This window comes from Acidithiobacillus ferridurans, from assembly GCF_003966655.1.
GTDB lineage: Bacteria > Pseudomonadota > Gammaproteobacteria > Acidithiobacillales > Acidithiobacillaceae > Acidithiobacillus > Acidithiobacillus ferridurans.
Map to the genome: position 1 here is coordinate 173015 of NZ_AP018795.1, position 113990 is coordinate 287004.

117 protein-coding genes, 2 tRNA genes, 1 other RNA gene and 2 pseudogenes (2 of these 122 running past the window's edge) are annotated in these 113990 nt (G+C 59.5%); 37 read left to right on the forward strand and 85 right to left on the reverse strand.

Going from position 1 to position 113990, the window contains the following annotated elements; all coding sequences use genetic code 11:
• The 9 genes from AFERRID_RS00815 to AFERRID_RS00855 all read right to left on the reverse strand — a co-directional run.
• Positions 1 to 30 carry the beginning of a sensor histidine kinase gene (locus AFERRID_RS00815; RefSeq protein WP_113525512.1) on the reverse strand. The gene continues 1278 nt to the left of window position 1, outside the view, so 30 of the gene's 1308 nt are visible here — the first part of the coding sequence; its start codon is at positions 28 to 30; the stop codon falls past the left edge of the window.
• Positions 27 to 689 carry a response regulator gene (locus AFERRID_RS00820; protein WP_126604179.1) on the reverse strand — a complete coding sequence of 221 codons (663 nt, stop codon included), beginning with the start codon at positions 687 to 689 and terminating at the stop codon, positions 27 to 29. The genes AFERRID_RS00815 and AFERRID_RS00820 overlap by 4 nt, the downstream gene beginning before the upstream one ends.
• A gap of 77 nt (positions 690 to 766) precedes the next feature.
• Entirely contained in the window at positions 767 to 1078 is a 312-nt protein-coding gene (locus tag AFERRID_RS00825) for a PepSY domain-containing protein (RefSeq protein ID WP_113525510.1), read from the reverse strand.
• A 156-nt stretch (positions 1079 to 1234) separates the two neighbouring features.
• A complete protein-coding gene (locus AFERRID_RS00830) occupies positions 1235 to 2311 on the reverse strand; it encodes a YncE family protein (RefSeq protein ID WP_126604180.1) in 1077 nt (358 codons plus the stop codon).
• Positions 2312 to 2353: 42 nt separating this feature from the next.
• Complete coding sequence (locus tag AFERRID_RS00835; RefSeq protein ID WP_126604181.1) at positions 2354 to 5380, reverse strand: efflux RND transporter permease subunit; 3027 nt, start codon at positions 5378 to 5380, stop codon at positions 2354 to 2356.
• The gene (locus AFERRID_RS00840; RefSeq protein ID WP_126604182.1) at positions 5380 to 6420 is read right to left on the reverse strand and encodes an efflux RND transporter periplasmic adaptor subunit; all 1041 of its coding nucleotides are present in this window, start codon (positions 6418 to 6420) and stop codon (positions 5380 to 5382) included. Before AFERRID_RS00840 ends, AFERRID_RS00835 begins: the two co-directional genes overlap by 1 nt.
• Positions 6417 to 7766 carry a TolC family protein gene (locus AFERRID_RS00845; protein ID WP_126604183.1) on the reverse strand — a complete coding sequence of 450 codons (1350 nt, stop codon included), beginning with the start codon at positions 7764 to 7766 and terminating at the stop codon, positions 6417 to 6419. Before AFERRID_RS00845 ends, AFERRID_RS00840 begins: the two co-directional genes overlap by 4 nt.
• Positions 7767 to 8512: 746 nt before the next feature.
• Positions 8513 to 10876: a TonB-dependent receptor gene (locus AFERRID_RS00850; RefSeq protein WP_126604184.1), complete on the reverse strand. Its 2364-nt coding sequence runs from the start codon at positions 10874 to 10876 to the stop codon at positions 8513 to 8515.
• A 230-nt stretch (positions 10877 to 11106) separates the two neighbouring features.
• The gene (locus AFERRID_RS00855; protein ID WP_126605651.1) at positions 11107 to 12057 is read right to left on the reverse strand and encodes a hypothetical protein; all 951 of its coding nucleotides are present in this window, start codon (positions 12055 to 12057) and stop codon (positions 11107 to 11109) included.
• A gap of 76 nt (positions 12058 to 12133) precedes the next feature.
• On the opposite strand from AFERRID_RS00855, the gene AFERRID_RS00860 reads away from it, so the two are divergent.
• From AFERRID_RS00860 to AFERRID_RS00905, 11 genes are all read left to right on the forward strand, one after another.
• Positions 12134 to 12808 (forward strand): heavy metal response regulator transcription factor, encoded by a 675-nt coding sequence (locus AFERRID_RS00860; protein WP_113525503.1) that lies wholly within the window; start codon positions 12134 to 12136, stop codon positions 12806 to 12808.
• A complete protein-coding gene (locus tag AFERRID_RS00865) occupies positions 12786 to 14006 on the forward strand; it encodes a histidine kinase dimerization/phospho-acceptor domain-containing protein (RefSeq protein WP_232027666.1) in 1221 nt (406 codons plus the stop codon). Before AFERRID_RS00860 ends, AFERRID_RS00865 begins: the two co-directional genes overlap by 23 nt.
• Positions 13979 to 14227 (forward strand): sensor histidine kinase, encoded by a 249-nt coding sequence (locus AFERRID_RS15355; RefSeq protein WP_232028032.1) that lies wholly within the window; start codon positions 13979 to 13981, stop codon positions 14225 to 14227. Before AFERRID_RS00865 ends, AFERRID_RS15355 begins: the two co-directional genes overlap by 28 nt.
• 179 nt (positions 14228 to 14406) lie before the next feature.
• The gene (locus AFERRID_RS00870) at positions 14407 to 15711 is read left to right on the forward strand and encodes a TolC family protein (RefSeq protein WP_126604185.1); all 1305 of its coding nucleotides are present in this window, start codon (positions 14407 to 14409) and stop codon (positions 15709 to 15711) included.
• Positions 15708 to 16724 carry an efflux RND transporter periplasmic adaptor subunit gene (locus AFERRID_RS00875; protein WP_126604186.1) on the forward strand — a complete coding sequence of 339 codons (1017 nt, stop codon included), beginning with the start codon at positions 15708 to 15710 and terminating at the stop codon, positions 16722 to 16724. The genes AFERRID_RS00870 and AFERRID_RS00875 overlap by 4 nt, the downstream gene beginning before the upstream one ends.
• Positions 16721 to 19822 (forward strand): efflux RND transporter permease subunit, encoded by a 3102-nt coding sequence (locus AFERRID_RS00880; RefSeq protein WP_225981775.1) that lies wholly within the window; start codon positions 16721 to 16723, stop codon positions 19820 to 19822. Before AFERRID_RS00875 ends, AFERRID_RS00880 begins: the two co-directional genes overlap by 4 nt.
• A gap of 37 nt (positions 19823 to 19859) precedes the next feature.
• Positions 19860 to 20276: a hypothetical protein gene (locus AFERRID_RS00885; RefSeq protein ID WP_126604187.1), complete on the forward strand. Its 417-nt coding sequence runs from the start codon at positions 19860 to 19862 to the stop codon at positions 20274 to 20276.
• Between the two features lie 171 nt (positions 20277 to 20447).
• Positions 20448 to 21497 (forward strand): EamA family transporter, encoded by a 1050-nt coding sequence (locus AFERRID_RS00890; RefSeq protein WP_113525499.1) that lies wholly within the window; start codon positions 20448 to 20450, stop codon positions 21495 to 21497.
• 96 nt (positions 21498 to 21593) lie between these two features.
• Positions 21594 to 21887, forward strand: a complete 294-nt coding sequence (locus AFERRID_RS00895; RefSeq protein ID WP_113525869.1) for a type II toxin-antitoxin system Phd/YefM family antitoxin — start codon at positions 21594 to 21596, stop codon at positions 21885 to 21887.
• A gap of 6 nt (positions 21888 to 21893) precedes the next feature.
• The gene (locus AFERRID_RS00900) at positions 21894 to 22325 is read left to right on the forward strand and encodes a putative toxin-antitoxin system toxin component, PIN family (protein WP_126604188.1); all 432 of its coding nucleotides are present in this window, start codon (positions 21894 to 21896) and stop codon (positions 22323 to 22325) included.
• Complete coding sequence (locus AFERRID_RS00905) at positions 22312 to 22680, forward strand: protoglobin domain-containing protein (protein WP_126604189.1); 369 nt, start codon at positions 22312 to 22314, stop codon at positions 22678 to 22680. Before AFERRID_RS00900 ends, AFERRID_RS00905 begins: the two co-directional genes overlap by 14 nt.
• Positions 22681 to 22713: 33 nt before the next feature.
• On the opposite strand, the gene AFERRID_RS00910 is transcribed toward AFERRID_RS00905, so the two are convergent.
• From AFERRID_RS00910 to AFERRID_RS00950, 9 genes are all read right to left on the reverse strand, one after another.
• The gene (locus AFERRID_RS00910) at positions 22714 to 26280 is read right to left on the reverse strand and encodes a pilus assembly protein (RefSeq protein ID WP_126604190.1); all 3567 of its coding nucleotides are present in this window, start codon (positions 26278 to 26280) and stop codon (positions 22714 to 22716) included.
• A gap of 14 nt (positions 26281 to 26294) precedes the next feature.
• Entirely contained in the window at positions 26295 to 26888 is a 594-nt protein-coding gene (locus tag AFERRID_RS00915; RefSeq protein ID WP_126604191.1) for a hypothetical protein, read from the reverse strand.
• A gap of 11 nt (positions 26889 to 26899) precedes the next feature.
• Positions 26900 to 28054, reverse strand: coding sequence for a prepilin-type N-terminal cleavage/methylation domain-containing protein (locus AFERRID_RS00920; RefSeq protein WP_126604192.1), 1155 nt, complete (start codon positions 28052 to 28054; stop codon positions 26900 to 26902).
• Positions 28023 to 28478, reverse strand: a complete 456-nt coding sequence (locus AFERRID_RS00925; RefSeq protein WP_172959308.1) for a prepilin-type N-terminal cleavage/methylation domain-containing protein — start codon at positions 28476 to 28478, stop codon at positions 28023 to 28025. The genes AFERRID_RS00920 and AFERRID_RS00925 overlap by 32 nt, the downstream gene beginning before the upstream one ends.
• A gap of 10 nt (positions 28479 to 28488) precedes the next feature.
• Positions 28489 to 29748, reverse strand: coding sequence for a type II secretion system F family protein (locus AFERRID_RS00930; RefSeq protein WP_113525492.1), 1260 nt, complete (start codon positions 29746 to 29748; stop codon positions 28489 to 28491).
• A 225-nt stretch (positions 29749 to 29973) separates the two neighbouring features.
• A complete protein-coding gene (locus AFERRID_RS00935; RefSeq protein ID WP_126604194.1) occupies positions 29974 to 30162 on the reverse strand; it encodes a hypothetical protein in 189 nt (62 codons plus the stop codon).
• Positions 30163 to 30212: 50 nt separating this feature from the next.
• Positions 30213 to 30785: a hypothetical protein gene (locus tag AFERRID_RS00940; RefSeq protein ID WP_225981776.1), complete on the reverse strand. Its 573-nt coding sequence runs from the start codon at positions 30783 to 30785 to the stop codon at positions 30213 to 30215.
• A gap of 18 nt (positions 30786 to 30803) precedes the next feature.
• Positions 30804 to 31325 (reverse strand): prepilin-type N-terminal cleavage/methylation domain-containing protein, encoded by a 522-nt coding sequence (locus AFERRID_RS00945; RefSeq protein ID WP_126604195.1) that lies wholly within the window; start codon positions 31323 to 31325, stop codon positions 30804 to 30806.
• A gap of 97 nt (positions 31326 to 31422) precedes the next feature.
• On the reverse strand, positions 31423 to 31917 hold the full coding sequence (locus AFERRID_RS00950; protein ID WP_126604196.1) for a prepilin-type N-terminal cleavage/methylation domain-containing protein: 495 nt from the start codon (positions 31915 to 31917) through the stop codon (positions 31423 to 31425).
• Between the two features lie 415 nt (positions 31918 to 32332).
• On the opposite strand from AFERRID_RS00950, the gene AFERRID_RS00955 reads away from it, so the two are divergent.
• From AFERRID_RS00955 to AFERRID_RS00960, 3 genes are all read left to right on the forward strand, one after another.
• Positions 32333 to 32938, forward strand: a complete 606-nt coding sequence (locus AFERRID_RS00955) for a tetratricopeptide repeat protein (protein ID WP_126604197.1) — start codon at positions 32333 to 32335, stop codon at positions 32936 to 32938.
• A 237-nt stretch (positions 32939 to 33175) separates the two neighbouring features.
• A complete protein-coding gene (locus AFERRID_RS15080) occupies positions 33176 to 33352 on the forward strand; it encodes a hypothetical protein (protein WP_172959309.1) in 177 nt (58 codons plus the stop codon).
• Positions 33318 to 33689 carry a HipA domain-containing protein gene (locus tag AFERRID_RS00960; protein ID WP_126605653.1) on the forward strand — a complete coding sequence of 124 codons (372 nt, stop codon included), beginning with the start codon at positions 33318 to 33320 and terminating at the stop codon, positions 33687 to 33689. The genes AFERRID_RS15080 and AFERRID_RS00960 overlap by 35 nt, the downstream gene beginning before the upstream one ends.
• Here AFERRID_RS00960 and AFERRID_RS00965 read toward each other — a convergent pair.
• From AFERRID_RS00965 to AFERRID_RS15245, 4 genes are read right to left on the reverse strand one after another with little or no spacing between them, the layout of a single operon-like run.
• Positions 33612 to 33887: a hypothetical protein gene (locus tag AFERRID_RS00965; RefSeq protein ID WP_126604198.1), complete on the reverse strand. Its 276-nt coding sequence runs from the start codon at positions 33885 to 33887 to the stop codon at positions 33612 to 33614. The two genes, AFERRID_RS00960 and AFERRID_RS00965, sit on opposite strands and share 78 nt — an antisense overlap.
• Entirely contained in the window at positions 33871 to 34428 is a 558-nt protein-coding gene (locus tag AFERRID_RS00970) for a type II toxin-antitoxin system HicB family antitoxin (protein WP_226858217.1), read from the reverse strand. The genes AFERRID_RS00965 and AFERRID_RS00970 overlap by 17 nt, the downstream gene beginning before the upstream one ends.
• Entirely contained in the window at positions 34338 to 34598 is a 261-nt protein-coding gene (locus AFERRID_RS16145) for a type II toxin-antitoxin system HicA family toxin (protein WP_126604200.1), read from the reverse strand. Before AFERRID_RS16145 ends, AFERRID_RS00970 begins: the two co-directional genes overlap by 91 nt.
• A gap of 55 nt (positions 34599 to 34653) precedes the next feature.
• Positions 34654 to 35022, reverse strand: coding sequence for a hypothetical protein (locus AFERRID_RS15245; RefSeq protein ID WP_197722467.1), 369 nt, complete (start codon positions 35020 to 35022; stop codon positions 34654 to 34656).
• 161 nt (positions 35023 to 35183) lie between these two features.
• Here AFERRID_RS15245 and AFERRID_RS00985 point away from each other — a divergent pair, with 161 nt between their 5' ends.
• Entirely contained in the window at positions 35184 to 35447 is a 264-nt protein-coding gene (locus tag AFERRID_RS00985) for a hypothetical protein (protein WP_126604201.1), read from the forward strand.
• Between the two features lie 129 nt (positions 35448 to 35576).
• Here AFERRID_RS00985 and istB read toward each other — a convergent pair whose 3' ends face one another.
• The 25 genes from istB to leuB all read right to left on the reverse strand — a co-directional run bounded on the left by istB (position 35577) and on the right by leuB (position 59752).
• Complete coding sequence (gene istB / locus AFERRID_RS00990; protein WP_172959310.1) at positions 35577 to 36362, reverse strand: IS21-like element helper ATPase IstB; 786 nt, start codon at positions 36360 to 36362, stop codon at positions 35577 to 35579.
• An 11-nt stretch (positions 36363 to 36373) separates the two neighbouring features.
• Positions 36374 to 37897 (reverse strand): IS21 family transposase, encoded by a 1524-nt coding sequence (gene istA, locus AFERRID_RS00995; protein WP_232027668.1) that lies wholly within the window; start codon positions 37895 to 37897, stop codon positions 36374 to 36376.
• Between the two features lie 219 nt (positions 37898 to 38116).
• Entirely contained in the window at positions 38117 to 38431 is a 315-nt protein-coding gene (locus tag AFERRID_RS01000; RefSeq protein ID WP_113525485.1) for a HigA family addiction module antitoxin, read from the reverse strand.
• A 15-nt stretch (positions 38432 to 38446) separates the two neighbouring features.
• A complete protein-coding gene (locus tag AFERRID_RS01005; RefSeq protein ID WP_126604202.1) occupies positions 38447 to 38725 on the reverse strand; it encodes a type II toxin-antitoxin system RelE/ParE family toxin in 279 nt (92 codons plus the stop codon).
• A 316-nt stretch (positions 38726 to 39041) separates the two neighbouring features.
• Positions 39042 to 39132 (reverse strand) — tRNA-Ser (locus tag AFERRID_RS01010).
• A gap of 78 nt (positions 39133 to 39210) precedes the next feature.
• Entirely contained in the window at positions 39211 to 40161 is a 951-nt protein-coding gene (gene secF / locus AFERRID_RS01015) for a protein translocase subunit SecF (protein WP_126604203.1), read from the reverse strand.
• A 7-nt stretch (positions 40162 to 40168) separates the two neighbouring features.
• A complete protein-coding gene (gene secD, locus AFERRID_RS01020; RefSeq protein WP_126604204.1) occupies positions 40169 to 41953 on the reverse strand; it encodes a protein translocase subunit SecD in 1785 nt (594 codons plus the stop codon).
• Between the two features lie 11 nt (positions 41954 to 41964).
• Positions 41965 to 42300, reverse strand: a complete 336-nt coding sequence (gene yajC / locus AFERRID_RS01025; protein ID WP_126604205.1) for a preprotein translocase subunit YajC — start codon at positions 42298 to 42300, stop codon at positions 41965 to 41967.
• A 40-nt stretch (positions 42301 to 42340) separates the two neighbouring features.
• A complete protein-coding gene (gene tgt / locus AFERRID_RS01030) occupies positions 42341 to 43456 on the reverse strand; it encodes a tRNA guanosine(34) transglycosylase Tgt (RefSeq protein WP_126604206.1) in 1116 nt (371 codons plus the stop codon).
• Positions 43453 to 44490, reverse strand: coding sequence for a tRNA preQ1(34) S-adenosylmethionine ribosyltransferase-isomerase QueA (queA, locus tag AFERRID_RS01035; RefSeq protein ID WP_126604207.1), 1038 nt, complete (start codon positions 44488 to 44490; stop codon positions 43453 to 43455). Before queA ends, tgt begins: the two co-directional genes overlap by 4 nt.
• A gap of 8 nt (positions 44491 to 44498) precedes the next feature.
• Positions 44499 to 45824, reverse strand: coding sequence for a hemolysin family protein (locus AFERRID_RS01040; RefSeq protein WP_225981778.1), 1326 nt, complete (start codon positions 45822 to 45824; stop codon positions 44499 to 44501).
• A gap of 38 nt (positions 45825 to 45862) precedes the next feature.
• Positions 45863 to 46456 (reverse strand): CBS domain-containing protein, encoded by a 594-nt coding sequence (locus tag AFERRID_RS01045; protein WP_126604209.1) that lies wholly within the window; start codon positions 46454 to 46456, stop codon positions 45863 to 45865.
• 62 nt (positions 46457 to 46518) lie between these two features.
• A complete protein-coding gene (locus AFERRID_RS01050) occupies positions 46519 to 47733 on the reverse strand; it encodes an O-succinylhomoserine sulfhydrylase (protein ID WP_126604210.1) in 1215 nt (404 codons plus the stop codon).
• Between the two features lie 13 nt (positions 47734 to 47746).
• Entirely contained in the window at positions 47747 to 49174 is a 1428-nt protein-coding gene (gene purF, locus AFERRID_RS01055) for an amidophosphoribosyltransferase (RefSeq protein ID WP_232027670.1), read from the reverse strand.
• Complete coding sequence (locus AFERRID_RS01060; protein ID WP_113525470.1) at positions 49164 to 49661, reverse strand: CvpA family protein; 498 nt, start codon at positions 49659 to 49661, stop codon at positions 49164 to 49166. The genes purF and AFERRID_RS01060 overlap by 11 nt, the downstream gene beginning before the upstream one ends.
• On the reverse strand, positions 49658 to 50947 hold the full coding sequence (locus AFERRID_RS01065) for a bifunctional folylpolyglutamate synthase/dihydrofolate synthase (protein WP_126604211.1): 1290 nt from the start codon (positions 50945 to 50947) through the stop codon (positions 49658 to 49660). The genes AFERRID_RS01060 and AFERRID_RS01065 overlap by 4 nt, the downstream gene beginning before the upstream one ends.
• 28 nt (positions 50948 to 50975) lie before the next feature.
• Positions 50976 to 51860 (reverse strand): acetyl-CoA carboxylase, carboxyltransferase subunit beta, encoded by an 885-nt coding sequence (accD, locus tag AFERRID_RS01070; protein WP_113525468.1) that lies wholly within the window; start codon positions 51858 to 51860, stop codon positions 50976 to 50978.
• Positions 51857 to 52675, reverse strand: coding sequence for a tryptophan synthase subunit alpha (trpA, locus tag AFERRID_RS01075; protein WP_126604212.1), 819 nt, complete (start codon positions 52673 to 52675; stop codon positions 51857 to 51859). The genes accD and trpA overlap by 4 nt, the downstream gene beginning before the upstream one ends.
• The gene (gene trpB, locus AFERRID_RS01080) at positions 52672 to 53871 is read right to left on the reverse strand and encodes a tryptophan synthase subunit beta (RefSeq protein ID WP_126604213.1); all 1200 of its coding nucleotides are present in this window, start codon (positions 53869 to 53871) and stop codon (positions 52672 to 52674) included. The genes trpA and trpB overlap by 4 nt, the downstream gene beginning before the upstream one ends.
• Positions 53872 to 53881: 10 nt before the next feature.
• Positions 53882 to 54040: a phosphoribosylanthranilate isomerase gene (trpF, locus tag AFERRID_RS15875; protein WP_269149210.1), complete on the reverse strand. Its 159-nt coding sequence runs from the start codon at positions 54038 to 54040 to the stop codon at positions 53882 to 53884.
• A complete protein-coding gene (locus AFERRID_RS01085) occupies positions 54037 to 54492 on the reverse strand; it encodes a phosphoribosylanthranilate isomerase (protein WP_269149211.1) in 456 nt (151 codons plus the stop codon). Before AFERRID_RS01085 ends, trpF begins: the two co-directional genes overlap by 4 nt.
• Positions 54493 to 54552: 60 nt before the next feature.
• Complete coding sequence (gene truA, locus AFERRID_RS01090) at positions 54553 to 55368, reverse strand: tRNA pseudouridine(38-40) synthase TruA (protein ID WP_126604214.1); 816 nt, start codon at positions 55366 to 55368, stop codon at positions 54553 to 54555.
• Between the two features lie 12 nt (positions 55369 to 55380).
• Positions 55381 to 57579, reverse strand: a complete 2199-nt coding sequence (locus AFERRID_RS01095; RefSeq protein ID WP_126604215.1) for a FimV/HubP family polar landmark protein — start codon at positions 57577 to 57579, stop codon at positions 55381 to 55383.
• 63 nt (positions 57580 to 57642) lie between these two features.
• A complete protein-coding gene (locus tag AFERRID_RS01100; RefSeq protein WP_113525462.1) occupies positions 57643 to 58668 on the reverse strand; it encodes an aspartate-semialdehyde dehydrogenase in 1026 nt (341 codons plus the stop codon).
• 7 nt (positions 58669 to 58675) lie between these two features.
• Positions 58676 to 59752, reverse strand: a complete 1077-nt coding sequence (leuB, locus tag AFERRID_RS01105; RefSeq protein WP_113525461.1) for a 3-isopropylmalate dehydrogenase — start codon at positions 59750 to 59752, stop codon at positions 58676 to 58678.
• Positions 59753 to 59853: 101 nt separating this feature from the next.
• Between leuB and mobA the strand changes: the two genes are divergently transcribed.
• Genes mobA through moeA form a run of 3 tightly spaced genes read left to right on the forward strand, consistent with a single transcriptional unit; the run spans position 59854 to position 62203 of the window.
• Positions 59854 to 60468: a molybdenum cofactor guanylyltransferase MobA gene (gene mobA, locus AFERRID_RS01110; RefSeq protein WP_113525460.1), complete on the forward strand. Its 615-nt coding sequence runs from the start codon at positions 59854 to 59856 to the stop codon at positions 60466 to 60468.
• Positions 60465 to 60959 carry a molybdopterin-guanine dinucleotide biosynthesis protein B gene (gene mobB, locus AFERRID_RS01115; protein WP_113525459.1) on the forward strand — a complete coding sequence of 165 codons (495 nt, stop codon included), beginning with the start codon at positions 60465 to 60467 and terminating at the stop codon, positions 60957 to 60959. The genes mobA and mobB overlap by 4 nt, the downstream gene beginning before the upstream one ends.
• 2 nt (positions 60960 to 60961) lie before the next feature.
• Positions 60962 to 62203 carry a molybdopterin molybdotransferase MoeA gene (gene moeA / locus AFERRID_RS01120; RefSeq protein WP_113525458.1) on the forward strand — a complete coding sequence of 414 codons (1242 nt, stop codon included), beginning with the start codon at positions 60962 to 60964 and terminating at the stop codon, positions 62201 to 62203.
• 8 nt (positions 62204 to 62211) lie between these two features.
• On the opposite strand, the gene AFERRID_RS01125 is transcribed toward moeA, so the two are convergent.
• From AFERRID_RS01125 to AFERRID_RS01145, 4 genes are all read right to left on the reverse strand, one after another.
• Positions 62212 to 62853, reverse strand: coding sequence for a phospholipase D family nuclease (locus tag AFERRID_RS01125; protein ID WP_113525457.1), 642 nt, complete (start codon positions 62851 to 62853; stop codon positions 62212 to 62214).
• Positions 62854 to 63240: 387 nt separating this feature from the next.
• Positions 63241 to 65070, reverse strand: coding sequence for a signal peptide peptidase SppA (gene sppA, locus AFERRID_RS01130; protein ID WP_126604216.1), 1830 nt, complete (start codon positions 65068 to 65070; stop codon positions 63241 to 63243).
• Between the two features lie 613 nt (positions 65071 to 65683).
• Positions 65684 to 66325, reverse strand: coding sequence for a dienelactone hydrolase family protein (locus AFERRID_RS01140; protein WP_113525455.1), 642 nt, complete (start codon positions 66323 to 66325; stop codon positions 65684 to 65686).
• 161 nt (positions 66326 to 66486) lie between these two features.
• Entirely contained in the window at positions 66487 to 66924 is a 438-nt protein-coding gene (locus AFERRID_RS01145) for an Hsp20/alpha crystallin family protein (protein ID WP_113525454.1), read from the reverse strand.
• Between the two features lie 309 nt (positions 66925 to 67233).
• Here AFERRID_RS01145 and AFERRID_RS01150 point away from each other — a divergent pair, with 309 nt between their 5' ends.
• From AFERRID_RS01150 to AFERRID_RS01165, 4 genes and pseudogenes are all read left to right on the forward strand, one after another.
• Positions 67234 to 68241 (forward strand): zinc-dependent alcohol dehydrogenase family protein, encoded by a 1008-nt coding sequence (locus AFERRID_RS01150; protein WP_126604217.1) that lies wholly within the window; start codon positions 67234 to 67236, stop codon positions 68239 to 68241.
• Positions 68238 to 69020 (forward strand): L,D-transpeptidase, encoded by a 783-nt coding sequence (locus AFERRID_RS01155; RefSeq protein WP_172959311.1) that lies wholly within the window; start codon positions 68238 to 68240, stop codon positions 69018 to 69020. Before AFERRID_RS01150 ends, AFERRID_RS01155 begins: the two co-directional genes overlap by 4 nt.
• A 716-nt stretch (positions 69021 to 69736) precedes the next feature.
• A pseudogene (locus tag AFERRID_RS01160) lies at positions 69737 to 70438 on the forward strand (zinc metalloprotease HtpX).
• A gap of 103 nt (positions 70439 to 70541) precedes the next feature.
• Entirely contained in the window at positions 70542 to 72071 is a 1530-nt protein-coding gene (locus tag AFERRID_RS01165; protein ID WP_113525449.1) for a DHA2 family efflux MFS transporter permease subunit, read from the forward strand.
• A gap of 273 nt (positions 72072 to 72344) precedes the next feature.
• Here AFERRID_RS01165 and AFERRID_RS01170 read toward each other — a convergent pair whose 3' ends face one another.
• The 6 genes and pseudogenes from AFERRID_RS01170 to AFERRID_RS01190 all read right to left on the reverse strand — a co-directional run bounded on the left by AFERRID_RS01170 (position 72345) and on the right by AFERRID_RS01190 (position 74707).
• Positions 72345 to 72998: an MlaC/ttg2D family ABC transporter substrate-binding protein gene (locus AFERRID_RS01170; RefSeq protein ID WP_113525448.1), complete on the reverse strand. Its 654-nt coding sequence runs from the start codon at positions 72996 to 72998 to the stop codon at positions 72345 to 72347.
• 50 nt (positions 72999 to 73048) lie between these two features.
• Positions 73049 to 73570, reverse strand: coding sequence for an acyloxyacyl hydrolase (locus tag AFERRID_RS01175; protein WP_113525447.1), 522 nt, complete (start codon positions 73568 to 73570; stop codon positions 73049 to 73051).
• A 27-nt stretch (positions 73571 to 73597) separates the two neighbouring features.
• The gene (locus AFERRID_RS15360; RefSeq protein ID WP_225981779.1) at positions 73598 to 73735 is read right to left on the reverse strand and encodes a hypothetical protein; all 138 of its coding nucleotides are present in this window, start codon (positions 73733 to 73735) and stop codon (positions 73598 to 73600) included.
• Positions 73687 to 73962, reverse strand: a pseudogene (locus tag AFERRID_RS15365) (hypothetical protein); the annotation flags it as partial. The gene AFERRID_RS15360 and the pseudogene AFERRID_RS15365, both read right to left, overlap by 49 nt.
• Positions 73963 to 74053: 91 nt before the next feature.
• On the reverse strand, positions 74054 to 74413 hold the full coding sequence (locus tag AFERRID_RS15085; RefSeq protein WP_172959312.1) for a hypothetical protein: 360 nt from the start codon (positions 74411 to 74413) through the stop codon (positions 74054 to 74056).
• A 63-nt stretch (positions 74414 to 74476) separates the two neighbouring features.
• Positions 74477 to 74707, reverse strand: a complete 231-nt coding sequence (locus tag AFERRID_RS01190) for a hypothetical protein (RefSeq protein ID WP_126604218.1) — start codon at positions 74705 to 74707, stop codon at positions 74477 to 74479.
• 95 nt (positions 74708 to 74802) lie between these two features.
• On the opposite strand from AFERRID_RS01190, the gene AFERRID_RS01195 reads away from it, so the two are divergent.
• Positions 74803 to 75768, forward strand: a complete 966-nt coding sequence (locus AFERRID_RS01195) for a hypothetical protein (protein ID WP_126604219.1) — start codon at positions 74803 to 74805, stop codon at positions 75766 to 75768.
• Between the two features lie 36 nt (positions 75769 to 75804).
• A complete protein-coding gene (locus AFERRID_RS01200) occupies positions 75805 to 76179 on the forward strand; it encodes a carboxymuconolactone decarboxylase family protein (RefSeq protein WP_113525445.1) in 375 nt (124 codons plus the stop codon).
• A gap of 518 nt (positions 76180 to 76697) precedes the next feature.
• Here the strand turns inward: AFERRID_RS01200 and AFERRID_RS01210 are convergent.
• Both AFERRID_RS01210 and AFERRID_RS16150 read right to left on the reverse strand, forming a co-directional pair.
• Complete coding sequence (locus AFERRID_RS01210) at positions 76698 to 77558, reverse strand: arsenite methyltransferase (RefSeq protein ID WP_113525444.1); 861 nt, start codon at positions 77556 to 77558, stop codon at positions 76698 to 76700.
• A complete protein-coding gene (locus AFERRID_RS16150) occupies positions 77555 to 77905 on the reverse strand; it encodes an ArsR/SmtB family transcription factor (protein WP_113525443.1) in 351 nt (116 codons plus the stop codon). Before AFERRID_RS16150 ends, AFERRID_RS01210 begins: the two co-directional genes overlap by 4 nt.
• Positions 77906 to 78580: 675 nt before the next feature.
• Between AFERRID_RS16150 and AFERRID_RS01220 the strand changes: the two genes are divergently transcribed.
• Positions 78581 to 79132, forward strand: coding sequence for an SCP2 sterol-binding domain-containing protein (locus AFERRID_RS01220; RefSeq protein ID WP_113525442.1), 552 nt, complete (start codon positions 78581 to 78583; stop codon positions 79130 to 79132).
• A gap of 76 nt (positions 79133 to 79208) precedes the next feature.
• On the opposite strand, the gene gatB is transcribed toward AFERRID_RS01220, so the two are convergent.
• From gatB to secB, 18 genes are all read right to left on the reverse strand, one after another.
• A complete protein-coding gene (gene gatB, locus AFERRID_RS01225) occupies positions 79209 to 80645 on the reverse strand; it encodes an Asp-tRNA(Asn)/Glu-tRNA(Gln) amidotransferase subunit GatB (RefSeq protein ID WP_225981780.1) in 1437 nt (478 codons plus the stop codon).
• On the reverse strand, positions 80642 to 82114 hold the full coding sequence (gene gatA / locus AFERRID_RS01230) for an Asp-tRNA(Asn)/Glu-tRNA(Gln) amidotransferase subunit GatA (protein ID WP_113525440.1): 1473 nt from the start codon (positions 82112 to 82114) through the stop codon (positions 80642 to 80644). The genes gatB and gatA overlap by 4 nt, the downstream gene beginning before the upstream one ends.
• A 9-nt stretch (positions 82115 to 82123) precedes the next feature.
• Complete coding sequence (gene gatC / locus AFERRID_RS01235; protein ID WP_113525439.1) at positions 82124 to 82411, reverse strand: Asp-tRNA(Asn)/Glu-tRNA(Gln) amidotransferase subunit GatC; 288 nt, start codon at positions 82409 to 82411, stop codon at positions 82124 to 82126.
• Positions 82412 to 82413: 2 nt separating this feature from the next.
• Complete coding sequence (locus tag AFERRID_RS01240; protein ID WP_113525438.1) at positions 82414 to 83232, reverse strand: MlaA family lipoprotein; 819 nt, start codon at positions 83230 to 83232, stop codon at positions 82414 to 82416.
• Entirely contained in the window at positions 83232 to 83891 is a 660-nt protein-coding gene (locus AFERRID_RS01245; protein WP_113525868.1) for an HpnM family protein, read from the reverse strand. Before AFERRID_RS01245 ends, AFERRID_RS01240 begins: the two co-directional genes overlap by 1 nt.
• 45 nt (positions 83892 to 83936) lie before the next feature.
• Positions 83937 to 85040, reverse strand: coding sequence for an adenosyl-hopene transferase HpnH (hpnH, locus tag AFERRID_RS01250; protein ID WP_113525437.1), 1104 nt, complete (start codon positions 85038 to 85040; stop codon positions 83937 to 83939).
• A 105-nt stretch (positions 85041 to 85145) separates the two neighbouring features.
• The gene (locus AFERRID_RS01255) at positions 85146 to 85988 is read right to left on the reverse strand and encodes a ferritin-like domain-containing protein (protein ID WP_113525436.1); all 843 of its coding nucleotides are present in this window, start codon (positions 85986 to 85988) and stop codon (positions 85146 to 85148) included.
• Positions 85985 to 87016: an HpnL family protein gene (locus tag AFERRID_RS01260; protein WP_113525435.1), complete on the reverse strand. Its 1032-nt coding sequence runs from the start codon at positions 87014 to 87016 to the stop codon at positions 85985 to 85987. Before AFERRID_RS01260 ends, AFERRID_RS01255 begins: the two co-directional genes overlap by 4 nt.
• Positions 87003 to 89705 (reverse strand): MMPL family transporter, encoded by a 2703-nt coding sequence (locus AFERRID_RS01265; protein WP_126604220.1) that lies wholly within the window; start codon positions 89703 to 89705, stop codon positions 87003 to 87005. The genes AFERRID_RS01260 and AFERRID_RS01265 overlap by 14 nt, the downstream gene beginning before the upstream one ends.
• Positions 89686 to 90561: a hopanoid biosynthesis-associated protein HpnK gene (gene hpnK, locus AFERRID_RS01270; RefSeq protein ID WP_126604221.1), complete on the reverse strand. Its 876-nt coding sequence runs from the start codon at positions 90559 to 90561 to the stop codon at positions 89686 to 89688. Before hpnK ends, AFERRID_RS01265 begins: the two co-directional genes overlap by 20 nt.
• A 1-nt stretch (position 90562) precedes the next feature.
• A complete protein-coding gene (gene hpnJ / locus AFERRID_RS01275) occupies positions 90563 to 91993 on the reverse strand; it encodes a hopanoid biosynthesis associated radical SAM protein HpnJ (protein ID WP_113525432.1) in 1431 nt (476 codons plus the stop codon).
• Positions 91990 to 93150, reverse strand: coding sequence for a bacteriohopanetetrol glucosamine biosynthesis glycosyltransferase HpnI (gene hpnI / locus AFERRID_RS01280; protein WP_126604222.1), 1161 nt, complete (start codon positions 93148 to 93150; stop codon positions 91990 to 91992). The genes hpnJ and hpnI overlap by 4 nt, the downstream gene beginning before the upstream one ends.
• 42 nt (positions 93151 to 93192) lie before the next feature.
• Positions 93193 to 94182 carry a hopanoid-associated sugar epimerase gene (hpnA, locus tag AFERRID_RS01285; RefSeq protein ID WP_126604223.1) on the reverse strand — a complete coding sequence of 330 codons (990 nt, stop codon included), beginning with the start codon at positions 94180 to 94182 and terminating at the stop codon, positions 93193 to 93195.
• A complete protein-coding gene (locus AFERRID_RS01290) occupies positions 94179 to 94892 on the reverse strand; it encodes a phosphorylase family protein (protein ID WP_113525429.1) in 714 nt (237 codons plus the stop codon). Before AFERRID_RS01290 ends, hpnA begins: the two co-directional genes overlap by 4 nt.
• Entirely contained in the window at positions 94874 to 96805 is a 1932-nt protein-coding gene (shc, locus tag AFERRID_RS01295) for a squalene--hopene cyclase (RefSeq protein ID WP_113525428.1), read from the reverse strand. The genes AFERRID_RS01290 and shc overlap by 19 nt, the downstream gene beginning before the upstream one ends.
• Entirely contained in the window at positions 96802 to 97845 is a 1044-nt protein-coding gene (locus AFERRID_RS01300) for a phytoene/squalene synthase family protein (protein ID WP_113525427.1), read from the reverse strand. Before AFERRID_RS01300 ends, shc begins: the two co-directional genes overlap by 4 nt.
• 158 nt (positions 97846 to 98003) lie before the next feature.
• Entirely contained in the window at positions 98004 to 99038 is a 1035-nt protein-coding gene (locus tag AFERRID_RS01305) for an NAD(P)H-dependent glycerol-3-phosphate dehydrogenase (RefSeq protein ID WP_113525426.1), read from the reverse strand.
• A gap of 3 nt (positions 99039 to 99041) precedes the next feature.
• Positions 99042 to 99491 carry a protein-export chaperone SecB gene (gene secB, locus AFERRID_RS01310; protein ID WP_012536993.1) on the reverse strand — a complete coding sequence of 150 codons (450 nt, stop codon included), beginning with the start codon at positions 99489 to 99491 and terminating at the stop codon, positions 99042 to 99044.
• Positions 99492 to 99679: 188 nt separating this feature from the next.
• On the opposite strand from secB, the gene AFERRID_RS01315 reads away from it, so the two are divergent.
• Positions 99680 to 99755 (forward strand) — tRNA-Glu (locus AFERRID_RS01315).
• A gap of 158 nt (positions 99756 to 99913) precedes the next feature.
• Here the strand turns inward: AFERRID_RS01315 and AFERRID_RS16300 are convergent.
• Positions 99914 to 100156 (reverse strand): aldehyde dehydrogenase family protein, encoded by a 243-nt coding sequence (locus tag AFERRID_RS16300; protein ID WP_269149212.1) that lies wholly within the window; start codon positions 100154 to 100156, stop codon positions 99914 to 99916.
• Between the two features lie 192 nt (positions 100157 to 100348).
• Between AFERRID_RS16300 and AFERRID_RS01325 the strand changes: the two genes are divergently transcribed.
• On the forward strand, positions 100349 to 102061 hold the full coding sequence (locus AFERRID_RS01325; RefSeq protein WP_126604224.1) for a proline--tRNA ligase: 1713 nt from the start codon (positions 100349 to 100351) through the stop codon (positions 102059 to 102061).
• Entirely contained in the window at positions 102048 to 102530 is a 483-nt protein-coding gene (locus AFERRID_RS01330) for a universal stress protein (RefSeq protein ID WP_126604225.1), read from the forward strand. The genes AFERRID_RS01325 and AFERRID_RS01330 overlap by 14 nt, the downstream gene beginning before the upstream one ends.
• Positions 102531 to 102542: 12 nt before the next feature.
• Here the strand turns inward: AFERRID_RS01330 and AFERRID_RS01335 are convergent, their stop codons facing one another.
• Both AFERRID_RS01335 and AFERRID_RS01340 read right to left on the reverse strand, forming a co-directional pair.
• Positions 102543 to 103166 carry an ABC-type transport auxiliary lipoprotein family protein gene (locus AFERRID_RS01335; RefSeq protein WP_225981781.1) on the reverse strand — a complete coding sequence of 208 codons (624 nt, stop codon included), beginning with the start codon at positions 103164 to 103166 and terminating at the stop codon, positions 102543 to 102545.
• Positions 103167 to 103212: 46 nt separating this feature from the next.
• Positions 103213 to 104151 carry an MlaD family protein gene (locus tag AFERRID_RS01340; protein ID WP_113525422.1) on the reverse strand — a complete coding sequence of 313 codons (939 nt, stop codon included), beginning with the start codon at positions 104149 to 104151 and terminating at the stop codon, positions 103213 to 103215.
• Positions 104152 to 104302: 151 nt separating this feature from the next.
• Between AFERRID_RS01340 and AFERRID_RS01345 the strand changes: the two genes are divergently transcribed.
• Genes AFERRID_RS01345 through AFERRID_RS15385 form a run of 4 tightly spaced genes read left to right on the forward strand, consistent with a single transcriptional unit; the run spans position 104303 to position 107305 of the window.
• Complete coding sequence (locus AFERRID_RS01345) at positions 104303 to 104956, forward strand: protein-L-isoaspartate O-methyltransferase family protein (protein WP_113525421.1); 654 nt, start codon at positions 104303 to 104305, stop codon at positions 104954 to 104956.
• A 6-nt stretch (positions 104957 to 104962) separates the two neighbouring features.
• Entirely contained in the window at positions 104963 to 105508 is a 546-nt protein-coding gene (locus tag AFERRID_RS01350) for an isochorismatase family protein (protein ID WP_113525420.1), read from the forward strand.
• 10 nt (positions 105509 to 105518) lie between these two features.
• Complete coding sequence (locus tag AFERRID_RS15380) at positions 105519 to 106205, forward strand: M61 family metallopeptidase (protein WP_232027674.1); 687 nt, start codon at positions 105519 to 105521, stop codon at positions 106203 to 106205.
• The gene (locus tag AFERRID_RS15385; protein ID WP_232027683.1) at positions 106202 to 107305 is read left to right on the forward strand and encodes a M61 family metallopeptidase; all 1104 of its coding nucleotides are present in this window, start codon (positions 106202 to 106204) and stop codon (positions 107303 to 107305) included. Before AFERRID_RS15380 ends, AFERRID_RS15385 begins: the two co-directional genes overlap by 4 nt.
• 39 nt (positions 107306 to 107344) lie before the next feature.
• On the opposite strand, the gene AFERRID_RS01360 is transcribed toward AFERRID_RS15385, so the two are convergent.
• The 5 genes from AFERRID_RS01360 to AFERRID_RS01380 all read right to left on the reverse strand — a co-directional run bounded on the left by AFERRID_RS01360 (position 107345) and on the right by AFERRID_RS01380 (position 109529).
• Positions 107345 to 108148, reverse strand: a complete 804-nt coding sequence (locus AFERRID_RS01360; RefSeq protein WP_113525418.1) for a TIGR00282 family metallophosphoesterase — start codon at positions 108146 to 108148, stop codon at positions 107345 to 107347.
• Positions 108145 to 108720: a 5-formyltetrahydrofolate cyclo-ligase gene (locus tag AFERRID_RS01365; protein ID WP_126604227.1), complete on the reverse strand. Its 576-nt coding sequence runs from the start codon at positions 108718 to 108720 to the stop codon at positions 108145 to 108147. Before AFERRID_RS01365 ends, AFERRID_RS01360 begins: the two co-directional genes overlap by 4 nt.
• Positions 108721 to 108760: 40 nt before the next feature.
• A non-coding RNA gene (gene ssrS / locus AFERRID_RS01370) (6S RNA) lies at positions 108761 to 108941 on the reverse strand.
• A 9-nt stretch (positions 108942 to 108950) separates the two neighbouring features.
• Positions 108951 to 109265, reverse strand: coding sequence for a cell division protein ZapA (locus tag AFERRID_RS01375; RefSeq protein WP_126604228.1), 315 nt, complete (start codon positions 109263 to 109265; stop codon positions 108951 to 108953).
• Between the two features lie 27 nt (positions 109266 to 109292).
• Complete coding sequence (locus AFERRID_RS01380) at positions 109293 to 109529, reverse strand: hypothetical protein (protein ID WP_126604229.1); 237 nt, start codon at positions 109527 to 109529, stop codon at positions 109293 to 109295.
• A gap of 87 nt (positions 109530 to 109616) precedes the next feature.
• On the opposite strand from AFERRID_RS01380, the gene mrdA reads away from it, so the two are divergent.
• The 5 genes in view from mrdA to AFERRID_RS01405 are tightly spaced (at most 56 nt apart) and all read left to right on the forward strand, a layout consistent with a single transcriptional unit that may run on beyond the window.
• Positions 109617 to 111527 carry a penicillin-binding protein 2 gene (gene mrdA / locus AFERRID_RS01385; RefSeq protein ID WP_126604230.1) on the forward strand — a complete coding sequence of 637 codons (1911 nt, stop codon included), beginning with the start codon at positions 109617 to 109619 and terminating at the stop codon, positions 111525 to 111527.
• A 12-nt stretch (positions 111528 to 111539) separates the two neighbouring features.
• The gene (locus AFERRID_RS01390; RefSeq protein WP_113525414.1) at positions 111540 to 112148 is read left to right on the forward strand and encodes a 50S ribosomal protein L25/general stress protein Ctc; all 609 of its coding nucleotides are present in this window, start codon (positions 111540 to 111542) and stop codon (positions 112146 to 112148) included.
• Positions 112149 to 112154: 6 nt separating this feature from the next.
• Positions 112155 to 112724, forward strand: coding sequence for an aminoacyl-tRNA hydrolase (gene pth / locus AFERRID_RS01395; RefSeq protein WP_113525413.1), 570 nt, complete (start codon positions 112155 to 112157; stop codon positions 112722 to 112724).
• 9 nt (positions 112725 to 112733) lie between these two features.
• Positions 112734 to 113825, forward strand: a complete 1092-nt coding sequence (ychF, locus tag AFERRID_RS01400) for a redox-regulated ATPase YchF (protein WP_113525412.1) — start codon at positions 112734 to 112736, stop codon at positions 113823 to 113825.
• 56 nt (positions 113826 to 113881) lie between these two features.
• Positions 113882 to 113990 carry the start of a helix-turn-helix domain-containing protein gene (locus AFERRID_RS01405; RefSeq protein ID WP_113525866.1) on the forward strand. The gene runs 434 nt beyond the window's last position, so 109 of the gene's 543 nt are visible here — the first part of the coding sequence; the start codon lies at positions 113882 to 113884; the stop codon falls past the right edge of the window.

Consider the following 113990-nt stretch of genomic DNA (forward strand, 5'->3'; position numbering starts at 1 on the left):
GGACAAGCGTCCCTGCAAAGAACGTTTCATGGCTGACGCGGGATCATCCAACCCGCGCCACGCACATTCTTGATGACTTTGGCACCGAGCTTCTTACGCAGACCGTGAATCAGAAAATCGATGCTATTACTCTCTACACCTTCGTCCCAGCCATACAGGCGCTCTTCGAGTTGCGCACGACTGAGTATGGAACCTGGACGTAGCAACAGTGCCTGCAATAAAGCAAACTCCTTATTGGTCAACAGGACACTGAGTTCTCCGATCTGCGCCGTGTGTGTGCTTAGATCGAGCTGCAGAGATCCGTTACCTAACACCGGCGAGCCCTGCCCGCCCTGACGACGGATGATGGCGCGCAAACGAGCCAGCAACTCGCTCATGGCAAAAGGTTTGACGAGATAATCATCAGCCCCCAAGTCCAGCCCCTCCACCCGATCCGTCAATGCGTCGCGGGCGGAAATAATAATGATTGGCAGGGAGTTACCTCCTGCACGCACACGTTGCAACAACGTGCAACCATCCAGTTTGGGCAAACCCAAATCCAGAAAAATGGCCTGATGTTCCTGATTGGCAATCGCCCGCAAAGCGGTTTCACCATCACGCACCCAGTCCACTGCATAAGCCGCGTCCCGTAGCGCAACTGAAATGGCTTCACCGATCATTCGGTCGTCTTCAACCAGAAGAATACGCATTTTTTAGTGCTTAACTCCCAAACAACTTGTAAAACCCGCCCCAAGGAGCGGGTTCACCCACTAAACACTATAGACCATCAATCCGCATGTTTGCCCTCAATCGAGTTCTCCAGAACGGCTCCGGTCCTGGCGTCAACGCCTACTTCGTGGCTGACACCACCCTTCTTGATGTCGAAAGAATATCGCAAGCCACTGCCACCTTTCTCCTTTTCCAGTTCCTGATCGGTGATCTTTCCAGGATACGCCCGCAAAGCAGTAATGCGTGCCTGTGCGATACTGATCTTCGCCTCGCCAGCCAATTCCTGACCGGTAAAAGCGTAAGCACCAAAAGCATACAGGAACAAAACCCCGCCCAAAATACCACTTGCCAACTTTGTAGACACCTTCATGATATCGCTCCTTTTTAATGAATTGAGATGCAGATGAATCCATTTGTCTCCATCTGTTCTCACTATACCCCCCAGCGTTAGCGCAAAATTAGCGCGGATGGAGGCAGAAGAAGAGGCAAACGGGTTGCCGCACATCGAAGGTGACAGCCGCACCATCTACAGCGTAGGCGCCATGATGCGCAAGGCTCCGTGACCAGCCACATTCTGCAACGGGAAATAAACGCGATGGGTTTGCGGATCAACGGCCACGGAGTGCGCTTCATAGGCGAGATAATTACGTCCAAGCAATCGTAACTGCTTTCCTTTAAGTTGGAAGACCGCTACTACACCACTTTCGCTCGCGACATAAAGGCGTTGCAGCCCAGGGTCGAAAGCGAGCACGTCGGGATGCCGACCGGTTTTATGCACGGACAGCACATGCATGTCGCGCATGTTGAGGAGCAGCAGCCTGGCGTTGCCGTCGCAAGCAACGAAAGCGAGACGGGCTGGCGCGTCGATCAGCAGACTGTGGTCATGAACGCAGGTATCCGGCAGCCGATAACGCTGGACGATCGCATTGCTGCGCGGATCGATCGCCACAATCTCGTTACGGGTCTGCACATCAGCGAATACCAACTGGCTAACGGGGTCGTATTGCGAGTTGCCAACTTCGCCACCCATGGCAATGGTGGCGACCCGCCGGTGGTTGCGGGTGTCAACCACCGTTTCGGTCTGTCCCGTCTCGTCAGAGATGAACAGCTCGTGTACCTTCGGCGCGTAGGCCATGCCATCGGGGTGAACACCGGTGGGCACATGGGCGATGATGTGCAATGTCTTCTCGGAAATGACTTCGAGTTGGTTGATCGCGGTCGCATTCGCAAATACTTCATCCAGTTCTGGTACCGCCAGCACCCCATGCACAGCAGGAACGCCCTTGATATTCGCAATGACGCGGTTGTTGCGCAAATCGACTACATCGACACTGTCTGCCCCAAGATGGGAAATAAACAACAACTGCCTTTGCGGATCAATCGACTCATAGTCAAAGCGATTGGTATCTTTTTTCAACGGGGCTTTTCCGGTTGACTGCTGATCGATCGGCACATAGGCCTGATCAGGCTTGCCGGGAAGGGGAAGATCCGCATGAACTACCCTGAGCGGCAAGACGGACGTATTCTCTGCGGCCGCGGTAACGGTTCCGAGCAGCCCCGTACTCAACAAGGCTGCGACCATGATGTAACGAACTGTACGCATATATCATCCCTATGAGGTTGAAAATCAGGTGGTGAAAACCCATTAACCTTTTTTGAAAACCCTTTCCAGCCACGCATAAATCCCAGGCATCACCACCAGTACCAAGGGGATTTCGGCCAGCAATCCCGAAATAATCGCGATGGCCAAAGGTGCCTGCATTTGTGCCCCGGCACCCAACCCCAAGGCCAGCGGCATGAGGGCCAGGATGGCGATGATGGCGGTCATCAGCACGGGCCGCAGCCGTGCTTTTCCGGCCCGCACCAGTTCGTGTCGCTCCGCAGACTGCGCTTCCGCAAAAAAGAAAATCGCCGTTTCCGTCACAATGCCGACGATCATGGTTATCCCGATCATGGCCGTGATATTGCGCTCCGTGCCGGTCAGCCATAGACCGATAAACACGCTACCCAAGGCCAGGAGAGCAGTGGCGAGAATACTCAGGACCACGGTAAAACGCTCATAGAGAAACAGGAGCAACACCGTCACCAGCAGAATCGCAGCCAGCAGCACCAGCGCCAGTTCGCGCATGGATTGCTGCTGTTCGCGGTATAATCCGCCATATTGCAGGTAGACCCCTTGGGGCAACTGCACATGGGCCAGACGGGCCTTCACTTCGCCCATCACCGTGCTCATCGCCCGCCCTTCGATACGGGCCGTCACCGCGACCATGGGCTTGAGGTTTTCCGAGTTCAGTTCCGCCTGTCCGGATTGCATACGAATTTCCGCCACCTGCCCCAAGGTCAGATAATGCCCATCGGGAGCAATAATAGGGAGTTGCCGCAGGCGATTGATTTCATTCCAGAGTGCATGAGGAGCGCGGACTCGGACCCCGATCATTTCCTGGCCTTGGGGTATCCGGCTGACCACGCGACCTTCCATCAGGGTTTGCAACTGATTGGTGACCTGACCGGGGGTCATTCCGGCAAGAGCGGCCTTCACCGGGTCCACATGAATATCAACGGCGTCGCCAGCAATGATAATCCCGTCAAACACCTCGACAACGCCCGGCACCTTACGGATTTGTCCGGCCACTTGCCGGGCCAGCTTTTGCAGGGTTTGGGAATCCGCACCGAAGAGCTTGATTTCGATAGGCTGGGGCACGGCGGTTAAATCTCCGATGAGGTCCTCCATCAGTTGTCCCGTTTGCACCCGCAACCCCGGAACCTGATTATGAATCTGCTCGCGGACCGTCTTCATTACCTGCCATATGGAATGCTGTCGCTGCGCCTTGAGGCGGATGAAAAAATCTCCGGTGTTGGCTTCCGTGATGCCGCCTCCCAACTGCAGGCCCGTTCGCCGTGAATAACTGGCCACATCCCGGTTTTTGGCAAGAATCTGCTGAACCTGATCCAGCAGCCGATCCGTTTCCGCCAAAGAAGTACCGGGGGCAGCGTTATAATCCAGTACAAATCCACCCTCGTCCATCGCGGGCATGAAACCGCTGCCCACCTGTGTGTAAGACCATCCACCCAAGAGCAGAAAGGTCAGTACGATCAAGGATAAAAATAATGGCCGTTGCAGCAACCTTTCCAGATATTGTCCATAAATGCCGCTGAACCAAGCCAAAAAGCGTCCCTGATGCTCCGCCTGCTCGGCATCCCGAGGCCTCAGGAGCAGATCGGCGAGGAGTGGCACCGCCAGGTAAGCGACCAGAAAGGACACCAGCAGAGCCGCAGCGATGGAAATGGCCAATGCTTGGAAAAAAGCACCGGTCACCCCGGACAAAAATGCCAGAGGTGCAAAAATGATGATGGTTGCTGCCGATGAGCCCGCCAGCGGTTTACTCATTTCCAGTGCCGAGTGCAATACCGACACAGGCTCACCCTCAGCCGGATGTTCGGTGATGCGGCTCATGATGTGTTCGAGCATCACTACGGCATCATCTACCACCAAGCCCACGGCCGCTGCCATCCCGCCCAGCGTCATGATGTTGAAACTCTGGTGCATCACAAAAAGGATGAGCACACTGGCGAGGAGCACACTGGGCAACACTATGGCGACAATGAAGGTCAGGCGCAAATTCCGCAAAAACACCAGCAGCACCATGGCCGCCAAACCCGCTCCAATAAAAATGGCATCACGCACGCTGGATGCGGCGGCGGTAATCAGCTGACTCTGATCGTACCAGGTACTCAGGCTTATCCCCGCCGGAATGCTCTTGGCATCCTTGCGCAACAAGGTACGGATAGCATGATCGATGGCCACCGTATTGGCACCGATCTGTTGCTTGATATTGACCAGCACGGCATTTTTGCCATTGGCCGTCACCGTGGTCCACTGGGGTACCGTTCCCACCCGGACCTGAGCAACATCCGCAAGATCCACGACCCCGGCAACACCGGTCTTGAGCACGATATGACGGATATCCTGCACATTCTTCAGAGGGCTTTCACTCAGAATCTGATATAGGCGATAGTGGCGCTGCAAACGACCCACGGCGGTAATGACATTGCCGTTGCTCAGCGCCCGTTCCACATCCGCAGGCCTCAGGCCGTAACTCTGCAGGCGCATGGGATCCACCACTACCTGATATTCCTCGCGCGCCCCGCCCTGCACCTCCACCTGCGCCACGCCGTGGATGGTGAGCAGCAGCGGCCGCAGGTCATATTCGGCATAGCGACGCAGGGCGACGGGATCCAGATGATCCGATGTCAGGGACAGCCCGAGAACAGGAAACACCGTCGGGTCCATCCGCCGAGCAGTAAAACGGGTATCCGGCGGCAGGACCGGCATCTCCTTGTTTACTGCGGATTCTGCCTGCAACAGGGCTTCCGTCATGTTGCTTCCCCAGGCGAACTGCACCGATACATCCGCAGCGCCACGCGCTGTGGTAGAACGAATGCGCTCTACACCGGGGACCGCCCGCAATGCCTGCTCCAACGGCCGGGTGACAGCGATTTCGGTCTGTTGAATGGGCATGTTCCCGGAATTTACAGTTACTTCGATACGTGGGAAAACCACATTGGGAAACAGGGCTACCGGCATTTTCATGGCGGACAGCAAACCTGCAAGCACGAGTACCAGCAGCAGAAACAGCAGCGAGCGACGATGCCGTAGTAACCAGGCACCCATCAGGATTTCCCTTCTACCCGCAAGGCCATTCCTGCTTTGAGCTCGTAATTGCCGAGACTCACCACCGCATCACCTACGCTGAGCCCTTGCTTCACCGCAATCCAGCCTGCCTGCTGCCAACCCGTGTCAATCCAGCGTTTTTGGGCTTTACCGGCCACATCCACGAAACAATAGGACCTGCCGTCCTGCTGCAGAACGGCGCTTTCCGGGACCGCGATGACCCGTCGGTGGTGCAGGATGATTTCCGCTTGCAGCATGGCTCCCGGCAACAAATCAGGACTGGCGGGCAATGGCACCACCACCTGGGCAAGTCGGGTTTGCGGATCAATCTGGCTATAGATCTGGCTGACTTTCCCCTGCACCGGCGCCTGCCCCCCATATACGGGAAGCAGGCTCACCGAATCCCCCACATGAATACGCGGCAAGATCCCCGGTTCCACCCCCAACAAAACGCGCAGGGCATTTCCCGTACTCAGGCTGAGCAAAGGCTGACCGGCGGGGACGAGGTCACCCTGATGCACATGCACGATGGTCACTACCCCATTGATGGGCGCGGACACCTGTCCGTTTTTCAGTTGTTGCAGCCGCAACTGGATGTCCTGCAAAGCCGCCCGCGCACGAGCGAGGGATTGATCCGCAGTTTGCAGTTGGGTATTGGTCGCCAGTTGGCGCTGACGCAGGTTCGCTACCCGTTGCTGGTCGGCAATAGCGAATTTCAGGCCAATTTCCGCCTGCTTCAGCTGCAGTTGATCACTAACCGAGGGTTGTACCTGCAGCATGGGTTGCCCCTGCTTTACCCGCTGCCCCGCGGCCACCAGTACCTGGCTGACCAGGGTTTCGGCTGGCAGCACGATGGTTCTGCCATCCTCCGGCGCAAACTCTACGGTACCATAGACACGAAGCTGATCCGCCATGGACATCATTCGCGCCGGCGTGACTTTTACCAGGGCGGAAACCTCTGCCTCGGCAGATCCCGCAAGCAGCAAGCACAGGCAGCATCCCCATGCCAGGATTTTTCCGCCCGAAAACCGCGTTCTCATTTCCGACTCCCCCAATCTGAATAAGGTAAACCGACCGCCATTTCCAGCGCTGCCTGCTGGGCAGCGTAGGATTCCTGTAGCGCCAGCAATTGCAGGCGCTTCGCCAGGGATTGGCTGCGTACGGTCTCATAATCCAGCAAAGTCACGTTGTGTTCCGCAGCGGCCCTACGTAATCGGTTTTCGGCCTTCGCCAGTTCCGGAACCTGTTGCTGCAGGGGCTTGATTTCCTGTGCCAGGCGGCGGAGATCCGTCACCAGTCGAAAAATGTCGGCGCGCGTCTGAAACAGACGGGCGGTATAGGCTGCCCGGAGCTGCGCGCGGGTAGCCTCGCTTTCCGCAATAACCCCACGGTTCCGGTTCCAGAGGGGAATATCCAGCGTCAAACTTGGGCCGTAGCTTTGCACATTGGAGGTATCGGCGGCCCTATTGAAGCCAATGGTGAAGCCTGGGTATTGGCCGAGAATGGCACGTCGTACCCGGGCTTCCTGCGCCTGATAGCCAGCCCGCAGCGCCAGCAGATCAAGCCGATGCTTGTCGGCCAAGGTTACCAGAAACGCGGCATCGGGCAGGCTGGGCCAAAGCCGCGGGGGCGTTATGCTGATCGCCATTTTCGGTGGCAGGCCAATGGATTGGTCGAGATTCTGGCGCAGGGTGGTGACCTGTCGACGCAAGGCGAGCGCCCGATCCTGACTATCCAGCCAAGCAATCTGCCGTAATGTTGCGGTGGTGATGGTGGTGTCGCCAAGACGTAAATTTTCAGCGGAGGCTCGATACAATTTCCCGGTGGTCTTGGCTGCCGCTTCCGCTACCTCTTCCTGCGCCCGCAGATAATAAAGCTGACGGGCGAGAACGCGCGTATTACCCGCTTGCATCCACTCCTGCCAGGCGACCTGATATTGCACGGACTTTTGCTGTGCGTGGGCAATATCCAGATTGGCAGAGCGGGTAAACAGACTGGCGAGGCTCCAACTCAAACCCATGCTATAGGCATTGTAATAACCGGCTGCGACATTAGTGGGCAAGTCCGCACTGAGTGACAGTTGGGGATCGGGAAGCAAACCGGCCGCAAAAACCTGGGCCTGGGCGACTCCCAGATTGGCCCGCATGGCACGCAACTGTGGGTTGAGCAACACGGCGATCGCCCCAAGATCCTCGCCAGAAAATGGCCCATGCAAATTTATCGGCTGGGCATGGGGGTGCATCCGCGCCAGCGCCGCTGCCATTTCCCGATGCACATCCTGCACAGAGGATAGATGTCCAGGCAAGGGTGCTGCCTGATAACTCGCACATCCGGCCGGCAGTAACATCAGGCTGACCAGGATTGCAGGCCATAATCGAAATGCCATAAACCCTATGCTCCCTGAAGGGTGAAAACCCGTGATGGAATGGGCATATTACTTACCCCTCCATCAGTGTCTCATGATTGAATTAGGCGAAACTTAGGATATCGCCCCAACCCGCGCACGACATCCCGTCCCGCTGGATCTTTCCTACCCGGCCTATGGATAAAGATCGTCCACTATTTGGCGGAGAATTACCGTCAAATCTACGGGTTCGAAGCTCGATGAGGAGGTACCCTGCAGAGTCGCCAAACCCGTGCATCATCCATGAGCGGGTTGATAAACATATGCGGCATGCGCCTCGCCAACATAAACAAAAATCTTGTGATTACTGGGACCTATTTGATATGCTGGGACATCACTTCGGCCGATGTTCGAAAACCAAAAAATTTCATGGTCTCATGGGAAATCCGCTGGTTGGAAGCCTCTGCCTCCGAGTGCTCCATGCACAAACTCCCCGCCATCTGTTCCGGTGACCACGCTTGCTCCAGGATCATGGTCCGCACGGTCTCTGTCAAGAGACTCCCCGGCAACCAGATAGACTCGCTGCCTCCTAAATGGGATTCTCACGCAATAATCAAGAGCATGAAGTAAAACACGTAGTCTTTGTCGAGAGTGGATGAACCGGCAACAGCCCAAAAGGCATTAGAGAAGAATAACCATACGGTGGATCTTCTGAAAAATATCGGCAGAAAAGCCCCAGACACAACACGCTGGAACCTTCCTGCCGGAAATCACCAATAACGGCGGGCCTAGAAGTCTGCCGCAATACTTCCATATACCGTCAGCGGCGCGCCGGGCAATGCCAGCATCTGCCCGGCCGAGTTCCCACCCAGAAGCCCACCGGCGGTGATGTACTGGAACTCGTTATAACGATTATTGGCAAGATTGAGGACATCGACGCTCAGCTTGACGTCTTTCAAACCCGGAATACTCCCACGCGTGGGGATGGTGCTGTCAAAACCCAGATTCACCGTCCCATAACCCGGCATTTTCTGCCGGCTCGGGGCAGTCGTATTGTTATTGAAGATATTTTGTGCGCCGGTGTACTGATACCAGATCCGCGGCTCCAGCAACACGCCCGAGAGATAGTAGCTGTACGCCGTGCCGATATTAAAGGTGCTGCTCGGCACGTTGGATACCGGCAGCCCGTTATAACTGACGCCGCCGGTTACGTAATGGGCGAAAGTCGCCTTCTCGAAATTGAGGTTGGCAAAGACGTGCAGGTTGTAAATCGGGTCATCTTCCAATGCCATATTGACCCCCTGATAGATGGAGTCACCATTCGCGTCCCCTAGATAATTGCCGTTGGCATCGTAGAACGGAATATATTGGTTGGTATAGTGCAGATGGTAAAAACTCGCCAGCAGGAAGAAATTATGCAGGTAAGCGGCATCCCTGAAATGAATCTTTATGCCAGCATTGTAATCGGCGCTTTTTTCCAGGCTATAAATCGGTGGGGTAGCTTGATACAGACCACCACCACCGCCCACCTGCGGTTCCTTGAACGCCTGCGCATAGCTGGCAAATACCGCCAGCCATTTCATCGGCTGCCAGTTGAAATCCACCGAGGGCTCTACCTTGGTGAAGCTGTTGCTGGCGGTCGGGAGCGCGCCCTGGTTATTTTGCGGATACAGGGCATAGGCCGCGGCAAAATCCGACTGCGCGGCAGGCGTGTAACGCGTCTGATAATTGATGAAACGCACGCCCGGCGTGATATGCAGGTTCTTCATCGGACTGATCCGGTCCTGGATGAACGCGGCAAGGTCGGTCTGGTCGAAATAGTCGCTGCGATAGTGCGCGTTGGGCACAGACACCGAGCCGTAATACGGCGGGTTGGTATTGTAAAAGGCATTCCGCGAGTTATACCGGCTATTCAGGAAGAATCCACCTACGTTCACATCGTTGTAGGGCAACGCCACCGAAAACCAGAGTTTGTCGCCATACACATTGGTATGGGGGTTATTGTATTCGTACAGATTACCCGGATTGGACAGCCCGTAGTTGTTGTAGTGGAAATGCAGACGGTGGCCATTGCGGTACCAGAGCGTGTTATGCAGACCCACCATGCTGTCCAGGGCGAGGTTCAGTTTGCTATAGACCAGCCAGGTGCTGTTGCTGTCCTGTTTGAACCAGACGTTTTCCGGCAGTGAGGAATAATATCCTGACGTCGCCTGGCTATACAGCGGCGAGTTTGGCGTACCATCCATGGTCACACCGGCAATGGGGTTGAGGGGGATGGATACCGGCCGGTAGCCGGAACCTTTTGCCAGGTAGGCACCCAGTGAGAAGTCACCGTTGCTGAAGGTCTTGCGGGTTTTCAGGAACCAGGCGTAGTTATAACTGGGGTTGGTAAAACCATCCGGAGATTGCCGATAGCTGTTGCCGGAACCGGAACCACCCGCGAGGATGGTGGACCAGCCGTCTATGCTCCCGGTGCGCACGTTGAAGACGATATTCTTGGTATCGTAGCTGCCGTAGCTCATCTTGATCGAAGCACCGGCTTTACTGGTGGGCTGCAGGGGGACAAAATCGATCTGGCCGCCGATGTTGTTATACCAGCGATCCACCGGGTTTCCGGGACCATAGGTGATGCCGATACCCTGCAGAATGCCGTTCTGCGGCACCTGTGGGCTCTCCCAGAGGCCACTGGACGGATTCACCATGGGAACGCCGTCAAAGGTGACGGAAAGGCTGCCGTTGTCAATCTGGCCACCGGAGAAACCGCCCCAACCCTGCTTGATCCCGTTCACGCTGATAGAGGTCTTGGTGGAGCCGGTATATCCGTAGCCGGAAACACCGACGCCCGGCGCATAGGACAACGCCTGTGCGCTGCCGCCCATCGGACCTGCCGCCGCCAACTCATGCTTATCCAGCACTTTTATAGACTGTCCTGAATCAAAACGGGTTTTTTGACTAAGAGATTGCGCCTCACGGCTCCCCAGGGTAGAAGTCCCCTGCGCTGCGGCATTGACCTGACCCACATCGACCGAGCTGTTTTCGGCGCTTTGGGTACTGGCGGTGATGCCGTCGGCCATGACTGGCACGCTCGAAAGCAGCACTCCAGATGCCATGAGCGCAACGACGACCGGACGTAACTTCATGTTGCTACGCATATCGAAATACTCCCTTTTACTGGACGGTAGTTATGTCTTACGAGCCGGTGAACGGCACCGCGGCCCGATATGGGCGGGCTCTGTTTTTCTCGAAGAGGGGATATGCTAACGAAGCAACATGACACTAATACGACAGTTTTATGACTTTTTCATGACATTTTTGGGAGTAGTGCGCAGCCCGGGAGGGCCGCGCGACACGGATGGGGCTGGAGAGTAGAGATGATGCGGAGTTATCGCTTAGCTTTGTTACTTCTGGGTTCCGGAGTGAAATATACCCAGACCGCCAGGAAAAGAAACGCGATGACGTAGATATTGGTGGTACCCAGGACATCGCCCTTATTGGCGGTGGCGCCCGGCAGAAACGGTGCGCCCCAGCCTTCTGCCGTGGTCCAGACGCCAATGCTGTAGGCAATACCCACCGGGATCACCCAGCGCAGGCCACGGCCGATGATCAGGTAAAAAGCGATGATACTTTCGATGATCGCGGCAAAATAGCCAAAAAGCACCGGGCCCGCCCAGGTGATGACCGAGATGAAGAAGCTGATATAGGCGGCGATCCATGCCGGTTCGCCCGGCAGGGCCTGTTGCAGGTAGGTGACCGCATGGGTGAGAAAATAGGGTTGCCATTTCCAGTATGCATCGAAGGCCCAGAGTATGCCGAAGAGAATACGAGCCGTATGTATGGCGGGAGCGTAAATGGGGCGATGCGGTGCCTTGCTGAAGCTCAGGCCTTCCCAGCTTCGCGTCCAGACCACGAGTAGGAAGCAGAGCGCATAAATGATGGCGGTGCCGGGGTCGGTCGCACCCTGGGTGTAGGGACCGCCAAAACCCCCAACGGTGCTCCATAGCCAGAGGTTGTAGATCACCCCCACCCAGGCCAGTAATGGCACGCCGACTCCCGTGATCAGGGAAGCCGCAAGGATGGCGTCGAGGGCTATCGTCGCATACGCCATAGTTTGCGCGCCCAGTTGCTGGACCAGTTGCGCCATCCAGTGACCGTAGCCGGCAATCCAGGCGGGTTGCCCGGATACCCAATCGGCACTGAAGGTACCGAGAAAGTGCATACTGTAGGCGGGATCGAGTTGCAACCAGGTATTGATCAGCCAGATCAGACCGAAAAGAATACGGACAGCACCGAACGCCTGTTTACGACGCAGTTCCAATGACTGTGGTGTTTTCATCATGCCTCTGATTGTGTCATTAATAGCCCGGATATTCTTCAGGAAATCGGCAGGAAGGTCAAAAAGAATATACATCATGAAGATACTGATCATTGAAGATGAGCCCAAAACCGCCGCTTTTCTGAAAAAAGGTTTTTCAGAGGAGGGGGATATCGCAGATATCGCTGTCAATGGTGTGGACGGACAACATCTGGCGGTGACGGGGAACTACGACGTCATCGTACTCGACGTCATGCTGCCGCAGCGCGATGGCTGGTGGGTGTTACAGGAAATCCGCAGCCGACGGGCCGATCAGCCGGTCCTTCTGCTGACGGCGCTGGACGCCGTCTCCCAGCGGGTGAGGGGTCTGAAGCTCGGCGCGGATGACTATCTGATCAAGCCCTTCGCCTTTTCCGAACTGCTGGCGCGGGTGCATAACCTCCTGCGCCGCAGTAACGTACGCTCCGAAGACGTGCTCCGTTATGCCGATCTAGAGATCGATTCGTTGCGGCATAAGGTCTGGCGGGCGGGAGATACCATCAGCCTTGCCCCTCAGGAATACCGGCTATTGGCCTATCTGATGCGCTTTCCCGGCGAAGTACTGACCCGTACCCGGATCGCCGAGCAAGTCTGGGACATGAATTTTGACGGCGACAGCAATGTGGTGGATGTCGCCATCCGCAGGCTGCGCAGAAAGGTCGACGACCCCTATTCCAGCAAGCTGATTCATACCTTGCGAGGAGTCGGTTATGTCCTTGAAACACGCGACTGAAACCCTCCGCCGCGTTACCGGTTCGATAGCTGTACGCCTGACGTTTTGGTATGCATTGCTCAGCGTTGTATTGATTGCCGCCGCTGGCAGCGCCTTGTATTGGGTACTCGCGGCGCAATTACGGCACGTCGACAACCAGATTTTAGCCAGCAAGATCCATGCAGTGCATAGCGCACTAAGGCGACATACCGGGAATACAGAGGCACTACGACATGAAACGCAATTAGAGGCGAGTACGATTCGCGGCGTCTACATCTGGGTCAGCCGCCCCGCAGAAGGCGTCATCACCCGCAGCCCTTCATCCAATCCCATTCTGGAGGGGCCACGGCCTTTTGCCGGCTCTCCGGCGCCGTTACCGGAAAAAGAATGGAAATGGGCTGCGGCGAACGGCCGGCGTTATCGCATCATGGCGCGCAGCTATGCCGGCAACCCGCCTGCCACCATCTATGTGGCCATGAGCATGGCGCAGGAGGACAACTTTCTGGCAGCCTACCGGCGGGCGCTGCTGCTGGCGATCGTTCTTGCCCTGCTGGTGGCCTTGGGCGCGGGTTATCTGATCGCGCGACGGGGTATGCGCCCCGTCGCGCGGCTCGCCGAGATCGTCGACGAACTGGGTGCCGGACAGTTGCATCGGCGCGTTGCGGACGAACATTGGCCGAACGAGTTGCGTACCCTGGCAGCAAACTTCGACCGCCTGCTGGGCCGGCTGGAGACATCCTTCAACCGCATATCGCGGTTTTCCGCAGATGTCGCCCATGAACTGCGCACACCTCTGCACATCCTGCGCGGCGAGGCGGAAATCACCCTTTCCAGGCAACGTAGTCCGGCAGAATACCAGGCATGCATCGAGTCAGCCATGGAGGAGTACGGGCGCCTGTCAGGGATGGTGGATGCCCTCCTCTTTCTCGCCCGCGCGGAGCAGTCTGATGCCCGTCTCGACAAGCCCGTGCTGGATGTTCGGGAGGAGGCGGCAGCGGTCTGCGCCTTTTATCAGGCGATGGCCGACGAGTTGGGGGTTGCGCTGATCAACAGGGCCATTGGGTCGGTAGCGGCGAATCCCGGACTGTTGCGGCGCGCCCTCGGCAACCTGCTCGGCAACGCGCTGCGCCATACCCCCGCGGGGGGCAGGTCAGTATCTGGACCACCATTCAGCCTTCGCTACTGCAGATCATCGTCAGTGATAGCGGTTCCGGGATAGCGCCCGAAGATCTGCCCCATGTGTTGGACCGCTTTTATTGTGCGGATACGGCGCGACTGCGTCAGGGTCAGGGCACCGGGCTGGGGCTCGCCATCGTGCGCTCCATCATGCATTTGCACGGCGGCGAAATTGCACTGCAGAGTGAATTGGGGAGGGGCACCACTGTCACTTTATCTTTCCCGATTATCACAACGGAAACTCTGGCATCGCACCAAAGATGACGACTTCGTCAGGTTGCAGTAATCTTCCGGTTTCCTGCTTTTGCGATAATGCGCTAATGGCCGCAGCAGCTATGGCGGTATTTAATCCTGTGCGGAGATAAAATTGTAGTGGCCGATTATCGGAAATCCCCGGAAAAGCATCGAAATAATCCCGCGTTTTTCACCATAAAGGTCCGTGCATGACGCACAAAGCCGCAACGCGGCGGATAGCGACTGCGCTCGGAATCGGCGCCTGTCTGTTCTCGGGTACCGCCTCGGCTGACGATCTGACGTTACAGAGTGCCATTCAGCGCGCACTGGTCAATCAGGCGGTGTTGCAGCAGGCGCAGCACATGATCGCGGAGAGCGAGGATCAGGTTCGTGCGGCCCATGCCGATCTGTTGCCCGCCCTCTCGCTGAGTACTGGAGGCATCTGGACCCAAACCCAGAACGGCCAGCCGCGCTTTGTCAGTGCCAATGGCGCACGGGAGTTGATTGGACAGGTCCGCCTGCAGATCCCACTGTATGCGCCACAAGCCTATGCCTTGTCGGCGTTGGCACGCGACCGCTCGGCCATCGCCCGTTACCGCCTGCAGCAGGCACGGCTTGCGGTCGCAGCGCAGGTGACCATGGCATATTACCAACTGGCGCTGGACGATAACGAACTAGCCGTGTGGCGCAGGGCGCTGACGGACGCGCGCCAGATGTTCGTGGCGACACAAGAGGGCTACCGTGCGGGGACCCGCTCCCGCCTGGATTTGAGTCAATCCAGATTGACCCTGGTGCGTATCCGGATGGGGCTTGATCAGGCGCGACCGCGGGCGCAGGCGGCGCGTCAGGTGCTCGCACTGCAGACGGGCTACGGGATGGCGGCGCTGCCCGCACTGGCGCCCGTGGCCGAGCCACTCACTGCTTTGCCAGGGTCAAAAATGCTCCGCCAGCAAGCCGACCAATCGCAGCCACTGTTGCGCGTCGCCGAAGGAGAAATTCAATCGGCACGGTCGCTGTTGCACTATCGGCGGGCGGCGCGACTGCCGGTCATCGCCGCCACCGGTGCCTATGGGGTGGACACCTCGACACTGCCGCAAAGCCAGCAGTTGGGCTGGCAGGCGATCCTTAGCCTGCAGGTGCCCATTTTTGGCTTTGGCCGCAACCGGGATCTGGTCGCCGCGGCGCAGGAGCAGGTGGCCGCCATGCAGGCCGCCAAGGCGGCGCTGCAACTGCAGATTCGCAGTCGTCTGGCGGCCGATTACGGGGCGGCACAGGCGGCAGCAAACGCCTTGCAGGATGCGCGGACGCTGGAACAGACCGCACGGACGGTCTATACCATGACCCGTAAGGGCTACCTCGCCGGTGCGGAAAGCGCACTGGCGTTACAACAAGCGGAGAACGGCTGGGTTCAGGCCCAGTTGCAAACCGCCGGCGCCGCCATCCGCGCCCGCCTGACACGTGCGCAACTGGCATTGGATAGCGGCTTGTTGCCCGACCAAAGGAAGCCGTCATGACTCCCCACAAACGCTCCATGATCCACATTTCTCCGCGCTGGTCCGCAATCGTCGGCCTCGGGATGCTACTCTGGCTGGCCGGCGTGGACGCGGCTTGGGCACTGCCGGTACGCCTGGCCGTTGTCGCCGCCGCGCCTGCCCAGCAGGAGAACACCGTACTCGCCACCGTCGAGAGCAACGGTCAAGTGACCCTGACCGCCACAGTGACCGGCCGGGTGCTCGGCCCGCTGCTGCCGGCTGGACAAATCCCTGCCGGGGCTCTGGTGGCGCATATCGCGCCGCCCGGCCTGCAGGCGACTATCAGCGCCGCCCGGGCGCGGGTCGCTTTCAGCCGCAGCCAGTGGTTCCGTAACCGGAAACTCTATGCCGATGGGGTCCTCTCCCGGCAGGATGTGGAGCAGGCGAAACTGGCGCTGGACGAATCCCGGTCCGCCCTCCGCGTCTTGCAGGCGCAATCGAACCAGCAGCAACTGACCGCCCCCTTCGCCGGGAGCCTGCACTATCTGGTGCCCGCCGGCGCGGTGGTCAACGCTGGCCAGCCCATCGCCACTCTCGCCGGCCGCGGAGCGCCCTGGGCGCGCGCCTACGTTACGCCTGCCGTGGCGCAGGGGCTGCGGATAGGAACGGTAGTAGGGCTTGATGGCAGCAACTGGCGGGGGCACGGCAAGATTCGCTCCGTCGGACAAAGCGCACGGCATCTGGGCCTGGTGCCCGTCTACATCGACCTGCCCACCGGCAGCTCGTTATTGCCCGGCGAGTGGCTGCAGGTGCGGCTGCCGTCGCCGGGGACGACGGCCTTCGTTCTGCCGACGGCCAGCATCGTCATGCGTGGCGCCCGCACCGAGGTATTCGCCGTTCGCCACGGGCGGGCGGTCGTGGTGCCCGTTCACATCGTCGCCAGCCGCGGCGATCGCACCTGGGTCAGCGGTGATCTCCGGGTCGGGGAACCCGTCGTACGCTCCGGCAACGCCCGCCTCGTCGGCGGCACCCCCGTGCAGGTCCAGAAACCATGAAGCGTTATCTGGAGTTCCTCTGGGAAAATCGCTCCAGCGTCATCCTCGCTGCCCTGTTTCTGCTGGCAGCCGGCTGGTTCGCCTTAAAAAGCCTGCCGGAAAGCGTATTTCCCAATGTCGATTTCCCGCGCGTGGCGGTGCTGGTCAACGACGGCAGTCTGCCGGTCAAATTCATGGAAGTCGAGATCACCCGACCGCTGGAGGCGCTGGCCAAGGGTCAGCCGGGCGTCCGGCTGGTGCGCTCGCAGACCGGTAATGGACTCACCAAGCTCAATGTCTACTTCAACCCCGGCGTCAATCCGCAGACCGCTTATCTCATGCTGCAGGCCCGCCTCTCTCAGGTTCGCCTACCCGTCGGCGCGCAGATGCGGGTGACGCGCATGGCGCCTTACACCTACCCCTTCGCCGAGTATGCACTGGTGTCCAATCGGCAGGACAGCTCGGCGATGATGCCGACTTTCGCCTTCCAGGTTCGCCCTGCCCTGCTGGCGATTCCCGGCGTCTATCAGGTGCAGGGCACCGGCCGCGGTTGGCCGCAGGTGCATATCGATCTGAACCCGGTGCGCCTGGCGCAATATCACCTGACGGCACAGCAGGTGATCGACACCCTCCGCCTCGCCCAGGGGCCTTTTTTCTCCGGCATTCTGCACGCCTATCACCAGCAATTTATCGTCGCCACCACACCACGGCCGGTGGACACGGGGCATCTAGCCGCCCTCACCCTGCCCCTCGGCCCGGCCAATGCCGAAGGCATCCGCGCCCCGCTGGCATTGGGCGCGCTGGGACAGGTGCGGGTCGGTCCACCGCCCTTGCTCACCGACGCCGCCGTTCCCGGCTATCGCCATGCCCTGATCATCGATGTGCTGTCCCAATCGCGGGCCAACGACGTGAATGTCGCCCGTGCCGTTCAAAGCCGACTGGCAACCTTGCGAGCGCACCTGCCACCGGGTGTACAACTGGTACCGATCTACGACTTGAGCCATCTGATCAGCAGCAGCCTGCGCGATGTCTGGATCGCCCTCGGGCTCGGCAGTCTGATCGCCTGGCTGGTGGTCCTGGCGTTTCTGGGTCGTTTCGATGGGGCACTGGCAACCCTGGTGGTCGTCCCGCTGGCCCTGGCGGCCACTTTTCTGGTGCTGCATGCGCTGGGGTACGGACTCAACATCATGACCCTCGGCGGTTTGACGGCAGCGATTGGCGCACTGGTGGATCATGCCATCGTGGTGGTCGAACGCGGACTCCACGGTCTGCACGGCGAACGCTCGGCGCGACGACGATTAGCCTTACGTCGCGCCGCCGAAATTCTGCCACTGATGACCCTGGCCACCCTCACCTCCTGCCTGATCTTTCTGCCGCTGATTTTTTTGTCCGGCACGCTGGGACTCCTGTTTCGGCATATGGCGCTGGCCATCGTCATTGCGCTGCTGACGTCGCAAATCGTCGCCCTGCTGGTGACGCCAGTATTGGCCGCATGGCTCGCCGGGCGTCCGCAGCAGAACCGGCGAAACCGTGCAGAACGTTGGTTACGCCGACATTTCAGCCGCTGGCTGATCTTCGGCATGCGCCGCCCGTGGTGGGCCATTCCGGTGGTCCTGCTCCTCGCGGGCGCGGGATGGTTGGCGCTGACCACCTTGCCCACCGCTTTCCTGCCTCATTGGGACGAGGGCGTGATCTCGGTGCCCTTTCGTACCCCCGTCGGCAGCAGCGTGGCGGAAACCACCCGCGTGGGACGGGATTTCATGCGGGTGGCGCTGGAGAACCCCAATGTGGAGCGGGCATCGTTGATGGTCGGGCGCGGCTTCCAGTTCCTCCATGCGCCAGCCAACAAAGGGGCTATCGCCATTGTCCTCAAGCCCAATCACGCGCAGAGCACCGAGGCGGTGATGCGTACGTTGCATGTACAGTTCCGTCAGATGGCTCCCAATCTGCTCTCCTTGACGCTCCACCAAACGATGATTGTACGCCTGGGTAATCTCTCCGGTGCCCACGCGCCGCTGGTGGTGTACCTCTTCGGCTCGGATTCCACCACCTTGCGTGCCCAGGGCGCGCGTCTGGCGGCCGCATTGCGCCAGAGCCACGCCTTTGAGTCCGTGAACTTCAAGTCGCCTTCCGCTGGTCCGGAGTTGGAGATCACCCCGTCGCCACTCGCCGCGATCTATGGCATTACCCCACCGGAGCTAGCCGGCCAGGTCAAGGCGCGTTTCTGGGGGCGGCAGGCGGGTTTCCTCCTGCACGGCGAGCAGATTCTGCCGATTCGCGTCAGCCTCGCCGGTCACGATTTCACCCCGCGCGCGATGGACAGCCTCCCCATTCGCCTGCCGGACGGAAGCTTTACTCCGCTTGCGAGCATCGCCGGCGTACATGTGCAGGGCGCGATACCTTTCGTGACCCATCAAAATCTGGTGCCTGACGCCTATGTCTGGCTGCAGCCGAAGCCCGGTGAGGGGTTGGCGCAGGCCGCCGACAAGGCGCGCGCGGTGGTGGCGGGCCTGCATCTGCCGACAAATGTGACGACCCTGCTCGGCGGCTACTATCGCCAGCAGTCCCAGAGCTTTCAGCAGATGGCGCTGATTCTCGGAGGGGCGCTAGCCTTGCTCCTGATCTTGCTCGGCTTTCAGTTCAGCAGTCAGCGCGCCGCCATCTCCGCACTGTTGGCCATCGCGCTGGCGGCACCGGGGGCGCTGCTGGCGCTGCTGCTGCTCGGCATCGATCTCGACAGCACCGCCTTCCTCGGGGTGCTGCTGGTCTTTGCCATTGCCGTCAATAATGTGATTCTGATTTTCGCCCGCGCCCGGCAACTCGGTGGCCCGCAACCGCGCCCCGCCATGGTCGCCCTCGCCGCCCGCCAGCGCCTGCGCCCCATCCTGATGACCATGCTCGCCGATGTCTTCGGCTTTCTGCCGCTGGCCATCGGCATCGGCCACGGCACCGACCTGCTCAAGCCCCTCGCGGTAGCGGTCATGGGTGGCTTGCTGCTGTCCGTGTTCATGTCTTTGTGGCTGGCGCCGGTACTCTATGCCGCATGGCCCGTCAGGCCCCCGCTGTCGGACCCGGATCAGCGGACCGGTTTCCTTGCAGAAAAGGGCAATAGAAACTAATATTCTGATGGCGTTGATAATGCACTGGAGGTGCAAAATGTTAAAAAAATCATTTTTCATTCCGATCTTGGGAGCTGTCCTGTGTCTGCCGGCCGGGGTTGCCCTCGCAGCAGATGCAGCCCCTGCTGCCGGGCAGGTTCAAAACCAGATGATGTATGGTAGTCAGTTGATGACCCCCAAGGAGCGTGTGGAGTATCGCGCTAAATTGCGTGCGGCCAAGACGATCCAGGAACGCGAACGGATACGTCAGGAACACCACGAAGAGATGATGGAACTGGCCAAGAAAAGAGGGGTAACCTTACCCGCCGTACCGCCCGTAGGCGGCGCCGGCATGGGTCCCGGCCGTATGAATGGCGGCGCCGGTATGGGTGGCGGCGCGGCGGGCATGGGCCCTGGTACCGGAATGATGGGAGCCGGGGCGGGCGCTGGAATGGGTGGCGGTCCGCGGCGTTAGGGCGCAGCACGCCTCTGCGCGGAAAGCGAAGTCCCGGGCAACAGGTTCGTTCCTCGGCTCCACAGGCCGGGAGCAGCCAGCGCAAACGCGCCTTCCCGTCGGTAGCGCGTGGGTTACGTATTAACGATGAATCCAGGGCGTAAACTGCCCAGCCCCAACGACAGGACTCCCATGCCACGCCTCCATACCCTGCAGCGGCCTGGCATTCAGGCCGCTCTTCTGTCGGCACTGCTTTTCGGCGCAAGCACACCGCTAGCGAAGGTCCTGCTGGCGTCGGTGAGTCCGTGGATGCTGGCTGGACTCCTCTATCTGGGCTCAGGTCTGGGCCTGACGCTCTACCGCTGGTTGCGACGTGCCGAATCCGTGCGGCTAACGCGCCGAGATGCCTTCTGGTTTGCCGCTTCGGTGCTGTCCGGGGGGATCGTGGCGCCGGTGCTGTTCATGATCGGTTTGCGAGGTGCTGCGGCATCGACGGCATCCCTGTTGTTGAATGCGGAAACCGTGTTTACGACGCTGCTCGCGTGGTGGGTGTTCAGGGAAAGTTTTGACCGACGCATTGCCTGGGGTATGGCGGCAATCGTGCTGGGGATGGTCCTCCTCAGTTGGCCTGGGCAGGTGCATCTTGATCATCTCTGGTCCGCTGCCGCCATCATCGGCGCCTGCTTCGCCTGGGGTGTGGATAACAATCTGACTCGCAAGGTATCCCTGACGGATACGACCTGGATCGCCGCCAATAAGGGCTGGGTGGCGGGCGGCGTCAATCTCGGCCTGGCTCTGCTGCTCGGTGACCATCTGCCCGCCCTGCCCGACGTGGCGGCGGCAATGTTGCTCGGATTTTTCGCCTATGGCGTCAGCCTCGCCCTTTTCGTGGTCGGCCTGCGCCATCTCGGCAGTGCGCGGACCGGAGCGTATTTTTCCAGCGCGCCCTTTGTCGGTGCCGTACTCAGCGTGATGCTCGGGGCTCCGGTCAGCCCGCTCCTGGTGATTGCCGGGGCGCTGATGGGCTGGGGTATCTGGATGCATCTCACCGAGCGTCACGAACATACCCATACCCATACCTTTATGGAACATGATCATACCCATGTGCATGGAGCACATCACCAGCACACCCATGCGTTTCCGGTGGCGCCGGGAGTTCGTCATCGCCACCCGCACCAGCACGAGGCGCTGACCCACAACCACGCCCACACACCAGACATGCACCATCTGCATGACCATTAACTGAATCAGGTAATGCGGTGGCACAGATACGATGCCGGATTGATCTTGGCATGGCACGAGACCATAATGATCATTATGGTTAATGAAGGTGATGCCATGATTACGGAAACCAACGCGGTCAATTTTCGCCAGAACCTGGGAGAAATGCTCAACCAGGTGCAGTATCGCCACGACAGCGTGATGATCAACAAAGATGGGAAACCCGTTGCCGTGCTCATCGATGCACGTCTTTTCGAGCGCATTCGCCGGATGCAGGGTCGCTTTGATGCGCTGTGCCAAAGGATCGAAGCGGGATTTTCGCAAGTACCCGAATCTACAGGGATAGCGGAGATCGACGCGGCCGTCGCTCAAGAACGGCGGGAATCGTCCATTTCCGCTGAGGGTCACTAACCGTTCATGGCGGCATTGCGGGTGGTGCTGGACACCAACGTGCTGCTTTCCGGCATAGCATACCCGGCCAGCGTGCCGGGCAAGATCCTGACCGCGTGGCGACATGCTTCCATTGAGGTACTGCTATCAGACTATATCCTTGATGAACTGCGCCGGGTACTGCCCCGTCTGGTGCACCGCCATGGGCTGACGGTGGCTGAGATGGGCGATCTGGTAGACATTCTGGCCATCCAAGCAGAACTGATCGCACCATGGCCTGGGTTGGACCCGCACTTGCGCGACGACAAGGATCAACCGGTGCTGCACACTCTGCAGGCTGCTCTCAAGACGTCTGGTGCTGACTACCTCATCACGGGAGACAAAGACCTTCTGGTGTTGGCTGATCGATATCCTATAATCAGCCCAATGGAATTCTGGCGGACGCATGGGGGAGTGTAACTCCGTAACCGGCGATGTTCAGAGCCTCATCAACATCAGCGGTTTTCCCCCGGAGGACGAGAAGCATCTTTGCCAGCTCTCCCAACACCTAGCGCCGCGCATACCGGCACTCACAGACCGTTTCTATGAACGGCTATTGGCCGACGAACGCACCCGCATCCATGAAGAAATCGAAGCCGCCGCCCAGACGGAGGGTTATACCATCGGGACCTGTACCAGGGTGCTGATGCACCTGCTGGATATTTGTCAATATTTGATCGATTCGGCCTACGAAGCCGAACGCATGCGACGGCTGACAGCCGCTACCGGAATGCGCCCGGCCCTGTTGGAGAATCTCATCAACCTGCGGAACTAAGTCTCCACGGAGACCGAAACGAGCATCGGAACCTCACTGAATAATACTCCGCCATCCCACGGGTGAGAGAGGGGGCGGTGCCAAGGTGAATGGCGTGATGGTACCATTACCCAAGGGTATCAGCAGGTGATTGCCGGATTGCGTGGGTGCCCCCGCATATTGGTTGCCCAGCGAGACGCCGGAAACATTAGCGCCACCTGACGTGAGTGGGTTGCTGAGGTTGTTGTTGACGAAAAATTGGGGCTGTCCAAAGGTGGTGCCTTCCGCATAGTTGAGAATCATCAGGTAGCTCTGACCGGTGCCTCCGCAGGTGGCCGTGTTTGGCGCATACAGCGTAAAGATCAGCCGGTTGAGATTCAAATCCATGTTGGTAATGGAGCGCAGACCCACCGGAATGTTTCCGCTCCCCGCATCGGTGAGGGGGAGATACCAACCGTCCTGTGAAGCCCAGTTGATCAGATTGCTGGTATTGGCCGCAGCCACGATAACCTTCTGGCCGTTAGTGGCCGTGGCGCCAGTGATACCCCGTGCCTGTAGCTGGCTTTGGGTGATGGTGGTACCTGATCCGTTGTCGAGAACGGCGTAAATGGATTGCACATTGGTATTGGTCAGATCACTGGTGGTCAGTAGCTGGCCCGTGCCAAAGGTCACAAAGTTGCCGGGAGGTGCCCCCCGAGGACTGGCTGTGACTGTCGGTTGTGTGGTAATGGGCTGCGGCACCGTGGTGGTTGTGGTCACCCCGGTGCTGCTGGTGGTGGTTTGTGTGGTCGTCGCATGAAAAAGTACAGATACTGCAGGCGGTTGGGTACCCGAGCTAGTGCTAGTGGTCGGGTTTAACAATTGTTGCACGTTGATGCGCCAGAGGTTGCCCTGCAGATCACCTGCGTAGACTGTGCCAGCGACGAAGCCATTACCGGAACTGGCAACCGCAGGGGTCGATAAGCCATCCGGATAACTGGCACTGCAATAGCTGGCTTCACTAGCGGGCAGGTAACTACAGAGGTCGACGGATTGAATGAGCGTGCCGGTCTGCGCGTTGACGATGAACAGGTAAGGCCACCCCGCCGGGCTGTTGTAGCCCGAGCCAAAAATCGCCGCCCAGGTGGGCGTGCCGTTGTCATCCACCTCAGCGATCTGCGGCTGACTGTAGGTGAGCCCCAAATCCGGGTTGGTAAACTCCCACATCACATCCGAAGCGGAGAAACTGGTGGGATCGGTGACATTGAGGGCGTAGATACTGTCGCCACCACTGTCCAGGCCGCCGACCAGCACGCTGTTCCAGGGAGTTGTGCCGCCGGAAAACTGGATATCCGCTTCCGTTGGGCTGCCATCCACGTAGTATTGGTGGGTGTAATTCAGTTGAGGGAGCTGCGCCAGATTGGGATAAACCCCATTGGGCACGAAGCTGAAGACCGGCGCGCCGGTAAGGGCATTGAAACCGTACAACATGCCGCCGTTGGAACCCACATAGACCATCGGCGTGCGAGTGGCGTGTGCGGTGACGAAGTTCTGATAGGAAGGCTCCAGGCTGCCATCATTCGGTGGCCCTACATAGAGCGGCGTACTGTCCACAATGTCGGCAAGCAGGGCTGACGGTGTGCGGAAGACGCCGCCGCTGGTGTTGCCGTTCAGCAGCCATTGCATGATGGCTTGACCATATGCGGCAGCACTTCCAAAGCTGGCTTGTTGGCTGCCGGAGAGCGTGCTGTAGTAGCCCTGGTCCAGGTCTGTTTGCTGGGTAGAAGATAAAGAATTCCAGGTAAAGGGAATGCCGCATGCGGTTGTTTTGGTGCAGGCCGGGTTCCAGCTAAAGACATTAGGTGCCGACCCGTTTTGCAGACTGCCGCTGGTTATGGTACCGCCGGGGTTGGCGCCCACGGCTTGCCACGAAATGGTCGGGGAGTTGGGGGTGCTCAACACACTGCTCAGGGTTTCCGCCTTGAGGTTGCCGATCCAGACCTTGGTGGTATAGCTGGCCTGATAAACCAAGTTGGCTCCCGCTTGACTGGACGAGTTCAGCGCCACGCCGGTGGTACTCTGGTTGGCCTCAATGGCTTGCAGGATGGCGGTCAGGGACTGCGCCACGGCGGCAGGGCTGGTGGCGGCTATCGCCTTCTGCGTGCCGCCGGCAATGGCCATGGCGTTGAGCGTCGCATAGGCCGTTGGGTTCAAGCTGGGGTCCACACCGGCACCCATGCCCACCACGTAGGTATCTATCCCCGCCTGCTGTAGTGTCGTAATGGCGGCGATGGTGTCGGTAAGGGCCTGGTCATTCGTGGTGTTCACGGTGCCGTTTTGGTTGAAAGTGGCCGTCACCCCATATCCGGCCGCCGCAGCGCTGCCTAGTGGCGGCCAAAGCCCGCCCTGGTTGTCAACAGTCGGTAAACCGTCAGTGACCAGAATGACATATTTCTTGGATGTACACGTACTGGATGGTAACGCAGGCCCCGAAGTGCCCATGAGGTAGTCATAGGCGCTGGCTAAGGTTCCAGCCATTGTTGCATTAATAGCATCTGCTTTTATTTCGGAGCTATTTGTATTGGTTTCTGGGGCAAGTTGCGCGGCGAAAAGCTGGCCTTGCGTCGCAGTAGACTTTTGGATGGATATGGGTAATGACCCTGAATTGGTTATATTGTTGTCATACCCGAATCCTCTTTCGGAATACCAGACCTGCGGGGAATAAGGCACGTATCCGGCATTGGTAGGAGAGGTACCAAAGGCACCGGGAACTGTGCTCTTGTTGTAATTCTCAAGGATGGTCCCGTTGTTGTAATTCGACAGGGTATAGCCCGTGTAGGGAGAGGTCGGGTGCGGTCCCGCATAGGTGATAAAGTTGGACGGCAACCTTCTCGAAGCATAAAGCACATCGTTGATATCCGGCTCGTCACTGGTGTCCTGTATGTATAACCATGGATCGCTAAAACTTCCGCTAACGCCTATCCTGGTGAAATAGGCATGAATATCTTGGCAGGATGTGGTCGCCTGCGTGTTCGGATAATAGCAAGGGTTGGGCACCGACTGCAGCGGCACGGTCAGTCCGTCCTTCGTTTGGGTGGGGGCTGTGGAAGAGGTCCCAAATGCAAAGCCATCCGGACCGCTCATGTAATAAACCCATGTAGTGTATTTGCTGGGAGTCCCCTTCACGCCATAATCCATGAGTCCGAAATCCATCACCCCGTTCCACTGATTATAAGCCTGCTGGATAGCCTCTTTGGCTACGTTCAGACGGCTGGCCGAGTTATCTGTGCCATTGACGGTATAAGGCGCGCTGCCGCTCGTGGTGCCACTTACCGGCGCGGTGAACCCGGCAGGCACCGTATAATTCGCCGGACTGGAGGAGTTCAGATCAACTGGATTGCCGTTGTCCGTCGCCGTTCCCGACCCCGTCATGATAGCGCCTGCCAGATTCCCGTCCATGGACTGTGAATTGTCCAGTACGAACAACACCTGTGGTGCGCCATATTGCACACTGATCAGCGGAATGGAGGATATCGGCAACGTCGGAGGGAGCGTGGCTGCACCGGCCAGTGCGAATGGAGAGAAGGCGAGGGCCGCACCCAGCCAAAGTGGATAGTGCCGTGTTCTGGGACCGTGGCGCATGGTTCTTCTCCCTATTATCGGGGCTGCGGTATCCGATAAAGAATTTGTGTGACGGCGGAGATCCCGTTCGCGGGATTATTTGGGTTGTTGGTGGTGAGCGCGGAGATGCGATAGTAATAGCAGGTGCACATATTGGTCGGGGCTTGCGTGCTGGAGCATCCGGATATGGTGCATAAGCCCTGCCCATAGTATTCCATGACCCACTTCACGGTGGCGCCGGGGAAACTGGATGCCAGCGGTGCGACCACACTTGGATTGACTGTGGCGGCGGTATTCCATACCGAACTGGTCGCTGCTACCTGGGCTGCTGTAAGGGGGGCTGTGCAGCCAACGGAACCATTAACACAGGCATCGTTATAAAAATAAGCGGGTGCCGTGCCGGTAGGCGTGCCGGGCGGAAAAGAAATATTGGCATTGCCCCAATTCATCGCGTCCTGTGTGGCCAAGGAGTCTAGATGCTGGGCTACGTTTCGGGCCGTCTCATTAAAAGTGAGGCGCGCAGTCTGGCTGCCGTATTCCAGTGCCGCATAGCCTAATATGGCCAGAATCACCAGCACGATGACGGCCGTCAGTAAGGCTTGCCCGGATTCGTTATGTGTTTCTTGCATCCCAGCCGCTCCTAGTGCCAGATCAGGTTCATCACGGGAACCGTGGTGCGCATGACGTTGAATTGCTCGCTGTTGACTCCGGCGGGGGGCTGATAGTACACCGCAGGCAGATCGGCCCCCGTGACACTCTCTGACGCCGGAATGGCAGGAATGAGCAACAACTGGCCGGGGGTTACGGTTCCAGCCGTTTTTAACCCGCTCTGCGCCACCATCACCACCATAACCGTGCGGATATCGCTTATTAAGCTCGGATTTGAAGAGAGTTGCTGCTGGGTTGGAAAGTACCCATAGCTGGTGACGGATTGGCCACCTGTGGTGTTATAGCCGAAGAGCACCTGCAAATCGTCAATGCCTTGGGCAAAAAGCGCAGGTGTGCCGCCGCCAGACGAAAGCTGAAGTTGGCCCGGTCCTGCCGCGGTACCCGGCACCACCGAAAAGGTGAGGCTGCTCAGTTGACCGTTACCGACGTCGTACACCTGAGCAGCGGCCATATCTGCCTTAGTCAGGTTGGGAATCAGGCTATTGAATCCTCCCGGCGGGTTGTTCGGGTTACGGCCTGGGGCGAAATTGATCACACAGGCGCCTTGATAGCTGCTTGGTGTGTTGGTGGCGACGACCATGCCGCAAGCACCACCGCTAAACGCCGCGATCAGCGTATCCCCGGACTGAATGCTCGTTTGACACGTTGTGCCCGCAACCGAGGAATTCAGATGGAAATTGGTCGCGCTGGGCGATGGGCTTTGCACCATCTGCCCCATAGGCACCCCGGCGAATTGGGACGCACTCAGGTTGATGGTTAAGGACACCGGTTGGGGGGCGCTCGTGGTTGGGGCGCCGCCGGGACTCACCGTAATAGCAGATACCGGCGTATTGGCACCATTTTGGTAAGTGTAGGTGGTCTGGCACCCGGGCAGACCTGCCATGCCATAACCTGCATTACTGAGATAGGTGGACACGACGTGCAGTGCATGACGGTCGGCGTTGACAATATCCCCGGTACCCCGATTATGGAGGTAACCAAATTCGGTTTGTGCGAAAACCTCAAAAATGGCGATACCCACGATGATGGAAATTACCATCGCCACCATCAGTTCGACCAGGGTTAAGCCCTGCGCGTTGCGCGTGCCGGAATGGTTAAGGTTGAACGATGTATTCGCTGGCTGCATAGGTCTGTGTTCCTGACGCGCTGGACCAGGTAATGGCGACGGTGGCAGTGCAAGGTGGTTGCGTACAGGCACCGCCGGAAGAGTTCAATACCTGAATGGTTCCCTGGCCGCCGGGAAGGGTGCTTTGGACGTTGCTGGCCCAGGTGGACACCGCCCATGCGGAAACTCCGCTTTGTGGCCAGGTGGACGAATTGGCCGTGTCCACGTTGTTAAAACCGCTGATGTTAGAATTCCCACCTCCCCAGATGTTGGCCAGCATGGCGTTGCTGAGGAAGGCGGCATTGCTGTTGACGGCAGCCGTGCCAAAATACTGGGCTGCATTAGACTGCAAATAGGCCAGACCGAGCAGACCGATAGCGAGGATCGTCATGGCGATCATCACCTCAATGAGCGACATGCCGCGCTCTTTTTGCACCTTATTCATGGGCGAGCGCTCACCCCCCATGCGTCACCACCGCGCCCATCTTGAAGATCGGCAGGTACATGGCGACGACCAGGGTGCCGACGATGATGCCGAGCACTACCATGATCATGGGTTCCATGAGGGTGGAAAGGCGACTGACGGATTCTTCGACTTCGCTCTCGTAAAAGTCGGCGACTTTGCCGGACATGACTTCGATGGCGCCGGTTTCCTCACCGATGGCGAGCATCTGGGTGGCCATGATGGGAAAGACGCCGTCGGCCTTGAGCCGGGTGGTGATGCGCCCGCCAGTAGCGACGTCGTCACGGGCGGCCAGGACGCTACGCTCGATGATGACATTACCGGACACTTTGGAAAGGGTTCCCAGGGCTTCCATGATGGGCACGCCTGCCCCCTGCATGGTGGACAGGGTGCGCATGAAGCGCGCCACGGCACCTTTCAGCAGGATATCGCCGAGCACCGGGATTTTCAGAGAGAAACGGTCTATGACGGTTTTGAAGGACAGGTTGCGCTTGTAGGCGTAGATAAAGAGCCATACCGAGGCGATGGGTACGAGCACCACGATGTACCAGTGGCTTTTCATCCAGTCGGAGATGTTGATGACGACCTGCGTCAGCAGCGGCAGAGTGGCACCGAAGCTGCTGAAGAGCTGTGAGAATACCGGGATGACGAAAATCATCAGGATCACCACGACCACGACCATGACGGTGATGATGGCCGCCGGGTAGAACATGGCCGACTTGACCTTTTTGTTCAGCGCCAGGGTCTTTTCGCGATACTCGGCCAGGCGCAGGAGGATGGTGTCGAGGATGCCTCCCTGCTCACCGGCGGCGACCAGGGACACGAAAAGGCGGTCGAAATATTTGGGGAAGTGGGCCATGGCCTGCGACAGAGATTCACCTTCTTTCAGATGCTTGAGAATCCCCGTGAGCAGTTTTTTCATGCCCGCGCCGGAGGTGGCGGATACCAGCAGTTCGAAAGACTGCACGATGGGCACGCCGGCGTTGATCATGGTGGAGAGCTGGCGGACCATCACCACCACTTGCGCTTCCTTGACACCCCTTTCCCCGAACAGGGGCTGCGGCGCTTTGCGCACCGCGGTCGGCATCATGCCCATGCGGCGCAGGTTGGCGCGCACGGCGTTGGCGGAGACGGCGTTCATCTCGCCCTTTTTCTTTTCGCTCCCGCCGGGCGCAGTCGCCTCCCAGGTAAAGTCGTAGGTCTTCGCCTCGCGGAGTGCGGATTTCTTGTCTTTACTCAGGACCGATGCCATGTTGCCCTCTCCCCTGCCAGTTCTGTCCAGCTAATTAGTGCACACACTGGAAAATGCAAGGCGCCGGTAGTTTATGAGGGAAACTTGCGCCAGGCGCTTCCAGCCTTTTCGAGTTTTTCAATCGGCTTGTCCGTCATGAAACTGTATCAATAAAATCAATTAGTTTTATGGAGAATGACAAGGCATAAACTGGCAAATGCCCAAATGTTGCCCAAGTGGCCTCTTCTAGGCGTCAGTTTCCGTAACTAACTGCATCCTTCCTGCCTCATACAGGGCCTGCAACTCGGCGCGCACCACGTTGAGTTCCATATCAATCGAGGCGATAGGGGCGCCACGCTGTTCGCGCCGCTGAAGCAGCGTGTGGCGATGGTTCTGGAGTTGGGCAATACGGGTTTGCCGGTAGCTTTCGTTCATGATGCTTCTCCTGTGGCGGCGGTCATGGCCTGTAAGGTGTCGGTGATTTTCTATCGGGCACGCCGATCTCTACCCTCTGGGTAAACGTCCTCATCGACGCTCGCCCTTCTACTAAAGTACCCGCGTTTACGCATGAATGTTCCGAATGGATTCAGCACGGCCGCCGCTATCAGCGTTTCCAGTGGGACGAGGAAAAGCGCATCCTGGAATCCAGCGTCGCCGATCCCGAAAAACCACCTGCCCGTCCAATGGCTCGCCATCCCTGCCCCGTAAAGATCAGGGATGAGGGTACCGACAAAAGCCAGCGGATACGCCATAGGCCATGGTAGGCGATCTCCTAAAAGAAGCACCAGTACGGGCCAGATCACAAAGCCGCTGATCATTAGATTCAAGCCGTTCGCACCCCAATATTGAGTACACAGATCCAAGGTCACGGCAAAGAGCAGGAAACCCAGAATAGTTTTGGGGTCTTTGATCTGATGGGCGTATTTAAGAAACAGCCCAAGGCTGATCAAGCCAGGAATGACGGATCCCACCAGTGTACGAAGATCGTTTAGATAAAGGGCTAGAAGGGCGTGGTAAACCTGGAGTAGTTCGACGGATATCCAGGCTATTCCATGCATGGGCGCTCTCCTGCGGGTTTACGGGGTGACAGCCCCATTTTGGGTGATAATGACGCCAGTTGTGGTGGCGGCATGGATAAATCCTTCGGCACTACAGGCACGGGCAATGACGGTACCAAGACTGCCCGTGCAGTTTGTGGTGCTGACTTGCACGCTTACCTGCTGTGGCCCTGTCTGGCTGATGGTGGCGGCATCAATGAGCACCTGCCCGCATTTCCCCGCTTGGGTGCCAGGTGCGGCAATAAAAGCCGGCGTGCCAGAACCATATACCGGGTCAGCCACGTCATGGGCTGCCTGTCCGTTCAGGGTGCTGTAAATATTGGTACTCACAGCGTTATTGCTGGCCGCTAACGCATTGGTCACCGCATCCACCGCTATTTTCAGATTACCCGATACCGTTTGCGCCTTGGCGGTTTCGATGTACGCAAAATACTGCGGAATCGCAATGGCTGCGAGAATCCCGATAATGGCAATGACGATCATTAGTTCGATGAGGGTGAAACCGCTGTTCCTCTGGATTTTTATTGTTTGACTGCGCATAGGATGACCTTTCCGAGAGAGTTCTGAAATGAATTTGAAATAGGAGGTCAGAGCACTGTCCGAAAGGTGCAGCCCCAAAGGGCTGCTGGAGGAAAAATTAGTTATATGACACAGCACCGTTTTGATCGATATTTGCTGTGATAGCATTGCTACTAGCAGATATCCCTTGCGCAGTTAATGCATTAGTTATTTTAGTTGGAAGGCTACCGGGGCAGCTACTATAATCAACTTTGAATGCTACCGATTGATTTGGCAATACAGAAATAGTTGCAACTGATGAAGGTGTAGCACTAGTTGCACTTGCTGTGCCTGCTGTGAATACCGCGCATCCTTCAACGCCCGTGTAGTTAGTTGGCATTGCAATCGTCGTTTCCTGTCCGGCAGCACCTGCAGCTACTGCGGCCGTACCCTGTGTAACCAATTGATGGAAATCTTGCGTGATGGTTGTAGCTTTCGATGTCTCAATATATTGCTCATACTGCGGAATGGCGATGGCCGCCAGAATGCCGATGATGGCAATGACGATCATCAGTTCGATGAGGGTGAAACCGGCTTCGGCGCTGGCCTTGGCCTTCTTGACTAGCATACTCATGTGCGATCCTCCATGGGGTAAATGAGTACCCACGGTGTTTCTGTGGGCTACATAAAGCGTTACAGTTTTCGTGCCAAAGCGATCTGAAGTCGCCCTGAATCTATTTTATCTTATTGATTTTAATTGATAAACAATATTTATTATGAATTCTCTACCACACTTACCCATGGTTTTCACAAACTTATTTCCGTGTTTTTCACGGAAATGGAAGATATCCTTCCTTGTCTTCCACGGAAATGAAAGTATACTTCCCTGATGTTCACGGAAACCGGACCGGTACTTCCTTATCTTCCACGGAAATGGAATATTGCTTCCATGTTTTTCACGGAAATAATGGGTATCCTTCCTGGATGATCACGGAAACCGGAAATTGTTTCCGTGTTCTTCAAGGAAACCAAAATATGGAGTTGACACCATGACACCATCGGACGACGCAAGCCTTCTCGTCTGTGCCCAAACCGCCGCGTTACTCACTGGCAAAACGGATCGAACCATTATCAATTGGCTGGAATCCGGCGCGATCAAGGGCAAGACGGTTCCTGCCGGGCATCTTCCGCGCGGCCAGACGTGGAAAATAGACCTGTCCAGCATGGCTGAACACATTCCAACCGAACTGACTGGCGAATTCATGGAGAGCGTCCAGAAAGCAGAAGCAGGGGACGCGCGAGAAACCACCAACGTGGCCACCTATTTTTCCATGTCGGGCGCCGATAAGATCGCCGTGAGTTGGTTTGAATTGGCGGCCAAGAGGGGCGATGCCGATGCCATGAACTGGCTATGGGACAGTTATTACCATGGATACGGGGTAGAACCGGATTTCGCCGTAGCCATACAGTGGCTAGGGAAAGCGGCGAAACAGGGGTCGATGATGGCGCAATCCACCGTCGAAAGTTTGCGTAAAATAGACGCTGTACTCAGAGAGCAACAAAAGGATGAACATCATGACATTCTTGAAGATATAAAAAGACTGGCGAATATGAATCATATCCCCTCACAGGGAAGACCAAGAGGCGTTCAATGATCCAATCCCGTAAACACTGAGGAAGCGGCGTTTAATCCCAAAGATGGGCGGCGATGTCGAACGGTTCACCGTTCCTCGGAGTCGGCCCTTCACTCATATTTAATATTTACTTTCAATGAGTTGCAAACAGCCACCTTGGCGCTGATTGACATACGATAAAACGCATAAATTGATATTATCTTATTTATCGTATATGCTGTTTTTATTCGGTATATCGAATGTGCGGAGGCGTTTTTCATGACCGTGACCATCAGGAACAGCAGAGAGCTCGGGGAAGCCATTCGGGCTGAACGCCTGAAAAGAAAACTGCGTCAGGCCGATCTGGCGAGCATGGCTTCGGTAAGGCAGGCCCTCATCGCAGGAGGATACTTGTCAGGCGCTGGGCGTATCCCCGACGCGCAAATATCAGGCTGACGGCGGACCGGGTATTGAGGACATTCTCGCGTTTCTCAACGGGGCGGTTGCGCCTCGGGAAGACCGCCTGCGCTTTATGAGGGCGCAGATAGTATTTTGGCTTCTGGCGGCCATCGATGGGCACGCTAAGAATTTCTCCGTCTTTCTCACGCCAGGTGGCTACAAGCTCACCCCGCTCTATGACGTGATGTCAGCTTCACCCTATCCGCAACTCTCGCCGCACAAGATCAAACTGGCCATGGCTGTTGGCAAGAATCGTCTATTTCTTCTTCTGAATTGCTCCGGCATCAACGCTCATCTGAGTAGCCTCAGAAACCTCAACCAACGCCATCCTTGATAAACCCACCATAACGGTTGGCATGACCTTGTCAGGACTAGGACCGGCCTGAACAACAGAAAAAGCAAACTCTGGCGCGAGCTCGTAGTGACCGGTTTTCTTTTTGAAATGCTTGATAAGAATGGTTGTCAGCATCCTGATGTCGATATGCTCTCCAACAACGGTTCTGGAAATCACTTTTTTAGTGGCGCCGTTCATTATTGCCCCCATCATCATCCGATTGCATCGCTAGAGACCACTTCCAATCGTCTTGAGGCACCTTTTCCCACTGGTTACCCGTTAGAAAAGATCCATTTTGTATGGTTGATTTTGATCTATTCTCAAAGAACAAGTCGATCGCTTTACATATGGTCTCGTTTACGCTACATCCTTCTTTGCTAGCAGAGAATGCGATATTTCTATGTCTTTCAGAGCCGATGCGCACGTTTAGTGTACCGCTGTATGCTTTGTTCGGTTCCACATTGGCGCGTTTGCAATATTCCAAATACTCATCTATTGCGCTGCGAAATGCAGCTTCGATTGCAGAAGCGTCGCTGGCTTCAAAAGTAATCAAGCTATTGATATGCAGCACCCTGCCGAAAAGAATACAGTCTTCCGAACTATATTCGATGGATGCTTGATAGCCATTGTACTCGATGATGTTGCCCATTACAGAAGCCCCTTCTCCTCTAAAAATTTTCTGATCTCCCTCATTTGGTAACCCTTGAGTATAGGGGTGGGATGCGGTCGGCAGGTCCAAATCACTACCGACGGATCGGATTGGCATACAAAACGGCAATGTGACCCGCCTCCGGCATGATCTAGATGGAAGTCCAGGGAACCAAGTAACCTTACCAGTTCATCCCAAGCGAAGTCTTTCGGTTGCGGTGTTGCGCAAAAACGATCCTTCAGTTTGTCCTGTCTCGTCATGTAGTTTTGATGATTCCAAGCAAAAATGCAACTGCTTTATAGTTGCAGAGACGTTTCAGGTGATCATCCCAGCAACTTCGCTAGGTCCTCTGCTCTTAGGTGAGTATAGCGTTTCAGCGTCTACAATGTCTTGTGCCACAGCAACGATGACGATAGCGACAAGTTCGGGATGGATGGCGCGGAAGGCTTCCAGCAGGCGGGATTCCTCATCACCAACCAGCCGTCTATCCCGACCTTGCGGCAACTTGGGCTTGCGGACATATTCCACAGGATTGTCGATGGACTCCATGCCCCACTCAGTCCGGGCCACTTTGAATAGATGGGAAAGCAGGGCCAGGTGCAGCCGGATCGTGTTGGCACCCTTCCCTTCCACTTCCATTTCTTTCATAGCCTGGGCAACGTCTTTGCCTCGGATGGAAGACATGAATTGACGCGCTACCGCCCGTCCTTTTTCGTGGGGACCACTTCATCCCGGTAACGATCCAGGCATTCAGCAAGGATGAGCGATTCGGCTTCACTCGTGTCCCGCCAGAGACCTCGCTCCATTTCTGACTCGATCTTTTTTGCCCAGGCTTGGGCTTCTGCATGGCGGATCCGGCGAGTGAACTGGCCACCTGGCGCTGGCTCAAGGAGCGGAGCGCCTTGTCCGAGTTACTGGAGGTCGACTTTGAGGCGATAGGATTGCATCGCTTGTACGGGGTGTCCGATCTTCTGGTGCGTCATCGCCAGGAGATTGAGCAGGCGCTTTTTGCGCGGATCGACGATCTCTTTCACCAAGTCGACACCGTTGCCTGCGCAGCAATGAAACCACTTGGGACGAGGCCACTCTGTGGCGCACCTATACCCTAAAGCGTGATACCAGACAGAAGGGATCATTCCATCTTATGAGTCAGGTGTCACTGACCGGCAATATGGCGCCACCGATGTGCGGCGTAATGGCGCCATTTCAAAGTGCCTGAAATGGGGTCTCGAACGGTGTTAAGAATGGGTGTTTTTGGCTCCTTTCGCAATGGTGTTTTTGGGGGATTCCGGGAGCGGTCGTGGGGCGCGAAAACTATCGCCTTCCAGGATCAGTCGATAGGCGCCGTGGCGTAGCCGATCCAGTGTGGCTACCCCGAGCATGCGGTTGGCCGGGAAGACGTCCCCCCACTCGGCGAAGTCGAGATTACTGGTCAGCATGGTAGAAACCCGTTCGTAACGTTCGGCGATGAGGTCGTGGAAGTCCTCATCATGGGGCGGGCGCATGGGTTTGAGTCCGAAGTCATCGATGATAAGCAGGGTTACCTTGGCGAGTTGGCGGAAGCGCCGGTCAAAGCCACCGGTGGCCCGCGCCGCATGCAGGGAGCCCACCAGATCACCTTGGGTGATAAAGAGCACGTCCACCCCCTGGCGGATGGCACAATGCCCCAGCGCCTGGGCGAGATGGCTCTTGCCGGTGCCACAGGGCCCGACGATCAGGATAGGTGCCTGCTCCTGCAGGTAGCGACCCGTAGCCAGATCATGCACCAGAGAGCGGTTCAGGTTCGGTAACCGGTCAAAGGCGAAGTCTTCCAGGGTTTTGTGATTCCGGAAGTGGGCCTGACGCAGGAGGGTGTCGAATTTCCGTTGGTCCCGGCGGGCCACTTCATCCTGCAGGAGCATGGCGAGGAACTCGGTATAGGCCATTTGACCATCCACCGCTTGCCGATTACGAGCTTCCAGGGAATCCAGGATACCGGACAGGCGCAGGGCGCGAAGATTACTGCTCAACTCTTGGGTTTGCATCAGAATTCCTTTCAATGAAATAGCGTAGCGCTGTCGCGCAGAAAGCGACCGCCACTGGTATAGGTGCTTCCGGATTCGGGAGTTACGGGCGACAACGGCTCTTGATCCAAGCCTTTCTTGAGGGTCTGAGCGATCGCCCCATAACGCGGATTACTGAAGCGCAAAGCCCGTGCGCAGGCCGCCTCCAGCCGTTGAGGGGTGTGCTTGTCCCGGAGTCGCAGGATGTTCTGTACGGTGCGCAGATTGACCAGCACGCGATCGGCAAAGAGCTGGTGAACGACGCCGTAACAGTGCGGTCCGATAGCCTCCGCCATCCGCAGGCACCACTGGATATCCTGACTCTGCCAGGCCTGTGCTTCTGGCGGCATGTGGTCGGCCACGGTGGAGGCGGTGCCGTGCTGGAACAGCCGGGGATGGGTGGCGACTAATTCATGTTCCTGGTAAATCCGGATGGTGGTATCGGTAGCCCGCAACCAGAGCTGTTGTCCTATCAGACGGAAGGGAACGGAGTAGAAGCAATAGGCATATTGGACGTGAGCATCCCGGTGCACCTTGGGTTGCTTCCACTCGGAGATCTCGGGAGGCGTCTCCGGTAGGCGCTGCAAGAGGGGTTTCTCCACCTCGACGAACTGGGTGAGAGGCGCCTGACGGGTAGTGCCGTGAATTCGATGGCCCGCCTCTGTTCGGATCCACTCCTGAAGCTGGCGATTGGCATCGTCGCGGTCACGGAAATCGCGCAGGGGCAGGAAGGCTTTTTTGATAAATTTGACCCCTGACTCCACGATTCCTTTTTTGGCAGGATCATGTGGAGGGCAAGCATCGATCTTGAACAGGTATCCTTCGGCGCATTCAGCATAAGAACGCTGGACCGTGGGGTCGTTGATGCAGGCCTTGGTGATGGCGCACTTGGCGTTATCAATGATGATTCGACCCGGAACACCACCAAACCATTGGAAGGCATGGCGGTGACAGGCCAGCCAGGTCATCGTCGTCTGATTCCAGACAATCTCGGCATACTGATGCCGGGACCAGCAGAGGGTTATGACGAAGAACCAGGTCTTGCGGATCTCTCCGGTCACCGGATCGATCATGGCGGGGCCAGCGCCGAAGTCCACCTGCGCGGCCTCGCCGGGTGCAAAAATGAGGCGCATAGTGGCATCGGGCACCTTCACCGGTGCGACACGCAGCAGCACGCGACGCACTGCAGAGTAGCTTCCGGTGTACCCGTGATTGCGCACCAGGGCAGCGTGAATGGTAGTGCCCTGTATGCCTTCAGCAGCCCACTTGGCGATTTGCTCCTCATGGTCTTTGAGGGTGGACACACACTGGGCAGGCACGGCCTGCTGGCGGTGCTGCTGCAGGATGGCGAGCGCGCAGTCGTCGGGTAAAGGCTGCTGGGGATCGAGCCAGCCGTGCTGCGCAGCCTGATTACGTAGGGCACCCAGTTTCTTGCGCCCCATGAGTCCGGAACGGGCGATCTCTCGGTCCCGATCCCCTTGGCGCATCCGCACCAGGATTTGGCGAATCGTAAACATCTCAAACCTCCGATTACTCATGGTCACCCCCCAAAAGCTGGGAGGGTAACCGATCCAAGGGAAGTTCAAGACCCTACTGAAGCACTATGTGGGTGGCGCCATTACGCCGACTCCGAACTGGCTCCTTTATGCCGATCCGGAAGTGGCGCCATTACGCCGATCCCAAGGTGGCGCCATTACGCCGACTACGGTTTGGCTCCATATTGCCGATCCGTGACATCAGGCGACCTGCGTATGACTGATGGGAGCATGCATGACATGGGGTGCTCCCGCTTGGCGGGCTTGCCAAAGGTCATAGGCCGCTTGTTGAGCGATCCAGGCGTCGGCACGGCCTCCATTCTCAACGCCGAGCCAACCCTCAATCCGTAGCGCCATTTCCGGAGAAATGGCGGCACGTCCGTTGAGTACACGCGACAAGGTTGATCGCGTTACTCCAAGCTGCTCCGCTGCTTCAGTAACGGTCAACCCCAAGGCGGGCAAGATATCATCCCGCAGGAGTAGTCCGGGGTGGGGTGGATTGTGCATGGGGTTCATAGCGTTCATCCGGATTCAGTGATAGTCCACGTAATCGACCAGGATGGCGTCACCATCCTCGAAGGCAAAAACCAATCTCCAGTTCCCGCTGACCCATACCGCGAAGTGTCCTTGCAGGGTTCCGTGGAGTGGGTGCAGTTTCCATCCCGGTACGTTCATGTCGCCCGGGGTTTGGGCGTTATCCAAGCGGGCCAGTAGCCGTGCGATCTTGGCGGCATGGTCCGGTTGAATCCCTGCCTTGCTACCAGATTCATAGAAAGCTTGCAGGCCCTTGTGGCGGAAACTTTTGATCACGCCTCATTGTGCCGCGTAACGCTACAGAGATCAACCTCCAGTGGAGACATGAGGATTAGACGATTGGTATCATTGTGTCTCATGTTCCTCATGTTCGTATTGCCAAAACGATCCTATCCTATTGTTTCTGATTTGTTTCCGTTTGCGACCGAACATCAGACAAAACAGTGAACTTCTCCATTTTCAGGTCGGACACGAACCGCAAATAGCCGTTCCGCCAACCTTGCGGGGGCCGGACGCGAGGTTCAGATTCTGGCCTTGAAAAGCATCGGGGAGTTTGCGGGAAAATATGGAAAATCAAACAGTTGATAGAACATGGCGGAGAGGGTGGGATTCGAACCCACGTGGGGTTTTACCCCCCATCCGATTTCGAGTCGGCGCCGTTATGGCCACTTCGGTACCTCTCCGCGGAGGTGGTATACCTTAATCTTTCCAGACGCTGGCGGCAAGCCCGCCCGCCGTAGCGCCGAAAAGACCATACAGGACTACAAGGCGGCACCGTCGTTACGATCCTTGGCACTGATGAACTGACGTTTGAGGACGTGCTCCCGCTTGAGCCCCAGCCACAGTGCGATCGGGCTCGCGACGAAAATCGAGGAATAGGTACCCACCACCACGCCGATGACCAGCGCCGTGGCAAACCCGTGAATCACCGGCCCGCCGAAAAGGAAGAGCGATAGCGCGACCATGAAGGTAATGAAGCTGGTGATCACCGTTCTGGATAGCGTCTCGTTGATGGCGACGTTGAATATCTGCGCCACATCACCGCTGCGGGACACCCGCAGATCCTCCCGCATACGATCGAAAACCACTACCGTATCATTGAGGGAATAGCCCATGATCACCAGCAACGCCGCAATCACGGTCAGGGAAAACTCTTCGTGACTGATGGCGAAAAAGCCCACTACCAGGATCGGGTCGTGGAGCATGGCGAGCACACCGCCCACGGCGAAACGCCACTCAAAGCGAAACCCCACATAAATCAGAATGCCCAGAGTGACGATGATCAGCGCCATGATCCCCTTGTTCCGCAATTCCTTACCCACCTCCGGGCCGACATATTCGGTGCGGCGCAACTGCACATCGGGATACTCCACTTGATCCTTCCGGAATACCTGCAGAATCGTATTGCCCACGGCACTGCTCTCACCGGGCACCGTACGCAGGCGAATCAGCAGGTCGCGGTCACCACCAAAGGTCTGCACCACCGCATCGTGGAAGCCCGCCTGGCTGAGGGTACCCCGCACCGCGCCCAGATCCGGCGTCTTGCTGAATGCCAGTTCCACCAGCGTACCGCCGGTGAAATCGATGCTGTAATTCAGCCCCCGCACCAGAAAAACGGCGACCGAGACAACAATCAGCAGAGCGGACACGCCCAGAAAAATCCAGCGTCTGGACATGAAGTCTACATGGGTACGGACTTTGAAAAGTTCCATCGCGACCTCAGATATAAAGCTTTTGCACGCGCCGCTTGCCGAGGGCGAGTTCGATGATGCCACGGCTCATCATGGTGGCCGTAAACATGGAGGTGATCACGCCGATGGTCAGCACCAGCGCAAAACCCTTGATGGCGCCGGTACCGAACTGGAAAAGCACCAGGGCAGCGATCAGGACCGTGATATTGGAGTCGACAATGGTCGCAAAGGCCTTCTTGAAACCCGCGTCAATGGCCGCGCGAGTGCTCATGCCGAGCCGAAGTTCCTCGCGGATGCGCTCAAATACCAGCACGTTGGCATCCACCGCCAGACCGATCTTCAGCACGATACCGGCGATACCCGGCAGCGTCAGCGTCCCGCCCATGATCGAAAGCACCGCCAGAATAGCCAGAATATTCACCAGAATGGCGACATCGGCTATCAAACCAAAAGCCCGGTAATAGAGGGTCATGAAGAGCACTACGAAGGCCATGCCGAAAACCACGGCCATCACCCCGTCATGGATGGAGTCCTGACCCAGGGTAGGTCCGACGGTACGCTCCTCGGAGATATGAACGGGTGCGGGCAATGCGCCGGCGCGCAGTTCAATGGCGGCATTACTGGCGTCTTTCAAATCGGAGAATCCGGTAATCTGGGCCCGGCCCTCCGTAATGGCTTCACGTATCACCGGCGCGGTCACCACCTTGTTATCCAGCAGAATCGCCATGCGCTTGCCTACGTTTTTGGTAGTCAGGTCACCGAAGATGCGCGTCCCCTCGTTGTTGAAACTGACATTGACAATGGCCTGGCCGCTGTTATTGTCCACCCCGGCGCTGGCATTGCTGAGATAGCGGCCGGTAAGCACCGTATTGGTGTACAGCACGTAAGGCGCACCGTGAACGCCGTAAAAGAGCGCGGTGCCGGCGGGCAGTTGGCCCTTGAGGGCCTCTGCCATGTTGGCCTGGTCATCCACCATCTTGAATTCGAGCTGGGCGGTGGAGCCGATAATGGATTTGGCGCGCTGGGTATCCTGTACGCCGGGCAACTGCACGGCGATATGATCAGCGCCCTGGCGCTGGATGACCGGCTCCGAGACGCCCAGTTCGTCGATACGATTGCGAATAACGACAATGGCCTGTTGCAGCGCATCGTCCTTCATTTTGCTGGCAGCGTCGGGAGTGATGCTGATCTTCAGCACCGCATTGGGTTGCAGAACGACGGCATAATCCGGATACCGTCCGGCGATAGCCTTTTGCGCCTGTGCCGCGACTGTGGGGTTTTCCATTTCAATGGAAAGGTTTTGCGGCCCGGTCATGTTGACCGCCAGATATTGCAGATTTCGGTGACGGAGGAAGGTGCGCAAGCTGCTGCTGTCCTGTTGCAGTGCATGTTTGATGACGGCGTCGGTATCCACACGCAGCAGAAGATATACGCCGCCGCGCAGATCGAGGCCCAGATTGACGGGCTTGCCACCAATACTGCGTAGCCAGTCCGGCTCTGCGGACATCTGCGAAAGAATGACCTGAGCGTTGGCCGGGAGCTTGTTTTGCAGCAAGGTCTCGGCCAGCCCCTGGGCGTCGTTGTTCGGGAAAAAGAAGGTGCTCCCCTTCTCACCGGAACTGACGCGGGTGACCGGAATTCCGGCGGCTTGCAGCCAACCCTGCTGGGTGGCCAGCGGCGGCAGGAGGGTTCCTGCGGGCGCGCGCACCTCCACCGCGGAATGCCAGCCATAGAAATTGGGCAGTGCGTAAAACAGGGAAGGCAGCACAACGACGAGGATGATCAGGTACTTCCACCATGGATAACGGGTCATGTAACGAGCCTTTACAGTTTTTTCAGCGTTCCTTTGGGCAATAACAACGTCACCGAGGCCCGCTGCACCTTCACAATGACCCCTTCAGCCACCTCAAGTTGCAGATAATCCTCACCCGCCTGCATGATCCGTCCGGCCAGTCCACCCTGGGTAACCACTTCATCGCCTTTGGAAACCGTCGCGATCAACTGGCGTTGTTCCTTCGCCTTTTTGGTCTGCGGACGGATCAGCAGGAAATAGAAAATAGCGAAGATGGCAACCAGCGGGATGACTTGTATAAAAAAGGAGTCCGGACCTGCCCCCGCCGCAGTTCCGGCATAAGCGTTGGCGATAGGCGAAAAGTTCATATGCACTCCAGGTCAGATCTGAGGGCCGCCATTGTAGCCTTTAGGCGCCGACTAGGGAACCGGCGCGACGGCGGCGGTAGAAATCGTCCGCGTAAGCATCCAGGCGACCGGCGGCAATGGCCTCCCGCAGCCCCATTATCAGTTCCTGATAGTAGTGCAGGTTGTGCAGGGTATTCAGGCGCGCGCCGAGAATCTCATGGCTGCGCTGCAAGTGGCGAAGATAAGCCCTGCTGTAGTTTTGACAGGTGTAGCAGGCACAGGCCGGGTCCGGTGGCAACACATCCTTTTCATAACGGGCGTTGCGCAGCTTGAGGATGCCGTCACGGGTAAACAGCCAGCCGTTGCGGGCGTTACGGGTCGGCATCACGCAGTCGAACATGTCGACACCGCGGCGCACGCCCTCGACCAGATCCTCTGGGGTGCCGACGCCCATCAGGTAGCGGGGCCGGTCCGCAGGCATATGGGGCATCAGATCGTCCAGCACCTGCATCATCTCCACCTTGCTCTCCCCTACCGACAATCCGCCGATGGCAAGGCCGGGAAAATCCAGCCGTTGCAATCCGGCCAGAGAGCGCTGCCGCAAGTCCGCGTACATGCCGCCCTGAACGATGCCGAAGAGCTTTCCGGGCCCGGCATAGGCGGCATGGGAGCGCGCCGCCCAGCGCAGAGAAAGCTCCATGCTGACACGGGCTTCTTCGTAGCTGGCGGGATGGGGCGTGCATTCGTCAAAAACCATGGCGATATCCGAACCGAGGGTCGCCTGGATCTGCATGGACTCCTCCGGCCCCAGAAAAACCATATGTCCATCGGTGGGCGCACGAAACTGCACCCCGGCCTCCGTCAGCTTGCGCAGCGCACCCAGGCTGAAGACCTGGAAACCGCCGGAATCGGTGAGGATGGGCCGGTCCCAGTGCATCATCCTGTGGAGGCCGCCTACCGCGCTGACCACTTCCAGACCGGGACGCAGAAAGAGATGAAAGGTGTTACCGAGGATAATCTCGGCCCCTAGCGTCTTCAGTTCCTCGGGAGACATGGCCTTGACCGTGCCATAGGTGCCCACCGGCATGAATGCGGGCGTTTGCACGGTGCCGCGGGGGAGACGAATGATGCCGCGCCGCGCCGCGCCGTCCCGGGCCAGCAACTCGAAAATGCTCATCGCCGTCCGGCCTGAGGGGAAATCAACATGGCGTCTCCATAACTGAAAAACCGATAGCCCTCCGCCACCGCGTGACGATAGGCGGCGAGCATGCACTCCATCCCGGCGAAGGCACATACCAGCATGAGCAGAGTGGATTCCGGAAGGTGAAAATTGGTCAACAGCCCGTCGGTTACCTGAAAGGTCTTGCCGGGATACAGGAACAGACGAGTCTCTCCGGTAAAAGGTCGCAGCGTCCCGTCCTGCGCCGCAGTCTCCAGCGCTCGGCAGGCCGTGGTGCCCACGGCGATCACTCGCCCGCCCCGCGCCCTCGCGGCGGCAACGGCCGCTACCGTCGTCGCACTGACCTCCATGGTCTCGGCGTGCATGGGGTGCTCGGTGATATCTTCACTGCGCACCGGGAGAAATGTTCCCGCACCCACATGCAAGGTCACATAGGTCCGCTCGACGCCCCGCGCCGCCAGGGCGTCCAGCAGTTCCGTATCGAAATGCAACCCCGCAGTAGGCGCGGCCACCGCCCCGGGACGGGCCGCATAGACCGTCTGATAGCGCTCCCGATCACTGGCCTCCGCCGCGCGCCGGATATAAGGCGGCAACGGCATGCTGCCTTCGGCTTCGAGTATGGGTAACCAGGCGACATCCGCGGGGAGGATCAGCCGGACATCCATACCGTCCTTTTCCTCTACCGTGGCAACGGCGCCGCCCGGTAAATGAATGGACATACCTGGCCGCAACGCCTTGGAGGATTTCGCCAGAAACCAGCCATCTCGGGCATCGAGCAGCCGGTCGAGCAGCAATTCCACCGCCCCGCCCGTCGCCTTGCGGGCCTGCAGACGCGCGGGAAGCACGCGGGTATCGTTGAGCACCAGCAGGTCGCCGGGCCGAAGCAGGCCGGGCAGATCGCGCACTCTCGCATCTTCCCAGGTGCCTTGATGGCCATCGACGATGAGCATGCGTGCGGCGCTGCGTTCGGAGAGAGGTGCCTGAGCGATCAACGCGTCGGGCAGTTCATAATGGAAATCTTTTTTGTGCATGGAAATTGTCAGGAGAGCCAGTCTGATTCGGTTTGTAGCGGATGGGGGATCACCCGCACCAGTACGATGCGCGGGCCTTTTTTGCGCAGCACCACCACGTCGAAGCTGGGAAAAGCGACCCGTTCCCCTTCTTCCGGGACCCTTTCGAGCTGATGCATGACCAGACCGCCGATGGTATCCGCCGTTTCCTCGTCGATGTCGATGTGCAGGCTTCGCTCCAGGGAATACAACGAGAGGCTGCCGGAACCCACCCAACTCCCGTCGGGCTGCCGCCGCCACTCCTGACGCTGGTGCCGGAATTCATCGGGAATGGCGCCCAGCAGACTCTCCAGCACATGATCCAGCGTGACGAAGCCGGTGATGGTGCCCAGATCGTCAACCACCAGCGCGAAATGCGGGTGCCCGGAGCGAAAATGGGTGAGCAGGTCCATGGCCGGCAGCGCCTTGCCAACGGCGGGCAGTGGCCGCAGGAGTTTTTTGATCTCGCGCAGATCCGGATACCTTGATAGGGCCGCAAAGGCGTCCTTGACGTGGAGCAGGCCGACCACATGCTGGCGATCCCCTTCACATACCGGATAGCGGGTGAAACGGTGGTTCATCATCACCTGACGGATTGCCTCGGGACTGTCATCCAGCATCAGACAGACCATATCGGCAGCAGGGCGCATCAGGTCTCCGGCCGTCAGTTCCGTAAAATCCAGGGTGCGGTCCAGAATATCTCCGGTGCGCTGACCGAGGGTACCCTGCGCCTGGCTGAGGGCGAGGATCATCGCCAGTTCGTCGCGGGAATGGGGCGCATCACCGGCGGGCTGATCCACCCGCAGGGCAAAGAGGCGCAGAACGATGCGGGTCGCACCGTTGAGCACCCAGATCGCCGGGTACATCAGCCAGTAGAAGGCGTAGAGGGGCATGCCGGTCCACAGGGATACCCGCTCCACCTTGCGGATGGCCAGCGACTTGGGCACTAGTTCCCCGATCACGATGACCAGGAAGGAGATCAGGACAAAGCCCGCGGCAAAGGAAACGGATCGCAGGGCTACCGGATCCCTGAGCCCCGCAGCCCGAAAGACAGGCTGGAGCAGATACGCCAGACTAGGTTCACCCACCCAGCCGATACCCAGAGACGCGATGGTGATGCCGAGTTGCGTAGCGGAAAGATAGGCGTCCAGACGTCGGTGCAGGCGCAGGAGAACCCTCCCGCGCAATCCGTGTTCCTGGGCGAGGGTCCGGGCGTGGGTACCACGCAGCCGCACCAGGGCAAATTCTGCGGCCACAAAAAAACCGTTCAGCAAAATCAGCAGGACTGCCAGCAGCAGCCCATTCACCTCATGCACGGGAGGCTGCTCCCGCCCGCCCATGGCGGGAGTGTCGTTCAGCCATCACTGGTGAGCAACTGCTCCAACTCGGCGAAGCTCTGCACCACGTCATTGGTCTGTATGGATACGCCCAGTTGCCGCGCAATCTGGCTGATGGAAAAAACGCCGCGAATCTCTTCACCACGGGGGGTTTCCTCACGCACCAACGCATGCTGACGTCCCACCTTGCGCAGGGTGAGAACGATATCGCCGACAGTAGAGCGCTCCACTTCGGCGAAGTCGAGTACGTCGACCTGCCCGAGGGGCACCATGATGTCCTGCACCCGGATCATATCCCGGGCGATATGGTTTTCGGCCGCCAGTTTCACCGGCTTTTCTCCCATGATATCGCGAGCGGTCACCAGACCGGTCAGGGTGCCGAAGTCATCCAGCACGAAAAGCATACGCACGCCCACATGAATCATGCGCTGCATGGCCTGGTCCATGGTGATCTCCGGCTTCACCGTTGCAGCGGGCACTCGGCTGAGGTCGGTCATGCTCTTGAGCGCCGCGTCATCAAGCGTCACGGTCAGGGGCATTCCGTCAGCAAACATGCTGATCCGCGTGTCGGGCTTCAGTCTGTGACATTGTAATGCACGGAATCTTGTCATTTCATTATCTCCGCAGTAGAAAAGTGGCAGGAAAATTCGCTTTCATCCAAGCATAGCGCAAATCAGCGGGTCACCAGAGCGGCAAAGCCGCGCTCCATATCCTCGCGCAGGTCGTCGGCGTGTTCCAGTCCGACACTGATCCGCAGCAAGCCGTCACCGATCCCCGCGGCGGCCCGTGCCTCGGGACTGACCCGGCTATGGGTGGTGCTCGCCGGGTGCGTAATGGTGGTCTTGGCGTCGCCGAGATTGGCGGTCAGGGAGAGCAGACGCAGGGCATCGACAAAGGCCCACGCCGCTTTCTGGCCACCGTGCAGGTCGAAGGACAGGATGGCGCCCGGCAGGCGTTGCTGACGCGCGGCAAGAGCCTGCTGCGGATGGCTGTCGAGGCCCGGATAATAGACCCGCGCCACTTCCGGCCGTGCCTCCAGCCATTCGGCGATCTTCCCGGCGTTGGCGCAATGGCGTTCCATACGCAGTCCGAGAGTCTCCAGACCCTTGAGCTGCACCCAGGCATTGAAAGGACTGAGGCTCGGACCCGCCGTCCGCACGAAATTGCGGGGCCCGCTATTGAGCAGTTCGGTACTGCCGCACACCGCGCCCCCCAGAGTTCTTCCCTGCCCATCCAGATATTTGGTGGCGGAGTGAATGACCAGATCAGCGCCAAACTTGAGGGGCTGCTGCAAGGCCGGCGTGCAAAAGCAGTTGTCCACCACCAGCCAGGCATCATGGGCGTGGGCCAGATCCGCCAGGGCCTGCATATCGCCAATCTCGGTGAGCGGATTGGAAGGCGTTTCAAGGAAGAGCATACGGGTGTTGGGACGCAGCGCCGCGCGCCACGCCGACACATCGGCCAGCGGCACAAAGCTGGTCTCTACACCGAAGCGACTGAGAATATTGCCGAGCAATTGCACCGTCGTACCAAAAATGGAACGGGAAGCGACGACATGGTCACCCGCCTTGAGTAACCCCATGAAGGCGGTCAGACAGGCGGCCATGCCCGAGGCCGTGGCGACGCAGGCTTCCGCCCCCTCCAGCGCGGCAAGCCGTTCTTCAAAGGTGCGTACCGTAGGATTGGTGAAGCGCGCGTAGATATTTCCCGGTACCCTGCCGGCAAAACGGTCTGCGGCTTCTTCTGCTGAGTCGAAGACGAAACTGGAGGTGGGGAAGATGGCTTCGCTGTGCTCTTGCTCCTGGGTACGGTGAATACCGGCACGGATGGCGATGGTTTCCGGACGCAGCCGGTCCGCCCAGTCGGGGTTGGTATTTTTGGTGTTCATCGCAGCTCCTTGATCAGGTGCAGTTGGCGCGAGCCATGTCCTTCGGGCGTCGGTAACGGATAATCATCGCTGAAGCAGGCATCGCAGAAACCCTGCCCACGCCCCCCACCGCCTCATACAAAGCGTCCAGGGTAATGTAGCCCAGGCTGTCGGCGCCGATGATTTTACGCACCTCTTCAATGCTGTGCTGGGCCGCGATGAGCTGGGAGCGATCCGGAGTATCGATGCCGTAATAGCAGGGGCCGATCGTGGGCGGCGCGCTGACCACGAAATGCACCTCGCGCGCGCCGGCGGCCCGCACCAGACTGACGATTTTAGCGCTGGTGGTGCCCCGAACGATGGAATCATCCACCAGAACCACCCGTTTGCCACGCAGTATGTTGGGCTGGGCATTGAGCTTGACCTTAACCCCGAAATCACGACCACGCTGTGCCGGTTGAATGAAGGTGCGGCCCACATAGTGATTGCGGATCAGCCCCAACTCGAAGGACAGACCGGAGGCCTCGGCATAGCCCATGGCCGCCGCAACCCCGGAATCGGGGACCGGCACCACCACGTCTGCGTCGCGCGGATGCAGGCGCGCCAGCGCCTGGCCGATGCGCTTGCGCGCCGAATATACATGAATGCCATCCAGCACGCTATCCGGACGGGCGAAATAGATATATTCAAAGACGCACATACGCCGGCCAACGGACGCGAACGGCTTACGGCTCTCGATGCCGCTTTTGGAAATGACGATCAGTTCGCCTGGCTCGACATCACGGACAAACTCCGCCCCCATGAGGTCGAGGGCGCAGGTCTCGGAGGCCAGCACAAAGCCGCCGGAGTCGATCAGACGCCCCAGCACCAGCGGCCGAAAACCCATGGGGTCGCGTACCCCGATCAACCGGCTCTCGGTCAGACAGACCAGGGAATAGGCGCCGGAAACCTGCTGCAAGGCCTCCGCCAGGCGGGAACCGGCATCGTCGCCCGGAACACGGGCGAGCAGGTGAACGATGACCTCGGTATCCATATCGGTATGGAATATGGCCCCCTCCCGCTCCAGCCGAGTGCGGAGTTCCACCGCATTGACCAGATTGCCGTTATGGCCGACGGCAAAGGCACCATGTCGGTAATTGATAAATATGGGCTGGGTGTTGCGTAATTCCGAGCCACCTGCAGTCGAATAACGCACATGGCCGATCGCCTGTTCGCCGGGCAGCTTGCTGATCTGTTCCAGTCCAAAGACATCCGCCACCCGCCCCATACCGCGCTGCACAAAGAGCTTACCTCCGTCACCCGAAACGATGCCCGCCGACTCCTGTCCCCGGTGTTGCAGGGCATAGAGGCCGAGATACGTCAGGTTGGCGGCTTCGGGATGGCCAAAGACCCCGACGACCCCGCATTCATCATGGAAATGGTCGTCGTCCACGGCATGCTGCATCACATTGTCATTTTGCAAATTTTTGCGACTCCAAATAGGAGACGGCAGGTGCCGTCAACGATTGCGACCAGCGGCTCACCGGCTCCTGTGCCAGCCAGGAACTCTCCCACCAGGGGGACCGGGACAGGCCCGCAGACTGCACCAGAGTAACTACGATGGCAATCAGTACCAGTCCCCGCAAAAAACCGAAGAAAGCCCCCAAAAACCGGTCCGTCGCCCCGAAACCAATGCCGTATAATAGCTTACGAACGACAAAAGCGCATAGGGTCCCGACGATCAGGCAGGCAAAAAAAAGGAGGAGAGAGGCTAACGGCACTCGCCAGTCCACGGGGATCTGCGCAGGCAGCCGGGGCGCCAGCCAACTGCCGCCCCAGTTCCAGGCCACATAAAACCCACCGACCCACGCCGCCAGGGAAAAAAACTCGCGCACCATTCCGCGGAAAAGGCCCCAGAGTGCAGACAGCACTACCAGCCCCACCGTGGCGGCATCTACCCACAAGATCATGACGGGTCACTCATCAGCCATGCCATCGGTAACTGTTTGACGAGATGAAAGGAACCGAAGCAAAGCAGAATATCTCCGGTCGCCAGCGTCGTTCTGGACCGCGCCAGGGCCTGTTCCATGCTGGCATCCGCCGATACCGCCGTTGCCCCCAGCCCCTGGAGGGTATCGCGGAGCTGCAGCATCGTCGCCGCACGCGGGGTATCGGTGATCTCCAGCACATGCCAGGCATCCACCTCGTGCAGCAGTGGCGCGAGTGTGCCTGCGATATCCTTGTCGGCGAGCATGCCGACAACGGCGTGACATCGCCCGGAGCCCTTTCGTGCCGCCAGCAACGCCGCCAGTTGCCGCGCCGCCTGCGGGTTATGGGCGACATCCACCAGCAGGTCGGGGCCATTCTTACCCCAAGGCTGAAGCCATTGACAGCGACCCGGCAATTGCGGCAGCAGCGTCCATGCGGAAACCGCCGCATCGGACACTGGTAACTTCTCCTGCAGCAACGACACGGCCGCCAGCGCCAGCGCCAGATTGGCCCACTGTACGCCGCCCCCCCACAAAGGCGGGGGCACCTCCTTCCCGAGCCCGAATCCTGACCATTTCCCGCGCAGTGGATCAATATGAAAGTCCCGCCCCAACCGCTGGAGGGGTACTTCGTCGCGTACCGCAGCCTCCAGCACCGACGCGCAGGGGTCTTCCATATCCCCATAGAGGGCGGGCACTCCACGACGGAATATACCCGCCTTTTCACGGCCGATGGTGGCGCGATCGGATCCCAGCCAGTCCTGATGGTCCAGATCCACGGTGGTTACGATACTGCAATCCGGGGTAAAGGCATTGACCGCATCCAGACGTCCCCCCAGGCCGACCTCCAGAATCGCCACGTCGACCCTGGCGACAAGCATCATCCGTACCGCAGCGAGGGTAGCGATCTCGAAATAGGTGAGCGGGATCTGTCGAACTGTGGCGGTGATTTCCGTGAATTGCTGATGCCAGAGGGATGCGGGTGCAGGCTGGCCATCCAGCCGCAGGCGTTCGGTAAACTGCCAGAGGTGCGGGCTGGTATAAGCGCCAACACGATAGCCCGCCTGGCGATAGAAGGTCTCTAAATAAACCACCGTGGAGCCTTTGCCATTGGTGCCACCCACCAGTATTACCGGCATGGGCAAACGCCCGGGCATCTTCAGCGCCGCCAGAGCGGCCCGCATTCGCTCCAGACCCATGACGATTTGCTCCGGTGGTCCGGCCAGTTCAGCGACCCGGTCGCTGAGAGAATCCGCCAGCAGTGCCACCGGCTACACCCGCTCCCGTGCGCCGCGTTTAATGCGGACTCGGGGCATGGGTCAGCATCCCCAGCATCTCGCTCACCACCGCGCGCATCTGGCGGCGATCGACAATCTGATCGATGGCGCCGTGCTCCAGCAAATATTCCGCGTGCTGAAAACCCTCCGGCAGCTTTTCACGGATGGTCTGCTCGATCACCCGCGGGCCGGCAAATCCGATCAGGGCCTTGGGCTCCGCGATCAGAATATCTCCCAGGGTGGCCAGACTGGCGGAGACACCGCCCATGGTCGGATCGGTGAGCACCGAGATGAAAGGCACCCCCGCCTTGGCCAGCCGCTCCACGGCGGCAGAAGTCTTGGCCATCTGCATCAGGGAAAATAGTCCTTCCTGCATCCGTGCCCCGCCACTGGCACTAAAGCAGACCAATGGACAGCGCTCGGTCAGCGCAGTCTCCGCTGCACGGGCAAAACGGGCCCCCACCACCGATCCCATGCTCCCGCCCATGAACTCGAAGGCAAAAGCGGCAACCACCACCGGGCGCCCTTCCAGGAGGCCGCGCATCACCACCAGGGCGTCTTTCTCTCCGGACTTGGCCTGGGCTTCCTGCAGGCGGTCCTTATAGCGCTTCTGATCCTTGAAGCGCAGGGGATCCACCGGAACGTATTCCTTCGCAATCTCCAGCCGGGGTTCTGCATCGAGGAAGAAATCCAGACGCCGCCGGGCGCTGATCCGCTGATGATGTCCGCAGTGGGGGCAAACGTAAAGATTTTCCTCCAGCTCCGTACGGTAGAGCACCACCTGACAGGTGGGGCACTTGGACCACAGTCCCTCAGGTACGGTGCGCTTGTTCTCGCTCACAACGGAGGCGTCTGCCGACGTTTTTTTGATTTTGGGTGGCAGTATCCGATCGAACCAGCTCATGCGCCTCTCCTTTCCGTACTCCGCACGGCCTGGACCAGCGGCTCGATAAAGCGGGTCGCCGCCGCAATGGCTTCCTCATCCGTCGCACATGCCGCCAGTTGATCGACCAGTGCACTGCCGACGACCACCGCGTCGGCCCCGGTCGCCACCCGCGCTACCGTCGCCGCATCGCGAATGCCAAAACCGATGGCCACGGGCAGGCCCAGTTGTTGGCGCAGTTGCTGTACCCGCTCCAGAACCTCAGCCCAGTCCGCCTGGGCTGCGCCGGTAATACCGCGCAGAGATACATAATATACAAAACCACTGCCCATACTGCGGACGGTCGCCACGCGTTCCGGCCCGCTGGTCGGCGCCAGCAGGAAAATGGGATCGATACCCTGCTGGCGGAGAACGACGGCTTCACCGCGCCCCTCCTCCGGGGTCAGATCCACCAGAATGACACCGTCCACCCCCGCCGTCGCAGCAGCCTCGGCAAACAAGGTTATACCCATGGCTTCTACCGGATTCAGATAACCCATGAGAATGATGGGCGTGTGGCTGTTGGTCGTGCGGAATTCGCGCACCCACTCCAGGACCATGCGCAGCTTCACCCCCCGCGCCAGCGCCCGCTCACTGGCGCGCTGGATGCTCGGACCATCGGCCATGGGGTCGGAAAAGGGCATCCCCAGTTCGATGGCATCGGCACCCGCGGCGACCAGCGCATGCATCAGGGGCACCGTCGCGGTCAGGGATGGGTCACCCGCCGTCATGAAAGGAATGAGGGCGGCACGACCCGCATCCCGGAGTTGGGCAAACAGCCCGGCGAGACGGCTCATAAATGAATACCCTCCAGGGTGGCGACGGTATGAATATCCTTATCGCCTCGCCCGGACAGGTTGACGATAATGGTCTGATCAGAGCGCATGGTCGGCGCCAGGCGGAAGGCGTGGGCCAGCGCATGGGCGCTTTCCAGCGCCGGAATGATGCCCTCGGTGCGGCACAGGCGATGGAAGGCGGCCAGCGCTTCTTCATCGGTAGCCGCCACATACTCTGCCCGGCCGGTATCCTTCAGATAGGCATGCTCTGGTCCCACCCCCGGATAGTCCAGCCCCGCCGAGATGGAGTGGGTTGGCAGAATCTGCCCGTCTTCGTCTTCCATCAGGTAGGTCCGGTTACCATGCAATACCCCTGGACGTCCGGTAGTGAGGGGGGCGGCGTGTTGTCCGGTGCCAAGACCCAGACCACCTGCTTCGACACCGATCATCCGCACCGCCTTATCTTCGATAAAGGGATAAAACAGGCCGATGGCATTGCTGCCCCCGCCCACGCAGGCGATCAGACAATCGGGGAGCCGTCCCGTCAGCTCGAGGCACTGCGCCCGCGCTTCGTCGCCAATGACCCGGTGGAAGTCCCGCACCATAGCCGGATAGGGATGCGGTCCCGCCACCGTTCCGATCACGTAAAAAGTGCTTTCGACATTGGTTACCCAGTCCCGCAAAGCTTCGTTGAGCGCATCCTTCAGGGTGCGGGTACCGCTGCTGACCGCCGCCACCTGCGCACCCAGCAAACGCATACGAAACACATTGCTGGACTGGCGCCGGATATCTTCCTCGCCCATATACACCAAGCATTCCATACCATAGCGCGTCGCGACCGTCGCCGTGGCGACGCCATGCTGCCCCGCGCCCGTCTCGGCGATTACCCGTTTTTTGCCCATACGCCGGGCGAGCAGCGCCTGACCGACGGCATTATTGATTTTGTGCGCGCCAGTGTGGTTGAGGTCCTCCCGCTTGAGATATATTTGCGCTCCACCCAACTCCCTGGAAAGGCGCCCGGCATGATAGAGTGGATTGGGACGGCCGACGAACTGGCGCAGTTCACTGTGCAACTCGGCACGAAACTCCGGATCCTGCTGCGCCTCCTGGTAGGCATGCTCCAATTCCTCCAGCGCCGGAATCAGGGTTTCTGCAACGAAACGTCCGCCGTAAGGACCATAGTGTCCCAACGCGTCCGGTAAAGCATAAGTTCCCATTCTCTCTCCCTCAGGTACCGCGCACCCGTGCGACAAACCGTGCCATTTTGTCATGATCTTTGCGTCCGGGCGACCGCTCCACCCCGCTGCTCACATCTACCGCATAAGGCCGGGCGATGGCGATGGCCTCGGCAACATTTTCGGCATGCAGCCCACCCGCCAGAATCAACGGCTTGCCCAGATCCGGCAGTCGCCACCAGTCGAAACTCCGGCCCGAGCCCCCCAGACGCCCGGCGCGGCGCAGTCCAGCAGCAGTCCCTGCGCGTCGTGATAGGCGTCCACCGCCGGCCGCAGGTCTTGCGCTGCAGTCACCCGCAACACCTTGATGTAGGGACGGCCGAATCCCCGGCAGAGGGATGGCGATTCATCACCATGAAATTGCAGGACATCCAGAGGGCACTGCTGCAGCGTAGAGGCGACATCGGCAGCTTCCGCGTTGACGAAAAGGCCGACGCGGGTGACGAACGGCGGCAGTGCCGCAAGAATTTTCCGGGCACGCACAGCATCCAGCGCCCGCGGACTGCTCTGGTAGAACACCAGCCCGACGGCATCCGCGCCGGCGGCGGCCGCCGCGCGGGCGTCCTCCGCATTCGTGATACCGCATATCTTGATACGCACCATCGGCACATTCTAACACTGCGACTGGCAGAAAGCATGAGCGCCGCCGACCGGCAGCGCCCGTCAATCACCCGTCAGGAAACCGGCGTCCACCGCATCCACCGGCAGCCCAAACTCCGCAGGATAACGCGGCGCCACGAAATAAAGGCCACCCGGCGGGGCCGTAACGCCGGCCCGACAGCGATCGCGACTGGCCAGCACCTCCGCCGCCCAATCCACGGGCCGGTCAGCCTTGCCGATGGCAATCAGCACACCCACAAGATTGCGCACCATGTGATGCAGGAAACCGTTGGCCTCGGCATCGACGGCAATCAGATCGCCCCGCCGGACGACCCGAAGCTGGCACAAATTCCGTACAGGACTTTTGGCCTGGCAGGCGGAGGCGCGAAAAGCGGAAAAATCATGGGTGCCCAGCAGAGTTTGCGCCGCTGCCTGCATGGCCTCCACATCCAGGGGGCTGTATATCCAGGCGGTGTGATTCCGCCATAGGGCGGATTTCTCGCGACGATTGAGGATCACGTAACGATAACGCCGGGCCGTAGCGGAGAAACGGGCGTGGAAGCTATCCGGGACGACCCTGGCCCAACGCAGCGCCACCCCCGCGGGTAACGCGGTATTGGCGCCACGCACCCAGGCGTCGGGACGCCGCACGACCGGGCTGTCGAAATGCACCACCTGACATAGGGCATGCACCCCCGTATCGGTTCGCCCGGCGACGACGACAGAGATCGGGCACTGGGCCACCTGGCTCAACGCAGCCTCAACAACACCTTGTACACTGTCCTGATCCAACTGGCGTTGCCAGCCACAGAACCCGTTGCCATCGTATTCGAGGCCCAGTGCCCAGCGGGTGCCTCTCGGCTCTGCCAACTGCTCCACCGCCAGGCCGGGTTAAAGGCTTCTCAGCAACTGCCGGGCTTCTTCCTGATGGGCACCACTGTCTTCCCGAATCAGTTCTTCGAGCAGATCGCGTGCCGATTCACCGTCACCCATCTCCACATAGGCCTTGGCCAGGTCGAGTTTGGTGCCCATGGCATCCCAATCCGCGACACCCGGACTGTCAGACGGCGCCCCGCCGGCGGGAGACTCGGCAGCAGGTGCCGGAGCAGGTGCCGAAACGTCCGGCGCCAGTTCCAGTACCGATTTTGCCTGAGGTCCCGGGGCCCCCGTTTCCGCCTCTGCTTCCTCCATCAACCGGAACTGCTCATCGATATCCTGCAGGAGCCGCGCCTTTTCCGCCGCCGGGAAAGCGTTCAATGCTTCTCCTGCCGCAGGCTCCGCAGAGGTATGGTCGAAGTGGAAATCCAGCACATCCGGGGGCACCAACGCCGGGGACGCTTCCCCGGGGGCAGGCTGGTCTACCCCGACGACCGGGACGGAAGCGACTACCGCCCCTTCGTCGGAGATGGCGAAGAGCGGGTTACCGGGAAAGAGTCGCGCCCCTTGAGCGGCCACTTCCTGCCACGCTCCATTGTTCGGTCCGAAACGCCCCCGCATACGTTCGGCGAGATCCAGATATTCCGCGTGGCGATCCAGATTGGCATAAATGTCGAGTAGCTTGACGTACAGCTCCTTACGCCGCGGATTTTCTTCGAGGGCGTCATTGAGCACGGCGACCGCCTGTTCCGCCTTACCGTAGGTCAGATAAAGATCGGCTTGTTCGACGGGATCGATTTCGGCGGCGCCGGCATGGGGCACTCCGGCGCTTATGGCATGATCCGCAGATGGGGCGGCACTGGCCGGGGCGGCCGCGCGCGCCCCGGCGGGGACGACCGCCGCGGGCGCTGGTGCAGTAGCGGCAGTCACCGGGGTGGGCGTCCCGGATTGAGGAGGCGCTGCGGGCGCTTTAGGCGCGGTGCTCAAAACGGAAACCCGCTGGGAAATCTCTCGCTGGCGTTGTTCCGCCTCTTTTTGGCGACGCCACATCCAGATGAACAGGGCCAGCAGCAAAAGATTTCCGCCCAGCGACAGGATCAACGGAAGATTGTTGTTGCCCTCCGCCCGGGAAAGAGCGGCAAGCTGCGCGCCCTGATTGGCCAGCAGGCGCTCCTCCGCGCTCAGACGCTGCCCCAGGCCGGCCACTTCCGCCGTCAGCTTCTGATTATCCTTGCGGAGCATGGCATCCGAGTTTTGCAGCAGGCTGGCCGGGGATGCCCCGCTGGCTACGGGAGCGGTCACCGCTGCGGCAGGGGCGCTGGAAAGCACCAGGTGCGTCGCATTCCCAACGGGTTTGGCTGCAGTCGCCGCAGAAACGGCCGACGCGCTGACGGGAGCGGCGCTCGTTGCCGCTGCGGAGGCCGTCGGCGCAGTCGCCACCGCAACGACGGACAGTTTGTTCACCGCCTTTCGGGCAGATAACCAGGCGCTGGCCTGTGCGGGTGAAGCAGACTGCACCTGGGCCAGACTGGGCACCGTCAACATGGTTCCGGCATAGAGATAATCGGGATTACCGCCCTTGAATGCCTGCGGATTGGCCTTCAGCAGCGCCGCCATGACCTGATCGATGGTGACCGCATTACTGTTGACAATAGACTGCGCGGCTTGAAAAAGAGAACCGTTGACCGGCACCGGGCCGTAACGGCTGACTCTTGCCCAGCCGTGATAGAGGGGTGCGGCAGTCGTATGGCGGGCGGGCCGCGGCGTTGTCGGAGAGGCGACGGACTGCGGAACGGACGCCGGTGGCGCGGCGACGGGGACCACGTTATTCCCGATACCGGATGCCGTATACTCCCGGACCATCTGTCCTCCGGACCAGTCGAGCTGCACCAGGAAATGCAATTCCGGCTGGTCGAGCGGCAAGGGACTGCTGATCAGTACCGCCGGCCTATCACCGCTGCGCACCGTAAAATGCCAGTGATCCAGTGCGCCCGATCGGGGAAGATCGATCATCGCGAAGTCGCGGGCCGACGCGAGTCCGACGCTGAGGTTCGCTTCGCCTTTGGGGTTCAACGACTGTAGGGGAATCTCCGCGCGAAAGGGCTCCCCCGGCGCGGAGAGCACCTGCAGCGTACCGAGTCCCAGCGCCTGCGCTATGCCCGGCAAAAGCAAACCAACGCCGGCCATGGTCAACAACCACCTGTTCTTATTCATCGATATCTTCCTCATTTGGGTAACGCCAGCGCACTACGGCGAGGTCTGTCGCCGATGACGTTTTTATAGATAGTCGCGAATCAGCAACTCTGCAATCTGGATGCTGTTCAGTGCCGCGCCCTTGCGGATATTGTCCGCAACCACCCAGAAATTGATGCCCCGTACATGGGAGCAGTCGCCGCGAATGCGGCCTACATAGGTGGCGTCCTGGCCGGCCGCATCCAGTGCGGAAGGCCAGGCGCCAACCGTACCACGGTCATCCACGACGGTGACGCCCGGGGCCTTTTCCAGCAGCGCGCGGACGGCCTCCGGCGTGATGGGCTCGCGGGTTACCACGTTGACCGCTTCGGAATGGCCGTAAAATACTGGTACCCGCACACAGGTAGCAGTCAGGGCAATGTCCGGAATCTCCAGGATTTTGCGGGTCTCCCAGAGCATTTTCATCTCTTCCTTGGTATAGCCATTGTCCTGGAAGACATCGATCTGGGGCAGGCAGTTGAAGGCAATCCGCTTGGGAAACACCTCGGCAACCCCCTCCTCGTGACGAAAAATCGCCAGGGTTTGCTGGCCCAGTTCTTCGATGGCCCGCCGACCCGCGCCGCTGACCGCCTGATAGGTCGCGACCACCACCCGCTCGATGCCCGCCGCATCGGCGATGGGCTTCAGCGCCAGCAGCATCTGAATGGTCGAGCAGTTCGGGTTAGCGATGATACCGTGACGTCGGTAATCGGCAATCCGCTGCGGGTTCACTTCGGGCACCACCAGCGGGATTTCATCGTCATAGCGAAACTGAGAGGTGTTGTCGATGACCACACATCCGGCAGCCACCGCCTTCGGCGCGTACTCCGCGCTGACCTTGGCCCCGGCGGAGAACAGACCGATATCGGCCTGCGACCAATCGAAAGTCGCCGCATCCTGTACCAGCACCTGCTGGCCGTTGAAGGGCAGACGTCCACCCGCCGAGTGGCTGCTGGCCAATAGATAGAGCTTATCGACTGGAAACTTCCGCTGCTCGAGAATCTGCAGCATGACCTCGCCGACGGCACCGGTAGCGCCCAGGATGACTACGTTGTATCGCGATTTTTGCATCTGCGTATCAATCCTTGAAGTTCAGGGCATCGACCACCGCGGCACCCATGGCTTTGGTGCCGATCACCGGCGCTCCCGGCGCCGCGATGTCTGCAGTACGCAGGCCTTGATCCAGCACCCGCTGCACCGCCGCCTCCACCCGCTGCGCCCAGGGCTCGGCATCGAGAGAATGCCGCAGCATCATCGCCACGGACAGAATCGTGGCTAAGGGATTCGCCTTGTCCTGCCCGGCAATGTCCGGCGCCGAGCCGTGGATCGGCTCGTACATCGCCCGCCCCTCGCCCAGTGAGGCCGAGGGCAGCATGCCGATGGAGCCGGTCAACTGACTAGCCTCGTCAGAAAGAATGTCTCCGAATATGTTGCCGGTCAGCAGCACGTCGAACTGTGCCGGGGCGCGGATTAGTTGCATGGCAGCGTTATCTACATACATATGGCTGAGCTGCACATCGGGATAGTCCTGGGCCACTTCGGTGACCACCTCGCGCCACAAACGGGTGCTCTCCAGGACATTGGCCTTGTCCACCGAGCACAACTGCTTGCGACGCCCCTTGGCAGCGCGGAAGGCCACGTGGGCGATCCGGCGGATTTCATCCTCGTCATAGACCATGGTATTAAAGCCGCGACGCTTGCCATCGACCACTTCCAGACCACGCGGCTGACCGAAGTAGATATCCCCGGTCAGCTCGCGCACCACCAGGATATCGACATCGCGCACCAGCTCCGGGCGTAGCGGGGAAGCATCCAGCAACTGCGGAAAAATCTGCGCGGGACGTAGGTTCGCATAGAGATCCAGCCCCTTGCGCAGGCGCAGCAGCCCCTGTTCCGGGCGTTTGGCGGGCGGATATGCGTCCCAGCGGGGGCCGCCCACCGCACCCAGAATGACCGCATCCGCCTCCAGGGCCAACTGCAAAGAAGCTGCCGGCAAGGGATCATCGCTGGCATCCAGCGCCGCGCCGCCCACCAGGCCCTCGCTACAGTGCAGGCCGAGTCGCGCGGCCTGATCCACGGCATCCAGCACTTGCCGGGCAGCCGCCACGATTTCCGGACCAATGCCGTCACCCGCAAATATGGCTATTTTTTTCATACCAGATCCTTGTTTCATCACGATGCCAATAATAAAAGGGTTTTCCGCCCCAAAGAATTGTGGAAGGATAGCATAGGCATTGCCAGCAAGGCACGACACCCGTGAACCCGTTCATCCGTACCCCAGCCCCCGCAAACCCGCCCGATGCGCAGGACGCGGTGCAGCCGTTGCCGGTCACCGGCATCATCCTCGCCGGGGGCGCCGGTCGTCGCATGGGCGGTGCGGATAAAGGCTGGCTGGACTGGCAGGGAAAACCCCTGATCGAGCGGGCCGTCGCCATCCTGCACGGGGATTGTACCGACATCGTCATCAGCGCCAACCGCAATATGGACCGTTATGCACAATGGGGATACCGTGTCGTCTCTGATCCGACGGCCGACTTTCAGGGTCCGCTCATGGGCCTGGTCGCTGGCATGCATGCCGCGACACAAGCCTGGGTAGCCAGCATCCCGGTAGACAGTCCCTGTTTACCCCAGGATATCGTGCGCCGTATGTGGCAGGTCAAAGGCGGGCATGACCTGGTGGTGGTGCGCAGCGCCGACCATTGGCATGCTGTCATCTGCCTGTGCCGCCGCGATCTGCTGGTCGACCTGCAGCGTTATCTGGACGGCGGTGGGCGGCGGGCGCAAGGCTGGTTCCGAGACCTTTCCTTCGCTGGTCTCACTCTACCCGCCGACCTGCTGCGCAACTATAACCGTCCGGAGGATATGACATGAAAGCGCTCGGTGTAGTAGGATACAGCGGCAGTGGCAAGACCACCCTGCTCTGCGCCCTGATTCCCCTGCTACACGGGTATGGATTGAAGGTCGCGGTGGTCAAGTCGACCCACCATGACGTGGACTGGGACGCGCCCGGAAAGGACAGTTACCGGCTGCGGGAGGCAGGGGCGGATGCGGTATTACTGCAGGGTCCGAAACGCTGGTTCATGACCAGGCCCGCGCCTACGGAAGTCAGTCTGGAGACCATCCGCGCCAGCCTGCAACCACTGCCAGACCTTCTCCTGATGGAAGGGAACAAGGCGCTGGCGGTGCCGAAAATCGAAGTGCACCGGCGCGGTCTCGGGCGGCCCCTGCTTGCGCCAGATGACCCCTGCATCATGGCCGTGGCGACAGATTGCCTTCTGGACATTCCCTGCGTTCAACTGGACCTGAATACGCCATCCGTTATCGCGCAATTCATCCGCCAATGGATAAAAAAGGAAGATTGAACATGGCTCACTGTTGTGGCGGTAGCAAACATGATTCCCTGGCCAAAAGTGTCACCGATGCACGGGATGCCATCCTCGCGGCCAGCCTGCCGGTGCAAGGCACCGAAAATGTCCATCTCGGTAATGCGTTGGGACGGGTACTGGCCATGGACATTCATGCCCCTGCCAACGTGCCCGCCTGGTCCAATTCGGCCATGGATGGCTACGCCCTGCGCAGCATGGATAACGATAGCGTACGACGCATCATCGGCCAGTCTTTTGCCGGACATCCCTTCAAGGGGCGTGTCGGTGCCGACGAGTGCGTACGCATCATGACCGGTGCCGTAGTTCCCGAAGGCGCAGATGCCGTCCTGGTTCAGGAGGAGGCAGAAGTCCATGCCGACCAGAAGATCACCCCGCAGGCAGTCAGCAAGGCGGGTGCGAATATCCGCCAGCCCGGTGAGGACCTGCAGGCCGGGGCCCTGGCCCTGGAAGCCGGAACCTGGCTGCGTCCCGCCCAAATCGGGCTGCTCGCCAGTCTGGGCATTGCCGAACTGGCCGTCTATCGCCGTCTGCGGGTCGCATTTATCTCTACTGGCGACGAGTTGCGCCCGCTGGGCGGCGCACTGGCTCCTGGGCAAATCTACGACAGTAACCGTTATACACTGCACGGCATGCTGGAACGTCTCGACTGTGAAATCCTCGATCTCGGCCGCATCGCCGACGATCCTGAGTCCATAGAAGCGGCCCTGCACAGCGCCGCAACCATGGCCGACGTGGTGATCACCACTGGCGGCGTCTCCGTCGGCGACGCCGACTACATCGCCGCACTCCTCGGCCGTCTCGGCACCATCAACTTCTGGAAAATAAACATGAAACCAGGGCGTCCCCTGGCTTTCGGGCAACTCGGCAACGCCACCTTCTTCGGTCTGCCCGGCAACCCCGTCTCCGCCATGGTGACTTTTTACCAGTTTGCACGCCCCAGCATCCTCAAGCGCATGGGCAAAGCGGCACCCTGGATCCCTCCGCTGCTACAGCTTCCTTTGGCAGAGGATCTCCAGAAAAAGCCCGGACGCACCGATTTCCAGCGCGGTCACCTGCTGCAAACCCCCGCCGGACTACAGGTGGCGGGAATTGGTCAACAGGCTTCCCATATCATGAGTGGAATGGCCCATGCCGACTGTCTGATCATTCTTGCGGCCGAAGCCGGGCACACCAAGGCTGGCAGCCTGGTGGACGTGCAGATACTGGAAGGGCTCGTCTGAACCCGCGCTCAATCCAGGCCATGCCGCGCCGTATAGGGCGTCGAGTGGCTGAGATGAAAGCGGAAATTGTCCGCGTAGAGTCGCTGTAACGCCGGATTCCCCCGGAATATCAAGAGATTTTCGGCGTTGACCTGCTCCGCCGCCTTGCTGAAATTGAAGCTGCCGGTGATCAGCGTCCCCGAATCGATCACCATCACCTTGTTGTGAGCGATGGCGTGCTGGTCGTCAATGTACACGGGCACCCCCTGATTGGCAAAAAAATCCGCCACCGAATATTTCTGGGTGCGCTGGCTCCTGTCCAACACCACCTTCACGTCGACGCCTCTTTTGGCGGCATGGAGCACGGCCCTGGCAATCGGCGCGCTAGTGAAGCTATAGGCCTGCACCCAGACCCGCTGCTTCGCCTCGCCGACCGCCTGCACAATGGCCGCCGTCGCACCGCCCGGCGGCGAGAACGCCACCTCGATCGTCCCCTGCGCCGGCACCGTTACGGGCGTAGCCGGCCGCGCGGCTGTGGCAGATACCCACTGATCATGTCCCCAGTTTTTCAGCGTTTGCCAGCCGGATCCACCGGCCTGTGCCCCCGCCGCAAAAGACGTCAGCAACAGTCCACAAACCAGCACAATGCTCGACCGCTTCACTCCAGCCATGAACGCTCCTGCTTATTGTTATCTTGGCTCGATAGGACCTGAAACGCGACGAGGCCAAATCGCCCAAAAATCTCCTGAATGACGCTCTGTCATTATCATGGCGGAGTCGGTGACCGCTCCGCTTCCCCTGTTCATTACATTTCCGGATTTTTCACTATGCACACTAATACATTGATATTTAAATTGCTTTTATAGCATACCGGTTCCAGAGGTAACAGGCAATCCCTGCCATCGGGGCGAACGGCAAACACAAAAAGCCAGGGCTAGGTGCTACCGCTATACGAATGCTGGCGGAAGCACGAGCACTGGCGCGTGAACGACGCAAAGCGATTACAGAGGGACGTGATCCGGCACTTGTCCTGCACCCCGAGGCAAATCCGGGGGCATTTACTGGCCCTGGAGGCCTACGGGTAAATAAGCCATAAGGGCGTATGGGTGTGCTTCATGAATCAGTAAACGAATCTGTTCCACGGGAATCACTCCAGGAAGCGCGGGATTTTTCCCCAATATAACGTCACGTAGGCTTGCCAGACTCCACATATTCGACCATTGTGGAATGGTATTCGCTGGAATTGGTTGAGGCAGGTATTGTACCTGATATTTCCCCTTAGCAAGCTTTGCCAGTTTGGCCGCCTCCTGAATGGCTTGCGGCATACCTCCGAGTGCATTGACCAACCCAAGGTGATAGGCGTCCAGGCCACTCCAGGCGCGACCCTGGGCATCGTGTTCCACTTTACTTAGTGGGATATGTCTGGCATTGGCCACCAGGTTTACGAAGTCAGCGTATGTGTTGTCTACCACGGCCTGAAGTGCTTTTTGAACATTTTTACCCATGGGTGAAAATGGGGACAGGGCGTTGGCATTTCTCGTAGTGGCTATCCCGGAATAGTGAATGCCCAGTTTTTTTAGCAGCCCCGCATAGTTCGGAAATAGTGCGAACACACCGATATCGGCAGTCAGCGTGGTGGGGTGTGCATAGATACGATCTGCTGCAGTTGAGAGCCAGTAAGCACCCGAGGCGCCTAGGGTGCCCATGCTGACGATAACGGGCTTGTGCGCCTTGCGTATGCGTAAAATAGTTGCGCGAATCGCTTGAGCAGCGTTTACATCACCACCAGGGCTATTGACCTGCAAAACCACTGCCTTGACGGAGGCTTCATGACCTACGCGATCCAACTGTTTGATCGTGGCCTGGGCAGCGACTACTCCTGGGAGGGGGGTATCTCCGGTTACGAGCATTCCGTCAATGGGTATGACCGCAATTTTGGCGTTGGCGGTTGTGGATGGTTTGGTTGCAGCCAGATAGGCATGCAAACCAATCTTTTTGATGTGTTTAGGAGTTTGTTTGAGCGCGGCGGCAACCGCCTGTCTGAAAGCGTGCTCATCGCCGATACAAGTGATCAGCCCTTGCTTCAGGGCAAGTTCTGCAGCATTTCCTTGATAATTTTCCAAGAGTTCAGGCAACTGATCTGCATAACGGCTGACCTGTGTGGTCTTCAGCCCACGACCCTTGGCGACATTTTGCAGATAAGTATCCCACCACACCTTCAGCCAGGCGGCATTTTCTACCTGCGCAGACTTGGACATATGCGTCACGGTAAGAGGCTCCATGGCGGATTTATATTTACCTTGCCGAAAGGAATACACCGTGATTCCTAACTTGTCTAACAATCCTTTGAAGTATAAACCGCGCGTCGAAAATCCTGTGATCAGGACGGTACCCAGCTTGGGCATATAAATGTGGTTGGCCTGGGCGGCCAGCAAATAAGCATCCTGGGAATAGTCGGGCGCATAGGCATAAATGGGTTTACCATGAGCGCGGAAACGCTGGAGAGCCCGTGCTACGGTGTCTATCTGGGTGATACTCCCCCCACTAAAGTCACTTAAATTCAATTCCAGCAGATGGATACGCGCGTCCGTGGAGGCACGATCGATGGCTTGAACCATCTGTCTAATGGAAACACCTGCAGGTTTCCGCCCGTCAAGATGATTGAGCGCACGACTCTGCCAGGATTCGCTTTGGCTGTAAAACAAGGAGCCCTGGGGAGCGATAAGCAATGCAGCATCATCGGGAACGGCAACGTGGTAGAACAGTTTATAGGCAAAAAAGGCGATAAGGAACAACAGAATGGCGAGCGTCAGCAGGTTGAGAACTCCTATGCGTAGCCAGTGCAAAGCGCGGCCCAGCCAAACGAAGGGGAGAAACAATATGCGCATGGTCAATCATCCCATCTGCAGCAATGAATTTTGGAGTTCCAGCGAAGCAATAAAGAACCCTACATGGGACCAGTATACAATATTTTGGTTTTTTGGCGGACGTATTACCTACTGGTACCGTCCCTGATAGTAAACCGACTAGCGTAGGCATGAGGGGATCATCCCTCCGCCGCTTCGGAAAGAACCGTATTGGACGATATGGGGCCATTCACGAGCCGACCTCCGCCGGCACCAGCAGGGCGACGGGAAAGCAAGCGAGTGCCTGGGCGAGTGGGAGGCGAGGCTCGTCTCCGGTGGCATCAGGGCGCACCGTCTCGCCGGTGAACAGGTTTCCCCATGCCGCGGTCGGGTCGGGGAGTTCCACCGCTGTGTCGGTCCATACCGCCTCGCCCACCGGCAGGCGTTTTTCGTCGCCGAGCAGGGTGGCGAAGAGCTTGGCGCGGCCGAAGGGCGGCGTAATGACGCCATTTCAAAGTACCTGAAAGTAGCCGACCCATGTGGCTACCCCGAGCCATGAAACTCAAAATATTCTTGCGCTGTCCTCGGATGGAGACGGCTGTGCCAGCGGTTAATGGGGTGACCAGCACTCAGTCGTCCTCAGGCATGGGTGCACCTACTTCTTGAAATGGCGCTGAAACCACGCCAAGGCCAGGCTTGCCGCTTCTTCCAAGGTGCCGGGCTCCTCAAAAAGATGGGTGGCGCCGGGAACAATGACCATTTGCTTCTCTGCCCGCAGCTCGGCGTAGGCTGTTTCATTCATGCCGATGACCACATCGTCGAGACCACCGACGATCAGGAGGGTAGGCGCCGTTACTCGGGAGATGGCCGGTCCGGTCAGATCAGGCCTCCCGCCGCGGGAGACCACAGCAGCAATAGCGTCACCAAATTGGGCGGCTGCGCGCAAGGCTGCCGCAGCACCGGTGCTGGCACCGAAATAACCCAGGGGCAGGCCCGCCGCCTCCGGCTGTCGCTGTGTCCAGCGGGTAGCTAAAGCCAGTCGCTCGCTCAGCAGGCCGATATCGAAGCGGGTGGCATATACCCGATCCTCCTCTTCGGTCAGCAGATCGAAGAGCAGGGTAGCAATACCACCATCACGCAGCACCTGCGCCACATAATTATTCCTGGGACTTAGGCGGCTGCTGCCGCTGCCGTGGGCAAAGAGCACCAGGCCGAGGGCGTTTTCGGGAATCACCCAGTTGCCTTCCAATCTCGTCCCTTCTGCCGAAATGTGAACGGACCGTTCTAACCCTACCATGCCTTACCTCCCGTTGACCGATCAACTCGCTCATTATAACAACTGTCACAGCCAATCGCGCTCAAAATCCGGGTATCATCCAAAAACACCTGCACAGCGGTCAGAGTACAGCAGGTAAATGCTGCAGTTGGCACACACAGTGGAGCGGTTTGCGGGTGCAATCACTCCACTTTCACTTCAATGGCATTATGCTTCGTCCGAGCACTTTTTGGCATCTGTAGATTCAGCATACCATCCTTGAACGTAGCTTTTATATTGGATTCGTCAACATTATCTGGCAGCGTAAAGCTACGAATGAAACTTCCGTAGTATCGCTCGATTCTATGAAACTTTTTCCCTTTCTCCTCCTTCTCCTGCTTCCGTTCACCCTGGATGGTAAGTACCCGTTTATCCACACTGACTTTGACATCTTCTTTCTTGACCTCGGGTATTTCGGCCTTGATCAGAAACTCGTTATCAGTCTCGCTGATATCAACGCGGGGCGACCAATCACCCGCTGTTATGAGTTCCTGACGCCGGGAAGGCCAACCCATCGACATTATATAGCGGTCGAACATGTCGTCTATTTCACGCAGTGGTTCCCATTTAATAAGTGCCATGATATTGCTCCTGTAATGATGCGGGACGGAGCCCTCACCTTGCAGGATGGCCCGCGTTCTGTCCGGCAAGGCCTGGCGCTGCGCTGTTAAATCTCAATGCCAGCCCCTTTCATTATAGCAATAGATCCCCGCACCAGAGTCGGGCGCGCCGCTCTGGGATTCCGTACCGGGTGCCGCCCTCTGTGCCATGGCTGGCGACGCGACCATTGCTGGCTGGTCTACAATTGCAGGATGAGGCTCGTTGCTTTCCGTAAACCCGCGACGGTACGTCGTCATGGAAGGTATATGGCGACTACAAGGAGGTGTTTCATGCATGCCATGGTGCTGGAAGAGGTGGGTAAACCTTTGGTGCCCACTGAACTGCCGCGACCACGGCCACAGCCGGGCCAGGTCTTGGTAAAAATACTGGCGTGCGGAGTGTGCCGTACCGATCTGCATGTAGTGGACGGTGAATTGCCCAACCCCAAACTACCACTCGTTCCCGGCCATGAAGTAGTCGGCCAGATAGAATCGGTAGGAAGCCCGGATATTTCCTTACTGACCGGTCAGATGGTGGGGATTCCCTGGCTCGCATGGACTTGTGGTGCCTGCGAATATTGTCGATCAGGACGGGAGAATCTTTGTGGGCAGGCGCGTTTTCATGGTTACACCGTGGATGGCGGTTACGCCGAGTATATGGTCGCCGATGCGCGTTACTGCTTCCCTCTTCCAGACATTTACGCCAATCCGGAAGGTGCCCCGCTATTGTGTGCGGGACTCATCGGCTTTCGGGCCTTACGTTTTGCGGAGGGGAGCCGACGCCTGGGTCTTTACGGATTCGGCGCTGCGGCGCATTTACTGGTTCAGGTGGCGCGTTACCAAGGCATGGAGGTCTATGCATTTACCCGCCCAGGCGATAGCGAGACACAGGATCTAGCGATTAAATTGGGGGCTGTGTGGGTAGGTGGATCGGATGTCCAGCCGCCACAACCGCTGGATGCGGCAATTTTGTTTGCGCCGGTTGGAACCCTGATACCTATTGCTCTTCAGGCGGTCAAGAAAGGGGGTGTTGTGATCAGTGCGGGAATTCACATGTCGGATATCCCAGCTTTCCCCTATTCCTTACTCTGGGAGGAGCGACAGGTGCGATCTGTTGCCAATCTGACGCGCAAAGATGCCGAGGACTATTTCCCACTGGCACGGCGTATCCCGGTGCAAAGCCATGTCACGACGTATCCTTTGAGCATGGCAAATGTGGCATTGGCGGATTTGAGACGGGGTGCGATCCACGGTGCGGCGGTGCTGGTTATGGGGACATGGCAGGAACGCGAAACGTGAAAAGGATATGGATTCTAACGGTCCTGCTGTGGCTTGCTTCTGCTGCTGGCAGCGGCGCACTCGCGGCAACTGCGCCGGCACCGGTTTGGTTGCGTGTTGCCCGCGCACTTGCGCAAATGCACTATTTACCAGGGCAAGTGGGCTGGACCGGGCTAGGGGGGGCAAACCCACAAATTTGGTGGTTATGGCCGTCAGGCACGCCGTCTGCACTGCAGGTGCTCACTCCGAACTCTCCTGGATCGCCCTTGCTCTTCGGGGCTCTGGATTTTTTTGCCAAGGTGCATGGGCTGCCATGGTCAAACCAAAGCAGCGACTGGTTTGATCCAGACAACCGTCATCGCCTTTATGCGGACGTCCTTGTCGCCCATCGGCGCGGGGAATACGCGCCAAAGCCGTTTGTGTGGGTTTATGTGCGCAAAGGCACGCCAGAAACTTTGTCTATTTGGCGGTACAACGCGGCAACGAATAGGGGTAAATGGGTGTTGCAAAGCCCGACCAATACCGGGGTGCCCGGTGCGGACACCCCCAACGGTACCTGGGCAGTCTACGCGCGCTTTCTGAGTACGCGAATGACCGGTTGTTTTCCCCATGGCGAGTGTTATAACGATTCCGGCGTGCGCTTCGTCAATTATTTCTGGGATGGCCGTGCGGTACACTATTTCCCACGTCTTGCGTACGGGTTTCGACAAAGTAACGGTTGTGTGGAACTGCCGTTAAAGGCGGCACAAAGCGCCTATGGAATGATGCACATCGGTACGCCGGTGACGGTGGCGCCATGATACGTTTGATGCGGCTCAGTCGGCACGGATGGTGGTGCTTATTGGCTTTTGGGTGTTTTGTTGCCACGATGGCGCCATGTGAAGCGGCGGCCGGGGTGCATGTCCCTGTCCTACTGCGGATACTGACACCGCGCGTGGGAGAGATGATCCATAGTAATCAGGACAGGGTCGCTGTGCGCCTTCTGGTGTTGCCTCCTTCCGCATTTCAAAAGGGGTTGCAAATCAGAATGACGCTGGACGGCAAAATCCGACCTCATGTGCGGACGCGCGCATCTTTCACCATGACTCATGTATACCGTGGAAAACACGTTTTGCAAGCCGCTCTTGTCACGAAAAGAGGCCGTATCGTGACCGTGTCTCCTGTGGTGGTGTTTTATCTCTGGCATGCTTCCCATTTATTTCATGCCGCTCCCATTCATTAGGCCTGGCAACGGCTATATGGGCTGTGGTCAAAAAATTTCCAGGGAGAGGGTGTAATGTTGCGTTGGCGTTGGCACCATCTTATCAATTGGCTTGAATCGACAGGCATCATCAGCGCGATGTTGTTGCTGATGACGTGGATCGGTTGGCTCCTGGGTGGTGTGGAGACGCTTTACGTGATGCTGGGTGCGGGCATTCTGTTTATTTTATTTGCGCCCCGGCTGATGCCACAATTACTCATTCGTAGAATGGGAGCGGAAGTCATTACACCCGGGCAATCACCGCTGCTCTTCGATATGGTGCAAAGACTGTCCGAACGCTCTGGGCTGGAACATTTCCCGACCTTGTATCACCTGCCCACCCCTGCCCTGAATGCATTTTCCACCGGACTGGATGCGCATGTGTCGTTGGTGATTTCTGATGGCCTGCTGCGCACACTTGACGGGCGTGAACTGGCTGCTGTGTTGGCACATGAGATCTCCCATATCCGCCACAAGGATATCTAGGTCATGGTGGTTGCGGATCTCTTCAGCCAGATGACATGGACGTTTTGTTTGCTGGGCCAGGTTTTGATCCTGATCAATTTACCCTTATGGATCATTCATAAGTACACCATGCCCTGGGAGCTGATTTTTTTGCTGATTGTCGCACCCTCGGTAAGTATGTCTTTGCAATTGGTTCTTTCTCGCACACGTGAGTTTGAGGCGGATCGTGGCGCCATGGAACTCACCCATGATCCCCAGGGTCTGGCCAGCGCACTGCAAAAGATGGAAGATGCCCAGGAGCGGGAACTGAAAATACTGTTCCCCAAACTGGGCAGAGTAGCCATTCCCTCGTGGTTACGCACCCATCCGAGGACAGAAGAACGCATTCGCCGACTTTTCTCCGCAATGCGTCCCTTGAGCCATCCGGAAATATGGGCATGGGACCACGGTGTAAGTCTGCCCATGGCCAAAGACCTGCCACGTTGGCGTCACCTGTCCGGTTTTCGTTGGTAGTAGGGATAGCCTATTACTTTATCACGGCAGGAATCCCCATTGCCGGGCACCCCCGCATGGATCCCGGCGGGCGCAATTCCCGGTTTTACCAAAGGAGAAACCCTTGGCGGCAAGCGCAATTCATGCGACTACCCCTCCTGAACCATCCCAAGAGCATCGTTGGCTGATCACCATTGCCCTTATGCTGGCGATGGTGATGGTCTTGTTGGACATGACTGTAGTGAGCGTGGCGCTGCCCTATATGATGGGAACCTTGGCTGCTACGCCGAACCGCATCACTTGGGTGCTCACCGCCTACCTAGCCGCCAATGCCGTCACTATACCATTGACCGGCCATCTTGCTGCCCTCTTTGGGCGGCGGCGTCTTTTCCTCATCAGCGTTTCCGGTTTTGTCGTTGCCTCGGGGCTGTGCGGAGCGAGCCAGACTTTGGCGGAAATCGTCTTTTTACGTACCCTGCAAGGGGGATTCGGCGCGCTCATGGTGGTCTTGACTCAATCCACCATGGTCAATCTCTTTCCGGGCAAGGAACGGGGGCGAGCCATGGCCATTTGGGGCATGGTGCTGATGGTGGCGCCGGCCATGGGTCCGGTCTTGGGCGGCTATATCACGCAGCACATGGGCTGGCGTTGGCTGTTCTACATCAACCTTCCCGTCGGGATTTTTTCGCTCTTGCTGGGTGCCGCCACCATGCGGGAGAGCGAAAGAAAAAATCTGTCCACTGACTGGCCGGGTCTATTGCTCATGGCGATTGGAATCGGCAGCCTGCAAATCGTGCTGTCACGGGGTAATGAGGATTATTGGTTTGACTCCAGACTCATCGTGGCCCTGTCGATCCTCGCGGTTTTTGGTATCCTCACTTTTTTGCTGCGGGGATGGATGATCGCCGACAACATCATCAATCTCCATCTCTTTCGCGACCGCAGTTTCGCCACCGCCACGCTGATCACCGGCGTATTCGGCCTTGGTCTCTTCGGCACCACCGCCATGCAGCCGCTCATGCTGGAGGGACTGCTGAATTACATGCCGGAAACCATCGGCTGGGTCATGTTTCCGCGCGGCGTCGCCAGCGCCGTTACGATGATGATCGTTGGGCGCTTCATCAATCGTTACCAGCCGCGACTTTTTATCGTAGCCGGGGTTTTACTGACTGGGATCAGTACCTGGATCATGACCAGTTACAGTCTGTATATCAGTCCTGCCTGGGTCATTTATCCCGGTATTATCCGGGGGATCGGTATGGGGCTGATTTTCGTGCCCCTTACCGTCATCGCCTTCGATACCCTGCCGCTCGCGGTATCGGCGGAGGCCAGCGGTATTTTCAACCTCGCCCGTACCCTCGGGAATTCCATCGGTATCGCCATCGACGGTACCGTGCTCACCAATGAGACCCAAATCAACTGGAACCAGTTGGGCGGGCACATCAATACCTTCAGTGCGGCGTTGCCGAATTGGCTGCAAGCCAGCGGATTGGCAGCACAGGATCCCCGCGTCTGGGCATTGCTCGGGCAGACCTTATTCAGCCAGGCCGAAATGATCGGCTTCCTGGACGTGTTTCAGTGGATCACCATCATCTTCTTTTGCCTGTTGCCCCTGACATTGCTGATCCCCAGGCGCGTTCTTCCAACAGGTTAAGCCGAGATGACAGGTACGGATGGGGCGAGAATGGACAGGCGGAGCGTCCAAAAGCATTGGTGGTATATAAAGCTTGCGGCCTGGCAATACCGCATGTAGGTGAACGGAGCACGATGCCGTCTTGCTTAGTCGCTCAAGCATGAGCCCGACATTACTCCGTTCCGTTGGCATGGAATCTGTGCGCTGCGCAGCCGATAGTGCCTTTATTTGTCCGGACAGGTGCAGTGCGGACGGGCGCCCCTCTTTTTGGCTGCGACCCATAGTCCGCCGCGGTCACTGGCCCTTATTCCAGGGCCGCTCCTTTTTGCTCAGATCCTGGAGAAAATTGGCGATTCCCTCGCGGGCCACTGTATGCCCGTAAGTATTCCGGTAAGTCAGGTTCATGCATACCCCGTCGATGAATACATCGTAAATCTTCCAGCCGGAACGTTCCTGGAGGAACGCATAGGTGACCGGAATGTTCGCCAGCCCATTCGTTTGCAGAATCGTCGTATTTACCTGCACGACGTCAGGATGTCGATATATCTGGCGACTGCTTAGGACCTGTACCGTCTGTCCGGAGTAATGACTGAATGCAATCATGTAGGTATGAACCAGTTGCTCCTTGAAAAGCCGGACGAATTCATCCTGCTGTGCCGGCGTCATCTGGCTCCAGTATTGACTCATGACGAAGCGCGACATGGTCATGAAATCAATGTGGGGCAGCACGATATCTGCAATCTGTTGCTGGACGGCGGGAGTGAAAGGTCGCCCCTCGTGCGTCTGCAATACGTGGATGACCTCTTGGGTGATGTCCCGGACAATGATAGTGGGCGTATCCGGTACCGCCGCCCAGACTGCGGTGCTCCACAGGAGCAGGAAACATGCGCTCCAGATACTGCTGAACACTCTGAAACGATACAGTGTTGCGATGTCTTTGTTGTTCATGAGGACGTCCTTTGCACCAATGTCGGTACAATCAACCCAAGGGGAATGAATTAAGTAATCAGGAGTTCGTTTTCTCCCGGATTGCGACTATAAAGATCTCCATTAGACAAATGCGCTATTTTCAGTCCCAACCGCCCGCCGTCATCCATCTGGTAGGCCAGTCCCAACTCCAGCCGGAAGAGAAAGGTGCTACCCATATTTTTACTGGTGCCTTGACTATAGCCGCTCAGGGCGGCCTCCGGTGTGAGTATCCAGTGCGGTGTCAACGCAAGGTCGGCATAAAGGCCTCCATAACCATCGACACCACCATCGGTGTTGGCGAGCAAGCCTAGCATATAGCCAATGCCATAAAATCGGAATCCGGACTGGTATTCCGCATCGAACTCGGCCGGAGTATGGTTGTAGCCGCCATCATCGACCGCACCGACCAGATTGAGAGCGCCGGCGCCAACGCTCAGATAGGGTGCGCCGCTGGGCATCAGGGTAACGGCCCAGGCCGAAGGTGCCACTGAAAACAAGGTGACCAATCCGAGGATCCGTAGCCATTGTAGGGTAAAAAACGGGTGACGCATGAGCCCTCTCCTCGAGCAATAAATGTGTTATCCAGCTGCATCGTAGGTTGGTTTTTCCTGAATTCCGCCTGCCAGCCGGTAGCCGTCGGCGTCCTTACCGCGGATACGCCGCCAGATCACCTGTGGCGTGAGGCGGTTGGCCACGACGATAAAAACTTTGCGCATGTGCCCTGCCGGACACTGAACTGAACCGCCTTGACGGCATGCCAGGAGTGGTCAGTCTGAGCGAAGAGAAAACTGCGATTCCCCAGCACCTGGGAGGCGCCGGCTTCGCGCAAGTCCGCATAGTCCGGAGCCGAATGACGTGGCCATTTGCCCCCGTCGTCCAGCACCAGGGTCTGCCCGCCCCAGGCCTCATCCCAGTCGTCTGGGGTATTGAAATAGAAGATATGAGAACCGAGCTTGCGCCGGGCGTCAGTGTGCGGCGAAACGGACCCGCCGGGCGGGGCGTAATGCCAGTGCTACCGCCACCCTCGCCCTCAATTACGTCAACAGCGTCCTCATCGCCTTCGACCAGCACTGGGCGGCGGAGCATGGCTGGGGCAAACCGCCGGCGCAACTGGATATCCGCGCCTGGTTCAACCCCAATCTCCTATCGCGCTGGTTCATCGTCCCCGGCATCGTCGCCCTCCTTACCTTGGTGGTCACCCTGCTGGTGACGAGACTCTCGGTGCCCGGGAACGGGAAATGGGCACCTTCGACCAACTCGTCGTCACCCCTATGCGCCCCGGCGAGATCCTCCTCGGCAAGTCCCCGCCCGGGTTCATCATCGGCGGGCTGGAAGGCAGCTTCGCCACCCCCTATCGCGAATATGCCGGAAGGAGGCGCTGACCGTCCCCCCATGGCTCCTCCAGGCCCTGCGGGCCGGCACCTACATCCTCGGCGCCGCTATCGCCGCCGCCATCGTCAAGAAACGTGAGGCATTGGGTTTCGACCACCAACCCCCTTACGACCCATGAAGGATATCGTCGGGGAAACGGCGAAACAGCCGGGACGCGCCAGACGCCGCTGCCATTCCTGGATCAAGGACAGCGGTGGGGAGTGGAACAAGACGGGCAAAAACTGCGGAAAACGCTCGCCGTAGCGCCCCATCCAATCCCGTGCGTCGTCCTGGATGGTACGATCACAACAGGTCATAGCTGCTCCTTTCAATAAGAATAAACTAATATTCTTGACAACATACGGAATTTGTAATACATCCTAACCGTATAATTTAACGAGGGAGCGGCACCATGAAACGACGTCATTTTCTCATCGCTAGCGCCACCGCCACAGTGGCGGCCCTGGGCGCTCCTCTGTTCCGCAGCGCCCAGGCCGCCACCGCAGGGAATCCCTATAAGGGCTTTCCCGTGAACTACGTGGCGGAGTTCCGGGCCACGCCTCCCCATAAGGAGGCGGTGACGCGAGCGGTCCAGGGCCTCGCCACCCGGCTGAAGGGCACACCGGGTTTCCTCGGCATCACCCTCAAGCAAATGGTCGGCACCTCCACGATGGTCATGAATTACCCACCCCAGTACAAAGGCATCCTGGCCGACGCCAATGAACAGGCGGTGCAGGAAGGACGCTTGCCCTATTCTTTCCTCCTCCTGGTCCGTTTTGCCGACCCAGCGGCCCTGCAGGGGGCGAAGCTCGCCGACTGGCTACACAGTGCCCTCGCTCCGGCCCTGGCCTTTACCCCGCCCGGCACCAGCGAACACACCCAACTTCTCCCCCTGGCCGGCATTTACGCCAGCCTCATCGCCGGGGACCGCAAGGAAATCTTCAGCACCGGGCCGGCCATCGCCCGCTTTCTGGCCCATCAAGACGATACCCCTGAGCGCAAGCTGGTCACCGTGGTCAACCATGTGATGGTGCCCGACAAGGATCATGCCCTCGTTGAGGCCAAAGTGGGGCCACTCCTGAAGGTCGCCCAGAACACCTTCCAGCCCAAGGATGACGCCAACGACATCGGCCAGCCGGGGGCCAAGGACAACCGCGACTACCGCAAGGCGATGAGCACGGAGATCCTGGCCAATACCGAGACTTGCGGATCCTTGCGCAGCTATCTCATGCACGGCGTCTGGGAGTCGGTCTGGGATCACGAAAACTCCCACCTCGATCCCCGCTTCCAGCATGCCTTCCTGCAGTTGGCGCCCTACATCGTCGTCGGACCGGTAGAACCCTTCTACCAAACGTGGTTTTTGGAAAACCGCGCCTAATCCCGGGCGCCCCTGCACATTTCAAGGAGATCACCCATGTCGAACAAAGCATCGCCCACCGCCGAAGAGATCCTTGCCGGCATGCGCCAGGCCATGGGCCGGGTCCCGTCGGCCATTGAAAAATCCGTAACCGCAGATCCGGTCCTCATCCACGAGCACATGCGTTCCCGCGCCTTCGCCATGCCGGCGGAGGGCGTTCTGGACGAGGAAACCCGTACCCTGATCTACCTCGCCGCCGCACTGGCGGGTTCCAGCCATGCCTGTGTCCAGGCCATGGCTGACAAGATCGTCCAGCAAGGCGTCGCCCCGGCCAAGGTCGTCGAAACCATCCGCATCACCCGCTTTGCCATGGCCACCAAGATCATCGGCGACGCCGAACCCATCTTTGCTGCCCTGAACAGCAGAGCTTAGCACCTGGGAAACAGCAATCCACCTTGTGGATTATCCTTGTGCGCGGGTTTCCCACCACCAGACGCGCAGACGTTCCAGCAATACTGTCCAGAGCATGGCGTAGCGGCCCTGCTGTTCTTTGCCCTGTTCGATTCGCAGGACCATGCGCTGGCTATCGATGTCTCCGACATTTAAGGAGATGACCTCATGAGCGCGCCTCAGCCGCTGGGTACCGGAACTGGCGGCGCTGCCCAGTTGCGTCCATTCATCCGCCCCGGACAGCGGAGATCGATATACTGACTCGTGCAGGAGTCACCCTCGGGTCAAACTACCTTTATCCCATTGTGGATCGCCGGCAGGTCCGGCAGCGTGCCCTAGATGCCTTCCGAAATCTGAAGAAAGCAGAATAATTCAAAGTGCTGCGAGATTTTCGAGTGGCTCTGGTATCGGCGTCCATCCACTCCGATCAATCTGTTGCCACGACTGTGCGAACATCGCGAAGATGTCCTGCATTTCCAATCTGACATTATCATGGCACATCAGCCACCAGGCTTGATCGCCTCAATGGTGGCGGAAACCACGTAGTCTGTCACGTTGTGGCCCGGCGCCCAGTCCTTGATAAACTCCTTTGACTCGTCCTTCGGCTGGATACGGATCCGCTGGAAGCCGGCCTCGTGCATCATCGCTTCCAAGTCATCGATCAAGGAGGCGTTGCCCATGCAACCTGCAATGAGGCCCGCGTTACTACGCATCTCCTCGGGGAGCTCGATAGTGGCGACCACATCCGAGATGGCTAGCCGTCCGCCCGGCTTGAGTACGCGGAAGGCATCACGGAAAACCTGGGACTTGTTCGGCGACAGGTTGATCACGCAGTTGGAGATGACCACGTCGGCGGTCGCATCGGCAATCGGCAGGTGCTCAATCTCGCCGAGACGAAACTCCACGTTTTCATACTGTCCCTTCAGGGCGTTTGCGCGCGCCTTGGAAACCATATCCGGAGTCATGTCGACGCCGATTACGCGGCCGCTGCCGCCAACCTCGCGAACGGCAAGGAAGCAGTCAAAGCCACCACCTGAACCCAGATCGACCACGGTTTCGCCCGATTTAAGTGCAGCGATGGCCTTGGGGTTGCCGCACCCAAGGCCCATGTCGGCCCCAGAGGGAACCAGATCAAGATCTGCCTGGCTGTAACCGAGGCGAGTGGAGATGAGGGTGTTGATCGCACTATCGTCTGTGGTGCCGCAGCAACTGGCGCCAACACCGCAGCCTTGGCCCTCGGTATTGGCCTTCGCGACCTGGGCGTATGCCTCACGCACGCTCTGGCGGTGTGCGTCGTGGCCAGCGGCCTGACCCTGATCGGTAACGGCGGAAGTGCCGCAGCAGGCATTCTGTTTGCTCATGGATTTCCTCCTTGCATCTTCGGTTGTGCGGGCAAATCGCTAAAGAACGCGGCGAGCTGCTCAAGGGTTTGCGGGGCCACCCAACACTCAACCTGTTGGCCCTTGCGCGCCATCTGGACAAGACCGGCGCGATGGAGTTCTTTCAGGTGATGGGAGAGGGTGGAGGCCGAAATATCAACATCTGCACCAAGCTGGCCGACACTGTAACGCACCGCATCCTCCGTACTACAGCTGGTGCCGGGTGGGCAGCAACTGGCGAGGCGGCGGAACATGGCCAAGCGATGAGGATTGCTCAGTGCCTTGAACTGAGCCGCGAAGGATTCGACATCATTTCTAATATTCGTCATGTTTCGAATAATAGAGAAGCAGCGCTGGCGAAGTCAAGATATACTCGCCCCATTGCTTAACCGTGCCGGATTCTCACCAACAGCCAGCGACTGGAAATGCGCCTTGCCGCAGACGATCTTGGTGCTTTCTAAGAAAACTCCATGAAAACATTTTGTTGCTTCAGTATAATGGCGGAGGCGGTGAGATTCGAACTCACGAGGGGCGTTAACCCCTGCCGGTTTTCCTTACCCGCTATGGCTTTCGCCACAGGGCCACAAGGACCCCTTTGGAGTCTGGATCATGCCTTCACCCTGGCCATGAGGCTGTAGGTGGGAACCGTCTGATCTCTACACCTTCCGGAACTTTTCCGGCTTGGCTCGGCGTTACCTCGGATAAACCAGGGGATTCGCCGAATTTGATTCCTGCCACCCTGCCCGTTTCCCGGCAGAGGCTCGATTGGGGACAAGACCGGTGCAATCAACCGCTCTGCCACACCTCCGTGGCCCGCTAGTGTAGCGAAAGCGCCCCCTCATGGGAATGGACGCAACGCCAACCCACATTAAAATATTATATGCTTATTTTCTGGTTATTTATCCTGCAATTAAAAATACCTTGGTGTCAACCATAAGGTTCCGGGACTATACTGCCCGCACGCTCGCTATGGAGCGCAAACAGCGAATATGGAGGAGGGGTCGATGTTCAGAAAAATGACAGTGGCGGCCATTTTAGGGCTTAGCCTGGCGGGGCCAACGATGGCTATGGCGGCGGAGGCCCCCTCTGGGGCTACGGGAAGTACTGCCGGAGCTCCGGTCGCGCCCCCGGCTTTCATGTCCCCGGCCTGGGCGCAGGATCTGTGCACCGCGTGGAACAACAGCCCGACATTGACCGAAAAACTGGCCGGTTCCTGGGTCAAAAACAACGGCGGTAAAGGCTACAAGGTGATGGAAGTCTCCGACTCCGACATGAAGACCACCCCACCCGTGCAACTGGAAATCGCCCTCAAAGGGGGCAAAGCGGTATGCAGCTATGGCGGCGCCATCAAAGTCAGCAAGCTTAATTATAATTATGACTATAAAATGTGGGCAACCACCCATGATTGGCATCACATGGGGTCACCGCTGACCGCCATGATGTTCGGGCGCCTGAACTTTAAGGGTCCGAAAATGGAAGCCATGGAAAACATGGGTCCCTTCTCTGCTTTCCTGAAACTCGTCAAGGACGTGCCCGCAACGGTTCCCGCTTCCTGAACGGCTGATCGGGGCGCAACAAAAAGGGGCACCCGGCATTCCGGGCGCCCCTTCGGCATGTGTGAAATTCCGCTCGCTAACCCTTCTGCAAACGCTCCAGCAAAATAGCGTTTACCTGATCTGGATTGGCTTTTCCCTGACTAGCCTTCATCACCTGACCCACAAAAAAGCCCAGCAGCTTGTCCTTCCCGGCGCGAAAGTCGGCTGCCTGTTGCGGATGGGCCGTGACAATGGCGTCCACCATTGCGGAAATAGCCGCCACATCGGTGATCTGCCGCAGTCCCCGGCTGTCAATAATGGCATCCACCTCACCACCACGATGAAAAAGCTCTTCAAAGATATCCTTGGCGATCTTGCCAGAGATCGTTTGATCTTCGATACGCTGGACCAGCAGGCGCAGTTTCCCGGCCGAGACCGGACAGTCCTCAAGCTCAACGCCCGCCTTGTTGAGGGCCCCGAGCAGGTCGCCCATGACCCAGTTCGCCGCCAGTTTACCATCCACACCGACGGCTACCTGCTCGTAGTAATCCGCCAGGGTACGGCCAGCAGTGAGCACGCCAGCGTCATAGACCGGCAGCGCATACTGACGCATAAACCGGATACGCTTGGCATCGGGCAACTCCGGGAGAGTCGCCCGCACCCGCTCGATACGCGCCTCGTCCAACACCAGCGGTAACAGATCCGGGTCGGGAAAATAGCGATAATCGTTGGCTTCTTCTTTACCGCGCATGGAGCGGGTTTCGTCGCGGTTGGCGTCATAGAGACGTGTTTCCTGCACAATCCGGCCGCCACTCTCCAGGATGTCGCGCTGGCGAACGATCTCATATTCGATCGCCTTTTCCAGAAACCGGAAAGAGTTGAGATTCTTGATCTCGGCACGGGTCCCATAGGGGGCGTCCGGCCGCCGCAGGGAGACGTTGGCATCACAACGAAAGGAGCCTTCCTGCATATTGCCATCACAAATATCCAGATAACGTACCAGGGTATGCAGTTTTTTGAGATAGGCCACCGCCTCAGCCGGCGAGCGCATATCCGGCTCGGACACGATTTCCAGCAACGGCGTGCCCGCACGGTTCAGGTCGATGCCGGATTGTCCGATGAAGGCCTCGTGAAGTGATTTACCGGCGTCTTCTTCCAGGTGGGCGCGGGTCACGCCCACTACCTTTTCCCCACCGTCGGGTAGTTGCACCGTCAGTGTCCCCTTGCCGACGACGGGCAGCTCGTACTGGCTGATCTGATAGCCCTTGGGCAGATCGGGGTAAAAATAGTTCTTGCGGGCAAAAATACTGTGCCGATTCAGCTCCGCGCCAATCGCCAGCCCTAGAGCGATAGCCTTATCCACCGCTGCCGCATTGAGTACCGGCAGGGTACCAGGCATAGCTAGACAGACCGGACAGGTGTGGCTGTTAGGCTCCGCCCCGAAAGCGGTCGGACAGCCGCAAAATATTTTGGTGGCGGTATTGAGCTGAGCGTGAACTTCCAGGCCGATGACGACTTCCCAGTCCATATTCATGCCTCCCTCGCATGCACGGCCGGATGTGCGTGGTGCCACTGGGTTTCCTGCTGATAGCGATGGGCTACGTTCAGCAACAGATCATCAGCGAAATAATCCCCCATCAACTGCATGCCCACAGGCAACCCCGCAGCCGTGAAGCCACAGGGAACGCTGAGCGCGGGGATGCCCGCGAGATTCACCGCGATGGTATAAATATCCGCCAGATACATCGCCACCGGATCGGCATTTTTGGCACCCAGCGGAAAGGCCGGAGTCGGGGTGGTCGGCCCGACGATCACGTCCACTTCCGCAAAAGCCCGCCGGAAATCCTCGCGAATCAGGCTGCGCACCTGCTGGGCCTTGCGATAATAGGCATCATAGTAACCGGCAGAGAGCACGTAGGTCCCCACCAGAATCCGCCGCCGCACCTCCGCGCCAAAACCCTCATAGCGACTCTGCTGATACAACTCGGTCAAATCCGCAGGATTCGCCGCCCGGTGGGTGTAGCGCACACCGTCAAAACGGGCCAGGTTGCTGGAGGCTTCCGCCGGCGCCAGGACGTAGTATGTGCTCACCGCATGGGGATTATTGGGCAGCCGAATCGACTGCACTGCGGCGCCCTGCCGGGCGAGTTCCGCGATGCCCGCCTGCACCGCAGCCGCCACCTCCGGATCGAGACCGGCGCCGAAAAACTCCTCCGGGACCCCCACCCGCAAACCCTGCAAGGGACGCTCCAGGCCGCGTAAGAAATCGCTGGCGGCGGCCGGGTGACTGGTGGAATCGCGCGGATCATGCGCGGCCATCACGTTCAGCAACAGTGCGCAGTCCTCGGCGTTACGCGCCATGGGCCCGCCCTGATCCAGACTGGAGGCAAAAGCGATCATGCCGTAACGGGAGACCCGGCCGTAGGTCGGCTTGATGCCCGTGATCCCACAAAGGGCGGCGGGCTGACGGATAGAACCGCCGGTATCGGTGCCGGTCGCTACGGGCACCAGCCCAGCAGCCACTGCTGCGGCAGACCCCCCCGAAGAGCCACCGGGTACCATACCGGTATGCCAGGGGTTACGCACCGGACCAAAATAACTGGTCTCGTTGGAAGAACCCATGGCGAATTCGTCCATGTTCAGTTTGCCCAGCATAACCATCCCCTCTGCCGCCAACCGCTCCACCACGGTGGCGTTGTAGGGCGCGACAAAGTGCTCCAGCATCCTGGATCCACACGTGGTGCGCACCCCCGCAGTGCAGAAGATGTCCTTATGAGCCATGGGAATGCCAAGCAAGGGACCATCCTCACCGGCTGCACGCCGCGCATCTGCCGTCGCGGCAGCGGCCAGCGCGTCACTCTCGGTAACCGTGACGAAGGCGTTCAGTGCCGGATTGAGGGCGGAAATCCGCTTCAGCAGCGCCGTGGTCAACTCCACGGAAGAAAAATCCCGATTGCGCAAGCCCTGGCGGAGTTCCCGCAGGGAGAATTCATGGAGTTCCAAAGGTGGCTCCTACTCGATAACTTTAGGGACAAGAAAAAGCCCGTGCTCAGCCGCGGGCGCACTTGCCATGAGCACCTCACGCTGATCCTGATGGACAACCGTATCCGGACGCAGGGGCTGATCCAGGTCAAGGGGATGGGCCATGATCGGGACATCCGTCGTCTCGATCGCGCGCAACTCTTCCACCAGCCCCATGATGCGCTCCAACTGATCGGCCACTGCGGGTATCTCCGCCTGCGGCAGCGCAATGCGGGCCAGATGTGCCGTGCGCCGCACCGTATCCTGATCGAATGCCATAATTATGGTTTTCCTTTCATGTTCTCGTGGCTCGGAGAAGCTTCACCAGGTTTGGGTGTGGGTGTGGCGGCCGCCGGCGGCGGCAGTTGCAGGCCCTCCAGCAACTGGTTTTTACTGACCGCCCCACCGGATATCAGATACTGCTCATGCTGTTCCCAGGCGTTGCGCATAAATACATAAGGATTAACAGCCTCCTGAACCATCCGGATGTTCGGCCCTTCGACATAGGCCTTGTTGATGATTCCCACACCCGTCAGGGCGTACTGAGCCGAACTGACAGTCAGATAATATGCCGGCCCGGTAAAAATCGTCATCGCCAGGCCCGGCAAGCTGCGCAGAGAACTGGGTCCATAAAACGGCAACACCAGATAAGGTCCCTGCGGCACCCCCCAGACACCCAGCGTTACTCCCAGGCTGTTTTCGTGGTTGGGCAGATCCAGACGGTTCGCCACGTCGAAGAGTCCACCCAGACCGAACACGGAATTGACAAGGAACCGGCTCAGATCCTCCATTCCCTGTCGACCCCGCCCCTGCAGAAAATCGTTGATGAAAATATAGGGCATGTCCACATTGGAGAATACATTGCTGACGCCCTCGCGGACAAAATCGGGGGTCACGGTCTTGTACCCGGTGGCTACGGGCTTCAGCACATAATCATACAGGCCCATATTCAGATGGAACATCGGCTTGTTGACGGCCTCCAGCGGATCCACGGGTTTTCCCGTAGCGCCCTGAGGCCCGTTTACCGTAGCACATCCCGACAGGGTCAACACACCGATGGTCAGCGCGACCCTAGTTAAATATATACTCGATCGCATCATCAGGACCCTTTGGCGTACCCGGCAATCTGCGCTTTCAGGTGCGCAATGAGTGCGGCAAACCCCTTTTTCTGCATGGTTTCGGTATATTCCGCCCGCCGCAGGGAAAGGTCACTGACCCCGTCGGCGACGACATTGACGATACGCCAGTGATCCCCATCTTTCTGCAGGATATAATCGAAATGATGCACCTTACCGTTATGCTCCGTAAAGGTACTGAATACCCCCTCCGCACCAGGCTGCAATGCCTGACTGCTCACAATGGCAAAATGCTCGCCGTTGTAGCTGTCGAAACGCGCGGCGTAGGTGGCCGCGGTAAAATCCGCGAGCACCCCGACAAACTCGTTTTGTTGTTCCGGGCTGAGCTTTTGCCAATAGTCCCCCAGCGTCAAGGCGGCGATTCGCCGGTAATCAAAAACCTTCTGTACCACCGGAGCCACGATCCGGTAACGACCGCTGTAACCCAGGCGACGACCACCCTGCATGGATTTTAGTAGTACCCCATCCAGGGTATTGATCGTCGCCTCCGGGGTGCCGCCTATCGCTGGCGCTCCAGGGGATGATGTGGCGGGTGCGGCCACCGTCACCGCAGCGGCAGACAGGACCGGAGCGATCCCACTGACGGTGCAGGCCAGCAGTACAACCAGACTTTTCCTGAGCATGAAATCCCCCTTCACCATGAACCTGATATTTTTCCGGAACCGCCTTCAGCGCTCTACATGCAAAGGGAAAACCGGGTGTTCGGTACCCTGAGCCGGGGGCGATACCGGCATATCCGGTGCCATGGGACCGGCCGTGCGTGGCCCCAGCAAGGCCACTTTAAGGGCTTTCAGCGGGTGGGCGAAGGTGTCGTTGACGGCCGTCGGCTCGAAACCGGAATGCACCTGGCACTGGTCGCATTTACCATTCACACCCACTCCGTATTTATCCCATGGCGTCGTTTCCATAAGTTCATTGAAGGTCTGCGCGTAGCCTTCGCTGACCAGGAGGTAGCAAGGCTTCTGCCAGCCAAAGATGTTGCGCGTCGGATTGCCCCAGGGCGTGCACTGATAATTCTGGTTACCCGCCAAGAAATCGAGAAAAAGGCTGGACTGGTTGAACTTCCAGCGCGACTTCCGCTCCTTGCCGATGCGAAAGATGTCACGGAAAAGCTGACGTGAGGCCCGACGTTGAATAAAAACCTCCTGCTGCGGTGCGCGCTCATAATTGAATCCGGGCGAAATGGTCACCCCCTCCACCCCCAGTGCTTTGCAGTCATCCAGGAAAGCGGCCACCTCGTCGGCGCCCTCCCCCTGAAACAGGGTGCAGTTTACCGTAACCCGGAAGCCCCTCCCCACCGCTTCGCGAATGGCTTCCGTAGCGCGTTGATAGGTACCCGGCTGACACACGGAATCATCATGACGATGCGCATTGCCGTCCAGATGCACCGAGAAAGTCAGGTAAGGCGAGGGCTGGTAATCGCCCATACGCTTCTTGAGGAGCAACGCATTGGTGCAGAGGTAGACAAAGCGCTTACGCTCGACAAGGCCTTCCACAACTGCGGGCATATCCTTGTGAATGAGCGGTTCGCCTCCAGCGATGGAGACAATGGGAGCCCCGCACTCCTCGGCAGCGCCGATACATTCCTCGACGGACAGCCGCCTGTCGAGCGTTTCATCGGGATAGTCGATCTTACCGCAGCCCGAACAGGCCAGGTTGCAGCGAAACAATGGCTCCAGCATCAGCACCAAAGGATAGCGCTTACGCCCCTGCAGCTTCTGCGCCAGGATGTAGCGTCCTACCCGATAGCTCTGAATCAAAGGAACACCCATGACAAAACACCCCTCTCAGCCGCAACGCAGCGTATATGGATAATGAACGACAAACTATAATTAGTATAACATACCAAACCGTATGTGGGACAAGGCGACGGATCCTCAGGCGGCCCTGCTCCGAGACAAAAAGAAAAACAGCATGTTGGCGATCCGCGGCGCGAGCTTCGGGCGCAACAAACGGTCATCATAGGGCGCAAAACGCCGGTCATTTTCCTGGCGGCAGAGCGCAAGAAGCTGCTTCAGGCTGACATCCTTACTCACTTGGTCATGCCCGGTCAGGGTAAAATTTTCTTCCTCATGCGCATGTAGCCCCCGGGCGGTCTGTATGCGCGCCCAGGCCTGCAGGGCAATCACCTGTACGCGCTGGAGTTCGAGCATCACCTTTTTCCGCCAGGGCAGACGCCGGCGGTGCCAACTCAGCCAGTTGACAAAAAATATGATATGACGCGCCTCTTCCTGCATGACCGGCTCGAAGATCTTCACCAAGTCAGGCGGAAAGAAACCCGAGTCTTTGGCGGCAGCGAACAACCCGAAGGCAAAGTAGGAATCCAGGCATTCGCCATAACCCGTATAGAGAAACTCCCAGTACGGATCGCGCACCCGTGGCGGGGCAGGTAATGGCGGAATTTCGATACCATAATGCTGTACCAGGGCGCGTAGCAGGTCGGAATGGCGCTGTTCCTCCTGCCCGTCGAGGGCCACTGCCGCTCGCACCACCGGGTCCGGCTCCCGCTCACCCATGCTTTGCACCATACGCGCCGTCACGCTTTCGGTGGCGACGGCTTCACCCCAGAACGGCAGGGACTTCACCCGCTGCGCAGTTTCCGAGTCCAGTTCCGGCCAATCCATATGCTGCGGATCATAATGGATGTGCGTGTCGTGAAAAAACTTGCAGAACAGGTCGCGATGGGCGTCGGACCCTGGATCCAAAGATATCGCCGTCATGAAATGCCCTCCCCGTTGGAACGTATTTGCCGCCACTGGCGGTGCATATGATGGCCTTCTAATGCTTGCCATGACAAGAGTACCGGAATGCCCGTCAGGGTTTCGCGGAAGCGGCGTGTCAGAGAAAAGGCCAGTGCCAGATCAGGCCCGACACCGATCGCGCTGCCGAACAGAATGAAGCCGCCCTCCTGCACACCCAATCCGCCCGGCACCAGAAACGCCATACTGCGCAGGGCCTGCCCGAGGCTTTCCAGAAGTAGTGCTGCCCAGAAAGGAAGAGGATGGCCCAGCAGCCAGAAGGTGAACCAGACTTCCGCCGTGCCCGCCAACAGACCGCTCAGTTGCCAGAAATTCGCCGGGAGCAGGCCCCAGCGACGTGCGTAGAGCCGACGGATTTCGGCATCCAGACGCTGAGGTTCTCCTATCAGCGCGAGCAGGTCCTTACCGCCTAGAAGCTTCTTCATCAGCATCTGCAGGACCGTGAACAGCCCCCAACGATATTGCACCCAGATAAAGGCCATGAGCAACGGCAGGATCAATGCCAGAAAAAATACCACCTGGAATTGCAGATGGTGGTCACTGACCGCGAAAATCAGCACCACGAACCCCGCCAGCGTGAAGATGAACTGGCTCAACAGGGTCAGGGTGACTTCCACCATGACGCTGGCCCCGGCGACATAGCCGGGCACGCCGGAATAGGTCAGGAGGCGTACACCGAGCACTTCTCCACCCACCCGCGCCACCGGCAGGAGGCCGTTGGCCGCTTCGCGTACCAGCGCCACCCATAGCAAAAACCAGAAACGGACGCGCGCCTTACCGCGCAGCAGCCACTTCCAGCCCAACACGTCCAGAGACAGCGGCAGCAGGTGAAAGGGGAGAAGCCACAGCAGACCCCAGCCAGCCACTGCCAGCAATTTCAGGATGTCGGAAACACCGGCATGCACGACCAGGAAGACGGTCAAGCCCAGACCGAGCAGACCGGCTGCCAGCATCATCACTTTCTGTTTCAGCAAATTAGCTGCCTTCATCCTGGGCAATACCCTCTTCACGGGGGGACGGGGTAAATAGCAAGAGCAAAGCCGGGAGCACGATCAGAATGCACAGCAGCACGATGGCCAGCGCGAGGCTCAGCGCCTCGCCCAGGCTGGCCATACCCGGATCGCGGGAAACCGCCATGCTGCCAAAGGCGCTGAGGGTCGTAAGCCCGCTGAAAAAAACGGCCATGGGGGTGGATGTCCCAAGCAGATGCGCGACATCCACACCGTTGCGCCAGCGCACCACGATGTAGATGGCAAAGGCCACACCGAGACCGATAAGCAGAGGCAGAACGATGATGTTGCCGAGATTGAAGCTCAATCCGAACAGGGACATGGCTGCCACCGTGAACAGCGCCGCCAGCAGCAGCGGAATCATGATCAGCAACACGTCGCGGTAACGGCGCAAGGCCAGGAGGAGCAGCAGGCTGATGGCTATCAGCGCAATAAACGTAGCCTCCTGAAAGGCACCGAGCACCGCCTCTCCGCCTTGGACCAGCATCACCGGTGTACCCACGGCATTGGGCTCCACCTTCAGCACGCTTCGCACAAAGGTCGCCATCGCCTGATTACTGCTCAGATTGGCCTTGGGAAAAATCTCCACGCGCGCCTGGCCCGAAGCCGCCACATAACGGTCCCGCAGGGACTTCGGCAGGGTCTGCAAGGTTACCGGAGTGGCGGACAACGCCATGCCGAGGCGTCGCAATTCGCCGGGCAAGGTACCCATCACCCGCGTTTGCAGATCGGCGATCGCCTGAGCATTCGTGCCGCGAGTCGCCAAAAACTGCGCGAGATGGCCAGCCAGCGCGGCCGCCGCCCGTCCGTCAGGTGTATTCTCGCCGTCCTTTTGCGCGAGGGCCCGCAATTTGGTTACCAATTCCCCAAGACTTTTCGCGGTATCGGGCGTCGGCGGCTGCAAACCGGCAGGCATCAGCAGCGAAAAGGGCGGCACGAGGATCTGCAAGTTCTGCAATATGGCCAGCTTCTCGGTTTGATGCTCTGGAATATAACTGGAAATCGTCAGGGCCTGCGCCACGGTGGGCAGCCGCTCCACCCGCGCCGCAATAGCCTGCGCCGCCGGAATATCCGGAGTGAGCACCTCCATACGATAGGGGGCCGTCTGTGGATCGGCGAGGAGCTTCTCGAAAACGCGCACCCCCTCCGCATGGCGGTCGATCATATGCAGTGGATTGAAGTCGAAAGAGGTACGCAGCACCAGCGGCACGGACGCCAGCGCCAGCAGGGCCACCACGCCCAGTACATAGTAGGCATAACGGTGGATGGGGTGACGCACCAGGGTGGGAATTTGGCGCAGATGCGGATAATACGTCGGTCTTGTACGCGTTACCACCATAGGCCAGAGGGTCAAAAAAGCGGGCAGGAAGGTGATGGTGACGAACAGGGCGACCAGCATGCTGGTGCCAGAAATCAGTCCGAGATCGACGATGCCGGCGTAGCTGGTAGGCACGAAAGCAAAAAAACTGAAAGCAGCCGCAACGGCGGCAAGGCTCAAGGCGCCGCCCATACCCTGCGTCACCCGCTGCATGGCCTGTCGGTGAGCTGCGCCGTTAAAAACTTCTTCCCGATAGCGCAGGCAGAACTGAATGCCAAAATCAACACCCAGACCGATAAAGAGAATGGCAAAGGCCACGGAAATAAGATTGAAGGGACCGATAAAAAACAGTGCCCAGGCGGTGGTCAGGATCATTCCGGCGATCAGCCCCATCAGCACCCCGGAAACCAGTTGCAGCGAGCGCAATGCTATGATCAGCAAAATGATTTCGAGCGTGAACGTCAGCGCCAGAGAAACAGCGGCACCCTGACTCACGGTTTTCAATTGTTCCGCATCCAGTACCGCACCGCCGGTCACCCCCACGTCCACCCCGTGGGCGGCATTCAGGTTGAGCGAGGTAAGGCCAGCGCGCAAAGTATGTATAGCCGCAGCAGCAGGCTCCAAAGACTTGTAATTCAGGGCAGGCTGAATAATGACGAAGCGTTGCGACGGCCCCATTCGGGCCAGATCGCCGCCCATGAGTGTACCCCACGAAATGGTATAGGGTTTGCCCTGCATCTGCGCCGTGAGCGCCCGATCCAGAGCAGAAAAAATAGCCGTCAATCCAGGCAGTTGCACACCATTGGTCAGGCGTTGTCCGATCGCCATGCTCAACAGGCTGCTGAGGCCATTCAGGCTCGGTTCGGCAGAGAGTCTGGCGATGAGCGGCTGCGCGTCGGTGATGCGGTTGGCAAAGTCCTGTACTTCTTTGGGGGAGAGATACAGGAGGCCGTTACGCTGAAAAAAAGGCCCGCCGCCCGGCACATATACGTCGTGGAAAGATTGCGGCCGGGCGCGCAGCCAAGTACTGAGGCGATCGACGGCTGTATCCGTAAGATTTCGATCAGCGCCCTGGAGGACCACCACAATCGTGTTTTTATCCTGCGGAAACGCTTTCTGGTAAGCCACTTCACGCTTCTGAAAAGGCAGATCACGGGACAAGGCATGGCTGGTGTCGGTATCCACGGAGAAATGACCGACCGAGTAGCCCAGGGCGAGCAGGGTGGCCAGCACGATGGCCGCCAGCATCCAGGTGGCGCGCCGCACCGAGAGGTCCACCAAGGCCACCAGACCCCGAGAGAACTGCGCGCCGGAGCGCTGAAGAAAACGGTCAACGGGCGACAAAATCACGGAAAGTACCCTTCGCGATATCCTGATCGCGCAAATAATCTTTTACCCGGGGGCTCGTCAGCGCCGCCCACTCGGCGTGCGGTTCATAGTTCGGCATGAGGGCGTGCAGAGCCGCCGTCTGCACCATGGCCGGATGCAGATAAATCTCCGTAACCCCCGCCGCCGGCAGACAGCGGAGCATCCGGAGCAGTCGCGCCTCGTCCATGTGGCCAGTGGCGTCCAGGCCGTAGAGCTGGTCGTTATGCATGATCCGGCGACGGTCCAGTTGGCGGCGCATGTGCGCCAACCACGGCGCCAGAAAGATGGACCAGAATGCCGGCGCGAACCCCCTGGCACCGCTGCAGCGGGCCGCCCGTAAAGGCTCTCGGGGCAAACGCACCGCCCGCAGGCCAAACTCCCTCCCGACTTCCAGCATCTGCATCAGCACTGTAGGATGCAGATGCAGATGTTTATGTGCATTGGCATGGTCCAGTTCCAGGCCGGTGGCGGCAAAGGCGGCGAACTGGGCACGGATCTCCGCCGCCAGTTGCCTTCTGACCTGTGGCAAAAAGAAATAGCGCACCCCGCGCCGCCAGAGATCCGCAGCAAAACGCCCCTGTTCATCGACCAGATCCGGCACCTGCTCCGCCGGCAGCAGAGGCGTGCCGTCCACCAAGGTAAGATGCAGCCCTACGCCCAGGCGGGGCAACGCCCTGGCACGGGCGACGGCGTCCGCGGCGGCTGGAGCCGCGACCATGAGGCTGGCGGTGGTCAGCACGCCATCACGGTGTGCGGACTCCACCGCCTCGTTCACCGCCATATCCAAGCCAAAGTCGTCGGCGTTGAAGATGACCCGCCGGCCGCCGCCCTGCCCCACTTCAGCCGTGGCGCTGTCGGAGGAAACGGACGAATTCCACGCCTTCGCGCAAACGACGTTTCATCATTTGCGTGCTCTTGAGCATCTCACCCGTGATTTCGGCAATCTTGCCGGCGCGGAAGTAGAAGCGCTTGTACATCACCTCCACGGAGTCGAAGATTTCCGTATGGTTGAGGTGCGGGTAACTCATGGGGCTGATCTGCACACCACGGTCGTTGACCAAGTGTGCCTCATCTTCGTCCGTCAGCCAGCCTTCCTGTTTGGCCTGATTGTACAGGAAGGTGCCGGGATACGGCGCCGCCAGCGACACCTGTATGGTATGGGGATTGATTTCCTTGGCAAAATCGATGGTCTTCTGAATGGTCTCCTTCGTTTCGCCCGGCAGGCCGAGAATAAAGGTGCCGTGAATCACAATCCCCAGTTTGTGACAGTCGGCCGTGAATTTGCGCGCCGCCTCGACCTTGAGCCCCTTCTTGATGTTGTTGAGGATCTGCTGGTCGCCCGATTCATAGCCCACCAGCAACAGGCGCAGGCCGTTCTCGTGGAGCACCTTGAGGGTATCGTAGGGCACGTTGGCCTTGGCGTTGCAGGACCAGGTCACACCCAGCTTGCCCAGACCTCGGGCGATTTCTTCGGCACGGGGACGGTCATCGGTAAATGTATCATCGTCAAAGAAGATTTCCTGGACCTGCGGGAAGTTCTTCTGGATGTAGCGCACCTCTTCAATGACGCTGGCAGCACTGCGGGTGCGATAGCGATGGCCACCCACCGTCTGCGGCCAGAGACAGAAGGTGCACTGCGAACGGCAGCCGCGCCCGGTGTAGAAGGAAATATAGGGATGCTTGAGGTAACCGATGAAGTAATCCTCGATGTGCAGATCGCGCTTGTACACTTCGGAGACGAAGGGCAAGGCGTCCATGTCTTCGATCATGGCGCGATCGGGGTTGTGGATGATCTGGCCATTGCTGGAGCGGTAGGTGACGCCGTCCACCTCACTCAGGGGCCGACCTTCGGCTATCTCCTTGAGGGTGTAATCAAACTCCTCGCGGGCCACGAAGTCGACCGCCGCCGCGGCCTGCTGCAGGGACTCCTCGGGCTCCACCGCCACCTTGGCGCCGACCATGCCGATGAGCAACTTCGGGTAGTGCTCCTTGAGCACTTCTGCCATACGCACATCGGAAGGAAAAGACGGGGTGCTGGTATGAATGATGCAGAGATCATACCCTGCGGCAACCTGCAGGGTTTCTTCGACACTGACATCCGCGGGGGGGGCGTCGAGCAAGCGGCTGCCAGGAATCATGGCGGCGGGCTGGGCCAGCCAGGTGGGGAACCAGAAAGAGCGAATTTCCCGCTTGGCCTGATAGCGCGAACCGGCACCACCATCGAATCCCTCAAAGGAAGGGGCTTGCAAGAACAGGGTTTTCATCGTCATCGTTTTGCTCCGTCATGGCCATCCATCCGCCCGTCGGCGGCGATGGCAAATTGCGACCCCCGCCAGGCGACGTGCCGTGCGAAAAGGGCGTGAAACCAGATCCACAGGCCCAGAAACTCTCCCAGCAGGGCCACACCAAACGAACCGTCTGCACCAAGTTTGTGCATAATTTGCCTATGGTACACGAGGCGCAAGAGGAGAACCACACCCAGCGGCACCCCGCCCCAGAAACCCATCCAGGGCGCGAGCAGCAGCACCAGGGGCAGCGGATAAGTCAAAAAAGAAAAGGTGTGACCCAGCGGCTGTACCGATCGCGTGGTACGCGACCAGCGCAGCGCATGCTGGTAAAAGGCGCGGAAATTCGCCTCCCTGACCTCGGTATCCACCACATAATCCGCGAGCAGGGTGGCTTGCCCCAACTGGCGACTGTAGGCGCCGAGCCAGTAATCGTCCGCCAGCTGGTTCGCCAGGCGCGGCAGGCCGCCGACGGCCTCCAGCGTCCGGCGACGCAAAGCCATGGTCGCCCCGCCACAGAAAATGTTCGGACCCAGGCGCGCCGCCAGCAGCACCGAAGGCAGAAAGAGATCGTTCACCTGACCGGCCAGCACCCGCGACCAGAAGGTGGCTACGGGCCTGGCCCGGTAGAGGCAGGTCACCACACCCACATTCCTGTTTTGCAGGGAAGCACAGATCTGGCGCAGGTAATAGGGGCCGACGGAAATGTCCGCGTCGCTGATCACCAGGGTGTCGTAACGACAGACGGCGAGGATGCCCGCCAGATTATTGACCTTGGGATTACTGCCGATATGCGCTTCCGTACACACCCAGCGCAACGCCAAGGCCGGGAACTCGGCCTGCAACTGCAGCACCACGGCGACGGCCGGATCGTCGGGGTGCTGCACGCCAAAAACCATTTCAAATGCCGGGTAGTCCTGCACGCAGAAACTGCGCAGGGCGGCGTAGAGATCCCCCTCATCCCCATGCAGCGGCTTGAGCACACTGATTCCGGGCCCATCGCACAGGATATCTCCGCTGACGGCGGCATCGCGCTCCGGCAATATCGGGTGCCAGCGCGCGATTGCCCGAAGCGCCATCAGCAGATAGACCACGGCCGCCAGGGAAAGCAGCGCCGCAGGGCCGCCTATCCACCAGCACATAAGGCCCCCACGGCGGCCACCGCCAGACGGCGGGCCAGCAGACTACAGATAGTGATGCTCCGCAAACCATCGTACCGCGTCCCGCAAGGCCTCCTCCGCAGGACGATGGGTGTAATGCAGGACGCGCTCCGCCTTGGCAGACGAAAAATACATCTTGTGGGCGGCCATGCGCAGCTCATCCACCGTTACCAGCGGCGTCCCCCTGCCCCGCAGGCGCGCCACCCGCTCCGCCCCCCAGGCCAGGGGATAGAGCAGGCGGCGAGGGATACGCAGCCATGGCGAACGATGCCCGGTCAGACCGGCAATACGGGTGAGGATCGCCGCCAAGGGGAGGTTATCGCCACCGAGAATATAGCGTTCCCCGACCTCGCCGTCCGTAAATGCCTGCCAATGGCCCATGGCCACATCATCCACATGCACCACGTTCAGACCAGTATCGACATAAGCCGGCATACGGCCCGCCGCAGCATCGCGCACCATCCGCCCGGTGGGGGTCGGTTTGCGATCCGCCGGACCTATGGGCGTCGACGGATTGACGATGACGATGGGCGCACCTTCCTCCCGGCAAAGGGCCCGCAGGGCCTCCTCGGCGAGATATTTGGAGCGCTTGTAGTGCCCGATCATGTCTTCCAGTTGCGCAGTGGTATCCTCATCGGCTTCCCGGCCATCGGCATAATGACCGAGCACAGCAACGCTGCTGGTATAGACGATGCGCTCCACCCCGGCATCGAGCGCCGCGCGCACCAGACGTTCGCTGCCGCCCACATTGGCGGCATACATGGCGCGCGGATCGGGTACCCAGAGCCGGTAGTCCGCAGCCACATGAAAAACCGCCTGACAGCCAGCCACCGCGCCATCCAGGGTCGGGCCGTCTGTGAGATCCCCGACCACCAGTTCCACGTCCAGCCCTTCCCAGTTGGCCGGATCAGCACCGGTGCGGTGGAGCACTCGCACCTCCAGACCTTCGGCGAGCAGGCGGCGCAGCACCGCGCCACCGACGAAACCGGATGCCCCGGTCAACAGGGCTTTCATGCCGCCCTTCCTGCGTGAAGAAGGGACGGCGCCACCGTGCGAAGCGTTCGCAGCGCCTTCTGCATCTGCCCGCCCAAGCCCAGCAAAGTGGACAACTCGGCAGGATGGCGCAACAACCCGCGCGCCAGGCGGAGGGCCTGCGGCCGCCCATAGGCGTCGACACTCGCCGTGGCCACCGCTGGCAGCGACTGATCTGCAGGGTCCACGACACTGCGGATGACGATAAAGGGGGTATCCGCGCCATGCGCCGCGGCAGCAATGGCACCACTTTCCATATCCACCCCCTGTGCCGACGGGTAATCCACCAGAAAGGCCGCCTTCGCCGCCCTAGAACCGCAAGGCTCATCCACCGAAAGCACTCCCCCGGCATGGAATGGGATGGACAGCGATTTCGCCAGGCCCCCGCGCCATGCCACATCCACCGACCAGCACTGCCCCGCCCAGAACACGGTTTCCGGCAGGAGCAGATCACCCGGCTTCCGTTCCGGCCGCAAGGCGCCCACAGTTCCCCAGGAAACCAGCCCGTCAACACCTGCAGCAATCAGCCTATACGCCGCGGCCGTCGCCCGCTCGGGCCCCATGCCGGAAACACACAGCAAGATATGCTCACCCACCTCTATCAGCGCATCGTGCGACAGCGCGCCCGCGAGGGAAAAAACACGCGCCTCCGCGTCCAGCGCCACCACCACTCCTATTCGTGCGCCATGCATCCCAAGTTCCGGTAGCGGGCCAGCGCCCAGAGCGGGAAATAAAACGCATATCCATGATAAATCAGGTAAAAAACCTTTGGGAACCCCGGCGCGTTAAAAAAGGGCGCCTGCCAGCATCCATCCCCTTCCTGATGCGCCTGCAGCCAGGCTATGCCACGATGCAGGGCCACACTATCCCGGTCTCCCGCCGCCATCAGACCCAGGCAGGCCCAGGCCGTCTGTGCCGCGGTAGAGGTCTGGCCCACCCCGGCAAGACCGGGGTCACCGTAGGAATCGTTGCTTTCACCCCAACCGCCGTCGCTCTGCTGTACCGCGCGCAGCCAGTACGCAGCGCGTTCCATGGTGGGTTTCAGGGAAGGATCGTTCAGTTCGGCCAGCGCCATGAGTACGGACCAGGTCCCGTAGATGTAGTTGGTTCCCCAGCGCCCGAACCAGGCGCCCGATGACTCCTGTTCACGCAGCAGATAAGCCACGGCACGCCGCAGCACATCGCGGTCCCGTGGCCGCGCCAGATGCGCCAGAAAGGCCACCACCCGCCCGGTGACATCGGCCGTCGGCGGGTCCAGCAGGGCCTTGTGGTCGGCAAAGGGAATTTCGTTCAGGTAGTAGTGGGTGTTGTCCACATCATAGGCGCCGAAACCGCCGTTTCTGGATTGCATGCCCGCCAACCAGTTCGCCGCCTTCTCGATGCTGTCACGGTCCTCCGCACGCCCGGCCCGCGCCAGGGCCCAGCCCACTGCCGCCGTGTCATCCAGATCCGGATAATACGGATTGGCATATTGAAACGCCCAGCCACCGCCCGCCAAATGGGGCCGTGACTCCCGCCAGTCGCCGGGTTCGGCACCGATCTGCCGGTCCTTGAGCCAGCGAATACCGGTTTGCACCGCGGGAGAGACTTCACCATCCTGCTCCAGCAGGGCGTGGAGCGCGAGACAGGTATCCCAGACGGGTGATACACAGGGCTGACAATAGGCGTCGTTCGCCCGCTCCACCACCAGTTTGCGCAGCGCCGCGCCGGTTTGCCGACGATAATCATGATCCGGCGGATAGCCGAGCAGCGCCAGGGCCTCGTGGGCGTTCACCATGGCCGGGAAGATGCCGTTGAGGCCATCTTCCCCATTGATCCGCGCGGTAAACCACGCCTCCGCCTTCTTCAGGGCACGACGCCGGATAGCGTGCGGTATCCAGCCCTCCATCAACCGCCAGAATCGATCCAGAGACAGAAAGAAATATGCCACAATCCCTTGCCGGGCGTGGCTGAAATAATCCGTAATCTGATCCGGCGGTCGACGGAACAACTCCCGAATATGCACTTGCAGGGGATTTTTGGCGCGCGCCTTGAGGCTGCACAAAATAAACAGGGGCACCATCACCGTGCGCGACCAGGAAGCGACTTTGTAGATATGAAAGGGAAACCAGCGCGGCAGCAGCATGATTTCCACCGGAATGAAGGGCACCGCCCGCCATGGCACCTGGGCAAAAAGCGCCAGCGTAATGCGCGTGAATACATTGCTGCGTTCCGCTCCGCCATGGGCGAGAATCGCCTCCCGGGCGCGCCGCATGTGCGGCAGTTCGGGGTCATCGCCCGCAAGTTTCAGGGCGTAATAGACCTTTACCGATGCACTCAGATCAAAATGGCCACCGTAATAGAGGGGCCAGCCCCCGTGATCCGCCTGCTTGCCGCGCAGATAGACAGCGATCCTGGCCTGCAGAGCCTCGTCCCGCTCATCCATGTAATGCTGCATTAGAATATATTCGGCAGGGATGGTGCAATCGGCCTCAAACTCGAAACACCAGTGACCATCCTCCGCCTGCCGACCGCTCAGCGCCTGACGCGCCTGCGCGATCACCCGATCCAGTGATGAACGAAAAATGCCCGCGCCAGAACGCACCGGTTGCAGCATACGATTCATGGTTGCGCGACAGCGGAAGACAGAGGCAGTGGTTTGACGCCCACCCGGAAACTCCACTGCAGGAGCGCATCGGAGCGATGCAGGAGACGCGACAGTAATACCACCCGATGTACGCTGCGACGGCTGATTTTCACCTCGCTCCCGGAGGCAAAAGCCGGATTTTCGGCAATCCGCCGCAGGGTCAGCACCGCCATGGCGATGGCCCAAAGGCAAAAATCCCGCATCCCCGTCTGCCCGGCCGGTATCATCAGCGTGTAGCGCAGCGCATTTTGCAGATGGTCCGCGGCAATACCCAGCAGCTCGCTGAGGCCCGCCTGGAACGCGGGGTCCCGACTGCCGGGCCGCACCCCGGCGATATCGCAGCCATGACGCTGAAACAGCGCGCGTGGCATCCAGCTCACACCGCGCTGCCAGTCATCCCAGATGTCCTTGAGAATATTGGTCATCTGCAGGCCTTGCCCGAAGGACACCGCCAATCGCTGCATCTCCGCATCATGCTCCGCCAGCAGCGGCTCGAACTCGACAAATAGGCTGGTGAGCATTTCACCGACGACACCCGCAACCACATAGCAGTAGCGATCCAGGGCCGCCATGTCCGCCAACCCCTGCAACGAAGCATGCTGCTGAAACTCCGCCATCCCCATGCCCATGATCCGCACGCAGCGGGACAATGCCGCCTGCTGGGTGGGGTTGAGGCTGTGGGTGATGGCGACGACTTCCGGAGTGTGGCGAATCAGATCGTGCTCGGCTTCTGGCATCGCCGGCGACAGGTCTGCGCCCAATGCGGCAGCAAAGGCGGCGGGATCGTCCGCACCCTCCACCACCCGAAGAAATTTCGCCTGCCAACAGGCCTTTTTTTCCCAGGGCATATCCGGATCGTCTTCAATGGTGTCGGCAATACGGCACAACAGATAACCGTTGCCGACCGCGTCCCGGAGCGCCTCCGGCAACTGGGGGATGGTCAGGGCAAAAGTCCTGGAAACAGCCTGAAGGCTTTGTGCCTGGTACGCCAAAGCCCGCTCCAACGCCGCCATCAACATGCGGTCCTGTCTGGTGACATCCAAACTCCTTGTTGTATTTGTCCGGGTGCGCGCAAACACCCTGTCATCTGGCGGCAATGTAACGATCCCGGACCCATTCTGCAAGTCTTGCAGCCCTATGCCACCCACCCGGATCTGCGCACGGCGACCCGTCGCCGTCACTCGGTTCTGGCGGCGCTCCCAGGGGTGCCATCATCTGAAACATGCAACTCGGAACGCAGGGCGCGGCGCATCAGTTCGTCGCTCGCGGCGCGCGGCGCGGCACCCGCGAACAGCACGCGATAGACCTGTTCGGTAATCGGCATATCCACCCCCAGGCTCTGCGCAAACTGAAACAAAGCCTGTGCCGTGCGTACCCCCTCGGCCTCCTCGCCAATTCCGCGCAGCACCGCTTCCAGGCTCAGGCCGCCGCCCAGGCCCAGCCCCACCCGCCGGTTCCGCGAGAGATCGCTGCAGGACGTGAGGATCAGGTCACCGGCACCGGCCAGACCCATGAAGGTCTCGGTTCGCCCCCCCAGCGCCGTCCCCAGGCGATGCAACTCCGCCATCCCACGGGTGATGAGCGCGGCACGGGCACTGTCGCCATTGCCCAGACCATCGGAAATACCAGCGGCAATGGCCAGCACATTCTTGATCGCCCCGCCCAGACAGACGCCCGCCACATCATCACTGGTGTAGACCCGCATCTGGGCGCTGCCAAAGGCCTCGGCCACCCGCTGGGCATAGGTCGGATCGGTAGACGCCGCCGTCATCGCCAGTGGTTTGCCGAGCATCAGATCATGGGCGAAACTCGGGCCGGAAAGCACCACCAGAGGCGCCTCCGGCAAGATTTCCCGCAATACCTGGTCAAGACGCAAGGCGCTCGGCACTTCCAACCCTTTACTGGCGAGGACGAGCAGCGCGGTGGGCGGCAGACAGGGGAGCAGATGCGTCAGCAGGCCACGCAACGCATGACTGGGCACCGCAAGGACGATGCCCTCGCTGCCCTGTACCGCAGCGGCGAGGTCCACCGTGCAGTGCAGTCCTTGCGGCCGCGCGCACTCTGGAAATACGGGGAAAAGGTCCGTCCGTCCGGGCTGACAGGGCAGGCGCTCGGCGCGCCGTCCCCAAAGCTGCACGGTATGCCTTTGGCGCAGCAGATATACGGCCAGCGCCGTCCCCCAGTGTCCGCCGCCCAGTACTGCCCAACGCATGGATTATTGCGTCGTATAGTTCTGCTGCTGGGTCTGCGCCTGCTGATACAGGGCCTCGAAATTCACCGGGTGCAGGTGCAATGGCTGGAAACCACCGCGACCGACGAGATCCGCAACCACTTCCCGCGCATACGGGAACAGGATGGTCGGGCAATGCACGGCCAACAGGGCGGGCATGTGCTCTTCCGGGATGTTCTGAACCCGGAACAGACCAGACTGCTGAACTTCCACAGCAAAGTAGGTGCTCTCACCCGCCTTGGCCTTGACGGTCACCGTCAGCGTCACTTCGGTAAGTCCTTCCATCCCTTCCACTACGGTACTAGCGGTGTTCAGCCCCACATCTACGGTCGGCGCCTCGGTCTGCACAAAACTGAGGGGCGCGTTGGGCGACTCAAAAGAGATGTCTTTCACGTAGATGCGTTCGATCATGAAAACTGCTTCCTGTTCGTCCATAAGTCCTTCTTCTTGGGTTGTGGGTAGCCGTAGTTTAACTGAATTCCCCCCCGCCGGGCTACGTCCCCCACGCACCTCTGAACCCCACATCGGGCGCGCCGACCGGGATGCTTGCCCAGAACAAGTCCTTCCACCAGGGGCGCTTGCTCTGTGTCGCGGTTCTGTGTAGGATTCTCAGCGCTGTCCATGTCCCCATCGTCTAGTGGCCTAGGACACCGCCCTTTCACGGCGGTAACGGGGGTTCGAACCCCCCTGGGGACGCCAAACAAAACAACAAGTTAGAAAATTCATCTTGGCTAGCTTGATTAAACGCTGCAATTATTCTGCATTTCATCTGCTCATTCTGGAAAAGGCCGTGGCGCCGGGTATCGATGAGTTGCAGTTGTGGACATGAAAGACGTGCAGTCTCGCATGGGTCGCCGTTAGTACAGAAGAGGGCTCTGACCCCTTAAGTCGGGGGGTAAACCCTGACCCACGTCACGTCGCTCGGGGAAGGAAACGAAACCTGGAATAAGCCCAACGGATCGATGTCGTAACTGAGAGGCCGGGGTTTGTTCTGCCGGTTTCCGTACCACGCAGTTACCTGCCGCCAGTGCGGGCGCCAGTTTCCAGCACGCCATTGGCAGTGGGAAGCTCCACGGAATGATTTGACCAACAACGCCCAACGCCTCATGGAAGTGTTAAGCGACGGCATTTTCGTCGATTTCACCTATAGCGCCTTCCTGAGCGCGTAAGCAAACTGCGAAGTAGCGGCCACGGGTGGAGAAAAACGCGCCCAGATCCCGGACCGCGTTTTGCCCCTTCCTTTGTCTGTCGCCCTTTCTTACACTGTGCGCTTCAGCTAAACAGGGTTTTTTATGCGCGCCAGTCAGATTTTTATCCCCACCCTCAAGGAGACGCCCGCCGAGGCGGAACTCGTCAGTCACCAGTTGTTGCTGCGCGGTGGCTTTATCCGCCGCCTGGCTTCGGGCTTATACACCTGGATGCCCCTGGGGTTGCGGGTGTTGCGCAAGGTGGAGCGGGTGGTGCGTGAAGAGATGGATCGCAGCGGTGCGCAGGAATTGCTGATGCCGGTGGTGCAGCCTGCCGAACTGTGGCAGGAGTCGGGCCGATGGGAACAATACGGCCCGGAGTTGCTGCGCCTGCGCGACCGCCATGACCGCGAGTTTTGCCTGGGGCCTACCCATGAGGAAGTCATCAGCGATCTCGCGCGGCGGGAGATTCACTCCTACCGGCAGCTTCCCGTCAATTTCTATCAGATCCAGACCAAGTTCCGCGATGAAATCCGACCCCGCTTCGGGCTGATGCGCGGCCGTGAGTTCATCATGAAGGACGCGTATTCCTTCCACATGGATCATACCTCCCTGGAAATTACCTATCAGGCGATGTACGAGGCCTACCAGCGGATATTTACCCGCCTGGGGCTGAACTTTCGCGCGGTAGAAGCCGATAACGGGGCCATCGGGGGTAAGCGCTCCCATGAGTTTCATGTGCTGGCGGATTCGGGAGAGGACGCCATCGTCTCCTGTCACCACTGCGACTATGCCGCCAACATGGAAAAGGCGGCGAGTCGCCCCGAGTTGGCGGAAACGGAGATGCCGCTGGCCGCCGAGCGGGTGCGGACGCCGGGCATCCGTACCGTGGCGGAGCAGGCGGAGCACCTGGGTATCCCTACCGCAAAAATCGTCAAAACCGTATTGGTGGTGGCCGACGGCAAGACCGTGATGATGCTGCTGCGCGGTGACGACGAACTGAATCTGGTCAAGGCGGGGCACGCCCTGAATGCCCAGGACGTGCAAATGGCCAGTCCTGAGGAAGCCGTATCGGCCACGGGTGCGCCTTTGGGCTTCATCGGCCCCAAGGAGCCGCTGCTGACCGTCCCCATCCTGGCGGATCACCGCGCCCTTGGCGTGGCCAATTTCAGCACCGGCGCCAATGCGGCGGATCTGCACTGGATCAACCTCAACTGGGACCGCGATCTGCCGCGCCCGGCGGCGGCCGATCTGCGCAATGTTCGCGCCGGGGATGCGTGTCCCCATTGTGCGGAAGGCACCCTGAGCGTCCGCCGCGGTATCGAGGTGGGGCACGTCTTTCAGCTTGGCGAGCGTTACAGCAAGAGCATGGGGATTACCGTGCTCGACGAAACCGGTCGTGATGCCACGGTCACCATGGGTTGCTACGGTATCGGGGTGTCGCGGGTGGTGGCAGCGGCGGTGGAGCAGCATTTCGACGAACGGGGCATCACCTGGCCGGTGGCCCTCGCGCCCTTTGAGGTGGGCATCGTCGCCATCAACGCGCGCAAGTCACCGGATGTGACCGCCGCCGCCCAGGCCTTGCACGACCGCCTGGAGGCGGAGGGTTACAGCGTGTTGCTCGACGACCGCGATGAGCGTCCCGGAGTACAGTTCGCCACCATGGACCTGATCGGCCTGCCCCATCGCATCGTGGTCAGTGACGCGGTGCTGGCGCAGGGCGTGTGGGAATATCGCGCCCGGCGGACTACGGAAAACGTGCTGCTTGACGAAACACAACTCATGGAACGCCTGCGCAAGGAGCATGCCCGTGGATAAATCGCCCGTAAAACCGCTCATAAAGCATATTCTGGTGGCCGTGGATTTTTCACCCATGGCGCTGGTCACCGCGCAGATGGCCGCACAGGAGGCGCAACTGCGTGGCGCCCGCCTCACCCTGCTGCATATTTTCAATCCGCAGATGCTGAATCTGCAGATGCCGGAGGAAATCCTGCCCCCCACCCTGGATCTGCGCGAAAAACTGCTCCATATGGCCCATGCCGAAATGGAAAAGCTGCGTCAGTCGGTAACCGAAGGTGGAATCACGCCGCAGGTGGAGATAGTGGAAAGCGGGGAGAATATCGGCAAGGCAGTGATCGCCTTCGGCAAGGCCCATGAAGTGGACATGCTGGTGGTGGGCAGTCATGGCCACGGCGCCATTGGCCGGTTGCTGCTGGGTTCCGTCGCCAACGATATCGTCCATTATGCCCGTTGCCCGGTGCTGGTGGTCAAACAGCCGGAGGAGTGAGCCCGGGAATCGTCAGGGCTGGCGCGCGGAGTGCTCCGTAGCCGCCGTCTGCGCCGCCCAACTGCTTATCGCCCTCACGAAGCGTGCGCTGGCCGTGGCCATCGCCTTCGCGCCGCCCTGCGCACTCGCACTGGGAAGCATCTTGGTGAAACGGAAATGACGCTGCGCGATCACCTGATAATCGGCAGTTTTCACCAATGTCGCCGTACCGGCAACCAGCGCCGCGCCCGCATCCGGACCGCTGAAATTCACCACGAAGTCCGTCAGTTTTACCTGTAGCAACCAGACGGAACGGCCTCTCGACAGCGGCGTCAGCACGGCCCGCCACTGGCCGGATTCTTCCAGTTGCCGTTGCAGACGACTGGCAATCATCTGCGGCGGGGTGCCGATCCAGCGGGCATCCCGGTAGGCCAGCAGTCGCTGCGGGTCCTGGTAGAGCAGGTGGTACTGATAATTGTCCGTTTCCAGCCAGTGCACGGCGCTGACCGGCCTCAGCCGCAGCACGGGCAGCGTCGCCGTTGAGCCCGTGGTGCTGGCCAGAGGGGCAGGATGTGGGGGCGTAATATCGTAGGGCGCCTGCCAGGAAACGCTAGTGGCACAACCTGTGGCGAGCAGGACCAGACCCGCCAGTATCATGCGCTTCCCGACTGGTGAACATTTGGAGTAAAGGTGTCGCATGCGCTCAGTTTCCTCCTGCGGAAAATCCCGGTTCACCCGGACCCGGCGGCGGGCCACGATCGCCGTAGAGCAGCGATTGTGGGGAGCGTTGCAGCGAGCGGCTGAGACTCTGCACCGCCGTGCTGCTGGCGATCAGACTTTGTGTCAGACGATTCACCTGTGGCAACGTATCGTAATTGAGGGTATTCACCGTCCGCTCCCCGGCCACAGCAAGTCCACGCAAGGATTTGGCGGCCGCTGCCGTGTCCGCCAGTGGTGCCTGGGCGGAGACCGTCAGCGCATCCAGATGTTTGAGCATTTGCTGGCTTGCCACCATGGTGGACCGGGTGGCGGCGACCATCCCGGGCAGCGCCTTGATGGTCGGCAATAATGCCGTCTCCATCTGCACCAAATGGTCCGTGGCCTGGTCCAGGTGGGCAAGGGTCTGCGCAAAACGGGTACGATTCTGGCGGTTGAGCAGCACGTTCAACCGGCTGGCCAACATGTTGCCACGATTCACCAGGGATTCGCCATTGCGGGACAGCACCTCCAAAAAGCTGGGATGCATGGGAATTTCGGCCGGTCGGCCGTCCACCCTCGGCAAAGGCGCGAAGTCGGTACCGCGATCCGTCAGGGATAAATAACTCAGCCCAGTTACCCCTTGCGGCGACAGTTCGGCGAAAGTCGCTCGGGTAACGGGAGTCGCCTCATCCACTTTGATCCGCACCCTGATCATGCGCGGATTCGCCGGATCCAGACCAATTGCGGTCACGTCTCCGACCCGCACGCCTTTGAAACGTACCGGCGCCTGCAGAGTCAGACCCGCTACGCTGTACGGGGATATGACATCGAAGGTCACGCCCGGCCTCTGCCGGTGATGCATCCACAATCCGACCACCACCATTCCAATGCCGAGAACGGCCAGAAAGATGAGTGCTACCAGCGCGTGTGCACGGCTCTCCAAGGGGAACTCCTCTGCGATATCCTGGACTATTGGAGCACAGGACGGGCGCCAAGCCAATGACCCCCCGGCACGTCCATGGCCCGGCGCACGGATTGACTTGCCACAAGACCCATGCCTAAATGTCGGAAATTCACTGGAACGCTGATGCCCTATGGACTTTGACATCCTCCGCCGTACCATGATCGACACCCAGATCCGCACCTGGGATGTGCTCGACCCCCGTGTGCTGAACGCCGTTGCGCAGGTGAAGCGCGAGAACTTCGTAGCGGCCGCCTACCGGCACCTGGCTTTCGCTGATTTCACCCTGCCTCTGGAGCATGGTGAAACCATGTGGTCGCCGAAAATGGAGGCGCGGGTCGTTCAGGAGCTGGATTTGCGGGAACAGGACCGGGTACTGGAGATCGGTACCGGAAGCGGCTATCTGACCGCCCTGATGGCACAACTTGCGGGAATGGTACACAGCGTTGAAGACCGCGCCGATCTCTCCCGGACGGCGGGAAATCATCTGCGCATACAGGGTATTCAGAATGCCTGTCTGTACATTGGCGACGGCTCCGAGGGCTGGGCGGACAATGCCCCATATGATGCCATCTGCATCACCGGCTCCCTGCCGGTACTGCCGGATGTCTTCAAACAGCAACTGACGGTCGGTGGGCGGCTGGTCGCCATTCTCGGCACCGGTCCGGCCATGGGGGTGCGGCGCATCCTGCACTCCCGGCCGGGTGTTTTTGAGAGCTCGGAGCTTTTTGAGACAGAGATCCCGCCTTTGCGTCATCAGCCGCTACCAGCCCACTTCGTGTTCTGAGCAGTCATGCGTATCGAGGCTGCGCAGAGCATCGTCATTGCCATCGATCTGCAGGATCGCCTACTCGGTACACTTGTGCCGGCGCGGCGGACGCCGCTCCTGGACAATGTCTCCCGGCTGCTGAAATCGGCCACCACCCTGGGGCTGCCTGTCCTCGCCACCGCCCAATATCCGCAGGGACTGGGGCCGGCCCGCGAGGATATCTGCGTCCATGCTGCACAGGTTCTGGAAAAGACCGCCTTTTCCTGCTGGCGCGGCGATGACATCCGCCAGTGGCTGACGGCACAGGACGATCGGCGTCAGGTCATTCTGACCGGCATAGAGTTGCACATCTGCGTGCTGCAAACGGCGCTGGACCTGCAGGCGGCGGGCTGGCAACCGGTGGTAGTGGCCGACGCCTGCGCCAGTCGTGACGCCGAGCATCAGCAACCTGCCTTGGAGCGGCTGCGGCACGCCGGGGTTACGGTCGCTGTCGCCGAATCCGTATTTTATGAGTGGCTGGGGGACGCGACCCACCCGGCCTTTCGCGGTCTTGCCGCCGCATGGCGTTAGGAATGCTGCTTTGACCATTCCCCCACTGAGTTACCGGATCAGCGCCGCGCCGCGGGCCCATCTTTTTCGGGTAACCCTGAGCATTTCGGAAGCGGACCCGGAAGGACAGATCCTTGCCCTGCCCGCCTGGGTGCCCGGCAGCTACACCATCCGCGACCTTGCCCGTCATGTGACCCAAATCCGCGCAGAACGCAACGGACAGGAGATCGCCCTGCACAAAATCGCCAAAGACCGCTGGCGGCTTGCGCCAGGGCATGGTCCGGTGGTCGTCCGTTACGCCGTCTACGCCTTCGACCGCTCGGTACGGACCGCATATCTGGATGATCAGGGTGGCTTTTTCAACGGCCCGGCCATCTACCTGCGAGTATCCGGACAGGAGACACAAACGCACGCGGTCCTCCTCGAAGGCCCCGAAGACTGGCAGGTAGCCACCGCCCTTCCCCGCCATAGCGGTGCGGTGTGGAGTTGGGGCGGTTTTGAAGCCCCCGGCTATGATGCCCTCATCGATCATCCAGTGCTCATGGGGTCCCTTACCCTGCTGGATTTCGAGGTAGGAGAGCGGCCCCATCACCTGCTTATCCAGGGCACTCACCAGGCGGATCTGCAACGTCTCGGTACCGACCTGACCCGCATCTGCGACTGGCAGCAGCGCTTCTGGGGGATGCCGCCTTTGCCGAGTATCACTTTCTGTGCATGACCGGCGCCGACGGCTATGGCGGGCTGGAGCACCGTGCGTCCAGCGCCCTCCTCTGCGCCCGGGATGACCTGAGCGGTCGTAACGACGACCATTACCGGCGTTTTCTGGGGCTGGCCAGCCACGAGTATTTTCATGGCTGGCTGGTGCAGGCCATCCGTCCCGCCGTGCTCAGCGCCAGCGCACTGGACCGGGAGGTACTCACCCGCGATCTCTGGGTCTTCGAGGGTATCACCTCCTATTATGACGACCTCTGCCTGCGTCGCGCCGGTCTGACGACCCCCGCGCAATATCTGTGCGGCGTCGGGAAGGAACTTACCCGCCTGCTGCGCCGCCCCGGACGTTTCCTGCAAAGCGTGGCGGAATCCAGTGAAGATGCCTGGATCAGGCTCTATCATCCCCATGTCAACAGCGCCAACTTTGAGATCAGCTATTACAACAAGGGCGCCCTGCTCGCCCTCTGCCTGGACCTCAGTCTGCGCTTGGAGAGTGCCGGCGCCCTGAGTCTGGACACGGTACTTGTGCGCCTGTGGCAGAATTTCGGACGCACCGGCATTCCCCTGCCGGAAGGCCAGTGTGTCGGAATAGTCGAAGACCTTGCGGGCCCTGCGCTCGCCGGGCGTCTGCAGGACTGGATCACCGCGAGGACCGACTTACCGTTGCCGGCGCTGCTCGCGGAAATGGGCATTGCGCTGCGCCTGCGCGCGGCCAGCGGCCCGCAGGATGAGGGCGGACAGCCCGCAGAGAAAACCCTGCGCGCATGGCTTGGCGCGCAGTGGTTACCCCATGCGCTGGGTGTCCAGTTGCGCCATGTGCAGACGGACAGCCCTGCGGAGCAGGCGGGTCTGTCGCCGGACGACATTCTCATCGCCCTGGATGGCGTCCGGACTACGGCGGAACAATTGTCGGAGCAACTGGATGCGGTTCCGGGGGGTGCGGCGCTGCGCATTCAGTTCTTCCGCGACGACATCCTCCGGGAAACCCGCGTGACCCCTACCCCACCACCACGGGATACGGCCTGGCTGGAATTACTGGAGGACGTAGATGATGTGGTCCTCGCGCGTCGCCGCGCCTGGCTGGAGGGGAACGGGCGCGGCCAGTGAAGCGTCCCGATGCGCGTCCCTGCCGTACGGGGGATGGGCTCAGGATATTTCTTGCGGAAAGTCGTAACGCACACGACGCACGGCGCTGCATCGGCCAGTGCCCGTATCCACCGTCATCAGCAGGCCGCAAAAAGTGGCCACGCCGTCCACCGCTTCTCCGTGTCCGGGCAGGGCGGTAATGAAGCGGCGAATGGCGGCGTCCCTGTCCACGCCGATCACCGAGTCGTAGCAACCGCACATGCCCGCATCGCTCTGATAGGCCGTGCCGCCGGGGAGCACTCGCTCATCCGCCGTAGGCACATGGGTATGGCTGCCCATGACGCCAGCCACTCGGCCCGCCAGGTGCCAACCCATGGCCGTCTTCTCACTGGTGGCTTCGGCGTGCATATCGACGAGGACGACATCGCAATCCATCGCCTCTCGCGCCAGCACGGCATCCGCGGTGCGAAATGGGCAGTCATACACCGGATGCATGAACAGCCGTCCCATGAGATTGAGCACCCCCAGACGCCAGCCGCCCTGCGCCTCCACCACCACCCAGCCCGCTCCCGGTGTGCCCGGCGGTGCATTGCAGGGCCGCAGCAGGCGCGGCTCCTCCCGGATGAAGGCCAGCGCCTCCCGCTGATCCCAGACATGGTTCCCGGCAGTAATCACGTCCACACCCCAACCGCGGAATTCCCGGACGATGGCCGCCGTGATCCCCATACCGCCGGCGGCGTTCTCCCCATTCACCACCACCGCGTCCAGCGGCCCCTCCTGCCGCAGCCGCGCCAGCGCCAGCCGCAAGGCACGCCGCCCTGCGGACCCCATCACATCACCGGCAAACAATATTTGTGCCATCATGATCCGATCCGGTAACAGCCTTTTTCTGTACAGACGATGCCCAGTGGAATATCCCAGGGCTCTCTGGGCAGCCGGGGCACCTCCTGAAAGGCATGCCCGACACCAACCAATCGCGGGCGCCGCCAACTGCGGCGATGGGGCAGATGCGCCAGGCTGCGATCATAGAAACCGCCGCCCATCCCCAGACGGTACCCCTCCGCGTCGAAGGCAACCAGCGGCAGGATCAGCAGATCCAGCTCGCGTACCGACCGTTGACAGCCGGGGGGCACCTGCGGTTCCGGGATGTGAAAGCGATTGCTGCGCAGGTCCGTATGCGGATGAAAAGGCGCAAAGCGGAGGCTGCGCGCAAAGTGCCCGGCCAGCACCGGCAGATAAAAATGTTTGTTGCCGGCGATGGGATGCTGCATGACCGGCAAGGGGCTGATTTCGCCCTGCATAGGCCAGTAGAGTCCGATATGCCGGGCCCGCCGAAAATGGTTGAGGCGCACGAGGTGACTGGCGAGGGCCGCGGCGGCATGGTACAACGCCTCCGACGATAGCCCACGTCGCTGCTGACGTATCTGTCGGCGCAACTGACTTTTGGTCGGCAGATCATCCTGCCCTGGAAATAAGGAACCCCCCGCCTGGGTCGTGCAGCCCGCTACCCCATGAACCTGATGTACAGGTGGGAATCCACACACCGCTTCAGGCTACTCCGCAAAGGAGCGGCACACCACGGCGATGACTGGGGACACCCTGGATAGACAATGTTGGTTCAGGAATCATCTCGGCCACTCGAGCCCCGCAGGAGGCAATAACCAAGCTACTCTGCCCCCCTACCCATGTCAACCAGCCGGCGCAGGCGACTCTCCAGCCGATCGAGCTGTTCATCGCGCGCCTGCACTTCCTGGCGGGCGCGCTGCAGGTCTGCGGCCAGATTGACCGCCACCATCAGAGCGGTGCGCTCCTTGCTGATCGTCCGCCCCCCCGCGCGGGCGGCGTCGAGCTGTTGATTGAGCAGAGCCACCGCCTCCAGGAGCAGCGCCTGCTCTTCGGGCAGACAGGGTACCTGATAGCTTTGCCCCATCAGGTTGATATTGACGCGGTTGGTGGCGGAATTACGGGTCGCTTCAGGCACGGTCTTCTCCATCTGTCTGGGTGTTCTTTATTCGTTTTCCCAACAACTGACCTGCGTGAGCAGTTCGCTGAGTCGCAGACATATTGCCTCCTGACGTTCCCGCAGCAGGGTATTTTCTGCATCCAGCATCTGGAGTTGCTTCTGCAGTGCCTGCAGGGAACGCCTGTCGCGGTCGTCGCCTTCGAGGTGACGACGCAGGCCACGATAATCCGTTATAATGCTCTCCAGCTCTATGAACAGGGATTCAAAACGGGACTCCACCACTGCGCCACCCCATCTCTCCAAGGATTTTGCGTTCGAGTGTACGAAGCGTCCCAGCCATTTGCAAACTGAATCAGGTCATTCCCGGTTATGTCCCCTTCTGATCACGAGAAACGTATTCGCAGCTTCCGCTTCCGACTAGGGGTGGCAGCCGGTCTGATGTGGCTGGCGATACTGGTCGTCGTGCTGCGCATCGTGGACCTGCAGGTGCTGCATTATTCCAAATTTCGCACCCTGGCCTACGATAATCATGTGGCTCTCGTGCCCGTCGCACCGCCCCGCGGCCTGGTGCTGGCCGATCACGGCGCGGTGCTGGCCGAAAATGAGCCCACCTATGCCCTGGAAATCACCCCCGACCAGGTGCCCAAACTGCAGGACACATTGCAGCGACTGCAGCAATTGCTCGGGCTGGACGCGAACGATATGCGCCGCTTTCAGGAACGGCGCATGGGCAGGCCGGATTTCGATCCGGTGGTGCTCAAGGCCGGTCTGACACCGGCACAGATCGCCGCGGTAGCCGTGCGCGCGTTGGATCTGCCCGGGGTGCAGGTGGTCGCCATGCTTCATCGTCATTATCCCTACGACGCGCTCTTTTCCCACGTCGTCGGCTATGTCGGCCCGATTACCGCCACCGACCTCAAGGATTTTCGCGCCAGCAACTATGTCGGACGCAACTACATCGGCAAGAATGGCCTGGAACGCTATTACGAACGCCAGCTCCGCGGCACCATGGGCTATCAGATCAAGGATATCAATGCACGCGGCCTGCAGGTGGGCACCCTGCGCGAGATCCCGGCGCGCCCTGGTGAAAATTTACTCACCCACCTGCGGGTGCGGGTTCAGGAGGCGGGGGCACTGGCCCTACAGGGCAAGGGGTATCGCGGCGCAGTCGTCGCCATGAACCCGAACGATGGCGCTGTACTGGCCATGGTGACCAGCCCCAGCTTCAATGCCAACTGGTTCGTGGATGGTATCAGCACGGCCCACTGGCAGAGCCTCCTGGACAATCCGGGTCGCCCATTGATGAATCGCGCCGACAATGGCCTCTACCCGCCAGGTTCCTGCGCCAAGCCCTTTTATTCTGTAGAGGCGGTACAGGAAGGCATCATTGCGCCGGATTACCATACTTTCTGCGCGGGTAATTATCAGCTTGGCGGCCATACCTACTGGGACTGGAACCGGGCAGGATTCGGCAACACCGGCCTGACCAAGGCACTGACCTGGTCGGTGGATGTTTTTTATTACAAACTTGCGGTGAAGATGGGCATCGCCCTGCAGGACAAGACCCTGTGGCGATTTGGCTTCGGCAGCAAACCACCCATCGATCTGCCAGGGGGGGCCAGCGGCCTGGTACCCACCCCCGCCTGGAAGCAGGCGCATCTGCATGCCCCGTGGTACACCGGGGATTCCGTCATTCTCGGAATTGGCCAAGGGTATCTTCTGGAGAGCCCCCTGCAATTAGCGCGGGCGGTCTCCGCGCTCGCCAATGGCGGCTATCTGGTCCAGCCTCAGGTGGCCAAAGCCTTCGTCGATCCGGACAATGGCAGGGTGGAGCCCATCGCCGATGCGCCGCCCATCGACCTCCACATTTCCGCGGAGGCCATGCAGGCGGTGCGTAAAGGCATGGAGTCCTGTGTCACCAGCGGGACCTGCCATACGGTCGCCATCCCCGGCATCACCATTGCCGGGAAGACGGGCACCGCGCAAGTCCCGGTGGGGTACAAAAATGGTCACACCGTCTATAACAACGACTCTCTTTTTATCGGCTGGGCACCGGTACATCACCCCAAAATCGCCGTCGCCGTCGTGGTGGAATATGGTGGGCATAATGCCTGGCAAGCCCTGCCGGTAGCCCGCGCAGTGATCAACGCCTATTTACGGCCCGATGGAAAAATGCCGGAAACGGTTGCCGAAAAAACCGCGGCGCATTATGATGCGCCCCTTGCCATTGGGGAGAAAGGTTCTGTCAACCCTCGCCCCGCTCAACCCGCGATACCATAAGGAGTCCAGAAAATGACAGATTTTGCGATTGCGGCCCAGCCGCGCGAAGATATCGGCCGTCGTGCCAGCCGCCGCCTGCGCCGCACCGGCATGGTACCCGCCGTGCTCTACGGGGACGGCAAGGCCGCGCTGGGCATCAGCATTGAAGCCCGCCTGCTGCGCAAGCTGTTGCCCGACGAGCGCGCCTATACCCACATCATCACGCTGCAACTCCCCGGTCGCAATGAGACGGCCCTGATCCGCGATATTCAGATGCACCCTTATAAGGAGGAGGTCCTGCACATGGACTTCCTGCGCGTTCACGCTGGCGAACAAGTACGCTTGCATGTGCCCGTCCACTTCCTGAACGAAAGCACCTGCGCCGGCATCAAGGCAGGCGGAGTATTGCATCGCGCCCTGGTGGAAGTAGAAGTGGAAGCGCGGGTGGATCGCCTGCCGGAAGCCCTCCAGGTGGATATCGCCGGGCTGCACATTGGTGACAGCCTGCATCTGTCCCAGATCAGTGTGCCCGCCGGCGTGACACTGGTACCTTTGCTGCATGAAGACGACAAGGAAGTCGTCGCCATCCACAATCCGCGTACCGGTGCCGAGGCGGAAGAGGCCCCGGAGACCACCGCCTGAGGCCTTATGGACTGGTTGTTGGCGGGCCTGGGTAACCCCGGCGCGGAATACGCCCGGACCCGCCACAATGCCGGTTTTTGGACGCTCCAAACCCTTGCGGATCGGGTCGGGGCGTCTTTGCGTATGGAGAAGCGCTGGCATTGTCTGGCCGCTACGGCGCGAGCTTCGGGACTGGAACTGGGGCTGTGTATGCCCCAGGATTTCATGAACCGCAGTGGCGGCCCGGTGCAGGCCATGGCGGCCTTTTATAAAGTACCCGCGGAACGGATTCTGGTGATGCATGACGAACTGGACCTGTTGCCGGGCACGGCGCGGCTGAAACGCGGTGGAGGTCATGGCGGCCACAATGGGCTCCGCGACCTCGAACGTGCCCTGGGCACACGGGATTACTGGCGACTGCGTATCGGCATCGGCCATCCGGGGCATAAGGACGCAGTCATCCCTTATGTGCTGAGCGCTCCGCCGCCGGCGGATAAGGCCCTGATTGACGAGGCGATTGAACGCAGCCTCGGCGTACTTCCCGACTTTCTCTGCGGCCGCACGGATGCGGCGCAAAAAACCCTGCACAGCGATTAGGAGTTTCTTATGGCTTTGGCCTGCGGCATCGTCGGCTTACCCAACGTCGGCAAATCCACCCTTTTCAACGCCATCACCAGGGCGGGCATCGCGGCGGAAAACTATCCCTTCTGTACGATCGAGCCCAATGTCGGGCTGGTTGCCGTTCCGGATCCCCGTCTTGAGGCCCTGTCAGAGATCGTCAAGCCACAGAAGGTACAGCACGCCACTATGGAGTTCGTGGACATCGCCGGGCTGGTGGCCGGTGCGGCGCAGGGCGAGGGTCTGGGCAACCAGTTTCTCGCCCATATCCGCGAGACAGACGCCATTGCCTTGGTCACCCGCTGCTTTGAGGACCCCAATGTAGTTCATGTGAGCGGTCACGTGGATCCCGTGGCAGATCTGGAGGTGGTGCTGACGGAGCTGATTCTGGCCGATCTCGGCACCGTGGAGAAGGCGCAGGCACGGGTGGCGCGACAGGCCAAGGGCGGCAACAAGGACGCGGTGGCCGAAGTCGCCGCCATGGCCCGTCTCCTGCCCCATCTGAATGAAGGAAAGCCGGCCGCCAGCCTGAAACTGAACGGGGAGGAGCAAGAGCATCTGCGCGGCCTCTGTCTGCTGACCATGAAACCCCTCATGGTTATTGCCAATGTCGCCGAGAACGAGTTGCAGGGTGGCCCCTGGCGTGCGCCCCTGGAAGCCTGGGCGAGCGAACGGCACGCGAGTGTGGTGCCCGTCTGCGCCGCCATAGAATCAGAGCTGGCAGAACTGGAACCGGAGGAGCAAAGCGCTTTCTTGCAGGACTTGGGACTGGAGGAGCCCGGCCTCAAGCGCATCATCCGTGCGGCCTACCGTTTACTGGGTCTGCAGACCTACTTCACTGCCGGCGTCAAGGAGGTCCGCGCCTGGACCATCCCGGTGGGCGCCACAGCGCCACAGGCGGCGGGTGTGATCCACAGCGACTTCGAACGCGGCTTCATCCGCGCCCAGACCATCGCCTATGACGATTTCATCCGCTACAAAGGCGAACAAGGGGCGAAGGAAGCAGGCAAGATGCGCGCGGAAGGAAAGGAATATGTAGTGCAGGACGGAGATGTGCTGAACTTTTTGTTCAACGTGTAGGGAATACCGTCCAAAATAGATTGCATATCGCGCGTTTTAACGTACACTCTCCGCCCATGGAACAGGTCTGCAAAAAAATTCGGCAACTTCGCGAGGATAAGAGATGGTCCGTGCGCGGGCTGGCAGCGCGTGCCGAAATTTCACCCAGCGCCCTCTCGCAGATCG

Coding starts and splice junctions, on each gene's coding strand:
- AFERRID_RS01200 (WP_113525445.1), top strand. CDS start 75,805: ATGTCGAACAAAGCATCGCCCACCGCCGAAGAGATCCTTGCCGGCATG.
- AFERRID_RS01300 (WP_113525427.1), bottom strand. CDS start 97,845: ATGTTGATGGCGGCGTTGGAGCGGGCTTTGGCGTACCAGGCACAAAGC.
- mobB (WP_113525459.1), top strand. CDS start 60,465: ATGAAAGCGCTCGGTGTAGTAGGATACAGCGGCAGTGGCAAGACCACC.
- AFERRID_RS00845 (WP_126604183.1), bottom strand. CDS start 7,766: ATGGCATTTCGATTATGGCCTGCAATCCTGGTCAGCCTGATGTTACTG.
- AFERRID_RS01360 (WP_113525418.1), bottom strand. CDS start 108,148: ATGATGGCACAAATATTGTTTGCCGGTGATGTGATGGGGTCCGCAGGG.
- pth (WP_113525413.1), top strand. CDS start 112,155: ATGGACTGGTTGTTGGCGGGCCTGGGTAACCCCGGCGCGGAATACGCC.
- AFERRID_RS01290 (WP_113525429.1), bottom strand. CDS start 94,892: ATGCATGGCGCACGAATAGGAGTGGTGGTGGCGCTGGACGCGGAGGCG.
- AFERRID_RS00910 (WP_126604190.1), bottom strand. CDS start 26,280: ATGCGCCACGGTCCCAGAACACGGCACTATCCACTTTGGCTGGGTGCG.
- AFERRID_RS00825 (WP_113525510.1), bottom strand. CDS start 1,078: ATGAAGGTGTCTACAAAGTTGGCAAGTGGTATTTTGGGCGGGGTTTTG.
- AFERRID_RS00830 (WP_126604180.1), bottom strand. CDS start 2,311: ATGCGTACAGTTCGTTACATCATGGTCGCAGCCTTGTTGAGTACGGGG.
- AFERRID_RS00930 (WP_113525492.1), bottom strand. CDS start 29,748: ATGGCATCGGTCCTGAGTAAAGACAAGAAATCCGCACTCCGCGAGGCG.
- AFERRID_RS00890 (WP_113525499.1), top strand. CDS start 20,448: ATGCCACGCCTCCATACCCTGCAGCGGCCTGGCATTCAGGCCGCTCTT.
- yajC (WP_126604205.1), bottom strand. CDS start 42,300: ATGAACTTTTCGCCTATCGCCAACGCTTATGCCGGAACTGCGGCGGGG.
- AFERRID_RS00905 (WP_126604189.1), top strand. CDS start 22,312: ATGGGGGAGTGTAACTCCGTAACCGGCGATGTTCAGAGCCTCATCAAC.
- AFERRID_RS00860 (WP_113525503.1), top strand. CDS start 12,134: ATGAAGATACTGATCATTGAAGATGAGCCCAAAACCGCCGCTTTTCTG.
- accD (WP_113525468.1), bottom strand. CDS start 51,860: ATGAGCTGGTTCGATCGGATACTGCCACCCAAAATCAAAAAAACGTCG.
- AFERRID_RS01150 (WP_126604217.1), top strand. CDS start 67,234: ATGCATGCCATGGTGCTGGAAGAGGTGGGTAAACCTTTGGTGCCCACT.
- gatC (WP_113525439.1), bottom strand. CDS start 82,411: ATGGCATTCGATCAGGATACGGTGCGGCGCACGGCACATCTGGCCCGC.
- AFERRID_RS01190 (WP_126604218.1), bottom strand. CDS start 74,707: ATGACCTGTTGTGATCGTACCATCCAGGACGACGCACGGGATTGGATG.
- AFERRID_RS01390 (WP_113525414.1), top strand. CDS start 111,540: ATGACAGATTTTGCGATTGCGGCCCAGCCGCGCGAAGATATCGGCCGT.
- AFERRID_RS00915 (WP_126604191.1), bottom strand. CDS start 26,888: ATGCAAGAAACACATAACGAATCCGGGCAAGCCTTACTGACGGCCGTC.
- secD (WP_126604204.1), bottom strand. CDS start 41,953: ATGACCCGTTATCCATGGTGGAAGTACCTGATCATCCTCGTCGTTGTG.
- AFERRID_RS00985 (WP_126604201.1), top strand. CDS start 35,184: ATGGCGGATCCGGCGAGTGAACTGGCCACCTGGCGCTGGCTCAAGGAG.
- AFERRID_RS01220 (WP_113525442.1), top strand. CDS start 78,581: ATGTTCAGAAAAATGACAGTGGCGGCCATTTTAGGGCTTAGCCTGGCG.
- AFERRID_RS00935 (WP_126604194.1), bottom strand. CDS start 30,162: ATGAACGAAAGCTACCGGCAAACCCGTATTGCCCAACTCCAGAACCAT.
- AFERRID_RS01000 (WP_113525485.1), bottom strand. CDS start 38,431: ATGAACCCCATGCACAATCCACCCCACCCCGGACTACTCCTGCGGGAT.
- AFERRID_RS01335 (WP_225981781.1), bottom strand. CDS start 103,166: ATGATACTGGCGGGTCTGGTCCTGCTCGCCACAGGTTGTGCCACTAGC.
- AFERRID_RS01140 (WP_113525455.1), bottom strand. CDS start 66,325: ATGGTAGGGTTAGAACGGTCCGTTCACATTTCGGCAGAAGGGACGAGA.
- AFERRID_RS01170 (WP_113525448.1), bottom strand. CDS start 72,998: ATGAACAACAAAGACATCGCAACACTGTATCGTTTCAGAGTGTTCAGC.
- AFERRID_RS16145 (WP_126604200.1), bottom strand. CDS start 34,598: ATGACGAGACAGGACAAACTGAAGGATCGTTTTTGCGCAACACCGCAA.
- AFERRID_RS00865 (WP_232027666.1), top strand. CDS start 12,786: ATGTCCTTGAAACACGCGACTGAAACCCTCCGCCGCGTTACCGGTTCG.
- AFERRID_RS00945 (WP_126604195.1), bottom strand. CDS start 31,325: ATGCGCAGTCAAACAATAAAAATCCAGAGGAACAGCGGTTTCACCCTC.
- gatB (WP_225981780.1), bottom strand. CDS start 80,645: ATGAATATGGACTGGGAAGTCGTCATCGGCCTGGAAGTTCACGCTCAG.
- AFERRID_RS00850 (WP_126604184.1), bottom strand. CDS start 10,876: ATGCGTAGCAACATGAAGTTACGTCCGGTCGTCGTTGCGCTCATGGCA.
- AFERRID_RS01325 (WP_126604224.1), top strand. CDS start 100,349: ATGCGCGCCAGTCAGATTTTTATCCCCACCCTCAAGGAGACGCCCGCC.
- AFERRID_RS00900 (WP_126604188.1), top strand. CDS start 21,894: ATGGCGGCATTGCGGGTGGTGCTGGACACCAACGTGCTGCTTTCCGGC.
- AFERRID_RS00885 (WP_126604187.1), top strand. CDS start 19,860: ATGTTAAAAAAATCATTTTTCATTCCGATCTTGGGAGCTGTCCTGTGT.
- moeA (WP_113525458.1), top strand. CDS start 60,962: ATGGCTCACTGTTGTGGCGGTAGCAAACATGATTCCCTGGCCAAAAGT.
- queA (WP_126604207.1), bottom strand. CDS start 44,490: ATGCACAAAAAAGATTTCCATTATGAACTGCCCGACGCGTTGATCGCT.
- AFERRID_RS01210 (WP_113525444.1), bottom strand. CDS start 77,558: ATGAGCAAACAGAATGCCTGCTGCGGCACTTCCGCCGTTACCGATCAG.
- mrdA (WP_126604230.1), top strand. CDS start 109,617: ATGTCCCCTTCTGATCACGAGAAACGTATTCGCAGCTTCCGCTTCCGA.
- AFERRID_RS01145 (WP_113525454.1), bottom strand. CDS start 66,924: ATGGCACTTATTAAATGGGAACCACTGCGTGAAATAGACGACATGTTC.
- hpnA (WP_126604223.1), bottom strand. CDS start 94,182: ATGAAAGCCCTGTTGACCGGGGCATCCGGTTTCGTCGGTGGCGCGGTG.
- secB (WP_012536993.1), bottom strand. CDS start 99,491: ATGGACGAACAGGAAGCAGTTTTCATGATCGAACGCATCTACGTGAAA.
- AFERRID_RS00875 (WP_126604186.1), top strand. CDS start 15,708: ATGACTCCCCACAAACGCTCCATGATCCACATTTCTCCGCGCTGGTCC.
- AFERRID_RS00840 (WP_126604182.1), bottom strand. CDS start 6,420: ATGAGAACGCGGTTTTCGGGCGGAAAAATCCTGGCATGGGGATGCTGC.
- AFERRID_RS15385 (WP_232027683.1), top strand. CDS start 106,202: ATGACCGGCGCCGACGGCTATGGCGGGCTGGAGCACCGTGCGTCCAGC.
- AFERRID_RS01125 (WP_113525457.1), bottom strand. CDS start 62,853: ATGGCTGGAGTGAAGCGGTCGAGCATTGTGCTGGTTTGTGGACTGTTG.
- AFERRID_RS01245 (WP_113525868.1), bottom strand. CDS start 83,891: ATGCTCAGGAAAAGTCTGGTTGTACTGCTGGCCTGCACCGTCAGTGGG.
- hpnI (WP_126604222.1), bottom strand. CDS start 93,150: ATGTGCTGGTGGATAGGCGGCCCTGCGGCGCTGCTTTCCCTGGCGGCC.
- AFERRID_RS00965 (WP_126604198.1), bottom strand. CDS start 33,887: ATGAACGGCGCCACTAAAAAAGTGATTTCCAGAACCGTTGTTGGAGAG.
- hpnJ (WP_113525432.1), bottom strand. CDS start 91,993: ATGACGATGAAAACCCTGTTCTTGCAAGCCCCTTCCTTTGAGGGATTC.
- istA (WP_232027668.1), bottom strand. CDS start 37,897: ATGTTTACGATTCGCCAAATCCTGGTGCGGATGCGCCAAGGGGATCGG.
- leuB (WP_113525461.1), bottom strand. CDS start 59,752: ATGAAAAAAATAGCCATATTTGCGGGTGACGGCATTGGTCCGGAAATC.
- AFERRID_RS01350 (WP_113525420.1), top strand. CDS start 104,963: ATGCGTATCGAGGCTGCGCAGAGCATCGTCATTGCCATCGATCTGCAG.
- AFERRID_RS00925 (WP_172959308.1), bottom strand. CDS start 28,478: ATGAATAAGGTGCAAAAAGAGCGCGGCATGTCGCTCATTGAGGTGATG.
- AFERRID_RS00870 (WP_126604185.1), top strand. CDS start 14,407: ATGACGCACAAAGCCGCAACGCGGCGGATAGCGACTGCGCTCGGAATC.
- AFERRID_RS00820 (WP_126604179.1), bottom strand. CDS start 689: ATGCGTATTCTTCTGGTTGAAGACGACCGAATGATCGGTGAAGCCATT.
- AFERRID_RS01085 (WP_269149211.1), bottom strand. CDS start 54,492: ATGGTGCGTATCAAGATATGCGGTATCACGAATGCGGAGGACGCCCGC.
- AFERRID_RS01045 (WP_126604209.1), bottom strand. CDS start 46,456: ATGACAAGATTCCGTGCATTACAATGTCACAGACTGAAGCCCGACACG.
- tgt (WP_126604206.1), bottom strand. CDS start 43,456: ATGAGCATTTTCGAGTTGCTGGCCCGGGACGGCGCGGCGCGGCGCGGC.
- AFERRID_RS01060 (WP_113525470.1), bottom strand. CDS start 49,661: ATGATCTTGTGGGTAGATGCCGCCACGGTGGGGCTGGTAGTGCTGTCT.
- AFERRID_RS01345 (WP_113525421.1), top strand. CDS start 104,303: ATGGACTTTGACATCCTCCGCCGTACCATGATCGACACCCAGATCCGC.
- AFERRID_RS00895 (WP_113525869.1), top strand. CDS start 21,594: ATGATTACGGAAACCAACGCGGTCAATTTTCGCCAGAACCTGGGAGAA.
- AFERRID_RS01095 (WP_126604215.1), bottom strand. CDS start 57,579: ATGAATAAGAACAGGTGGTTGTTGACCATGGCCGGCGTTGGTTTGCTT.
- AFERRID_RS01260 (WP_113525435.1), bottom strand. CDS start 87,016: ATGAAGGCAGCTAATTTGCTGAAACAGAAAGTGATGATGCTGGCAGCC.
- AFERRID_RS01050 (WP_126604210.1), bottom strand. CDS start 47,733: ATGAACACCAAAAATACCAACCCCGACTGGGCGGACCGGCTGCGTCCG.
- AFERRID_RS01255 (WP_113525436.1), bottom strand. CDS start 85,988: ATGACGGCGATATCTTTGGATCCAGGGTCCGACGCCCATCGCGACCTG.
- shc (WP_113525428.1), bottom strand. CDS start 96,805: ATGAATCGTATGCTGCAACCGGTGCGTTCTGGCGCGGGCATTTTTCGT.
- AFERRID_RS00835 (WP_126604181.1), bottom strand. CDS start 5,380: ATGGGTGCCTGGTTACTACGGCATCGTCGCTCGCTGCTGTTTCTGCTG.
- AFERRID_RS00920 (WP_126604192.1), bottom strand. CDS start 28,054: ATGCAGCCAGCGAATACATCGTTCAACCTTAACCATTCCGGCACGCGC.
- trpB (WP_126604213.1), bottom strand. CDS start 53,871: ATGGGAACTTATGCTTTACCGGACGCGTTGGGACACTATGGTCCTTAC.
- AFERRID_RS01240 (WP_113525438.1), bottom strand. CDS start 83,232: ATGATGCGATCGAGTATATATTTAACTAGGGTCGCGCTGACCATCGGT.
- AFERRID_RS01175 (WP_113525447.1), bottom strand. CDS start 73,570: ATGCGTCACCCGTTTTTTACCCTACAATGGCTACGGATCCTCGGATTG.
- AFERRID_RS01100 (WP_113525462.1), bottom strand. CDS start 58,668: ATGCAAAAATCGCGATACAACGTAGTCATCCTGGGCGCTACCGGTGCC.
- AFERRID_RS00950 (WP_126604196.1), bottom strand. CDS start 31,917: ATGAGTATGCTAGTCAAGAAGGCCAAGGCCAGCGCCGAAGCCGGTTTC.
- sppA (WP_126604216.1), bottom strand. CDS start 65,070: ATGCGCATATTGTTTCTCCCCTTCGTTTGGCTGGGCCGCGCTTTGCAC.
- AFERRID_RS00955 (WP_126604197.1), top strand. CDS start 32,333: ATGACACCATCGGACGACGCAAGCCTTCTCGTCTGTGCCCAAACCGCC.
- AFERRID_RS00855 (WP_126605651.1), bottom strand. CDS start 12,057: ATGAAAACACCACAGTCATTGGAACTGCGTCGTAAACAGGCGTTCGGT.
- AFERRID_RS01195 (WP_126604219.1), top strand. CDS start 74,803: ATGAAACGACGTCATTTTCTCATCGCTAGCGCCACCGCCACAGTGGCG.
- AFERRID_RS16150 (WP_113525443.1), bottom strand. CDS start 77,905: ATGACGAATATTAGAAATGATGTCGAATCCTTCGCGGCTCAGTTCAAG.
- AFERRID_RS15080 (WP_172959309.1), top strand. CDS start 33,176: ATGACCGTGACCATCAGGAACAGCAGAGAGCTCGGGGAAGCCATTCGG.
- AFERRID_RS01330 (WP_126604225.1), top strand. CDS start 102,048: ATGCCCGTGGATAAATCGCCCGTAAAACCGCTCATAAAGCATATTCTG.
- secF (WP_126604203.1), bottom strand. CDS start 40,161: ATGGAACTTTTCAAAGTCCGTACCCATGTAGACTTCATGTCCAGACGC.
- trpA (WP_126604212.1), bottom strand. CDS start 52,675: ATGAGCCGTCTCGCCGGGCTGTTTGCCCAACTCCGGGATGCGGGTCGT.
- ychF (WP_113525412.1), top strand. CDS start 112,734: ATGGCTTTGGCCTGCGGCATCGTCGGCTTACCCAACGTCGGCAAATCC.
- AFERRID_RS15085 (WP_172959312.1), bottom strand. CDS start 74,413: ATGGGGGGACGGTCAGCGCCTCCTTCCGGCATATTCGCGATAGGGGGT.
- AFERRID_RS01305 (WP_113525426.1), bottom strand. CDS start 99,038: ATGCGTTGGGCAGTACTGGGCGGCGGACACTGGGGGACGGCGCTGGCC.
- istB (WP_172959310.1), bottom strand. CDS start 36,362: ATGCAAACCCAAGAGTTGAGCAGTAATCTTCGCGCCCTGCGCCTGTCC.
- AFERRID_RS00940 (WP_225981776.1), bottom strand. CDS start 30,785: ATGCATGGAATAGCCTGGATATCCGTCGAACTACTCCAGGTTTACCAC.
- AFERRID_RS00880 (WP_225981775.1), top strand. CDS start 16,721: ATGAAGCGTTATCTGGAGTTCCTCTGGGAAAATCGCTCCAGCGTCATC.
- AFERRID_RS15245 (WP_197722467.1), bottom strand. CDS start 35,022: ATGTCTTCCATCCGAGGCAAAGACGTTGCCCAGGCTATGAAAGAAATG.
- AFERRID_RS15360 (WP_225981779.1), bottom strand. CDS start 73,735: ATGCGCAAAGTTTTTATCGTCGTGGCCAACCGCCTCACGCCACAGGTG.
- hpnH (WP_113525437.1), bottom strand. CDS start 85,040: ATGGGTGTTCCTTTGATTCAGAGCTATCGGGTAGGACGCTACATCCTG.